We start from the raw sequence: 110153 nt of genomic DNA on the forward strand, positions 1-110153 counted from the left end.
TCCGTCTATCACAACTATCCATGTCTTACCATGGTAAAAATTTTAAATAAACTTAGTTTGTCAGGGTTCAAACAAATACTAGAATAATCTTCAGAAAACATGGGAATAAAATCACCTTCAGAATATGTGGATTTTTTCATAAATCTCAACATGGGAGAAAATGTCAGTTTGCTAAGTTTCATAAACAATGAAAAAAATGTTCTGAAAAAAAATTTAGAGTTGAAAAACATCAATAAAGAACCAATCAAAAAAGGAATAGAGATTTTGGAGCTATTAGTAAGAGAAATTAATGAGAATGGAGAAAAAGCAGTACTAGGAAAATATCAAAAATAGTCCTGGGGAAAATTATGGAAAAAAGTTCACAGATTATCAGAACGGAGATCATCAGAATTCTCAACGAAAATGGGAAAATTCGCGGTACAGAACTTGCGAGAAGGGTCATAGAAAAAATGGGTAATGAAAAAACAGTATACAGAGAAATTAGTGCATTAGTTGAAGCAGGAGAAATAGAGAAAAAAGTTCACAGCAGATCCCACATAGAATATGAATTGATAAATCTATACGAATCAGTAAACAATCAATTAAAAAGTCTACATAAGGAGATTGAAACAGTTTTTGAAGAAATAAAAAATTTCACTATGATTAGTAAGGAAGAAAATTTTTCATTTCATGAAAGATTAAGATCAGTTATTCATTTAATACACATTGTGCAGTCAACGGATGGAATCATGAAGTTGCTATCATATTATCCAGCATTCAAGAAAGATAAAATGTTCTCACAGATAAATAGAAAGATAGAGGATTGCTGGAAAATAATCATGGACATTATTGCACATCAGCCAGAAGAGGATTTTCTGAATGAGGTTCTGGCCAATTTAAGAATGCCACAAATAGACACTAGCAATGTTAACTAAAATTTTTTAATTTTTCCACTATCACTTTAAGAATTTCTTCATCATCAAGAAGAATAAGAGGAAAATTATTTTCATCGCTTGCTTTACGAAATTCTGTATCTTTTGTTACAATGATCATGTCGTTTTCACGAGCGTAATTAATAATAGAATAGTCTGATCCTAGCTTCTTTCCTTCCCTCTGTAATTTTCTTACACTTTGAGCATCATATCCTAAATTGATTAACCGTTCATCCATTCCATCTAGGTTTTCATCTACAAGAATTTTCATAAAAATTACTAAGTTAAATTCAATATTAGTGTAAATAAATCATGAATGTCAAATACTTATTTTCAATGAAATTGTTTATTGTTCATGGATGAGAAAAAAGAAGATAAATCAGCAGAGTCATTGAAGAACCATATTGTGTATTACAGGTCTTTAACTAAAGTAATTTCAAATATTAAAAAAGAAAAAGAACAGGAAAAAGAATTGGCAATCAAAGAACATCTAGAAAATAGAATTGAAGCCATGGAAAAAGACAGAAAACGAATAAGAGACATGTTTCCAGAAATTAAGGAAGAGGAATGGAATGGCAACACCAACTGAAAAAAATCACAATAAACATCTAGACTTACTCCAGGATTATAAAATTCACTTAATAAAATACATTGAAGAATTAGAAAAATTGGACAAGCAGTCAGAATTTGCAAAAAAATGGAACGAGGCGACAGTTAAGGAAAGAAAGTATGAAGTGCAGGTAGTAGACAAGATAATCAAAAATTTAATCAGATTTTAGACGATGTTTTTGGGTTAAATCATAAAGAGAGTTACAAAAATCATCAAGATGTTCTATCGACACCCCATCAAACCAAGCCAGTTCATTATCAATACTGAAATTTGTAAAATCTGTAGACATGTTTAGGAATTTTATTTCTTTATCAAATAATTTTTTGATTTCTACCAATCCTTTATCTGTTATTTCATAATTACACGTAATCAAATCAATCTGAACATAATAATTTCCATGGCGAGGATTAATTTTTGCCTTAATGAAAGGTTTGTTTAGCTGTTGGCATTCCTTGTAATGTTTATCATACTCAAACATCTTTGAATCGCCAATATACTTGTGAAATGTCATAATTTTTTTAAAAATTTGGTATCGAGTCTAAATTTCAAATGTAATTTTCTTAATACGTGTAATTAATCGGATTTTTGTATCAATTGGCATTTCTGGCTCCATTGTAAAATACACAATATTTCTTTTTGTGTAAATAACCATTTGAGATACTTTTTCTCTTTCAACGTGCACATATCGTACTTTACCAAGAGAACGATCAAATTCCTTTCGCATTGATCTTCTTTGTGCAACTTGTTTGCAGAAATGTTCTTCTTCTTTTTGGGTTTTAAGGCTAGTTTTGCCTGTTTTCATGATTGCTTCTCGAATGTTACCTTTTGGATCAATAATAGCTGCAAATCTCATTTTTGGATCTAAATTTAGAATTTTCTGAACAATTTCTAAATAATCAAATTTTGTTGCGGTTGCCATATCTAGTGTGAAAAATATTTTTGCTAAATATAAGCTATCAAAATATTTCAAAAACATGCAATATGGAAAAGTATAGTTAAATCCATTTGAAACCTTACAAAAGCATGAAAGAGTCAATTTTCAATACTCTTAATGAGTTAGAAGTACAATCCACCCTTGAAAAATCAAGAATAGTAGATACATTGCCTGAGAATAGAATGCTTGCAATTACTAAAGAAACGGGAGAATTACTAAACATGCTTTTACGCCTAAAAAATGCCAAAAATATGTTAGAAATAGGTACATCAATAGGATATTCATCAATATGGTGTGCAGAGGCAATTTTAGAACAAGCAGGCAAGGTAATCACAATAGAGCAAAACCCAAGTAAGATAAAGAGGGCAGAAGAAAATTTTCGAAAAGCAGAGATCCAAGATGCAGTTGAAATCAAGGAAGGCAATGCACTAGACATTCTAAGCAAAATGAATTGCACGGATAAATACAAAGAATATTTTGATTTTGTTTTAATTGATGCAGATAAAGAAAACATAATCAAGTATTTTGATTTAATACTTCCAATGGTTTCTGTAGGAGGAATTATAGTCACAGACAATATGATATACCCAGAAAAATATCGTGAACATATGAAAAAATTTTCAAATTATTTGAAAGAGAATCCAGGTCTCAACACCATAACATCAAATATTGGAAATGGCGAAGAAATCACAATCAAAGTAAGATAATCATTTTTTTGCTGTTTTCTTGTCAGGAGATTTTTTACTAGGTTTTAATTTTTTCTCGATAGATTTTAGCTTCTTGTTTTTATCATCAATTTGTTTTTTAATTTTTTCCTGTTCAGACTTTAGTTTTTGATTTTTGATTTTTATTTGCTGTTCAATTTTATCACGCTTCTTTTTAAGGGATTCAAATAACTTTTCTTCTTTTTTAAGTTGTGTGTTTAATTTAATTTGTGATTTTAATTTGTCTTTCTCTTCTTGAGTCTTTTTTGATATTAGTTCTTTTTCTTTGGATATTGTATTGATTAAGTTTAGTCGTTCTTCTTTAGCAGAAATCAATTCTGCCTCTTGTTTTTTGAGAATTTTTTTAAGTTTTTCAGATTCTGTAAATTTTGCCTTTTCTTGATTAACTTGAGAAACAATATCTTTGTAATCTTTCTTAGTTTTTTCGAATTCTGCTTGTCTTAGTTTGATGTCGTGTGCGATTCTAGCCTGCTCTGCTAGGCGTGATTTTTGCTCCTCAGCCATTTGTGTTAGCAACATCTGTTCTTTTTGAACCTGCTTTTCAATTTCTTCTTGGTCAAGTTGTGCTTGAACTAGTTGTTTTTTTTGTTCATTGAGATCTCTTGTGATTTTAGTTTTTTCGACATCAATTTTTTTAATTATTTGTTCTCTTTCCTTTTTTACTTTAGATAATTCTTCCTTTTGAGAGATAATTTCTTGTGACAGTTTTGTTTGAGTTTCGATTCTTAGTCTTTCGTCTTTAATTTGTGATTCAAGAGAGGATTTTTCATTAGTAATTTTTTGCTCATATTCTTTTCTATGAGATATCAACTGTGTTAATTTTGAGCGCTGGTGATTTATTTCGTCGGAAATCTTTTCTTGTTGTTCAATTTTTGCCTCTTCATTTTTTATATCTGCATTTATTTCTGTTAGTTCATTAGAATTATTTTTCGGATTCCATCCCTTTGGCATACTTCCTCTAATCTCATTGTTTGGTTCAATATTAGAAACAATTTCTTTTGGAGGGGGTGAAAATACAATTTCTTTCTTTTCTTCTACAGGTTTAATTTGAGTATCTGAGTTTAATTTTGATTCAAGATAAGATACATCGGAATGATAAAGAGATTTGTTACTTTCAAGCGTGTCATAGATGTGTTGCAATCTCCCAGGATCTCCGTTTCCCGAATCAATTAGTTCTTGAATTTTTGGGAGAAGAGCATTTTCTTTTTTAACTGAATCGTCATCAATTGAAAATGAAGAATTCAACTTACTTTCTAAATAGACCTGATCTGAGCGGTACAGAGGACGGCTACTTTTCAAATATTCAAGTATATGATACAATCTGCCGGCATCACCATTGCCAGTATCAATTAATGACTCTACTTTTTGAATTGTTTCTGTCAGGGTCAGTTGTTTCAAATTGTTGTCACTCTTTTGATTATTTTTTATATAATTTGGTAAAGATAACTGTTTAAAAAAAATTCACACGTACATGAATTTTAGGTGATTAAGATCCAAAATGCAGCGCAGATTGGTATCCACGATATCATTATTCCTTGAAGTATTTCATGTTAAGATATTGTTGTTTATTAATCAGAAATAATTATCGCTAATATGAAATCAGGATTTGTAGTAATTATTATTGGAGTAGTCATGTTTGTTGCTGGACTTGTGATGTTTTATTCAATAGAACTTGGTCAAACAGATCCTGTTTTGAGATTAGTAAAAAATATTGGAACGTTCACAGGCCTTTTAGGAATGGGTGTAACGCTAGCTGGAATTTTATTAAATATAATTAGTAAAAATCAACCGCCCATCCAAGAAAATTCTGAAATCGAATAATACAGATATTTTGTTATCGAAATCATTGTTTGAGACAATAACTAAATTATAATATGTAAAAAGAAAACATTTTGGAATGTCTGAAAAAATTTGGCTGGGTGCAATTTATTTAAAAGATGAGGGAGGGTACGAGATAATCATAAAATCGTTGAAACATTATAGAAACAGATTAAAAACTATGGGCAACAGTCCAGAACTAAAAAATGCCGCTGCAATGTTCGCATCGGTATTAAATCAGCAAGCAATGAAGACAATCCCAGTAATTGATGAAACAATTAAAAAAATTCAAGACAATTTACACGATATTCAATCTATTTCTAAATTAAGTGAAGACATTCCATTTTTAGAAAAGGCCCTATCTTGTTATGAGGCAGACATTAACAAAGCAGAAGATACAGGACACGAATATTTTGTCAATCTAGTTGGAAATATGATAGAAGCAAGGAATGATCGAAATTCAATCAAAGTTGCATTACGTAAAATAAAAAAGTTTTCAGAATAATCTCACAAACCTTGCAAATACCAGTCCAAGTAAGGAGCTAACGCTTTGCATTGTTTTATTTTTTCAGATTCATCGTCAATTTGCATTATCTTTTGAATTTTACCTTGAAGATACTCAGATGTCAGTTCACTTTTAAATTCAGGCATTATTTTGTTTAAAATTTCAAGAATTTCCTCAGAAGGCGTACTCTCAAAATTCCTCATTATGCGATTGACTTGTTCTTCCAAAGTCACAAAAACTAGTTTCAAAATCCCTTTATTATTTTATACATCTAAAGAATATCGTCATCATTCCAAGTAAGACGAAATTTTCCAGTAACTCTAAACATATTGAGTTTTCCACCTTCCTTAAAGCGAAGTTTGTATGATTTGTGGGAGTCATCCTCGATATCTATACTCACACCATCTTTGACAGTCTGAAAAACAATAGGATTGTTTGAAATTTGTTTCCATTCATTCTCAGCAAAATCAAGATAGAATTTAGTGTACAGCAATCCCATAATGATTGATGTATCTACCTGAATAAATAACTAGATGAGTAGTCTATTTCAATAAATTTTTGGGTAGGATAGATCCCAAATAACTTGTAATTGCTGGAAAAAGGATTTCAGAATCACGATCATTTCTTGTTATTTCAAACACATTGTGAATTAACTGTTGAATTGTCAGATGTTCATCACGGTACAGGGTTTTCTTAGGATTTTTAGCAGCATCCAAAATTGTAAACCCATTGTCAGTCTCCAATAAATTTCTCAATAGTGAATTCACTATGTTTATTTTCTCATCAATGTCCTTGTGTGGAAAATCAGTATTCAATCTCTTGATTTGTAACTTTAAATCATGAAAAGAATTTGTCGTATTTCTTTCAACTAGATGTTGAGATTTGGACGCGTAATTATTTGAAGGCAAGTAAAATTTCATATTTGCTTTTGTTTGAACTGTGATGATCTCTTTTTCAATTAACATATCTCGTGTCTTTTCAAATGTGGTTTTGGCCATAAATTCAGGAACAATCAATTTAATCAAGGCATTGTGATGTAAATCAGGATTGTCTCGGATTATCTGAAAAACTATCCTTTCACGCTCATATGATTCTAGGTTAGGCTCATTATGACTCATTTTATCTAGGTCGACCTATATTAGGAAGGTTGTCTATAAATCAATGTCGGTAAAAATTCAGAGAAATCGCCATAGACATCAAATAGAAATTTTGAAATTCAGATTTGCATGCACATTACAAACAAAATGACGGATAAATGGAAAAATGTCCATTTATTTTTCAAAAGCCAGGCACAAATTAAATGGAGATAAATGGAGATAAAAAAAATTTGAAAAAATACCTACAAACTGCAATAAATACAGCTATTCCTGAAATGTAAGGATCTTTTCCATCAAAAATACCATCACTGCTACCGACATCTAAAATTTCTGTATCTTTGTCCGCCATTTTTTAGAATTATTTTGGAATCTTTGAGTGAAATTGATACTCCGTAACCTCGAAGAAGTTTAACGTTGTAATGATTTTTCTTGCCTTTGAGAGTCAAGCCAATGATTCTTGAATCTTTTGTGTGTCTGTAAATTGCCTGAACTTGAAAATTTTGTTGTCCCTGATCTCATAGATGTGGGAAAATGGAACATCAAATTCTTTTTCTTCCTTTGAGATTCCCGTATATCTTCCAATTACTATTACGTGGTTTTTTGAATCCAAATATTCTTCAGGAACTGCATGAAATTCCTTGAAATTTGATAACATGTTAGCAAAATAATCATTAAAGATTGCATCCAAGCCAACATATCTTCCACCGTGAGGCATTCCTTTCAGAGTGATCCATTCTAGTTTCTCATCACACAATTGCTGAATGGTTTTCATGTCTTTGTTTTTGAAAGCAAGATAGAATTTTTCTATTAGTTCTACATTGGACATGAAATTTTGTAGGATCTTTGTTTCTTAAGATTTACGACAACGCAGCATCTTTTTGTTCCCAGAACGGGGAGATACCATTTTTACTCTTTATCGATAAACTCGTTAACACCTGGTGGATCTGGTGCCAATCCCTTTCTCTTCCTAATGTCAGCAACAGCTGGTCCTAACATTGATTTTGGGACTTCGGTCCATTCCTTAAATGAGGTATTCCAAGTTGCACGTCCAGCTGTTTGGCCCCTCATCTCTTCAGATAAAGTAAATGTTTCAGAAGCTGGAATCTCACCTGTAATAATGCTTGAAGCACCTTTTTGAGACATGTCCAATACTTTGCCTCTCTTTCCAGAAAGAACAGTTGCCACATTTCCAACCAAATCAGTAGGAACACGAACTTCAATAGCTAGAGTAGGTTCTAGAACTGCAGTTCCAGCAGTAAGTAAAGCGCCCATACATGCTCTTCGGGAAGCAGGACCCAATTGAGAAAGTCCTCTATGTGCGGTATCCTCATGAGGTACAAAGTGAGTGAAGATAAACTTGCAATTCCTCATCTGTTCTTTACAGAGAGGTCCTTCTTTCATCACTTCTTCGAATCCGGAATTAATAGAATCAGTTGATTCTTGTACAAATTGCACACCTTTAGTTCCGTTAATCAAAACATTTCCACGTGAATCAAATTTCATCACTCTCTTGATTGTGTCAGTATCCCATCCGGCCTTCTTTAGAAGTTCTGCCACCATCTTTTTATCTTTCATATCGCTGATTTCTCCTGTTCTTAACATGTGAGCAATTTCAGGTTCTAGCGGCTCTACTTTCATGAAAATCTTATTGTGTCTGTTTGGAGATTTTGCCATGATTGGTTCGCAACTTCCCTTTACTGTTTCTCTATAGTTAATCAAAGGTTCAGATGTGACAATTTCACATTTTGCGTCTTGAATTCTGTGTGTTGCGACATCAAGATGTAAAACTCCCATTCCCGCAACAATTGTCTCACCACTTTCTTCATCGATTTTCACAATTAGGTTTGGATCCTCAATTGTTAGTTGTTTGAGAATTTCAACTAATTTAGGCAAATCTTTAGGATGTTTTGGTTCTATTGCAATTTGAACAACAGGCTCTGAAACATAGTGAACGCCTTCAAACATTGGAATGTCTTTAATGGAAGATAGCGTGTTTCCGGCTCTAGCTTCAGTTAGGCCAAGTAATGCAGGGATGTTTCCAGCACCAAGCTCGCCTACTTGTTCTCTTTGGTTTCCCATAAAGAAGTTAACAGATTGTACACGTCCCTCTCTTTTTGAATCTATAATGTTGATTGTTTGTCCATCTTTAATTTTACCAGAAAATAACCTCCCTATTGCTACAGGTCCCGCAGCAGGATCTAAAACCATATTCACAATCATCATAATTGTAGGACCATCATCACTACATGCAAGTAATGCTTTTCCAACGTCGGATTCCAAATCACCTTTCCAAATTTGCGGAATCCTGTATTTTACTGCCTCATGTGGGGCAGGATGATGTTTTACAACCATTCCAAGAACTGCATCAGCTAGAGGGGCTTTTTCTACGAGTTCATCTACTTTTTCGTTCTGATATGCATCAATTACATCTTTAAATGAAATTCCTTTTTCTTTCATCAAATCAAGATTGATTGCCCACCTATCCTTTGCAGAGCCAAAAGTCACACTGGCGTCCTGGATTGATACTTTCCATTTTTCCTTGTATTCAGGTTCAGCATATGTGTCAATTAATTGATTAAAGTTTGATACAACATCTGCCAATTGCTGTTGCATCTTTTCTGGCGTTAATCTTAGTTCTTTGATGAGTCTATCAACTTTATTGATAAACAAAACGGGTTTTACACGCTCTTCTAGTGCCATTCTAGTTACAGTTTCAGTTTGAGTCATAATACCTTCTACAGCATCACAGACCACAACTGCACCGTCAATTGCTCTAAGACTTCGAATCACCCTTCCACTAAAGTCGACGTGGCCAGGTGTATCAATCATGTTTATGACATATTCTTTATTGTTTTTTGTAAAGTGTAAAGTAACATTTGCCTGATAAATTGTAATTCCTCTTGCTTGTTCTTCTTTGTCAAAGTCCATTGCCAAAGCTTTTCCAGCAGCAGATGGAGCGATAATTCCAGAGTTTGCCAAAAGACTGTCACTCATGGTAGTCTTTCCATGGTCAACATGAGCGATAACACCAAAGTTTCGGATTTGATCCTTGTTCTTAATGATTTTAAGAACTTCTCCTGTTGACTTGAATTTTACCATATTCGCAGACCCTAATATTCAGCTATTAAACCTTAGCCTTAGAAAAGATCAATAGATCATTCGATTTGAAACATTACGAATATTTTCTGCCGTGACAAAATGACATTCATTCTTCTTTTTCCTTTTGGCCTCATTAAGAGAAATGAATTGTGAAAAAAATATACAGTAAACCATTTGAGAAATCTTTTCAGAGGGCATGTTTGGGTGAATGACATTGATTCCAATCTTTTGGAGATTTTGTGCCAGTTGTGTATTGTAAGAGTTTTTTGCCTCAAAAATTATTACCGTATCACCTTTTTTTGAAGAAAATAACTCCATGTGAGAGAATTGTTCTATTCGGCAATAGTGCGAATCATAGCCTAAAATTTCATAAAATTTTGCAGCGCAATACATAGCTAAAGGAAAGGTATAGAAATTTCCTAAAACAAAAAGTCTTTTTGAGATTTTTGCTTTTTTTGCATCAGATTTTGCTTTAAGAAATAATACATTATTTTTTGGAATAGTTATTTTTCTTACGAGAGAAACACATGTGAGGGCACTTTCTAAAAAAGATATGCTTCCAGCGGTAAAGACACCATGGTTTCCAGCAGTAAGCAGAATGGTTTCATTAGATGTTTTTGCCAATTTGCTTTTAGGTTGAGAGGTTATCGCAGTTGTTTTTTTTGCAATTTTTGCAACTCTAATGTTAGTAATAGTATTTCCAGATATAGATACAAAATAGACATGTTTTGATTTTACTAATTCTCTATTTGAATACAAATCTAACGGGTCCATTGCTTTTACAAGACCGTTTGAAAATGACTCGGCTAACATTGCAGATGCAAAAGAATCACCACTGCCAGAAAACAGTATGTTTTTTTGGAGGTTTTGAGATATTGGATTTTGTTTTTGGAATGATTTTAAAAAATCTAATTCAAGTTCTATGTCTTTCTCATATGCTACAATTGAATTCATAATATCAAGATATTTCAGATGTATATTAGAAAAACGATTCAAGATAGATTTTAGTATTTATTACGAGAATTTAGGAAATAAATATGGAAATTTCTGTAGGACATACTCCTGATTCGGATGACGCATTCATGTTTTATGGAATGTTTACAGGCAAAGTTCCATCTCCAGATTTTAAAGTGAATCATGTAATTGAAGATATTGAGAAACTAAATCGTAAAGCTACAGATCCAGAACTTGATGTCACAGCAGTTTCAGTGCATGCATGTGCATACATACCAGGATATACAATTTTGAGAAGTGGCGGAAGTTTTGGAATAGGGTATGGGCCAATTGTTACAGCTAGAGAACAAAAATCAATTGACGAACTAAAGAAATGCAAAATTGCAATTCCGGGAAAAATGACATCTGCATTTTTACTACTTCAGCTAATGATTGGGAAATTCGATTTTGTGGAAATGAATTTCAGTGATATTCCTGAAGCAGTGAAAACAGGAAAAGTCGATGCAGGGCTAGTAATTCACGAAACCCAATTATCATACGCACAAGAAGGAAATGTCAAGATTTTAGATGTTGGAGAATGGTGGGATAAGACGACAGATGGTCTGCCTGTGCCTCTCGGAATCAATGTTATGAGAACAGATTTGGGCATGGATACAATTGTAAAGTTTGACAAATATCTGCAATCATCGATTGAATTTGGTTTGAAGAATTTTGATGACGCATTAGAATACGCGATGCAGTATTCCAGAGGAAAGAAACGAGACTTGATTGAAAAGTTTGTAAAAATGTATGTCAATCAGGTCACAGTCAATATGGGGGATCCAGGTGAAAAATCAATTAGAAAACTCTTTGAAATGGCAAAAGAGAAAAAATTAGTTCCAAATTTTCAGATAAGCATAGCCACCAAGTAATTATAGAACAAAAAAAATTTCAAAATATGGGAGACGGAATTGGTGGTGCCGTGATTGGAATTCTAACAAACAATGCATTTGAACTACTTGTAAGTCACACAAGAAAAGATAATCAGGAAGAATATGGTAAAACAGAAAAAATTATGATTGCAAAAGTGGATGATCCTGAACAACCACAATATGGCGAAACAACCAAAGAAGATTTAGAACGTGCATTGAAAGGAAAATTTGTCTCATGTAATGTACAATACAGAGATTCAAAGACAGATGTTCTTGTGTGCAATGTTTTTGTTCAAAAACCACCTGAGGGATTTTAATTACTAAATTTTGATAAAACTCTTTTTAATATTTCAGATGCTTTATTAGATTAAAAAAACAAAGTTACAATATGAAGATATGTAAAAAATGCGATGTGGAGATGGAAATTGTAAATCCACAAGAAAAAAGAAGAGGCAATGAGCAAAAAAACATGCAGTCAGAATACTATTGCCCAAAATGCAACCATTTTTAGCATTAATAAATTTGATACTAGAACAACACGCTTAAGTTAACAATTTTAGTATAAAAATAGTAATTTGAGTTTGATTTGTAAAAGATGTGATATCGAATTTCATGGGAGAACAGATAGAGAATTAATTTGTGAGTCATGTAATGCTCAGTTGGAATTACTAGACAAAGAGAGAAAAGCAAATGATGAAAGGATTAGGAAGCTTGAAGAACACAAGAAATCAGAATTGGAAAATCCGACATCAGAAGAGACTATGAAAAGGATAGAGCGCAATTTGCAAATAGAGTATAAAAAACGTGAGGGAATAATTAAAACGATCAAATCCAAAGATAGGTTCTAAAATTATTTTTAAAATAATATAAGAAATTCAAATGAATTGGTCAAAAATTTTGAAACAAGAAAATGCCTAATATATGATGAAATATCATCTATTATCGATGATTCTGGTAGACAAGAAAATACTTGCAGGAGGTCTTGCGATGATTATTGTCGGAGTCATCCTTGTAGTAAATATTAGTGCAACAATGCCCGCAGGCCAAGCAGGAATGACAGAAGAAGAAGTAGTTGATTTGCTTATTGCCCAACAAGAAAATCAAGACTATAACACATTAGCAGGAATCTTAATCGGGGTAGGATTTTTGTTGGTATTGATTAGTTTTGGAGCTAGAAGAAAGAAAGACAGTGCAAAAAGAAAGGAGAAAAAGCCTGCCGAATAATCGAAAAACTATTTTCGATATAATTCAAATTTCTTTTTACAATTACCACAAAATCGTTGTTTAGTTTTTCTACTTTCAGTTCCCAACGGTGAACCACACCTATCACATTTCTCTTTAATCATTTTAGGTTCTTAAATCCCTGTAGGATGTTCTCATCTTTTCATTGAAAGGAAACAGTAGTATAAGTAATTAATCATTTATCAAAATGTACCATTAAAAAATACACATGTCAGGATCGAATGTTTTTGAAATAAGATAAAAAAATAGAGTTATTCCTTATAATGGACTAACAATGCACTATCCATTACAGGTAAAACTGCAATAATGTTTTCGCCTTTTTGGGATAGAAATTCATTTACTACATCTTGAAGGTAAATTCCTTCAGATAGCTGTTTCGATTCAAAATAGCGGATTTTGTGAATCATCATAAATTAGTGTGAACTTGGAGGTATTAACAATTTAAAAAAAGAACCTCCCAGATACGGTTCTGGGAATTGATCAAACATGCATGTAAAAAAATAATTTCAGAGATTTTGTGAAAATTATCACCATAAATTCAGAATTAGTTTCCTAATATACTAGATAGGGATACATAAAACATGAAATATTGCCATGATTGCTTAACTCCAATCAATCGAAATTCATCAGAAGAGTATTGTAGTTTTTGTAAACGTGATAGAGCAGATAAAATAATCAACCCTACACCGTAAACTCTTCAATTTATCATAGAAGATATAATTATGTAAAAAATCATTATAAAATAATCTTGATTCAGGCTGAAATTTCCATATATCCGATGGCCACAAAGACTACAAGTGCAAGTTTTTACATTGCAAAGGCAATCGAATCAATTCAGAATATTGAGAATTTAAGATATCAAGTGAATCCTATGGGAACAATTTTGGAATCAGACAACATCGATGTAATTAATAGTGCTACAAAAACAATGATGGAAGTAGTTCATAATCTTGGAATTGCAAGAGTCGAAGTTGTGATAAAAATTGATTCAAGAAGAGACAAACAGATTAGAATGGAAGAAAAATTAGAATCTATAAAAAAGCAAATGACTTAGAATTCTTGCAATATTCCAAAATGAGTATTTCTCTGTGCAGGGGATCGTCCAATTTCTTTTACCATAGTTGCCAGTTCTTCAATGGATGACGCAGTAGGTTTTCCTGCAGCACGATAGATTTCCTCAGAAAATGCAGTTCCAACTAAATCGCTTCCTCCATTTGACAATGCAACTTGAGCAAGCTTCTTTCCATATGCAACCCAATAAACAGAGATATTATTTAGAACATTTGCAAGCATTAATCTGGACAATGCTATTATCTTCAAATCATATAATGATGAACATTCATTATTGACTAGATGCTGTTGCTCTAATTCAGTATTATCCAAACTAAACTTTAACGGAATTAATGTAATGAATCCTTTGGTCTTTTTTTGTAATTCGCGAATTTTAATTAAATGATCAATGATGTGTTCTGGTTTTTCTATATGTCCGTATAGCATTGTGACATTACTTTGAATTCCCATATTATGTGCCTCTTCAATTACATCAAGCCATTGTTGCCCAGTGCATTTTCCCCTTACAATCTTATCCCGGATGTCAGGATGGAATAGTTCTGCTCCTCCACCAGGCATTGAATCAAGCCCGGCATCCTTGAGACGGGATAGAATTTCTTTCGTAGAATTTTTAGTTAATTTGGATAAAAAGAAAATCTCAGCTGCTGTAAGTGCTTTGATGTTTAATTGAGGATGATTTTTTTTGATAACTTTCATCATATCTTCATAATATTCCAGCGGGAGTGTCGGATGAAATCCCCCTACAATATGAACTTCAGTTGCGCCCATCTGTTTTGCAATGCCGACGCGTTGTTCGATTTCTTGAGAAGTTAGAGTATATGCATCATCAGCACCATCTTTTCGATAAAAGGCACACATCTGACAGCTTGCAGCACACACATTGGTATAGTTCATGTAGTAAGATGCCGCAAAAGTAACGGTATCTCCAACTAGTTTTTTTCGCGAATTATCTGCAACGGCGGCAAGAATGTGTTGGTTGTCATAATTCATCAGTTCAAGACCGTCTTTATAGGACAATTCTTCCCCGGCTATTGCACGATCTAATGCTTGAGAATCCCCAACTAGTTGCTCTAACATATTATTTCATGTTCTCATCATGATATATTCCTTATAGTCTCAAAAGATAAGTAATCCAAACTAATATGATCTGCATGGTACTTCCGTTAGTTGATGAGCACAAACCAAAATGTTACTTGTGTCATGAAGGATTCGAAAACATTGAAAAGTTAAGAGAGCATCAAAAATTAAAGCACAAAGAATTCTCAGAATCACACGAAAATAACATCAAGAGACAGCCAGCACCCGGCGATGTTACTGTGTTTTAGATTTCTTCTTTATTGATTTTAGCAAATCTTGAGCAAATTCTTTTGAGATATTTGCCAAATCATAATCTTTGTCAATAGATAGTGCTTTTTTGAAATGCTTTATCGCATCTTGTAATTCTCCAATTTCCCCTAATGAGAGACCTTTGTAGGCAAGGGCCATTGCACATTTTTTATCAATTTTTAGAGCCACATCATAACATCCTATTGCCTCAAGATACTTTTGATCTGAATGCAATGCAGTTCCTTTATTCAGTATTGCATCAAGAAAATTAGGGGAAATTGCAAGGGCTTTATCATATGTTCGGATTGCTTGTTTTATTCGACCCATGTTTTGGAGGGTCACTCCCTTGTCTACTAGGGCATTAATATTATCAGGTTCTTCCCTGAGTACTAAATCATATAATCTAAGTGCATCATCAAAATTCTCCTCATCTGCAAACTCAAAGGCTTGGTCTAGCATCTTATCTACTTTATCACTCATAATCTTTGATAACATTTTGTTAATAATATAGATTAACTAAAAGTAAACTATGTTTTCACTTTATCAATCATGAAACTATGATTTTTGTATCTTTAGCCAATAAAACAACATGGCTTCAATGTTAAGAATTGACTTCAAATAAGATGAAATCAACTAGTGATTTGTTTATCCGCTTAGCAGATTTCACAATTCTCATGAGTTACAACAATGGAATTCAAGACGATTATGACGGATTCGATGATGATGACAGCGATTCAGAGTCAGATTATGACTTTGAGGATTAATCCATAATCCTCCCGATTTCTTTTTATAATATTGGGAAAGAACATCACGAGAGGGTAGCGTAAAATCATGAGGCATGTTTATCTCGCGGGTCAATTTCCAAGGATTTGTTAAAGCATTCCATAGATTCCTCGTATCTACCTAAACTTCGAAGTGCAACGCCTTTGTAGTTCCAAAGATCAGGATCATTTTGATTCAAAAGAAGAGCCTGCTCAAAAAAACCCAAGGCTTCATCAAACTTTCCATCATCCATTAATGATTGCCCTTTTTCAACAAGATCCTGGATTTGACTCATGAATTACAATGAATTTCGATTGTATTAAATCTGAAACCAACCATAGCAAGGAAAAATAAAAAAACTGAACAAATTTACATGTATTGAGTGAAAATTTAAATAAATTTTTCACTATAAATAATCATGAATTTAGACAGTACAGATGAAAAAATTCTCAAAAATTTAATGATGGATGCAAGGCAATCAGCAAGACAGCTTGCATTGAAATTAGGTATGTCAACTGTCACAGTGCTATCTAGAATCAAAAAATTAGAAAAAGAGAAGATTATCAAAGGATATACTGCAATTATTGATCATGAAAAAATAGGATATTCCCTAACTGCAATTATTGAGATTTTGGCAAAAAACGATAAAATTGTAGACATGGAAGAAGAGATATCAAAATTTGAAAACGTGTGTGGGGTATATGACATTACAGGTTCAACAGATACAATAATCATTGCAAAATTCAAAGAAAGGAATGAATTGAGCAAGTTTGTAAAGGGCCTTGCAACCATTCCAAATGTGGAAAATACAATCACTCATGTTGTTCTGAATACAGCAAAAGAAGATTTTCGACTAACGTAGGAAAAATGAACCGAATCAATGTTTTTGTAATTTTATTGATTGTTTTTGGAACATTGCAAACAGCATATCCACAATCAAACAATCTAGATATGGAATTAGAAGTCACAGATGAGGAGAAAATTATTCTTTTTTCTGGTTTTGCAATTGCAGTGATTGCAATCTTTATGTTTTTAGCAAGAGACATCATACTTCGGAAAAAAACATCTTATGATAAAGAAGAACATGAATCAAAAAATGAGAAAACTTATGAAAAATATCATTCTGACTGGGGAGATGATTATGAAGAGTTAGGAACAAGAAAAAATAGTAAAGAGGATAGAGAATTTAGGGATGCCGTATTGAATAATGAACTTCCAAACTATTATAAAATTTTAGGATTATCAAAAGACGCCACACAAGAAGAGATAAAAAAGAATTTCAGGGAACTTGCAAAAAAAAACCATCCAGATAAAACAAAAGAAGATTCTGAGAAACAAATGATGGAATTAAACAAGGCATACGAAGTACTTTCAGATAAAGAAAATAAAGAGAAATATGATAGGTATCTTACAGACTAGACAGAATTTAGTTTGATTATAATCATACTAAGTTCAATTGAATTTGGAGTCTGAACACTGTTTGTAAGATTTGTAAATATTTCTAGATTTTGAGATTTTCCTTCAGATTCAATTTCAGTCGTAATTTGAAGTTCACCAAATTCTGTATTAGGTCCTAACATCTTTTTTGTCAATAAAGGAACTATTGAAAGATCTTCAACAACGCCTTTCATCTTATAGGCAAATGTATCAGAAAAATAAACCCCCCCACGAGTAGTAGGCTCATTTACAGGTATTGGGGAATTGGTAATCGAGACATTAATCATAGGATATGAAACACCGTTTAGATTTAGACTGTATTTGGGGGTATTGTTCTCAATGAATAACATCAGAGATTCAAGTAAATTATGATTGACAGACATTAGAAAACATCTAATTCATAATTCTATTGAGTGTTTCGAGAAATTCTCAATTATAGATTTTTACTGGAATTATTTAGAAAATGGTCATTTTGATACTGACCAGTAGATCATCTTTAAAAACAGGAATTACATTCTTGTGTTATTGCAGCAATTTGCAAACACCCATTCAATGAGAAACGAAATTCTTAATCTGATGGTGGAAAAAGGCATAGAAGATGATTGCTATGTAGAGATGTTAGACTATACAATTGACTTGTTTGAAAGTCAAGGATTAGGAATTGATTATTACGGATACCACAATATCATTCATGAATTAGAAGTCACATATTTTGCACTTTTGGCCTCAATTCAAGATAAAGTGGAAATTACAGATACGGACATAAAATATCTTTACGTAGCAGCGTTATTTCATGATTTTGATCCTCAAAAAAATGTAGACAAACCTCATGAAGAAAGTGTTTTAAAATTTATTTCAATGGATAAAAAATTGCAGCAATTAATTGATGAAGCAAAAATCGATTTAGAAATTATCAAAGTTTTGATTTTGAGAACAACATACCCATGGAGTGGAAAACTTAAACAGAATGCCGAAGAACAAATCAAACAATGTTTTGAAAATTCAGATTTGACAAGAAACAATCTACCATACCAAGAACACATTATGGAAATGGGATGGTATCTCTCAGTAGTTGATAGAATTTGTGGTTATGCATTAGGTGATTTTTCAAAAGCAATGGAGATGGCAAAAATGAATGCACATGCATTAGCATGGAGACCTTCATTAATTGTTAGAAGTTCAGTGGCATATTTTGAAGAATTACTAAATAAAGAAACAGATATGGCAAAAACAATTCTAAAAATACTCCCAAAAGAAATGAGAAAGAATTTTTTCGGATCAGTTCTTGCATTCATGAAACTAAGACAACAAGAAATCACAATTCAAGCAGATTGTTCTTATGAAAATGTCAAGTTAATTCCAACCATAGAATGTATGAGTACAAGGAACGATCCAAAATTCATCAAATCACTTTACGACATATTTGTGCAACTTCCAAAACCACTACAATTTCTAAAAGATGATTTTGAGAAATCGGTAAGAGATCCTGAAACAATTCTTAACACGCTTAGATTAAATAATAAAAATGGAGAGATCATAGGATATTCAAAAGGAGGACCGCTTGAAAGATACCAACTACGAGAAGAAATCAGAGACGAGAATTACGGTTTAAGAAATACAGTATTTTTAGAACCTTTGGCATTAAAGATGGGGTATTGGGGACTCAAGGGAGGAAGTGAGATGAGACACATGTTTATCATGCAGTCTCATTCCATGAAATACAAGTTTTTGACAAGTTTTGCATTACGAGATGTCATCAGAGCAAGAGTAGATAAAGAGCAGGCAGAATTTGTCACATTGTTTGATCCAGAACGATGGGATTACTATAGAATCGCAATTTAGATTCCATACTTGAAAAAATCCATCTACGAATCATTACAAACATCCATAGCAGGAAAGGTGTGTACACAAAAGGAAATTAGGAATTTTTACTCAGTGGACTCTAGCTTATATCAAATAATTCCAAGCGTGGTAATAGTTCCAAAAAATGAAAAAGACATCATGAGTGCAATCAAGATTGCAAAAAAATTCAAATCATCAGTCACAGTGCGTGGAGCAGGGACTGGGCTTGTTGGGAGTGCCCTAAACAACGGAATTATTTTAGATATGAAAAATTTCAATTCAATAAAAATTACCAAAAACTATGCAATAGTAGGTCCAGGAGTTATCAAAGGAGAATTAGATAAAAAATTAGAAATTCATGATAAATTTTTTCCTCCAAATCCTTCAATTGGTTCTTTTTGTACAGTTGGCGGAATGATTGGAAATAATTCTAGTGGAAGTAAGAGTCTAAAATATGGAAGTGTAATTGACAATGTCGCAGAGATTATTTTCATTGATGGAAATGGAAAGAAAGTATCACTTCCAAAAGATAAAAAAGTTTCAAAAAAGATACTAGAATTTTCAAAAAAAATAAAAATTGAAAAGTTTCCAAATGTCACTAAAAATTCTTCTGGATATAGAATTGACAAAATAAGATCAATTACAGATGCCCATAAACTAGTCATAGGTTCTGAAGGAACATTAGGAATTGTGTTATCAATAAAACTCAAAATAAGAGACAATCCAGAAAAGAAGATCCTTTTCATTATTGAATTTAAATCAATCATAGATGCATCAAGAAATTGTTTAGAAATTAACAAAACAATGCCATCAGCAATAGAATTTGTAGACAGAACAACTCTCAATCAAATTAATTTTAAATTTTCTCAAGATACTCAATGTCTACTTTTTGTTGAATATGATGAAGATGTAGATAGGAGTGAAAAAAAACTAAAATCAATAATCACAGGAAAAATTGTTAAAAAACTAAAAAAAGATTTAGAAATTAACGAGTGGTGGAGATACAGGGATTTATCATTGCACTATAGTTTAAAATCCATTAAAAAAGAAAAAAGAATACCACATGTTATTGAAGACGCAGCAGTTCCTTTAGAGAATTTACCGGAAATTTTTAAAATTCTAAAAAAAATAAATAAAAAGTTTAAAACAAAAACTATTGTATACGGTCATGCAGGCAATGGGAACATACATGTCAGATTAATTTCGGACAGAAGTAAATTTACGACAATTAAGAAGATAGCAACACTGTATTTTGATGAGATATTCAAACTAGGCGGAACCATCACAGCAGAGCATGGAGATGGTCTTGCACGCTCAGAATTTATAAAAAAACAGTACGGAAAAGACAACTATCAAATTTTCAAAGAAATTAAACAATTTTTTGATCCAAAAAACATTCTTAATCCAGGAAAAATAATCACATCAAAAAGCACCATAATTGACAATTTAGAAAAATTCTAAACCCTTCACAAATCATCCGATCAAAATAGTGTAGAAACGCTTTATTAACTAAAAAGGAAGCAAAAACGCGTGATAGTGAGAATATTTAGTGCACTAGTAATGATTGTGTTTTTAGTCACATTCTCTTCTGCGTTTGCATTGAGTGAATTAGAAAGAGCCACAATGAATGATCCAAGATTGGAAAATGCATTTGGACAACCGGTAGATGACAATGTTAATGTGAATCAACAAATACAGATTTCTGCAGACATCATAAATAATCAAGAAAAATCTCAAAATTTTGTTTATCTTGTACAGATAAAAAATGAAAATGATTTCATTGTATCATTAGGTTGGATTAGTGGACAGTTAACACCAAATCAAAAACTCAATCCATCATTATCATGGACTCCAAACGATTCTGGCGAATTTGTAGCAGAGATTTTTGTTTGGGAAGGTTTGGTAAATCATAGTGCATTGACAAATTATTCAAAAATAGACATATTCGTAAGTTAAAAAAAAATAAAAGAGATTTTAAAAAATAATGACTTTATAAGAAATTTGAATGATTTGTTCCTAAATTTATCTAAGTTTGCGTTACGAAAAAAATTGTTTTGGAACAGTAAAATTAAGATCTGAGGTTTGCCTCTTAGTAAAAAAAGTTCAACAAGTTCTTCCTAATAGAACCTCGAGCCTAATTCAATCATGACAATAGGATATTGTGTAAAGTGCCGAGATAAACGAGATATCAATGGCGCAAAACCATACACCATGAAAAATGGAAAACCTGCAATAAAGGGCACCTGCCCAACTTGTAGTACAACCATTTTCAGAATAGGCAGAGGATAAATTTCTCACTAAAGAAATTCAGTACTGCCATTCATCGGTAAGGCCATTCCAAAGCGATCGCATTGGGGATGGATCTTTTTCTATTTCTTCAACAATTCGGTTTTTCAATACAAAAAAGAAATTCTCCAAAGCGTCAACTCCCCCGTCTGCATATAGTTCATGTCCGATCTCAGTGATTCTTTTATGTTTTTCAGGAATCTCAGAAGACTCTGGATTTTGAAGGCAGAAGGTCATCAAATCAATTAATTCTTCTTCCAACATAAAGTCCATGCATAAATGTGGCTTTGTCAGCTCAATTTACAGTTTATGAATTATCACAAGTGATAATTTTAAGAAAGAAACAATTTAGAATAGCATCCCAATAGATAATTCATGGATTCATCAGATATTGTCGATGATGTTAATGCTCTATTGAAATTAGGTGTGGGTGACGCATATAGATTAGAACACATCAAACAGGGGTATATCGAAAACAAGACTATCTGGGTAACTGATCAAAATTACCTTCAACGTATGAAGGAGAAATATCTCATAAAACAACAATCAGACAAGAATGCAGATACGGATGAAACCATTGATGTGGATCTCAAAAATAGGGAAACGATTCATTGTTGGAAATGCGGTAAAAAAACTCCATTGGAGGCAAATTTTTGCATGATTTGCGGCTCATCATTATTTGAGGTAGGATCAAATCATAATCAGAAAGAAAAAACATCCAATTCTATGAATCAAATGAAAGGCAAAAGTTTGAAATTACCCATCATAATAGGAATTCCAGTTTTAATTTTAATTGTTCTTGGTGGGGCGTACAGCCAAGGAGTTTTTGATAACACATTTGAAAGATATGACACGGCAGATTCCAAAAAGGATGATTTAACTTCCAAAAATACCATCCCCAAAGGGTCATCAGTAAATACAGTAACTGATTCAAAATGTGGGAAAGGGACAGTTTTTGATGTTGAAACAAATTCATGTGTTTTGGATAATGGGGTTTCCCAGGATATAGTAAATTCAAAATGTGGGAAAGGGACAGTTTTTGATGTTGAAACAAATTCATGTGTTTTGGATAAATAAATTAACTAACATAATCCACAGATAAATTTTTTAATTCTAAATTATTTTTCTGATGGGAATTGATCATTTATAATTTTTTTAAGAGTATCCATGCTGTAAGGTTTTGAGAGGACAGGAACATGCATACTAGTCAATCGACCAAAAGTGTCAGTCGTTGTATCAGCAGTCACTGCAATAATTTTAGCAGTTTCAGAAATTTTTTGAATACCATCTATTGCATAAAATCCATCATATTTTGGCATCCTCATATCTAAAAATACAATATCTGGTTTTGAAGAATCAAAAAGTTCAATTGCTTCTTTTCCATTTTCACCAATACCAATTACTTCTAAACCACAAATTTCAACCATTTGAGACAGCAATAATTGATGACTTTTCATATCGTCGATTATAATACAAGTGTATTTCATCTCAGCATCAGACATAGAATTACTATTACTCACACGTGATTTTAATCTTGATTAGATTAAAAATGATTTCTGCTCAACATGAACAGAGTTTTTTGAATATTTTCTATATCTTGTTTGTTTGTGTGGAATTACAAACATTATCTTTTAGGGAGTTAATTGGAATAAAACACATGAGAAAAATCTATTTCTATGAATCAAATCCAGAGTCCAAAATATGGGAAAAGACAATTGAAAATGTAGAAGGCAAAATCATAGTTGAAACACCTTGGAAAATTTGTGAGACACAAAACTGAGATACTCAAAAAAGCACGTATAAACAACTAGACCAAGGCAACCCCAATTTTGGATGCATATGAAATTGAGATAAACCTGATTTATTCTGAAAAAAACACATCAGTCAACATTCGTTTAATGATAGTAATGTCAAATGGCTTATAGATCACTGCTGTAACTTTTAATGTATTCATAAGATAGGATTCACCAGCCATTAGATCACCGGTTACAACGACAATTTTAGCATCAGGATTATTTTTTAATATATTTTTAATTGCATAAAATCCATCAAATTTAGGCATAATCAAATTAACAAAAATCAAATCAGGTTTATGTTTTTCATACATAACAACTGCATCTTTGCCATTATTACCAGTAACAACAACATCAAGACCAATCATGTCCAGCACCTCACAGAAAACACTTATTGTTTCAGGATCATCATCAATCACAATACAGCTAACCATTTTTTATTTTCATAACATCATACTATATAAGATAATGTCTAAATCAAATGAGAGATCATTCGCCTACAAATTCTCCCCACTGTCTTCCAAGTTTGGAAATTACACGAAAAGCCAACCTATCTATATTGACATTAGATTCTGCAACCAACATTATCACCTTATCAAAAATTGGAAAACTCATTATTACCACATGCTCTCTACGGGAAGCAGAATATTTCACATGGCCTAATTCATTATCAAATTTTTTTCTCTTTGATACCCTAGATGCCAATTCTGTACAAACGGATTGCAGTTGTTCTTCAGACAACCTAACAGTCATGCCAGGTTTTTTACCTCCTGCCAATATCATTCCAGATTCATCTAACAGTGCAGCATAACGTATTTCGTCATCATCAAGAATATCTTGACATTTTAACTCATATTCAGAAAGATCTAATTTTTTTTCAGGCACAATACTTGTAATGCAAGAATTACTATATTTTTCCAAACTGTTTTTACCCTTTGACATTAATTGTCAAATTATCTGAATCAAATTTTGGCTTTTCATCTCTTAGTTTGTTGGCAATCAATACTGTCAATACCATAAAAATACTAAATCGTCGAGATATATCTTTACTAGTTTGTTCAAATTGTACCTACAAAATTAGGTGGATTTCAAGATTAATTATAAAAAAACTATTTTAAAAATTTTAAAAACATTATCTTCATAAAATACAATTTAAAAAAAGAGAATTATTTTAGACGTTTGTATATTTCTTTGAATTCTAGAGACAAATTATACGAGATGTTTAGGAGATGAGCCAATTGATTCATAGATGTTTTTTCATGTCCCAATTGTCTAAGAATAGTGAGTGCTTTTTGTGGAGAATTAATACTTAATGGGCTTCGACCAGACCATGTTTTAAAGGCAGATTCTACATCCAAAGAAAAATTCAAAACAAATTCTTTCCAATTGGGCATAGATTTCAATGCTTTTTCATTCAGCAATACGTGTGACAATTCACGAAATTCATTTTTCCTATCAGCATATAACATGCTAAGAGCCTGCTGGATTTTTTCTTCTTTGTATTCCTCTGCATTCAACATATACATTCCTGAAATACTCATACTGGATTATACTCATGATCAAAGATAAACCCAGTAGATGATTCTCTTAAAAACTGTTAAAAAAATCAAAAAAAAATTAACATGTGTAAAGAATTCTAAAAAACAAGAGGAAGGGATTTTTCTTTAGAAGAATTTGCTCAAATTAGAAAATTCACACAGGAAGTTCAGAGAATCGATTTCCAACATAATCCCAGTTTACGACATTCCACCAAGCTTGTACATAATCAGGTCTCTTGTTTTGATATTTTAGATAATATGCATGTTCCCAGACATCTAATCCTAAAAGAGGTGTTTTTTGGACCGTCCACGGACTATCTTGATTTTGAGTGGTTATGATCTCAATTTTATTATAAGTTTGATTAAAAACTAACCAACACCACCCACTTCCTTGAATCGCAATAGCTTTTTCTGAAAAAATTTTCTTGAAATTTTCAAAACTATCAAAATACACATCAATTGCATCCTCTAATTTTCCATTAGGTTTATCTTCACCATCAGGAGTCATAGTTTCCCAGAACAATCTATGATTTTCAAATCCCCCACCAAAGAAATTGATTGCGCTTCGTCCAGACTCAGGAATTGATGTGAGTTCAGAAAGAATTGACGAAATGTATTTGGGATGAGATGCACCTCCAATTTCTTCAAGAGATTTGTTTAATCCATCAACATAAGATTGGTGATGTTTTTGATGATGAATTTTCATGGTTTCTGTATCAATAAATGGTTCTAGTTCATCATAACCATAAGGCAATCTAGGAAGTTCATATCGGACCACGTTTCAAGGTTCAATAATCCACATATATTCTTCAAGAACAAAAATCAATTGGAAAGAATGATTAATCTTGGAAAGGAGAGCAAGATATGCGAAAATTAGGTACCATAGATTTAGAAATTTTGGATTTGGCAATGAAGGCAAATGGAACATTTAATGAAAATAATCTTGAGAAATCAGAATTAAAGAGATTAGGCGTAGGAAAAATTCTTGATTCGTTAGCATCTCTAAAAGATAGAAAATTCTTATCACTAAATAGCGACGGTTCATTTTCCATAACCAATCTTGCAAAAGAAATTCTTTGGAGCAACAACATACCAACATGGGCAAAAATTTTAAGACTACTTCAAATAAAATCATGCAGCATAAAACAGATTAGAGATATTCTTTCTATAAGAGAAGATGAAATTTTAGAAAATTTGGAAAAACTAAGAAAGAACCAATTTGTGCTAATGTCTCCACAAAGACAAGAAGATAAAATTATTAAAATTTACGAAATAATGTCTGAAGGAATTGAAGAGATCGATAAAACAGAAGAATGTGGTTTTGAGAACACAGTATTTTCCGGTCCAACTCATGAAATTGAAATCATAAGTATAATTGATGAGATTTCTAAAAATATCCAAGATTCCAAATTAGAGCAATCCGAGAAACAAAGTATTTTAGAAAAACTATCTAAATTAAAGAACAAACTAGAGATTTAATTATTTAGAACGAATCTTGTCTTGAATTTGTGCCAAAATGAGTTCTGCTTTGTCTTTATTTTCATAGTTATCGGTGGATTCATCCATAATTTCATCAATCTCATAGCTTTTATCCACTAAGATATTTGCAACGTGATCATCCAGAGTTCCTGCACCAATCAAATAATATGCAAACACCGTATTTTTCTGACCAATTCTGTGAAGCCTATCTTCTGCTTGTCTATGAATTGCAGGACTCCAATCAAGTTCTGCAAAAATTACATATTTTGCTCGAGTTAAATTAATACCCACATTTCCTGCGCGAATTCCAGCAATCATGAGTTTTGACTCACCCTTTTGGAATTTGTCTATTTGATCCTGTCTTAGTGTATCAGACTGTCCACCAATTATTGAAACAGGGGAAAATTCTTCTAGGCTTTCATTTAGTAATTTATGAATTACTTTGTGATGACAAAATACTACAACACTTTCTTCTATTTCCATAATATTTTTTACAAAATTAATCACATGAGGTAGTTTAGCAAGTCCCGCAATCTGTCTTTCACTTTGAATAGCTCTATGATATGATGCAGATTTTGAAAATTCAGTTTCTGCAACTTTTTGTTCATCTTCAAGTTTTTTCCAGATTTTATCAAGTTCTTCAAGATAGTAATCCGTATCAGCTGCTATTACTTCCTTGTAACGAACTTTATCTTTTAGCTCTTTTAACACGTCAGATTTCTTTCTTCTTAACATGACATGTTTTTGTAATTCATTTCTAAGAGATGCACGTTTGTTTTCTAATACGATGGCCTTACCTTTTTCATTAACATAGCAAAAGTATTCACAAAATTCTTTAAAGCTTCCAAGTAGCCCAGGTTTTATTATATCAATGATAGGCCAAATTTCTGAACCTCTATTGTAAATAGGAGTGCCAGATAATCCAATTCTATACAATATGGTAGGAAGCGCAGCAAGTTTTTTCACGGCTTTATATTTTTGAGTGGTTTTCGATCTTAAATTATGAACTTCATCACAAACTATGGTTCTGAGTCCAACTTTCATCAGATCCTCAGACCTCTTTAAGAGCAGTTCATAATTGATAATGTAAATATCAGTTTTTGGCAGCTCTTCAGATTTTCCAGTTCGAATAATTGTAACACTGGGAGATTCAGTCTCAATAATTCTTCCGTTTCGACTTTTTTTCTTTAAGAATTTTTCAATCTCTCTTTCCCAATTGTTTAATGTGACCAATGGAGCCACAACGAGAACAGGAAAGGTTTGTTTTTCAGTAGACACATAAGATAATGTCTGAACAGTTTTTCCCAACCCCATTTCATCAGCTAACAATGCATTACCAGAAGATTTGAGTAAAAAGTCCAACCCCTCCTTTTGAAAATTTAAAAGCTTTCCACGGAACTGTTCTCCAGATTTTGCTCGTTTTAATTTGTGTTTGATTGGAGGAAGTGTAGGCTTAGGGGCATAAGTTTTTACAATTTTTCTTTGCCAAATCGATTTTGACAAAATTTCTAGCGGGTATCTATCCATTATGAGTTTTAATTGTTTTACACTCTCAGTGCTGTCAGGAATAATTACTTCGTTGATGTTTTCCCCATACCATGCTTCAGGAACCAGTCTTGAGATCATATTGACCGCACGATCACCAGTAATTTTCCAGCACCAGATTTTAGAATATTTGTCAAGAACATATTCTAATGTTCCAATGTTTTCCATGGATGTTTCCATAATTTGTCGATAGAAAGTTTTTTTGCCTTATGAATCTTCATATTTTGGACGATCACTGAAGAAATCACCTCTGATCTAAAAGAGTTAAAATATGATATAGATCTTAGTATATGGCAAAAAATGGATTTTGAGACATATAGGCTCAAAATTGCACGATTTTGCCAAAAAATCAAGGCACATAAATTCAATTCATAGAGAATAAGATTAAGATTTACCGAGTTTTAAGATAATCACGATTTTAGTAAAACATGAATTCGTCAAAAACTCGAAGATTGTTTCAAAAAGAAGGATATTGAATACGGGCATGAATTGTTTATAGAAATTTTATAGAAGATGGAAAAATTCAAAATACAAAAAATTACAAATCTACTCAAGAAAGGGCATGAACAGAAAATTTTGAAACATGAAATAACATAACAGTAGATCATTTGGCAACGATAAGATCTTTAAACACGTAAAAATATGAAATAGGAAAAATAGAATTTGTAATTAGAACATAGATTTAAAATTCATTACATTTCACATATGCTGTGGATTTTATTCAAAATGAAGAACCCAGAATAGAAAAACCGATCATTATTGCAGCAATGCAAGATATGGGAAATGTAGGAAGCATTGTAGTAAATTTCATTAACGATTCATTGAGAACAAAGACATTCAGAACTGCAAAGACGGCTTATCCAACATATGTAATTGATAACGGAGGATACATTGATCTTCCAGATGAGAGTTGGGAATACAAATACACAGAAGATCTGATTGTTTTTGGAGGAGGAAAAGGACAGCCACAAAGCAACAGTGAATTAAATGCTTTATGTCAAGATGTGATAGATGTTGCAAAAAAGTATTCTGCAAAATTCATTTACACACTTGGAGGATTTCATACTAATGTAGTGCTAGATAACAATCCAAAAACATTCATCACTACTACATCCATGGAGTTAACAAAACAGATGGAAACACTTGAAGTAAATACAACTCCCCAAAAATCAATCATCACAGGATTTAATGGATTAATTCTTGGATTTGCCAAAAAGAATCAAATTCAAGGAATTGGCATGTATGGAGAAATAAATGAGCCTGAAATTCCACAATATAGAGCCGCAATCAGCATCATCAAAACCATTGAAAAATTAACATATAGAAAATTTGGAGATACTAGTCAGTTAGAAGCAATAGCTCAAGAAATAGATAGAAAATTTAAAAATTGAGATCAGTGTGAACTGCCTACAGGATGAGGTTCCGTATTTTCGTCATGACAATCACAACTACACAAATGAGTTTTATGATTATTCATGCAATCAATGCATTCAAAATGCTTCCGGGTTTCACATGCAGCACAAATCATACTACAAATCATTAATAATAGATGAATTTGAATTTTTTCTATTGTTTAAAAGCTAATATTCTATTTCACTTCGTCTAAGAAGATTTTCAGTCAATTCAACATATCCTTGTGGATCAACTTCCTTTGCAAAACCTTTGTCAATATTTATTAGATAAATTGAATGGAGACGAGCATTTAAGACATCATCATATTTGATAGGAGGATTTTTGTAATATCGATCACAGAGATCTTGAATTTTTCTTACATCTCTTTCATTTCTTGCATTTGGCGGCAATAGGAAAATTTTTGAAATAGGCAAGTTACCTACTGCAGGAGTAGCCAATGAAAATTTTGAGCAATATTGACTGTATCGTGCAATCTTGCTCATTATTCGAGCTGCAAAATAATCTATAGTATCCATTGCATGTTCTGGAGGGGTGAATCCCGTTTCAATTTCAATTATTGTGTCACCATCCCCTTTTTTTGCATAAATGTCACATACCAAAATATCTGAAATGTCTTTTTCAACTTTAACGGTGTATCCTCGAGAAATCAAATTACTAGCACAAATTAATTCCAAAATTGAATGATTAATTTTTACCAAGTTTTTTTGATACATTTCTACTAATTGTTGGCAGACGTTGTTTAGTTTGAATACATCTTTTTCCTTAAGGCCGCAAGATAATTTCTCAGTCATTTGATTAACATCATTTCGAAATTTTACTAAATCCATGTTCAAGATATGATAAATTTTGGGGTTTAAGAAGTAGCGGGGAATAATATTTTAACAAAATTTATGCTTGTTTTGAAATAAAATTGCTCAAATAAAATTAAAAAATGGCTAATTTTTATTCATACTTTGGCTTAACAAGGAAAATCCTAATGAAGCCATGTGTACAAAAATAGACTTCTAGGAATAGGATTAATCTCATTTTTGATGCTATTTTCAATTATTTCAACATCATATGCAGAATTATGGGAATTAGTCATAGAGGTTAATGTTGAAAAAGGAGCAATTTATGCAGGAGATTCAGTAATTGTTACAGGTAAAGTAGTCGATCAGGCATACAAACCAATTAGGGGCGCAGAGGTTTTCATTAAAGCTGGATCATACACCACAAAAGCATTCACTGATCCTTGGGGGGTTTTTAGAGGAGAAATTAAAGATTTTGAAAGAATTCCAGGAACTTACATTGTTAATGTTATTGGTTCATGGTATGGAATGACAGGATTGTCAAGTACGGAATTTCAAGTGAAAGGAGACATATCACCAGTTTCTGAATTACAGGAAAAACTATCTACTGATGAAGCAATAAAATATCTGAGTTCAAATGAAAGTGATTTTGAAAAAAACCCCATAGGTCAGACTTTATTCAAATATTATCACAAAATACTAGATGAATTAATCTTGGAGCAAAAAATAGCCCAAAAACCTTCTGAAGATAAAATATTCATGGAACATCAGAGATTAATTGCAGAAAATCTGAGAAACCAAGCAATCAATGAATTTAATCCGGGAGTCGGCATATATGACGGGATTCAATATAATGATTATATCAACAATCTTAATCCTAAGATCAAAGAACTTGTAATTAGCCAACTCAACTTTACAAAGAATAATTTTGCAGAAGCCCAAAAAATCAGAGATGATATTCTTGCAAATGGAGGAACGTATGAAGAGGCAAGACAAGCATATCTAGACAGGATATCAATTCCAAAAGAAACACTTGAAGAATTCAATAAAGAAAAAATAGATCAAGAATTAGAAGAAAGCTCAGAAAATAATACCACAGATGAAAATTCAGAAAATCAATGAATGATTGATAAATTCTACGCGTGCCTTATATTCAAAATTTCATAGTAATATTTAATGAAAATAGATATTCCATTACCTTGCCCATCATGTGGCGGAAAAATGTATTCTGTAAGTTATGAATCATCATTTACCCTGCTCAAAAAAAGAAGTTGGCAAGTATGCAAAGAATGTAATTTTGAGAGGAATTCGGAAGATTTTAAAAAATCCATTTGCTGTGCATAACAGCATTTTTCTTTTTTATAAACAGTTTTTAATCAAAAATAAATAGAAAAAAGGAATTGAAAATTTTACACAAGTCTTCTTGCATTACGTGCAAAAGAGCAATTTCAGAGATCGAAAGAATGAAAATAGATATTGAAAAAAGAGATTTTTTTAAAGAACCACTATCAGAAGGAGAACTAAAAAAAATCATCAAAATTACTGGTAAAAAACCATCAGAACTTCTTAGAAAAAGAGACAAAATGTTCAAAGAATTAGATTTAGAGAAGGGTAAAAAAACAGATACTCAAATAATTAAATTAATGATAAAGTATCCGGGATTGATATTACGGCCAATAATCATTTCAGGAAACAAGTCGTTTGTCGGGAAGATTGATTCAAAAAAATTTAAGATAACCTAAGAGCCCTGCTTGAAAATTCGGATAGCCTCCAAATGTGAACAATTTGCCTTCAAGCCCTTCCCATGATGGAATTTATAGAAATTTTTGAATCCAGGACATTCACAAGTATCAGATGTAACGAAATATGATTTTTCAGGATCAGATGAAGATTTTATCTGAAACAAATCATCTTCTATTTGGACTACACCGCCGCTCTCGACTAATTTTTTTGCTTTTTTGATAGTGTTTACACTCATGATATTTCAAAATATCTCATCATTTTTTATTCTTTAATTTTTTCATCACATTTCCCCATTCCACATTATCCTGAGACATCGCATTTTCATACAAAAGTTCAAAGATCCATGCAAATATCTCACTCCAAATTGCCTTAAGGGATTCATCATCAGTCCAAATAACACTTGTTTTTACTGCACTCATTGCAAGAATATTATTTCTATTTTTTACTGGATTCTTTTCCCATTTTTTCAATACTCTGTCGCAAAATTCTAGAATCTCGTTTTTTGTTAAAACTAATTTATCAGGATCAAATGATTTCTTTTTTACCATAAATTGAATAGTAATAACTAATTATAATATTTTAAAAATCAAATTATTCATACTTTCATAAAATGTTTATATCTGATGTTAACTTAACGGGGTTAGACGAGAGATTTTGCCTTTCTGCCCGGAGTAACACCTAGAATTCGTTTCACTCTCGTCAGTTTTATTACAATATGATTTTTTGAACTCGGCCAATTTTTCCACCATTTAATTCAACTTTAATTCCATGCGGATGAGAATTACTTGAAGTAAGAATTCTCTTTACAGAACCATCAGTTAAATTTCCTGTTTTTTGATCTTGTTTTAGAATAATCTGGACCATCATTCCAATCGATATTTCATCTCTGGATGGAATTGAAACCAATAATAAATTTACATGTATGAAGATTCTAAATCTTTGGGTATAAAATAAAGGAGTTTTGAAAGTTACTCAAAACGATTTTTTAATTTTGTTTGTGATTTTGGAAACAATCTCTGCAATAAACAGGTCTGTCGTCTTTTGGTCTAAATGGTACCTGACAATCATTTCCACAGTCACCGCATTTTGCGTCAAACATTTCTCGTGGTCTATCATCTCTTCTACCAAATCTAGAACCTCTGTCTCCACCGTAGCCACCAGATCTTCCACCAAATCTTCCGCCAGGTCTTGGTGCGGGTTTGTGATTTTGGAAGCACTCTCTGCAATAAACAGGTCTGTCGTCTTTTGGCTTGAAGGGTACTTGACAATCATTTCCACAGTCACCGCATTTTGCGGTGAACATTTCTCTTTCTCTATCAAAGGACATGTCTTTCTGAATTTTCATAAAAATGTGCCGTAATTAAACTGTGGGAAAAAACATCTATTGTTATAAAGTAATTCTATTCCTTGAGAATATTGAGCATGAAAAGGTATGTGGCCACAAGAATTGCAACGATATTTGGAGTTTTAATAATCACATTATTGATTACTATTTCACTTGTAGGTTCCAATATGGACACTATTCTAAAGCAAGGAATAGTCTTTCAAGTAAGATCTGAAATTACAGAAAATCCAGACATAGCAAAAAGCTTTTCGTCAGTAGATGAATTTGAGTTATTTGTTCAAGCACAGATAGAACAGAGGACAAAGATTTTAGGACTAGATGAACCATGGTATTCGCCTCAAAGAATTGGAATTACAATGTACAAGATATTATTATTGGATTTTGGTCATGCAACATTCCTAACTAGTGATGAGGGTTCTTCAAATGTCAAGGACATACTTTTTGAGAAACTACCAAGAACGGTTTTACTTTTTACAACTGCAACAATAATCATTTCCATAATTGGAATTTTTCTAGGTGCCTTTTCCAGTAGTAAGGTAGGATCTGTAATTGACAGAATCACGTCTAGTTTTGCAATTATTAGTTCTAGTTTTCCTGTATGGTGGATAGGAATGTTGATGATATTTTTATTTGCATTTACGTATCAAATATTTCCTGCAAGAGCAACTCCAGATATCCCGTCATCAGATCCGGGGTATATTGGTTCGCTATTATACCACATGGCATTACCATTGATTACTATTGTCATGATTGGTTTTGGTTCATGGGCATATTTGGTAAGAAATTTCATGGTAGGAATTATGCAGGAAGATTTCATCATGGCAAAAAAAACAATGGGGATTTCACAGAAAAAAATAATCTACAGACACGCACTAAAAAATGCAGCTCCTCCAATTGTAACAATTTTAGCTCTTAGTTTATCAGGATCACTTGGCGGTGCAATTATCACAGAAGCAGTATTTGATTGGCCAGGAATGGGAAGATTGTATTTTGAGGCAATAACAGTGATGGATCTTCCAGTAATTATCGGTGCAACATATTTACTTACAGTGTTCTTTTTGATCAGCATATTCATTGCAGACTTACTTTATGGTTATTTTGATCCCAGAGTGAGAACAGGTCAATGAACGGAATAACACTCCAAGAAATTAAACAAGAATTTCTTAAAAGCAAGATGGGCATTGCAGGAATTTCAATCCTCATAATATTAATTGGAATTTCGATTATTGCAATGATTGCAATTCCAATTGAAACTTTTCAAGAATGGAATAATCCAAGTAGTTGGATCCTATACCCAAAAGTTGCAATTCCAGTTTGGATGAATTTGTTTATGACTGAAAAAATTCCAGAACATAAAATTCTAGAAAATCCAAGTATTCAGAATATTTTGCAAGATGAGATAATCCTTACTTCACACCAATTCGGTTTAAATTTTGATTATGATTATTTTCCAAATGATTTCATCTATGTGTTTTCATCAGAATATGTAGGATCACCATTGTTAAAAATGTCCGTTATTAGACCGGATGGAGTTCAACTTGAATTATTATCAACAGCACTACCATATTCTAATTCAAAAACAGTTCATAGTGAAAGAATTTTTTCAACAGATGATGCAATTAAGAAAAATCTAGCATTACAGTCAGAAAAATTTCAATTTTCTCTTGATGGATTATCCTCAGAAGATATTGTTTTTTCAAAAATTGAAGCAAACGAACCTCTAAAAGGAAAATATATTTTTTCTATGAATTTGTACGGAGTCAACTCTGAAAATCAAATTCACGAATCAAAATTAATCATAGGAGGAAAAGCCTTTGGTGTAATGGGTACAGATGAGTTAAGACGAGATTTAGCAGTAGGACTTCTGTGGGGTACCCCACTTGCATTATTCATAGGCATTGTAGTTTCAATTGCATCAGTGGTAATGGGTTTGCTGTATGGAGTCTATGCAGGATTCAAGGGCAAAAAGACAGATGAAACCATGATGAGATTTAATGATGTGATATATGCACTTCCAGCTCTTCCATTTCTCATCATACTTTCAGTAACAATTAGCAATAGCATATTTCTGATGATAGGATTTTTAATGATATTTGGTTGGGTGGGAATTGCTAAAGTAGCAAGAAGCATGTCACTTCAAATCAAAACTAGAGGGTATGTAGATGCTGCAAATATGATGGGGCAAAAAGACTCTAAAATAATTTTCAAACATATTTTGCCACAATTGTTACCTTATGCTTTTGCAAGTATTGCGATTTCAGTACCAGCAGCAATAACTACAGAGGCAGGATTAAGTTTTCTAGGATTAGGCGATCCATCATTTCCCACATGGGGCCAAATTTTACATGATGCAAATACTTTTGGTGCAGCAGCAAGAGGATTATGGTGGTGGATTATGCCACCAGGAGTCATGATTGCCATAACAGGTTTAGCATTTGTATTCATTGGAAATGCTCTTGATGCAATTGTTAATCCAAAACTCAAAAGATAGCTACATGTTGTAACTTCTAATTATATCTAAAGCTGAATCATTAAGCTTAATTGTATATGTCAATGAATTTGGATCTTCTTTTGTTTCAGCTAAAGTTTCAGTAAATTTAGTCTTTTCATCCTCAGTTGCACCGGCTTCATGAGCACATAGATTAAACGCTTTAAGGTTGAGATTGTTTTTTAGTAAATGTGCAATGAATTTTTTATAATTATCAGTGTTTGTCCAAGGAACGTTTTTCTCTTTGCATGCTGCAATCCAAACATCAACTGAATTGTGAAATATTACTTTTTTGCGAATTTCTTCTAGGGACATTGTATCTCTTTAGAAGTCTGCTCGTTGCATTTTTGAACCACATCGTGGACATGTGCCACCCTTGTGTTTGTTGTTGCAAACAAGACAAACATACCTAACACCACCAGAACCACCTTGTGAACCCATTCCAAAAAATCCACCACCAGTTCCAGAATCACCGCCGTAACCACGCATACGACTCATGTATCGTTTTCTTAAGAACAGTGGAAATACAATAAAGATTGCCAGCGCTGCGCCTAAACCATACGGAAATGGAAGCACCATTTGCAATCCAATGCTTATAGCTAATGATGCCCCTAGAAATAACAAATAAGTTTTGTAGTTAAACAATCCAATAAAAGTACCTTGAAAAAGGTTATAAAGTTTTGTCAGTTATTTTCTGTTTACACCACAGAAAATTTTCATGTTTTATATTATTGAATGAGGGATTTGATTGCCATTACTGTCCCAAGCAAAAATAGAATTCTCATCATATGGTGATTTTACAATCATTGATACAAGTCCAAAAAAATTATGTAAATCAGTTACAGACGGTTCTGCAGAACCACTTGGATGAGAATGAACTATGCCAACATAACTCATATCAAATGGCAAAAAAGAATGTGGAAATCCAGCAAATGTTGGGCCAGTTTCACTAAATGGAGGAATTACAAGTCCATTAATTGTGATTTCACCATTCTTGGATTTTCCTTTGAGGATCAAAATTCCTTCATTTGGATGTTTCATTTGACAAAAAGACAGAATACTATCAAGAACTTCTTTCTGTATCAAAACAGTCCGTTTAAATTCTTTCTTTTTGAAAATCATGACATTACTTCAACATAGTTCCAATTTAATTCACGATGAATCAATAATGTATTTTGTATTTGAGAATTTCCTTAATTTACCTTCAATTTCAGTGACAAATTGAGGAATCTTTAAGTGAATTTCATCTATTTCGGTTTTAATTGTTTCAGATTTAATTTCATAATCTTCTTTAAAAGAGATGTTTTTTTCCAGGTCGTTTTCCAATGATGTGAGACTTTTAGGTTTTAGTGAATTCAAGTCATTTTTCAGCTGTTCATATTTTTTAAAATATTCTAAAACCTGTTTCAGGAATCCATCAAGTGCCTCTTCAGTTTCAGTAATTTGTGCCAGTGTCTTATCTACGTCTTTTACTGATATTGATGAGGAGGATACAGCTTTACGGACGTTTTCTAAAATCACTATAATAGAATCTTTATTTTTTGGAGTAAGAACATCAAAAGGATCTGCATTCAGTTTCGCTAAAAGATTTTTTTGATCTTTATCCAATGATGATGCATATTCATATCTATTCAAAGGACGAGAGATTTTTGTGAATTGTGCATCAATATCATTTTTTATTTTTATTTTTTGAGTCTCAAATTCATCCAAATTCTTTTTCAAATCAACATATTTTTGATAATTATCAGACGATTTTATTTCTTCTATAGATGACTGTATAGACGAAATTTTTTCTTCTATAGATGACAAATTATTATTTATTTCCACAATCTTTTTTTCATTTTGCATACGAATTTCTTGTAGATTTTTAATTTCAGAAAGAATGTTCATTATTTCATTAGAGATGATTTTCGTCGTATCAAAATTTTTTAAAATATCATGAATCTCATAATGATTTTTGTTCATCACTTCAAGGTTATTTTTTAATTGTTCTGCATATTTTTTTGCAAAAATATGAATGACTCTAGTTTGTCTACCTAAAACATCACCAACTTTTTTTAATATTTGATTTAAAGTAGAGTCTAGTTCTTGGGCATCATCAATAGATGAAATTTTTGGAATGCCAGTAACTCCTTTTTTTATTATATCAATTACTTGCTTTTTGCCTCTAACAACAATAATTGCAAGATGTTTATCAATATCATCAACATTCAGATTGTCTTTTTCAAGTACTTTTCCAATATTTGTTAAATCATCAATTAATGGGACGGTGGCATCTCTTAGACGTTTAATGTCCGATAGGGCTTGGGACTGCCTTAATTGCTGAAGTTCAGTTACAATTTTTGGAACATCAGAAAGATTTATCGTCTTATCATTTGGTGCCTCTTTTGGTACTTCTTGCTTTTTTTTACCCCATCCAAAGACCATTTGATAGTATTGTATTCAGGGGATTAAAAATGGTTGTACAACTAAAATTTAAAATTCAACTAGATCGGATTATGGAAATATGGCAAAAACTGTAAAAAAATCATTTCATACGGGCACTGTTAAAAAAATTATTACCATTAAAGCTTCAAAAGACAAAGTTTGGAGAAAAATTAGCAACATAGTTGGATTGCCAACTTGGGTAGTAGATGTAAAAAAAACAATTTATCTTTCTAAAAACAAAAAGGGCATAGGCGCAATTAGACTAATCACTTTTGCAGATGGAAATAAGATAGAAGAGCACGTAGTAGCATGGAAAGACAAAGAATACTTTACATATATTGCAACAGAAGGATTGCCACTTAGAGCATATGTTGCAACAATTTCAATTAAAGCCAAATCCGCCAAACTCGTTGAATTAACTTGGCAATCTTATCTTAACAGTAAAAAAATGTCTGAAAACCAATTTCTAGAATTTCTAGCTTTTATGGGATCGTTTTATGAGGCATCGCTTGAAAATTTAAAAGCATTACTTGAAAAATAGCACCACATTGTTTTCAGGCCAAAATGTAAATACGATAAATCAGAAAAAACAAGCATGAGTGACATGAGATTTATCATGATTGGAATAATACTAGTTTTTGCAGGGTTTCTTGTCCTAGGAATATTTGGGCACGATTTTCAAGCTGCGACTTTAGAATCAGGCGAATTTGGAACATGTTATGAATATTTTGATGACAAACCACCTGTTGAAATTAATTGCTCATTTAAGATATTTGAACAAACAATATTCTTTGGTGGCATTATTGGTCTAATTGGCATAGGAATTATTTCACTGATAAAAGGCGTCAAAGGAGATTGGGATAACAATGTAAAACCAGAAGACATGGTAGGCCCAGGAGGAAGACAGACGGATGATTCTGATAAGGATTAATGCAACAAAATTACTCGGATTTTTTAGTTTTTAGTTTTAGATATTCTTCAGGATTGTCCTCTTCCATTCTTTGAAAATAAACTTCTTCGTACGGCATATCTTCTCAGTATCATATTACCAAATTTGCATTTAACCTTAAAGAATGATTTGTAACTAATCATGAATGAATTTTTAAAATTCTTTAAACTAAAATTAATATGATTCAATGATATTTTTCATAGAAACTACCATATCGCCAATTTCAGATATTCTTTGATCAAACTGGGTATCAGTTAATTCATCAGGTTTGTTCAAAGTAATCACCACATCAGAAAAATCACCATTTGAGACTACCCTCATGGGTACATTCCAAGTAGATTCTTCATCAATAAACTGATGATCCAAAATTCCAAGGGATTTGTTTTCATTAAATTTTAGTCGGGATTTACCATGAGGGCCTGTGAATAACCACCAACCATCATCATTGATTGTTGCATCGGGCATCATTTTTGGAGGAGCTTGTAAAATGGCATCAAATGCATCGCCTGTTTTCTTTTTTACAGTAATAGTAATTGTTCTAGATCTAGTCATAGTAAAAATATCACATTATGATTAAAAAGGATATAGTAGAAATTATAGGAATAAATCCTTCCCAATTATTTGTTTAGAAAAGCACGAATTTTTTTTAAATTTGATACATTTGACTCATGAAACATCGCCACAGATTCGGCTAATGAATCCGGAAGAATATCCTTTAAATTGCCAACTAGGTCATCTCCGCTAGAAATCATATTATCAATTAGTTTTTCAATCTCATTTTTGTCATCAGTCATATTCATTCCATTGACAACAATCATAATTAAATTTTCAAACAATATTAGTCATATTCAATTGTCTTTTTTTATCAGAGTTGCAGTAGAACGAACATTTTTCATCTTTTGTATGTTCCAGGAAACAATTTCACGTATCTTTTCAAAATTTTCAGCTTGGAGTTTTACTAGCATATCATGAGTTCCAATTGTTTCAAAGACATCAACAACTTGTTCAATTTGCTTCAGTTCCTCTAGAATTTGTGCTTCTGCACCCAATTCACAATTCAACATAACATATGCGTCAGTCATGACTCTGACAGATAACTATGATTATTTAAAGATGAATAATTTCAGTAGGTTCTACCATACAACATGAACCAAATCTTTGAGATTTCTTCGTGGCTTGGGGAATTTTGTTTGTTCGGGATATCCAATACACAGAACAGATGAAGGAATAAGATCAGTGCCAATAACATCCATTACTTTTTTCTCATCGAACATTCCAATCCAGATCGAACTTAATCCTAATGCCTGAGATGCAAGCTGGGAGTATCCAGCAGCTAAAGTGGCATCTTGAATTGCAAATTTTGCAAGGACGTATTCTGGAAAATCAAATTTTACTCTAGAAGGATTTTTGCAAAAAATTAAGACTACAGGAGCATCCACATAAGGTTGCTTGTTGCATGCTTCAACTAGAAGTTTTTTCTTTTCTGGACTTTTAATATAAAATATTTCAAACCCTTGATAGTTTCCAGCAGTGGGGGCAGTGTCAGCTGCGGCAATAATTTTATCAATCTTTGTAGTTTCTACAGGTTTATCAGAAAATTTTCTTGTAGAACGTCTTTTTGCCATTACAGCAAATAAATCAGTGTCTACAACTTCAGTGGGTCCAGATTGTAGAATAAAATCAAGTAATTGATTTCTTATGTTGGGGTTATCAGAAACGGGAATGTCTTGAGGTTCATATCCTAAGGGGAAAATTCGCTCTTCCTTTTTTTCTGAATCCATAGTTAGATTATAAAAAATATCTTATTAAAGAATTAGAAAACATGTAAAAACTTACATTATTTGTTCATTCAGGATCAAACCCATCACAGCCAGACGTACATGGCTTATTCATTACGCCTTCACATGCTCCAAATTCATCATGCATTATTCTATGATGACCACATAATTTGCATTTTTCTCTGAAATGAGATATTAATTCAGCAGTTGAAATTCCAGTCTCTTTAATTTTTGATTCAGTTTCACTAGTCATAATTGCTTGATTAATCAATTAACTTTAAACATTTTGAAAATTCAAAAATTATTTTAAAAAACTAGATATCAGATTCTGATGTTTTGTATCAGACTTAGTTCCACGCACCATGTGTCTCAAAAATTTCTTAACATAAATTACAGCATTGGTTTAACTCCACACAGACTTGTTTGTTTATTTCCAAACCCAACATTTTGTCAAAATTCAGGTTCAAAATATGTTATTTTGAGTTTGAAAAATCCTGGCGCCGGGAAAGGGCTTGGTCAAATTTTTCGACGCCCTCACACATGTCAAAAATTAAGATTGGACCTGATCAATGTTGGGATGGCTTAAATAAGAAAACAGTCATTCTAAGTTAGATGAAATATACAATAACAGTACAGAAAGACGAAGATGGTATGTACGTTGTAAAATGTCCATCATTGCCAGGCTGTATCTCACAGGGAAAAACCAAAGATGAAGCATTAAGCAACATCAAAGACGCAATTGAAGGTTATCTTCAAAGCCTAAAAAAACATAACGAGCCAATTCCACCAGTCGATGAGGAATTGGTAGAAGTCAATGTCTAAGATTCCAATTTTATCAGCAACGAAACTAATCAAGGCATTATCAAAATTAGGGTATTACACAGATCATCAAACTGGAAGTCATATCATACTAAGAGACAATAAACCGCCTTTTAGAAGACTGACAATACCAAACCACAAAGAAATTGCACGAGGCACCTTGAATTCAATAATTGAAGATGCTGGACTAACAAGAGAAGAGTTTTTGTCTTTGTTATAGAAATCAAAAATTTATGGATTGGACGGTATCACGTCCTACAGTGGGTGCAGATACCTTTTTGAGAACTTTCTATGAAATGAAGTAATGGCAGAAAGTTATCGGAGTGCTTTCAAACTCCTAATTTTTTATTTTAGTTGAACGGATTTGAATTCAAAAATAAACTGGTTTAACGCCAGAACTGGGCTTGTTCATTAATTTCAAAGCCCTCAAAATTTAGCAAAATTTGTTCCTAAATGTTGTAACTTTTTGCATGGAAAATTCCTGGCGCCGGGAAAGGGATTCGAACCCCTGCACGCTTTCGCGTAGCCGTTTTCGAGACGGCCGCCGTACCACTTGGCTATCCCGGCATCTATTCTGAAATTTTCTCCATAATAAAGCAAATCAGTGTTAATTTAGAATTTTTTGTCAATATCAAATAATTCATCTTTGAATTTCTTTTTGATTTGTTCTTTGGTATTATTCCACTCATCTTCAGTAATGGTATCTGTAAAAATTGAATGAAATTCATCAAATGATTCATTTTGTAAATTAGACCTGATTTTTTGAACCTCTAATTCAGATAATGGGAAATATGAAATAATCTTAGAAACAGTGTCATCAGCCCCAAATTTAATTTCAAAAATTTTATCTTCCAAATTGGCAGGCAGTGTCAGTATTGCCATAGGATTTGAACTAGTCACAGGTATATTAAAATCGATTTCATAACAAAAATTGCGTCAAGAGAGTAATTTTATAAAAAACGATCATATCTAAAAGATAAACACAAAATAGAACAAATTTACAAGAAATATCAATGGGGTTAAACCTAAAAGATTTGGTAGTAAGAGAAAAAACAACGCTTGAAGCATTTTCAGCAAAGGTTATTGCTATTGACGCATACAATGCAATCTATCAATTTTTAGCAAGCATTAGAGGTCCAGATGGATTACAGTTATCAGATTCTGAAGGCCGAATTACTAGTCATCTAAGTGGGTTGCTTTATAGGAATGTGAATTTTCTATCTTTGGGAATAAAACCAGTTTATGTATTTGATGGAAAACCTCCATCTTTGAAAACAGCAGAGATTGAGCGTCGGAAACAAATCAAAAAAGATGCAACTGTAAAATATGAAAAAGCGATAGCCGTAGGAAATATGGAAGATGCAAGAAAATATGCACAGCAAACTACCAGTATGAAAGATGGGATGGTAAAAGAATCAAAAGAAATTCTAACATATTTTGGCATTCCATATATTGATGCGCCATCAGAAGGAGAGGCAACGGCCGCACACCTTACAAACACAGGACAAGCATATGCTTCAGCAAGCCAAGACTTTGATTCTATTTTATGTGGAGCAAAAAGATTGATAAGAAATTTTACCAATAGTGGAAGAAGAAAAATTCCAAATAGAAATACGTACATCGACATAGTTCCTGAAATTATTGAAACAGAAAAAACACTTCAATCACTAGGATTGACAAGAGAAGAGTTGATTGATGTAGGCATATTAATTGGGACGGATTTTAATCCAAATGGATTTGAGAGAATAGGACCAAAGACTGCGTTAAAAATGATAAAACAGCATTCAAGATTAGAAGATATTCCACAAATCCAAGAGCAATTACAAGAAATTGATTTTGAGCAAATCAGAAAGATATTTCTCAATCCGGAAGTGGCAGATGTTGAAGAGATTATTTTCAATGAAGTGGACTATGAGGGATTGACAAACTATTTGGTAAATGAAAGAAGTTTTTCAGAAGAAAGAATACAATCCACGCTAAACAGATTAAAAAAGGCGCTAGAAAAAAAGAGCCAGAATTTAGATCAGTGGTTTTAGCTAACAAATTCATCTTTTATACTTCATAGTTTGACTAATTTTTGTGGTAAAGCAATTTTACAAAGTTCTAAAAAAATTCAAAACTGAAAAAGACTATGGAGAAAAAATCAGACCACAGTATGCAAAATGTCTATCAATGCTAAAGGTAGGTCAAAGAATCAACCAAAAAGACTTTGCAAGAGAATTTGGGCACGAATTTACGAATAAAGACACATCAAAAGCAAGAGAAGAGGCAGTCTATCACGCCTTTATGCTAGGCAGAAAAATTGGAATTTTAAAAGTATTATCAACTTCAGAGCTAGGATATGGAATATCATATGAGGATTTTATCAAAATAAAATCAGTTGCATATTTTATGAAACAACATCAAGGGAGCAGGTTCAAAAACATAGAATCAAAAAGCCATGAAGGGACTAGAGGAACATACGCTCGTAAATTATGGAAGTTCAATAATTGGATTACAGGAAGAGAGGCAACATTTACAAAAATTTATTCTTCAGGTAAAGACACATTCAAACAAAAAACTGAAAAAATAAAACTCAAAGGAGTAGATGATTTACTACACCACTATGTACAGCCACTTAGCCAAGAAAGGGAATTTGTCAAAGTAATCAAAGACTATCTGTTAGATTCCGAAAATGAAACTCTAAGTGACAAATCAATGAAAATAATTGTAAACTCTATAAAATCATATTTTGAGAAAAATGATGCTCCAATTAATTTCAAGTACAACATCAAAGTAGGTCACACCACAGCAGAAGACAGGGAAGGAGAATCAAGTCTAAACCTTGATGAATTAATGCAGTTACTGACAATTGGAAATCCAACCCTAGTGCAAAAAACTGCATTGCTTTGCAAGTTTCATCGAGGATTAGACACATCCACACTAATAGACAGATTCAATTTTGAAGCATGGGCACAACTAGTAAGTTGTTTTGGAACAGAAAATTACAAAAAATGGGATACTAATCTATGTCCCGTTCCAATTAAACTGACAAGAATGAAGACAACATATCAACACACAGGATTCTTGGACAAAGATGCAATAGATTCACTTGTAAAATACCTAGACCATAGAAAAAAGCAGACAGGAAACGAAATGAGCGAAGATCAAGCAATATTTCTTACAGAAAAAAAGCGACCAATCACAAAGGAATGGATGATGATTACAATGAAAAAACTGCGAAAAAATGCAGGTTTAGATGACAAACTATCAGGGTATAGATCCACAAGATACAGAATAAATTCTCACGAGTTTAGAGATTTACTCAAATCAGTCCTTATGGATTGTGAAGTCCGTCCAGATGTATGTGAGCACCTAATCGGACACAAGCCAAAGGATTCATACGAAAAACAGGCAGAGTTATTTTCAAAAACACTACAAAAAGAGTATTCCAAAGCCAGTCGCAGAATTAACATATTTTCCAACTTTTCTAGTATGGCAAAGGGAGAAAGCAATGCAGATTTGATGGAGGAGAAAATAACAAAGTTGCAAGAAAATATGAAAAAAATGGAAAAAAAGATTTCCAGAACGAACAAACTTCGAAAAAAATCTAGGTAATCTCAGAGTGTATCTCCTCTAGATACTCTGGCATGCTCAATGAATCGTTAATGTCTGCAATAAAACTTGTCATCACTTTTTGTATCTTCTTGTCTTTGTTAATCATCTCAAATAGTTTCTTTGTAGAACTATCTATTTTGTCTGAAAACTTTTTGTTGTTCTCATCATATTTTGCCATTTCCAAAATGTCATAGTCATTTCTTTGTGGCTCATCTGTGAAAACCGAATAAATTCTGTTTCTAAATGTATAGTCATAGTGAAGTCTCAATAAATTAAGGTAGAACAGTGCTGCAAACTCATCAATAAAAAAAGAAATGTCTTCAGAGAACTGAAACTGAATGCTGTTTCTGTTGTATTTCTTTGTGATCTCTTTGTTGTACTTTGTCTTGTGTGCTATGGTTAGGAAATATTTTTTCAGATGCAGTTCTGATACATCCTCTATTATTGGAACATTCATTGTGAATCTGAAATGGTTTTGTGTGTTCTCGTCCCTTGATCTCCATGTACTCTCACTCTGTTCTATCTCTACTGAATTTAATGAATATTTTAAAACAATTAAAAGCAGTTTCCTGTCATATGCTGATAACAAACAGTGATCATTCCAGTGGATGCCGATTTTTGGGAAAAATTTCTTAAAATGCTCCATGTGTTTTGTGTCGATATTTGTTATCTTTTCTGATTCTATAAAATGAAAAAACCCAATTGGTGTTACTTGATAGAAACCAACTGTCTGCTTTTTCTGCTGTTCTTCTGATACAATCTTGATACAGTAGGATTCTGTGAGTTTTTTCTCATTATCCCTAAAGGTTCGCCTAGATACATATTCTGTCTCCTTGGGTTTTGCGTTTCGCTTAACATTGTGTTCTAAATCATATTTTGTGACGCCTATTTGCTTGCTTTCAAGACGCTTTTCTATGTCAAGCATTCTTGATACTATTCGTATCTGAGTTTTAGATAGGGCAAACATGGGGGATTTCTCTTTTGCATGTACCATATTTTCTATATAAATTCCGGTCATAATTTCGGTGTTGAGCCAAAAACAAGAACCAATAGTGCAATACGAGTGTGAATGTGAGTCTGAGAAAAGATTCAGAATAACCTTTGATGGAGGAGATACTGGAGATTATTCTGTAGAGTATTGCCAGTCTTGTTTTGATAAGGATGACAAGCAGTTTATGATTTCAATGGAGGAATGTCATGGCTAGAAAAAATTCGGAAATTAATCCATTATTAGAGTTAGCATCAAAATATACTCATAGTAAAAAAATTTCATCTAGGGTTTTTACAGTTGTATATACATTGGCTAAAGAGATGAGATTTGGTAATGCTCACAAAGCTGATCATCTAAAAGATTTATTTGGTATGCCCAAACAAAATATGAATTATTACCTCAACAAATTAACTGAAGAAGGATTAGTGACTCAACAGGGTGCTGGATTTTACTCCATGACAGAGAACGGTAAAAGAATTTACGACCAGATCGAGAGAATTCGTGGAAAACAACTAATTCGTATTGAAGATATGCGTGTGACATACGAAATTACACAAGGTGTAGGACATCTTATATCAAAACACAAATGGAAAGTAAATCCATTAAGAAATGGAAATACTGTAGGAATATGTAAAATTAATACTAGAACAGTTCGGTTAATCACAAACCGTGAACAAAGTATTGCCAGACTGGAAGTGATAATTACAAAAGTTTTAGATGTTCATATCAACGAAGCATACAGAAAAGCTGTAGATGAAGCAAACATTGTGGTGTGGGAATTAAGTCCTGAAGTAGAGGTCTCTGATGGAATAGTTACTAAACAACCTGAAATTGCAATACCCTGCCCAATTGCATCTGCACTTCTAGGCAATATAGGGGCAAGTCAGATAAGAACAAACAAAGGAATTATGAACAGATCTAAAGGAAGAGGGGCAGATTTTGAAGTAACTGACATACAAAAAGCTCAAATGATTGTAGATATGCCTGAAATTCTTCATGATACACGAGAAGCTATTTTGCGAGTTGAAGACACATTACGAATATTACGTGCAAGTTCATTTTGGAATATGGCTGCGGTACCGTTTTCTTTCTAATCAAATAGAAAAAATCACTATTTCACGACTAGTCATAAGACACAAAAAGTAATTTTGGATTTATTTCTCATTATTTTTGGTATATCTTACACAATACTCAAATCCGTGACTCTTATTGGCAAATTTCCCAGTCTTTACTTGTGATTCTATCCACTTTAGAACCTCCAAATCGACTGAAATTGCAGTTTTGACTTTCGTATTACAAAGTATAACTGAGTAAAATTTAACTAGGGTATAACTGAGTTATACTGAGTTATATGCATAAACTTTTGATAATTCCTTTGCTTGCATTGGTTTTCACGCCTGCATTTGCCCAATACATGGGTAATGTTGGTTCACAAGATGAAACAGACCAATATGCATTAGAAGCACTAGATATTCAAAAAAGAATTGCAGACACTGCATCCAAATATGAAATTCCATCATGGATAAAGGGAGTTGCAGGGTTTTGGGCAGAAGGAAAAATAGCGGATGCTGATTTTGTAGAAGGACTATCATTTTTGATTAATAGTGAAATAATCAAAGTACCAATAATCCAAGAATTAGAAAACAGAATCATACAACTTGAAAATGAGAATAGGCAATTAAGAAATAGCGTAGAAAATGTTTCAACATCAACCTCCACAGAATCCCAAAATAATCAGGAAAAACTAGATGAAATTGAAAAAACAAATTTAGAAAATGAATATTTGCCAAAAGAAAGAGAATGGATTGCATCAGGAGCATTTCGAATTGATCAAAGCCAGTATGCCATAGGTGAAAAGATCTTTCTAGTAATTGAGGGATTAAATGAAAATGAAAAAGGTCAGATTGCAGTTATGAGACCACTAAATGCCACACATAACTCTGCATATTTGACCATCCCATTTGACGGATCAGTAAAACCTGCATTCAATTACTACATAGAGCCTCAAATTTCCAAAATTAAAGGAATATGTTCAGTTGATGACATGATAGGAAATTGGGTAATAGTTTTCAGAGGAACAGATTACCCAAATCTGAATTTTGAGATAACAAAAGATATTGTTTCAGGAACAAACATCGAACCTGTTTGTTAAATTATTTTCTCAATATTGTAAGAGCAAAGTTTAATGCCTTTTAGGAATACATCCGTAATCAAATTACTTTGATTGTTGCATATGTAGATACTATTACATCTGGAATTTGAGTTCCAAGTAAAATTTTGTATGTTCCTTGATGTGTATTTTTATCAACAGAAACAGTTACAGGTATTTGCAATGCTTGATCTGAAACATTTGTTGATTCTGTTTTTGTACTAATTGTGATTAATTCAGAATTTGAATTTCCAGATAAAATCAAATTTATGCTCTGATTTGTCCGAGGTATCACTGTAACAAAGATTTCTTTTTGTTCTCCTTGCTTTATTGAAATAATATCGTTTTCTATCTCAAGTGAAATTGGAATTGTAATGCTTGTATCTAATACTCCAATATTGTTTTCAACCCATTCTGTAAACCAAACTTGTTCACCCTTGAAAGTAAATCCAAAACTTTGAGATAACCCACAGTCAATCAAATCCCCACAATCAGACCAACTGGGATTTTTTGATGGAATATCATATTCTGTTAGGGATTCAGAGTTTGGATTAAACACTGCCAATCTGTTTCCTGTCTGTTGATTAAACCACATGTTTCCCTCTGAATCAAATGCATTCCAGTAAGGACGTGTAATCGGCGTTTTAATTAATCCTGAAGCATTTCCATAGGTCAAGACTGATGGTTTGGATGTGACAAATTCTACCACTTTTTTATCCTCTGGACTAAACTTGTAAAATGAATTTCCTGCTGTATCTGCAATCCAAATGTTTCCCATATGTCCAATAGAAACCCCATTTGGTGCTTGAATTGACTTTGGAAGTGAATACTGTTCAACTTCTTGCGTATCGGAGTTTGTTTTAACAAGAATTATCTCTTTTTGATATTTCCATATGACAAACCACATGTTACCATCATCATCAACTACTGCCTGACTGGTAAAGAAACCATCGGGAATAGAAATTGTAGAGTTTGAAAATTGACCTTCATCTAATTTTTGATGATCTAAAATAACAATCTGCCTTCCTGTAAAATCATTAATTATAAAATTATTATTATAATATCCAATTTTTTGAGGAAAAGATTTTTTTGTTTTTCCTTGAATTTCAAACTTTGTGTACTTTTCTTCAGGAATACTAAACTTCCACAATGCTCCGTACTGTTCATCGGTAAACCAAATCTCATCATCTTCAGTATACGCAATTCCCCACATCATAGATGCGCCATCTAATGACCACATGTTGTTTGGATATTCTGTGAATTCTTCAGACTCGGGATCAAACATTGCAATATTTCCAGTGTTTGTTTCTGTAAACCAAACGTTTCCTTTAGAATCTGTAATTATAGAAAGCGGTTGAGTGCAAGGTGTGGGAATCTTAAATTCCTTGATGTAGTGATTTGTTTTAGCATCTGAGCTTCCACAATGTTGTTCTCTCTCGCTAATGGAATATTTGTCAGCAGGTGTTCCAGTTGTTGTTATTTTAGGCTCTTGAATCTCATTTTGTGTTTCTGCTGATTCATCAAGTAAGCTAATTGTAACTGCTAAACCTACTAAAAATGCCATGCCTATGAAAAAGTATATGGGCTTTGATCTTTTCACATATCAAACCAGATTCAATCAGTTATAATTGCTCAGAATGTTTTAGAGTTGTACCAATAAGTTACATTGATAGAATTAGATCAAAATGATATATTTTTATGAATTTTTACATATTTATTAAAAACTATTTTTTTAGAACACATATGGCGTCTGAAATTAACCATTGTGGTTATCTTGGTGACAAATATGCCAAACTAATACTAAAAGTTACATCTGCCCCAAAATCAGTATCTGAAATCAGCAATGAAACGGGCATTCCTATAGGTACAGTATACAGAAGATTGGAGATTCTTTCAAACGCCGGATTTTTGAAGGTCACAGGTTACGTTGAAAATGGAGTAAAGTGGAAAACTTACCATAACAGACCTAGGCGATACAATGTAACAAATCCAAGAATTTCATTCCTTTTAGATATAATTAAAAAAAACCCCGCCATCTCATACAGGAATATTCAAAAGATTTCAGGCTATCCCTTTGGTACTTTATCAAATTCTCTTTCTAATTTGGAAAAAGACTCTAGAATAATTGTAAAACGCTCTACTAGACGTACGCATTACTTTCCTGCTCACATTTCCTCTGTTGAGTATCCTGTATTAATTAACCTGAGAAAAGAAACCGCAAAAAAAATTATAAAATTTCTTGCGGAAAACCAAAAGGGAACATATTTGGACTTTAGAGAATGTACAAACAAAGCTCCCTCCACAATATCGATTACGCTGACTAATCTAGTTGAGGAGAAAATCATTAAAAGAATTTCAGGATTCAAACCTCATTTTGAGTTAGTAGATCCTATGTTTGTTCAAAATATTTTGAGGAAAATCTCACCAAGTAATATTGATAAAATGAAAGATAGATTTGCTGATACTTTTTCTTATTTCTAATCTGATCTAAAGATACCTACAATGAAAAAGGACAACATTGTAAGAATCAAACCATGTGTAACATATCCGTGTATGCCATAAGTGTTTTCAAAAAAGGGATAAATCAAATTAATCCACGATGTGCTCTCAGATATGGTAATTGCAACAAATGCGCCAAATACCATTAACAGCCTAGTATTTTTAAATTCATTATATGTGAGAAATCCTAAAACAGATAGGAACAAACCAAAAATCACACTAACTACATGAATTGCATAGTATCCTCTCTCTGAGGCTTCTATGGTGTCAAATCCTAATGAAATTGAAATTAAAATAACTCCCACTGTGATTGTTAGAAGAATGTTGGTTTTGTTTTTAATTGTAAGAGTTGGTTTTTGCAATAAATTCTTCTAAAATTATTTCATTTTAAATTCTTTGGAACAATGGTAAAACAACATCATCATTAATTAAAGTAAAAGGATGTTTTTTCATTGATGATGTTTCTTGAGAGAATTCCTAGAGTTTTTTCAAGACAACTCATCATTGGGTTGTTTACAACAGTCATGTTTTTTGTCACTTTAGAACAATCTTATGCTGAAGAATTTACTGTCAGTATTCCATTTGGGGCATTTAACCCTGAACTAAATACGCCTGCAGAAGTCTGGTATGATCCTCCAGAAATTACAGTAAAAGTTGGCGATACAGTTACTTGGTATAATGATGATAGAGAAGGGCATACTGTAACAAGTGGGGAAGGTTCAGGAAGATTTGCGTGGATGAATTCCAAACAGTTAGGAGTCGCAGATGGGCTTTTTGATAGCCAGAGATTCATGAAAGATGAATCATGGTCATATACTTTTAAAAAAGAAGGGTCGTTCAATTATTTTTGCGTGATTCATCCTTGGATGGAAGGAGTTGTTTTTGTTGAACCTCTGATACCTGATTATCCTCATGATGCCACAGGGAAAAAACTTGAAGAATTTCCCCTTTACAAAATAACTCCTGATCAGTCAGTTGAAATTAATTTCTCATGGGAACCAACTGTAATCAAAACAAATGAAAAAGTAAATTTCATTTATCGATTTTATGATGCTGTAAATGATCTTCCTTTAAGAAAAATGCAATATGATATTTCTATAATTCATAACGGTAAATTAGTTTATGAAGACAAAAATATTGTAGCAGGAGCTGGTGGAGATTATCGTCAATGGGTTTACGATGAAGCTGGTGTCACCATTGTGAAAATTCAAAACATCAAACCTTTTGGAACTGTAGCTGAAATGGGAATTTCTTTTTCAGAGGATGACTCAGGACGATTAGCAGATTTTAGCACAATAGTTTATGAAAATTCTGAAAAAAAATTTTCTTCAAAGGACATAGTTCAACCTAAACAAACCTTCCAATTTTACTATGAAATTGCAGTTGCGATAATTTCCGTGCCTGCAATTATGTTAGTAGTTATAATACTACATATGAAAAACAAAGGAACAAAATTCGCAGACAGTAAGGGAGAAAGGAAATCTAGTCCTATCTAAAATCATGGAATTAAAAAAAGAACGACACATAGTTAGATTGGCACTAATTATTTCCATAATCTCTGGAGTATCATATCTTGGTGTATTGTTTTTAGATTCTTCAAATTATTCAAATAATGCCGTTTTAGGCACCGAAATTGCGGTTTCGGGATTTGGTGAGATACGCCTATTCAATCCCCAACAAACATCCTTATTCTCAACTGATATCTATCAGGATTCTCATCTTGGATTTCAAATATCAAAACCAAACAATGATTGGGATATTCATCCTGTAACTGATGAACTAAACTCGAATGAATCGATTTCATTACAAACAAAGGGATTCATAGATGGAGTTTATGTTGAAACAAATCACAATAAAGAATTCATGTTAACTGTTTTTGATATCAAAAATGATGAGTTTTCATTACATGAATTCGTTGATCAACAAATATCTGAAATGGAATCTCAAGAAAATAACATAGTTTTGTTTGAGCAAGTTTCTCCCAATAATGATTGGGCATTGTTTGCAGTTGAATCCTCAGGAAACATTTCTTATGGGGAGCAACTATTGTTTCTAAAAGAGAATAGGCTATACATGCTACAGTATTCTGGGGATTCTCCACAATCAATGGACTCTGATTTAAAAAATGATTTAAAATTCATCATGGATTCATTTGAGGTAATCTAAATGAGAGTTGTTGAATTTTCAATAATTTTCTTACTTGTAAGTTTAGGCTTTTCAACATTGGTATATGGGCATGGCTTAGGTGGGGAAACTCATCCACCAGTAAGTTTGGATGGACGTGACGTTACCTTATCAATAGATATCTCTCCATCAATATTTGACAAAGATGATCCTGAAAGATACATCACCATTAATCTAAGTGAGTCAAAAAATCAGGCAGTAGTAGAACATGTTACCTTTGCACTTGAGATGTCAAAGGATGGTGAGGAAATTTTTAGAAGAATATTTCATGATGATTTTGGAAATTTAATTATCAAAGTAATTAATGATGATTCTGATGAAATTAAGATTAAAGGTGATAAATCCCCCGCAATAGAAGCATGGATGAAGACGGCTACAGAACCTGTAACCATGACTGGAAATATTTTCAATTCTGGTGGTCTTTACGAGTATAAGATAGAGATTCTAACTGCAGATTCTGATTTTAATTTTCTTGATAAACGCCTTGAGTTAGTAGGTGCAGTTAGTCTTGCAGAGTATAATACCTACGAGGTATTTGATTCTGAGCAAGAAACCAATCAAGTGACTGTTATTTCTTATTTTGATACAATCGAGAATTTTGAATACGGTTCAGAGGAAATTACATTTTCTATGCCTTTTGACTGGAATCAAGACTTTGAGCAACTCAGTGTAGTGCATCAGGAAGTTAGGATTTCAGAAGGGCTTTCAGAATTTCTTCATACAAAGTATGAGGCAAGAGTAAATGGTGTGCCCCTTTTGGATACTTCAGTTACTATTGATGACTATTCAGATGATGGAAGAACCATTCACATTGTATTGAATAGAGAAGAATTAAAACAGATCAGAGAACAGGCAATGGAACTTTCTAGCTCAGAGATGTTTTTTGAGATAGGTCAAAGTAAGGAATACGGCTTGCCTTTGGAAGCCGTTACTCCTGATCTAAGATACCGAGTAAACTTGTATTGGGAACCTGAGATTATTTACGCAGACGAAAACACTACTTTCTTTTTAAAATCTAATGAGTTATTCACTGACAAATCTGAAAAAAACATCCAATACAATTTAGAAATGCTACATAATGGTAATGTAATTTTCAAAGACCAAATATCAGGAACTGTAAATGCTCAAAAACCTGATGAATTTCAATTCAAATTTTCTCCTGAACACGTTGGAACCGTTACACTAAACATGTTTGATATTGAAGGAAACTCATTATCTGATGTCAGTTTTTTGGTAGTTGTTAAACCTCAGGATGTTGCAAAGTTTCCAATTAAATTAGAAAGTATTTCTGAATCAAACCCCTATAACAGCAAATATGCAGTAGATCTTACTTGGTTTCCAAACGTATTGGAATTAGGGGAATCTGAATTCATTATGACGTTTACAGAAAAAGATACTGGTAAACCCCTAAGAGATGTCACTTTTGATTTTGTACTGGTAAAAAATGGCACCGAGATACATCGCAAATCAGGCGTGGCAGTTGCGGGTGGAACCTTTGAGAATTTTGTATTTGTTGAAAAAGAAGCAGGAAATCTTACTCTGAGGATTGAAAAAATTGCAGGTACGGATGAGTACGTTGAGATCCAAATTCATGTTACTCCTGAATTTCCATTAGAATTTTTGTTAGTGATTGGAATATCTATAATTTTTATAATTATGCTAACCAAAACAAAATTTCTCAAAACTCTTCAAATTCAAACGCAAGTTAGTCAAGGAATATGAGATTAAATGAGTTGGAGGTAATCAAAAATGAATACGTGTAAAGGAGTATGCATAAAATATAAAATTAAGAACTTCAATGGAAATACTAGATATAAAAACAACCAGAAACGTTGCCCTCAATGTAGTGTTTACCTAAATTGTTCTGATGTGAGGTGTCCTTGCTGTCGTTGTATTTTACGTATTACTCCAAGAGCTGGAAAATCACGTAAACTATTCCAAGAAAGGAAAAATCGCTCTAGATATTAGTGAAATTATGTTTTGAGAGATAGATAGAATGCCTGACGATGATGATTTACCAAAAGATCTAGCTCATATCACTCCTGCATACAAACGCGCTTTATGGATTGTAGTTTTGATCAATGTAGGTTATGGAATTGCCGAGATGATTGGTGGATTCCTTGCAGATTCACAAGCACTCAAAGCAGATGCACTTGATTCTCTTGGTGATGGCTCTATCACATTCTTAGGCTTGCTTGCAATAGGATGGGGTCTTAAACTACGAGCTCGCTCAGCTCTATTACAAGGAATATTTCTTGGTGCAATGGGGATTGGCGTTCTTGGTTATACCATTTATCGTACACAAGTCTTGCATACCCCTGAAGCTGGGCTGATGGGAGTTTTTGGTATTGGTGCACTATTGATCAATGTTATTGCAGTTATCATATTGCTTCCACATCGCAAAGGTGATGCTAACGTTCGTGCAGTATGGCTCTTTAGTCGCAATGATGCACTTGGTAATATTTTGGTGATAGTTGGTGCAGGTTTTGTGTTTTTGACAGGGACATCATACCCTGACCTTATAGTAGCTGGAATAATTGCAAGTCTCTTTTTGCAATCATCGTTCTCAATTATTAAAGACGCGAGAAATGATCTAAAACAATCCAAATCTACGTGATCATAACTTGTTTGCAATCATCATCCATATGTGAGAATCATATGTGAAAAATGGTGTCTACTTTAAATTTAATAAAAACACTCAAAAAATATGAAAAATGCATTATTTTCTGCAATCTTAATTTTCACTATTGCTACAATTTCACTATCGTTACTTTCTGAGCAAGTTATGGCACAAACCATTATGACTCCTAGACAACAAATGATGATGGGAACAAATCCAAACCAAATCGTATGTACTGACGGTAAGGTTCTCATGATGAAAAACATGGGAATGCCTGCATGTGTTAGTCCTGACAGCTATCTGAGATTGGCTGATAGGGGCTGGGGTAGTTGGGATATGAACATGATGACAAAAGACCCACAACAAATGCAACGTGTAATGAATAGCATGCTAAGTAATCAACAAACTGGAAAACTATGGTATGATGTAATGAAAAATGATCCTCAACATTTGCAGATGATGACTGATCAAATAAAAACAACCATGATGAATCATCCTCAGATGATGAGTCCTATGATGAACACAATGATGGATAATCCAGAACTACGACAACAAATGATGGATATGATGGTACAACATCAACCAATGATGCAAGTAATGCGAGGAAACAACACTATGATGGATATGATGATGGGCAGTACAATGAATCACGGGATGATGGGAATGATGAATGATCCTGCTATGAGACAACAGATGATGGATATGATGATGAATCATCCTCAGATGATGTATGATATGATGAACAATGGAATGATGATGAACATAATGAATGGCAAAATGATGACTGGTAACATGATGGGCGGTTCTATGATGGGAAACAACATGATGGGCGGTTCTATGATGGGAAACAACATGATGGGCGGTTCTATGATGGGAAACAACATGATGGGCGGTTCTATGATGGGAAACAACATGATGGGCGGTTCTATGATGGGAATGAATCATGGAATGATGTCAAATATGAATAATGTGAGTGCTATGGGAACTGCAATGAATGATCCTGAACTAAGACAACAGATGATGTATGATATGATGAATCATCCACAGATGATGTATGATATGATGAACAGTAATCAAATGATGAACAGGATGAATATGGGAACTATGATGAACAGTAATTGGACTGTGAACAATCCACAAATGATGAACAACATGATGGGTCAAATGATGAATGATCCTCAAATAATGCAGAACATGCATGATATGATGTTAAACAACCCTTGGCACATGCAAGGCATGATGGGAAACATGATGAATCCAATGATGGATGTTATGATGGATGAACCAGAATTACGTCAACAAATGATGGATAACATGATGATGCACCCTCAGATGATGAATGAAATAATGAACAATCAACAGTTTATGCAGACTTTGAATCCATAATTTTGAAATCTAATTCAATCTAGTTTTACTTATACACCTAAATTCTTTGGTTTATGTTTACAAGAACATTCCTTGATGGTAGCCCCTTTTCTTAATGCAGACCACCTAATAAGTGGAATTATAATGTCATACAATCCTTTACCATCTTTGGTTAGACTGTACTCTACTCGTGGGGGAGTTTCTCTGAAGGATTCTTTTGAAATTAATTTACTGTCTTGCAGACCTTCAAGTGTGTTGACTAATGATTTTGATGTAATTCCCAAAAGTTCATTTTTTAATTCATTGAATCTTATTGTTCTGTGATTCCCAATTTCATAAATTACAAGTAATGCCCATTTTTTTCCAATAATATCAATAGTTCCTTGTAGAGGACAAAATAATGCAACATTTGAGCGACGTTTCATTAGTATCATGGTATATACTTTATACCTTAAATAGTTTCTAAATTATACTAATTCCATCGTGAATAAACTAAACATGATTGCAATGATTCTAAAGCAACGCAAATATGCGATGATTGCACTTTTAGCTTCCACTGGATTTGGTCTAGTACATTACTTTTTGTCCATGTCAATGCTTCAAACCCATTTTGACGTGATAGCCGAATCAATACCATTGTATCTTGCTACTTCCCTTTCACTATCAGCAGTAGTTGCGATATTAGCTGGTGTGAATATTTCATTACTTGTGTATAAGATCAAAGGAGTAAGAGGAATTAACCTAAAAAAATCGGGAGGTTCCACTGTTGCAGGAAGTGCTTTTGCAGTATTTACGCCGGGATGTCCTGCATGTACTACACCACTTATAGTAATTCTAGGAGCAGTGGGTGGTCTTGCAGTTTTTCCATTACAGGGATTAGAGTTGAAGATTATCTCAGTTGTAGCATTACTATTTTCAATATATTGGGTATCAAGGGGATTGCAACAACCAAGTTGTTGTAATATGAAGGAAAAAATACAATGAAATCACTTTTTTTTACAGTAGGTATTGGTGTAAGTTTACTTTTTGTAGGGTTTTTGGGAGGGTATGTCATATCCGAACAAAACTCCTTAATGAATATGATGAGCATGTCAAGTTTTGGAAATAATCTTAATTCAAAGTCAATTCATATGGGAATGAACATGTTTATGCCAAACCAATTACACATAGAATCCAATACAACAATCTCTTGGCAAACCCATGACATGGGAACACATAATGTTTCAGGTATTTTTAAAACAGATTTGGGAAATGAAATTACCATACTAAGTGGAGACATAGGTCACATGCAAACATGGAGTTATACATTTGAAGAATCAGGTGTTTTTGAATACACATGTGGTTATCACGAAAATGAAGGAATGAAAGGAGAAATCATAATTGTATAATTGCAATTTTTTAGATTTGATAATTAAACAAGTGATGAAAAGATGAAAAAGCAAAAAACAAGTAAATCAAACAAAATACCTTTCATAATTGGTATTCTAGTCTCAATATCTGCCGTTATTGGAATATTTTTTATTGGTTCATCACTTATTGCAGAACAATCAACAAACATGGAACATTCGATGATTCCTTCTGCCAAACTTGATTCCAAGATAGTTGATTGGCTCCACGTTCATGGTTTGGGATTAGATCCTGCGGATAATTCCATTTTGTATATTGCCACTCATGGCGATTTCTATCAAAGTATTAGCGGTGCTCCTCCTATCAAAGTAGACAAGGTAAGAGCTGATTACATGGCATTTAATGCGCCTTTGGTTTCTGGATATCCTCTTTATGCAAGTGGTCATCCCTCAACTGGGGGAAACACAGGACTAATCAAAAGTAATGACAGGGGAGTAACTTGGCAACATGTATCTAATGTGATAGAACCTCCCGTCGATTTTCATGCAATGGCAGTAAGCAAACAAAATCCAGAAACAATCGTTGGTTTTGACAGTGGGGCAAGAGGATTATTCAAAACTATTAACGCTGGAAAAACTTGGGAAACACTAGAGTACCCAGAATATATTTCCGCACTGACAATTTCACCTTTAGATTCAGAACTAATATTTGCAGGTACTGGAAATGGTATTTTTAAATCCAATAATGGTGGAAAGACTTGGATTCATCTTGATATGTATCGCGGATTAAGCGTATTTGCATTAGCCTTTGATGATACGGGAAAATTGTTTGCATCAATTAAAACCGTTGGCATAGTTCAATCAGATGATTTAGGAGATACATGGGAAAATCTGATGTCTGTAGATCTTACAGTTACAAGCATTACTGCTGATTCACAAAATAATGGACTCTATGTTTCGGGATTTTCTTCGGATGGATATCAAGAAGTCTACAAAATTTCTTACGATGGAAGTTCTTATGATTTGATTGGAACTAACAAGGGGTTAAAATAATTGAATTCAAAAAAACAATTTTGTGGTTATTGTCCCAAAGACAAGTGCCTGCTAGATTGTAAAATTTGTAATTCTAAATTAGGTGAGGAGTGTAATTGTTAACAATGATTCTGCATAAACAAACTCTCAAGCTAGTTTATTCTAATATCTTATCATGGGTTATTTCTATCTCTTTATTTTCCACACTTTTTGTATTCATGTTGTATGCTAGAGAATTCTTGTTCTTTGAGCCATTTTTTGTATTTCATCTTCCTGTAGATTGGATTCCCAGTTTTATTCTGATAGTCATAGTTTCAGGGCTTGTTGGACTAGTGACTAATTTAGCTGTTTTTCAAATGAGAGTTCTAAAAGCAAATTCTAAGAAAACTGGAACTGGAGTGGTTGGCTCTGTTATAGGTGTAAGTGCAGGCGTGTGTTCTAGTTGTGGACAAATAGGATTTGCAATAATCTCCACATTGGGGGTTGTAGGGTCTACGTCACTATCATTTCTAACTACATATGAGATTCCAATTAGATTGCTTGCCATAGCAATACTTTCTGGCTCTTATTTTGTTATGATCAAGGGAATTTCTAGAGGATGTAAAGTTAATCTGAATGATTCAAGCCATATTGCCAAAATACGTAAAGATTAGAATCATTCCTAAAATAGCCACCAATTAAAAGTCAATATTTCCTAATCTAAATTATAGTTCAAAGATAAAACTAAGAAATCATAAATTTAACATACAAAAAATGATTTTTGAAATTAAGTTCAAGTGTGTTTAACAAACTTAGCTAAACTCTATCAAGATCACTTGTGTAGAAGCCTTTTTCAATGTAAAAAATTTCATTCATAATATATGAAATATTTCATAATTTTCTTGGTTTTGGCAAGCTTTGCAATACTCGTGCCACAATCTTTTGCCGAGTGCACCTCATTACCGTGTGATGATGCCAATATCAAACTAGGTGAGCCAAACTATCGATTTGTTGATTTTTCATATGCAAATACAGTTGAAGACTCGATTAGATTCGTTTTGGAAAGAACTGGATACGGGAATTGTACTCCATATAATGCTGAGATAACTGACGAAGACGGCAATCTTGTATGGGGAGAAGCTACTTTTGCTCTATGTGATCCAATCACAAACCCTTCTTTGATTACGTCACAAATCAAAATCGGCTACAATGAAGATAATCCCATAATCATCAAAGAGTCTGGAACATATTTTATCAAAGTGCAAATTGATGACGGAAGCATAGAGCAAGAATTTATTGTAAGGCAAAATCATACTGGCATATCTCTTGATAAAACAGTTTACCCTGTTCCGTGGATGATAGAATCTCCACTAAAACAAGTCAAAGATGGAGTGCCAATCAATTTAATCAAATGTAATGAATCATTACAGCTTGAATGGAAACTAGATTTACAACCCATTTGTATTACAAGTGAAACAGCAGGAGAATTAATCAAAAGAGGAGTAATCAAACTTCGACTTGGAATGCCTGCTGAAAATATAACCCAAGAAAGACTATGCGTATGGTATCCTGAAAATCCACTAATTCAGAGACACTGTGATTGGAAAACTAACATCCTGTTTACATTCAAAGATGAAGGATTAGTTCCGGCATATGATGAAATACTACGTTTGTATGCAATGGAGAAAAGACAACTATTTCGAGATTTTCAATCTAATATTCAAGAAAAATATGGTTCTGAACATATGTGGGAATTATTGCCATCCCATTATAGAGGATATGATTATCATCGAGACGCTTTAGAGTTTGGAATACATCATGAAGTATTTGATGAAGAATCGGCTCCAAAATACGTTGAATTTATCCGAAGTATTATTGGAGAAAATGTGAACCTTACTGTTAGACCTGCTTACCCTATAGTACCTCAATCTTTTCCTACTGGAGAATTTTCTGAGGACTAGAAGATGAAAACTAGACTTTGGATAGTAATTTTAGCAATAATTACAATGATATTTTCTGTCACTTTTACATACATTTCATATCAAATGAACGTATGTCAAATGGATCCTGCTTTTTTTCATAATCCAAGAATGAATGGTGTTTGGGATTGTCTAGAATACTTGGCAAATCCAGATCCTAGTTTACCTGATCTGAAGCCATCTATTGATTATGATGCTAGATTTGTAGATATTGCAATTTTAGAAATAATTTTGATTGCAGGTGGCACTTGTTGCATATTATTTTTTACAACTAAGAGAATGAAAAAACCTCCTTTTTCTATATGTCTGATTATTGCAGGATTTAGTTTGTTGATGATCTTTACTTTCTTACTACCTGTATTCATTGACAGTCGTTTGATACCTGTTCATAGCAACATTCCGATGGTTATCTTGTATGGCGGTTGGATTTTGTTGGGAGTTGGAATGTGGCAAATACTTTCACATAGATTTGCAATGGTGAAAAATAAATGAACATCTTTCTATTGACTGCCATCATTTCTGCGGTATTGCTAATTTCAGTTCCAAATTCGTTTGCAAGTTGTATTGTCAATGAAGACTGGCTTGATGCTCCATGTCTTGACTCGCTGGTAAATGGGAGATACAATCAAGAGGAAGTAAACAAATGGAGTCAGTACTATTCCTACAAAGGCACTGAATTCATGGAACAAAAACGCTCTGAACTTGAAAAGGCAATCAATGAAAACACCCTGCAAGAATGGGCAGATGAATCAATTCAGAACAGAAATGTTTACGAGTATTACTTTTTTTCTGGAAGGGCTCCAAACACTGGTGAATACCGCGGGCAGTTTGATGAGTTTATGATTCGTGAAAGTTCAACGATTCATGATCCATACATTGATGATGAAAGATACCAATTAGCATCAAACAAAGTTGAACTTGGAGGTCTTGGTATTGATCCAGACTTTGATGTGTATGTTATAGTTGCTGTAGTTTTGTCTGGAATTGGCATTGGAGTTGGTTTGCTGTTTTTTTGGAGAAGAAAATGAAAAGTAGAGTATTGATAATTATTGGAATTGTTTTAGCATCTGTTGTACTGATAAGCTCAGTTTATGCTATTTCTGTTCAAAACAGGTGTGAATCTTTGCTTGGCTTTACACATTATCCACGCCCACCTACTCTGTGGAATTGCTTGGATTATTTGAGAATGGTTGACAATCCTCCGCCAAAATCAATACCTGAACCCGAGTTAGATTCCACTGTTCATGAAATCTGCGGATCTGGAACAACACTGCAAGATGGTATCTGTGTAGTTGAAGAATCCAAAAAAACATTGGATGGAACAGGTGCCTATGAATTAGATGAAGCGTTATGCATAGGCGGTAGAGGCTATATTAAAAATGACGAGTGTGAAAGAATTGGAAAATATGACATTCAAACAGGAATACCAATAGTTGAAAACAAAGTACAGTGTGACTTGCTAAATGGCACTTGGTATGCTGAACAAGACAAATGTGATTCTAAATATGCCCCTACAGAATATCGACTCCAATTTGGCAATTCATTTCTAGGGTATGACATACCACAAATTTGTACATATGACATAATGAAGCATTTGGCAAAATATTCAAATTTGTTAGATAAAAAATTTGTTGGAGAATATGGTATTGAGGACATAGGATTACCAGATGGTGTAACTCAAGAGAAGTTAGATGAATGCGCTGATTTTATCTTTAAACAAAGAATAAAATTATTAGAAAATACAGATGTCAAGACTACGCTTGAAGAAGTTTTAGAAAGTTGTGCTAATGATTCTCCAAAAGAAAGAATGGAAAATATATTACGATACACAAATGAGACCCATGTTTTTTTGAACTTGGAGTGTGAATGGAAAAAAATTGGAAAATATTTGGGTGAGTAAAAAATGAAGACTAGAGTTTTGATAATATTTACATTGTGTATTTTTTCATTATTCTCATTTATTCCTCATGATGCATATGCTTGTTCATGTGTTTCATATCCTGATTATTTGAGAATCTTGATGGAATCAAAGTCTGCATTTCAGGGAACTGTTACAAAAATAATAGAAAATGGTAATTATGAAAAAATTTATTTTGATATAACCTTCCCACAAAAAGGAATTTCAAATGCTGATGAGCATGCCATTGAGCAATTAACATTGAGCAGTTGCTCAGTAAATTACAAAATTGGTGAAACCTATCAAGTTTTTACGCATAATAATAATGGAATATCTGGAACAACAGGCATTTGTGATACAAAACAAATCACTGGATTTAGTGAATATTCACATGAAGATGAGAATGGTCAAATAGAGTATTACAGGGAAGATTACAACATTTTAACTCAATACAACCTTGGAACCATAATTATTCCTGTAGCCATAGCGATAATAATTCCAAGTTTTGTTGTTTGGAGAAAAAGAAAATGAAGACTAGATACAAAATTCCTATTATTGTGATTGTAGGATTTCTTGTGTTTTGGATATTTACCCCAACCATTGCCCTACACTCTTGTAATGCACTTGAAATAGATTGGAAAACTAATTGGTTTTGTAATGTTAATGGAGAACTGATTAATCAAACTTTTGTGTGGGATCCTAACCTTTCTAGTAATCCCACAATTCGACTAATTGATCAAATGACTCAACCAAAAACCTGTACTGATGATAAAAATGATAAATCATTGCCATCATGTGATGAAGTTGGTCAAGGATTTCAATGAATACTAGACTTGTGATAATCGTTGGAATGGTGACTGTATTTGCAGGAGTTGGCATTGCATATGGCATTAATCAGTATGATTACTATCAGGATCAAAAACAATATGAAGAATGGAGAGATATTAGAGAGTCCATACTGTCTGAAATAAGAGAAAGTAAAAACCGTAATCAAACAATACAAACTACAGATATTGGTTCGATGTCTGATGAAGAACGATGTGCATGGACTTTCGATAATTCCATGAATGAGTTTGTAAGGGAACAAGAAAAGTACAACGATTCACGTGACACAGTATCAAAACCATTATCAGAAGACCAAATAGTATCAACTTCAATACAGTTCGCTAAATGGCGTGGCGATGGATGTGCATTTTCAATTCCAGAATGGGCGCATTTATCAATCTATGAGAACTGGGTTTGGGAAAATATTGCACCGACATTCAAAATTAAGGGATTACATTCCCGTATGGTAGTTAATGAACCGATATTCATAACGATTGAGAAAATTGGCTATCATATGTGTGATTCATGGGATGCACGGATAGTTGATTTTAAAGACAATGCCACAATATGGAAGAAGACATATCATTCAGGATGTGTTATTGCAGACCATACAACACCGAAACTATTCCAATTTACAATATCCAATGAAATCCACCCTGTAGTAATTTCTACTCTTGGTAACTATACATTTCAGATAGAAATTGGTCACATATTTTTGAAAAAGGATTTTACCGTAATCGAATATTTTGAAGACATAGTAATGTATGAAGAATGGGACAAATGACGAAAATACAAAACATCAGAAGAGTTATTCAAATCTTTAATTATCAATAGTTCTTAGAAAGTATGATGAGTGACGAATTTACTAGTCACTTTGCGGATACAAAATTAAACTTATGTTAATTAGAACTAAAAAGTCAAACTATGAAAAAAATAGTGTGTTTTTTCAACCCTAACCAGTGGTTCTGATGAACACATTGACAAAATGTTAGATTTCATTTAAAAAAACTCAACGGACAATAACAAGGTAGCCTACAATTAAATCAAAAATCCAAAAGATTTCACAAATTACAATATTAATTGATTATTTGATTTGAAATTTTTAATAATTTCTAAAATTATTGTTCATTTCTTTTTCAACCAATCCCATTCAGGTCTTTCATCAGTATCATCATCCATAAGAAGACTAAAGGTTTTTGAGAATATGGAGTGAGAACAATTCAAAAAAGAATACATGAAATCACCTATTTTCAAAATTTTTATTTTTATGTCTACTTCTAGGCTTTGATCGCAATCGAGTTTTGCAACAAGGGCATCGACTTTCTTCAATGTAAAAGTAATGAGCACATAATGAACATCGCTTTTGACCTGCTGAATAACGCATGCCATTTTTAACAGGAACTGTTTTCAGTCGTTCACATAGTCCAATACAGGTTTGGGCCATAATTTAGAAGCAAATGACAAACCAGAAAAAATAAAGTGATGAGGAATCCGGTTTGTCAGTTATACTTGTTTTATCGCCTCTTTTTGATTCATAGTGACATTGTATATTTGGAATAGATATAGTGGTAGCAACACAATGTAGTACAATGTATACTGTAAATTCAAATAGAATTTTTTCAGATAAGCATTAAGAAAAATTGTTCAATAACATCACAGTTGCCATAATCACGCCCACACATACAAAGAAACCTTTTGATACAGGACTTGTTTTAGCAAAAAAATTCAATAGTAATTTAACAATAATAGAATGTCTTTATAAAATTCCTCCCAAGTTTTATTTTTTTGAAACAAAATCAGATAAAAAAATTACAGAAGGACAAATTCGTAATCTTAAACAGGAATTAAACAATTGGAAAGGAATTGCAGAAAAAGAAGGGCTTAAAATAAATACAAAATTTGCTCTTACTGATTCAATAGCACATTGGATTATTGATCATGTCAAAGAAAATAAAGTTAATTTGTTAGTAGTTGGATATCCAAAACTTTCTATGATAGAAGAGAATCATTATGATGATATTATAAACATGATTCACCACAAAGCACATTGTAATATCCTTACCACAAAAAATTAAATATCTACATAACAGGAAAAACAAGAGTTATTGTTGTTTTAGTTAATTTTACTTCTAATTTCTTCCCCAAAATATCATAAAATAATTCAGTAGCTAAAGTTTTTACGTACAATGACCAATTTTCCCCCAAATCGTGTTGGATTTTAAAGATGACAGTATTATTTTTCTTTTCTATGTCATGTTGCATCCAAGCAACGTGAAGCCATGTACGAAGAATCTCTATAAAATCTTCAACAGTATATTCACCCTTCATAAAATTGAGTATATCTGAAAAAGTATCTTTTTCTATTACCTCTGCCAAATGAATAATTTCTTTTTCAGTTAGTTTTTCAACGGCATATTTTACAAAAGGTTTTGTCATGGGCAACAATCCAACTTTTCTTTCATATTTTTCCCAGAGAATGTGATTACTCAAAATCTTTGAAACTAAAGCATTAAAGTTGATTTTTTCAAATTCTGCTTCTTGTTTTAATTCTTTAATTAAAGAAGAAAGTAATCTGAGAGACACAGTTTTTGTTTTATCTTCCAACCCCATTTTCTTTCTAATAATAATAAGAATTTAGCTGGAATAAAAAAGATAGCAACCTTTACATCTGTTTTTCTTTGTTTCAGGTTCAATTTCATAAAGATTTGAATTGTTTTTGACAATGTAATAGCAAATGCTGTTGGACTATTTTTTACACTTATTGTTCCTACATGCATTTCAATAATTTGTCATGTGTCTAAATTAAAAAATTTGCTTCTAGATTTTTTAGTTTAATTACTAGTTTTATTTATCTAAAAAAATGCCTCAGACAGAAGCAAGAAAAACTCTAAAAGACGCGCCAGTAATGTGGAGAAGAATAAATTCAATAGGAATTATTTTGGATTGCAATTCAACATATGCTGCAAATTTAGGATATGCAAAATCAGAGATTTTAGGTAGGTCAATCTTTGAACACGTAGTGAAAGACTCATGGGAAGCAATGAATGAATCACTGAAGTCATGGTTTGAGACAGGAAAAGTCACAGATAGGAAAATTACCTTCAAAAGACAAGATGGAAGTACATTTCCAGGATTACTTCAGGCAACAAGCATATATGATGAAAACAATAATCTGCTCGGCAGTAATACGGTAATTTTTGATCTCACTCAAATGAATAGTGAAAAGATAAAAGAATATGAAGAATTTTTTAAAGATGCAAAAAACAGACTAGATGAAATTAAAGAGAAAGAGTATGATCAATTAGATGAGAATTCAAAATCAGAGTATGATGGACTCAAAAAAATGTTTGAAATGTTATTAGAAGTGAATCTTGCAGAATTAAAATAAATCATTTAGGCTTGTTATTTATTGAATTTTGAATTTCGTCAAATGCATTTTGTACCTCGGTAACTGCTGCACCATCCTCCAAAGTACTCACATCGCCAATTTTTTCATTCTTTGCAATTGCTTTTAGTAATCTGCGCATTATTTTGCCACTACGTGTTTTTGGAAGTTTTGAAACAAAATAGATTTGTTTTGGTGTAGCGATTGCTCCAATATCATTTCTTATTTTATCAGAGATTTCTTTTTCCAATATTTTTGAATCAACAATGCCTTGTTTTAAAACAACAAATGCGACTATTACCTCGCCCTTCACATCATCAGGAATTCCACATACGGCAGACTCGGCAACATCATGATGAGATACAATGCAGCTCTCAAGCTCTGCAGTTCCAATTCTATGTCCTGCAATTTTTAAAACGTCATCTGCACGACCTAGTAACCACATATATCCATCCTCATCTTTTAACGCATAATCGCCAGGATAGTAACAGTTTTCATATTTTGACCAATACACGGTTTTGTATTTTTCATCATCGCCCCATAGTGTTAATAGCATTCCAGGCCATGGATTTTTGATAACAAGATAACCTTTAGTGTTAGTGGATACACTATTTCCATTTTCATCAACTACATCAATATCCACGCCAGGAATTGGAAGTGTACCAGAGCCCGGTTTCAGTGGAATTGTCTCCAAACCAGGTAAAGGAGAGATGAGCATGCCACCAGTTTCAGTTTGCCACCAAGTATCAATAATTGGACATTTTTCTTTTCCTATAGTTTTGAAATACCACCTCCACACTTCAGGATTTATTGGTTCACCTACTGTTCCTAGTAATCTTAATGATGAAAGATCAAAAGAGTTTGGAATTTCATCCCCAAATTTCATAAACATTCTCAGAGCTGTGGGAGTGGTGTAGAAAATGGTGGCATGGTATTTTTGTAAGATGTCCCACATTCTAGTCGCATCAGGAAAATCAGGTGCGCCTTCATACATTATTTGAGTTGCACCATGTAAAAATGGAGCATATACAACATAACTGTGACCTGTGACCCAACCAATATCAGCAGTACAAAAGAAGACATCAGAATCTTTAATGTCAAATGCCCACTTGAAAGTAGAATACAAGTGTGTGAGGTATCCTCCTGTTCCATGTAGTACACCTTTGGGTTTTCCAGTTGTGCCAGAAGTATACAAAATGTAAAGCGGGTGTGCACTATCTAATTTTTCTGCATTACATGACTCCAGAGCATTATTCATCAAATCACTCCAAAATTTGTCTTTTGATGTAATAGAGATTTTATTTTTTGTCCTTTCTAGAACCACAACGTGTTTGACAAAATCAAAATCTTTGATTGCCTCATCAACTACTTTCTTTAGCGGGATAATTTTTCCTCGTCTATATCCGCCATCTGCGGTAATAACTACTTTTGAGTGTGAATCAACAATTCTATCCTTGATTGATTCTGCACTAAATCCTGAGAAAATTACTGTGTGTACAGCACCAATCCTAGCACATGCAAACATCGCAATAGGTAATTCAGGAACCATTGGAAGATAGATAGTTACACGATCTCCTTTTTTTACACCAAGGGATTTTAGAACATTTGAAAACTTTTGAACTTGTGTGAACATTTCACCATAAGTGACGACTCTAGATTCATCATTTTCGCCCTCCCACAAAATAGCAGGTTTGTCGGATTTAGTTTTTTGATGAATGTCCAGAGCATTATATGAAGCGTTAATTGTGCCTCCAACAAACCATTTTGCAAAAGGAGGATTCCATTCCAGAGTCTTGCTCCAAGGAGCAAACCATGTGAGATTTTTTGCCTGGTCATCCCAGAATGACACAAAATCAGAACTAGCCTTTTTTCTTAAATCAGTGTCATGATTTCCAAGACCAATATCATATGTTTTATTCAATAAAAAGTGTATGAACTTAGATCTTTCTAAATGTTAAAAAAATAATTAAAAAAATTATTGTGCTTCCATTCTAGCAAGCCAATCGTTATCATTGTCGTCTTTTGGAGTTTCTGGTGTCACCTGTTGGGGTGGTTCTGGAAATGCAAATGTTGTTTCAGAGTCAGTTGGTGGTTCTGGTATTGGTAGAACGCCTGCCTCTATTGGTTCTGAATGATTTGCAAATTTTTCTGAATGTGTTACTATTGGTTCAGTTGGTGCTTCTGGAAGTATTGACTGAACTACTTGTTGTGGTTCAGATGTCTCCAGATATGAAACGGCAGATTCTTGGATGTCTGGTGTTGAAGGGGAAGTTATCTCTTGCACTTCCAATTCAAGGTCAGTAATTCTACTCTTTACATTTGCGATTTCAGCTGTTTCATGAGATACATGTTCAATTATTTCAGTTGTACATGCTTTCACTGTCTCAAATGTTGCATCAGAGATTTCATTACTCTTGAATTGTACTTTTGCATCAAAGGATAACATTTTTGCAGACTTCATTTGTTCGTCTAACTCTGTCAATCTTGCCTCAAGTTTAGCTTTGATTTCATGTTCTGTTTCATCTAATGATGCCAGTTTTGACTTGTATTTTTCGTGAATAATTTCTGCATCCACTTTCATGTCATCATTTTCAGAAACAATATCAATCAACGCCTTTAGACGACGTATTGTTAGTTGTTTTTCACGAATGAGTCTTTGAGAATCTAGTCTCCATTTTGGAATAAAAATAACAACATCGCCTTGCACTACAAGTTGCTCATATTGGATTTGCTGTAATCCCTGAGAACCGCAGTCAATGCCAACGGATTGAATACTTCCGTCAATGTCAGTTATTGTTCCAACGACTTTACCCATGAATGTACCGTACATGTCTTTGACTTTTTTACCGATAATTTCGATATCGTCGTGGGTCATGTGTGGTTGTCAAGAGATTTGTATAACCGACAAAGTGTAAGGAATGTTTTTGGTTTTGGTAAGATTAAATTCACTAACTTTCGGAACCAAAATCTTAGCAATTTTAAAATTTAGAGAGAAAATAACAACCTCATGATTCAAAGAGAAGAACTTGAACAAATTTTGAATTTTGTCGCAAACAGATGGATTGAAACCACAAAAGATCCAAACAATAAAGCTTTGGAAAATCTACCAAACGATTTTTGGATGAATTCAATTGGTGGAAAAACAGCAAAAAAAGGATTCTGGGTAACAACATTGATGTATACCGAAAATGAAGATGATGCCGCATCTTTCAAAGAAGTGTTGTTAAGATGGCAAGCAAAAGGCCAAGACAAGAATAGAGACAAAGGTCCCGATCTGATTCAAATTGGAAAAAAGAAATAGACTATTAATAATTGATTTTTCAGATATGTGTGTTGTCAGAATTTTCAACCAGTGAAAAAAAGATTTTAGTAGATCACTTTTCAAATACAGAAGGAAATGTCTTTGCAATAATAACACCGCGACAAGTAGATCGTGGAGCTTTGATGTCAAGATACAGCAGAACTGACAAAAGTATGAGAAGAATATTTCTTGATGAGTTTTTAAAAAATAAAAACAGAGGGGAGGAATTTTACAATCGAGTTCTTTTAGAATACGGCGATGATTCTGTTGCAGAATTGGGAGAAGCACAGATTGCAATTGAAGGATTGACAAATATCGCAGTAAAAAAAATAGAAGACAGAAGAATAGGATTATCATATTTAGAAAAATCATCAAGATATGTAGCATGGAATAAAAAAGAAAAAGGAAAATACAGATTTTATAGAGATCCTGAAATTACAAAATCAAAATTTGCAGATATGTATGAAGAAGCATGTAATTTTTCTTTTGATGTTTATTCAAAAAATATAGAACCAATGATAAAATATATCAGAGAGAAATACCCCATTGAAAAATACAGTTTCAAAGACTCAGCAGATGGAAAAGAAAAATTATTTCCCAAGTTGAAAAATGAATCAGATATAAGATCAGCACATATGATTTACAGAGGTTCAACCAAAGCTAAAGCATTAGATATTCTCAGAGGATTGTTACCGGCATCAACTTTGACCAATGTTGGAATCACAGGAAATGGACGCGCTTTTGAATATCTTCTTACAGTTTTAGGCTCATCTGAATTAAAAGAAGAGCAAGATCTAGCATCAAAAATCAAAAAAGAACTAGATACGACCATAAAATCATTTGTTAGACGAGCAGATGACAAATACGGAAAAGCAGTCCAAAAATATCTCAAAGACGTCAAAAACAAATCCAAAGCAATTGCTAAAACAAAAATTAAATCAAATCCAACATTAGGAACAAGAACGAAACTTGTAGATTATGAATCAGAGAAAAATGCAATAGATAAAATCATTACAGGCATAATTTATGAGCAATCTCCAAGTACATCATATCAAAATATATCTCAGCAGGTAAAGAAAATTTCTAAACAAAATAAAATCAAAATTATTGAGGAATTCACAAAACTTAGAAAAAATAGGCGACATAGGCCATCACGAGCATTTGAAACAGTTTACTATACTTTTGATTTGTGTAACAATTTTGGAATGTTTAGGGATTTTCACAGACACAGAACACTGACTTTAGAGAGACAGTTACTTACAACAGATCATGGTTACAGTATTCCAAATGAGATCAAAATTCTTGGAATTGAAAAAGATTTTAGAGACTGTATGAAGAAAACAAAAGAAACCTTTGATAAAATCAGAACAAAATATCCAGAACAAGGACAATATGTGGTAAACTTTGCATATAATTATCCGTATTTTATGAAATTCAACCTTAGAGAAGCATGTCACTTAATCGAACTAAGAACAGTTCCACAAGGTCATATAGATTACAGACGCGTAGCACAACAAATGTTTCATGAGATTAATAAAGTACATCCAAGCTTAAGTAAAATCATGAAATTTGTAGATTTGAAAGAATATGATTTAGAAAGATTTGAATCAGAAAAAAGAACGGAAGAAAAACGAAAACAAATGAAATAATAGAACAATATTCTAATATAGAAAAAAATAAGATAATTCATGACAAAAAAAGTTACTGAAAATCCTGAAGAATGGAAAGAAAAATTAACGCCGGAACAGTATGAAATTTGTATCAATCACGGCACAGAGCCCCCATTTTCTGGAAAATATAATAATTCCAAGATTGAGGGATATTTCAGATGTGTTTGTTGTGGGGAAGATCTTTTTTCCTCAGATGCAAAGTTTGATTCAGGTTCAGGATGGCCTAGTTTTTGGAAACCAGTGTCAGAAGAGAAGATAGAGTATGTTTCAGATACAGATTATGGAATGATTAGAACGGAGGTAAATTGTAAAAATTGTGGTTCTCATCTAGGTCATGTTTTTGATGATGGTCCAAAGCCTACAAACCAAAGATATTGTATTAATTCAGTTTCATTAAAACACGAAAAAGATTAAATCAATAAGGGATTCGCTACGAAGATGTATTTTTTGAACAAACAACGTATTATGAGTATAACATATTATGAAATATTATGAAAGATCTAAAATGTGAACATCATTGGACATCAAATGGATCATATTTCTGCATCCATTGCGGTGCAGACATTAGCAAAAGAACATAGAAATCAATCAAACAAAATTCTAAAAACAATGATTATCAATACGCATCATTTTGGCCATAAATTTGATTAAAAAGAACAAGAAATAGACTAAGAATATTTATGAAAGCAATCAGTCAATCCACACTATGATACTAATTCATTATAACATGAAACATTTGGAATCGTATACAACTATTGATAATGATTCCAGTAATAAGGAGAACTTCAAATATACAACAAAAAGGAAGGAAATGATTTGAGAATAATCTTATGTGGATTCGGTGTTGTGGGACAAAGTTTACTGAAATTATTTGAATCAAGATCTGAAGACCTTTATGCGAAATATGGATTAAAACCAAGAGTCGTAGGAGTTTTCGACAGTAAAGGAAGCGCAGTTGATTCATCAGGATTAGAATTCAACAAACTAATGGACGTAAAGAAAAAATTTGGGACAGTGAAAAATTATTCTGATAAAAAAAATTCAATGTCAGGTATAGAAATGTTAAAAAATATTGAGGCGGATGTTCTAATTGAGACTACCGCTAGTAATTATAAAGACGCAGAGCCTGGAATGACTCACATTATTACTGCTATGAAAAAAAGAATGCATGTAATTTCAGTCAACAAAGGACCGCTTGCACTAGCTTTTCCATCTTTGTTGGAACTTGCAGCATACAATCAAGTAATGTTCAAATTTAGTGGAACAGTTGGAGGCGGAACACCAATTTTAGATTACGCTAAAAAAAGCCTCAGAGGAGAAAGAATTACTTCTTTTGCAGGAATCTTAAACGGAACAACAAATTATATTTTAACAAATATGGCCACGGGTATGTCATTTGAGGAAGCACTAAAAGATGCAAAAAATAAGGGGTATGTAGAAGCTGATGAATCTTTGGATTTGGATGGTTTGGATGCTGCTGCCAAATTAGTAATTCTTGCAAACTGGATAATGGGAATGAAAGTAACATTACCAGACATCAATTGCACAGGTATACGAAATGTTACAACTGAGGATATTAAAAAAGCAGAAAAAAATAACTGCTCTGTCAAACTCATCGCATCTTGCAACAAAGAACTTGTTGTAGGTCCTAAAGAGATATCAAATGATGATCCGCTTTGTGTCAATGGAACACTAAATGCAATTGCTTTTACATCAGAGCACTCAGGCACACAAACAATTATTGGCAGAGGTGCAGGAGGCATGGAAACTGCCAGCTCCATTTTAAGAGATTTGTTAGACATCAGACAAGAGATTGCAAGAACTTGAAATCAAATCTAATTTCAAAAAGTGAGACGTCGACATTACTTAAAACAGTCTCAGAAAAATGGGGGATTGAGTTTCCCAAAATAAAAAATCTCAAAGTCCATCAAATTTTAGATGACGCACAAATAATCACAGGCGAAGGGATTAAAATATTGAAGATCAATGAAGACTACATTCCATTTTTATCAGAAACTAAAATGTTAGAAAAATTTCCAAATGTTACGGTAGATATGGGAGCTATAAAATTTATGTGTAAAGGTGCAAACGTAATGAGACCAGGAATTAAAAAATATACAGAGTTTGAAAAAGATCAACTGATTTGCATTGTAGAAGAATCTCAACATAAATTTTTAGCGGTTGGAAAAGCACTGGTGTCTAGTTCTGAGTTGGAGAATATGAAAAAAGGTGAAGTAATTAAAAACATCCATTATATTTCAGATAAGTTTTGGGAAACTGGAAAAATAATTTACGATTAAATGAAACATTTAATTTTCTGAACAAATTCTTGTAATTTTTCAATGTGTGTTCCTTCCCAATAGATTTGATCACACCCACCACATTTCCAAAATTTATCATGATAGTCTAAAACTCGTTTTGGGATTTTGTTTTGAATTTCAGATTTTTTAATTTGAAAAGTTTGAAAATTACATTTAGTACATCTTGCTAAATCACCTGAAATTTTATTAATTTCCAAATTTGTTTTTTTTAAAATTTCTTTAAATTGTTCAATTTCGTCCTCTGTAGTGATGCCGATAAATTGGATACCTTTCTTTTTTGCACGTCTGATTAGACATCCATCTTTGGATATTATTGTTCTATTCTCATTTTTAGCTTTTTCTAATAGTTCATGATCCTCAATGTCAGAAAAGTATTCAGTATCATATCCAAATAGTCTTAATTTTCTAGCAATATTACCAAGCATTGCATCAACAAAAAACAACATGTATCAATTTTATCAAAAATTCAGAATTATTTGATTTGCTCTGTAAATTCTTCTGTACCGTCTTTAGTGATTACAAGTACATCTATTCCATCACCGCTTGCAGAATCTCTCAAAGCTGCTGAACGTATTGCCCTTTTTGCCAAATCTATTGCCTCATCCTTACTCATGTTTGGCTTGAATTGTGGGTCTAACACACCTAACGCCATTTCTGCCCCAGTTCCAACTGCAGCATATTCGTCAGGAAGAACTGAACCTAATGGATCAAGAGTGTACATAATTGGTTTATCAACAACGCCACCAACAATTACTTGAGTCAGTAATGGAAAGTATCTTCGCTCATACATCATATTTGACATCATTTTTGCAACAGTGTTAGGAGGAACGTCTCTTTTGAGCTCCATTTTTCTAATTTTAGCAAGAGCTGAGATTTGTAATGCTAAAATTTGCATATCAGCTACAAGACCAGCACATGCTGCACCTACTTTGTTAGTAATAGGAAATGTCTTTTTTGTAGATTTACTTACAAGAAAGTTACCAAAGGCTATTCTTTTCTCACTGGCAAAAACCACACCGCCATCAAAAGTAATTCCAACAGCAGTTGCCCCGGGCATATACATTGACATAATCCAAATAATTTTGCCGCATAATAAAGGGCTTTCTACATTTTGCGCGCAGATTATGGGTAAAACAATTATACGGAAAATTTGAGAGTGAAATATTGACTACAGCAGAAATTAGAGAGAAGATCCTAAATGATGTTGTCTTTATGGGTTTAAGATCTGCCATAGGTGTGATCTTTATTCTTCATGGAATGTCAAAATTTAATCCAGGATTTGCCAATAATTTACCTAATATGGGGTTTCCAATAGAAATGCAAATCCCATTAGCATTAGCTGAATTGGTTCCAGGTATTTTGATAATTGTTGGAGTGTTAAGTAGATTATCCGCATCACTGATTTCCATCATTATGTTAGGAGCAATTTTCATGGTTAAAGGTGCAAAAAGTGTTACTGGTCAAGGAGGGGTTGAATTAGATTTAATTTTACTAGCATCAGTATTAGTCATTATGATAATAGGTCCAGGAAGAATTTCGATTGCACAAGCAATCAAAAAATTACCCAGGTGTCTTCATTAAGTCTTTCCAAAGTTTTGCATAATCAAACAAACGCATTTTGTAGTTTTCTTTAACAAATCAATTCTAGCAAATTCATTTGGAGAATGAATTCTTGAAAACATGTATGTACTTCCAATGGAGATGCAAGGCACGTTTAAAATTTCTACAAAAGGATGCATCGGACCAGTTCCAGCGTTCGAAACATTCAAGATAGATTTTCCAAATATTTTGTCAGCTGCATCTTTTACATGAGATACAAACGGATTTGAAGAATCAGTCCTAGCAGCTGCTTCACCATGAAAAATTTTGATTTTAACATCAGAGAATCCTTTAGATTTTAGATGATTTTTTAATCTCATTACTTGTTTTTTCGGGTCCATTTTAGGTACCAATCTAAAATCAATTTTGACTAATGCACTACCAGGAAGAACAGTTTTGGCACCATCGCCAGTATATCCAGAGACAAATCCAGCAATATTGCAAGTGGCACCTGCGACTAAGGCTTTTTTTGCATCAAGTCCTTTTTTACCACCCAAAAAAGATCGTATTCCAAATTCTTTTTTGAAAAAGTCTTCATCAAACGGCTCGTCATTTATAATCTTCAAATCCTTTTTTGAAAGTGCTGAAACATCTTTGTACCAATCTTTAATGAGGATGTTTCCATTAGAATCACGCAATGTTTGTACTGCTTCAATCAATCTCCATGCAGGGTTTTTTATCAAAACCGCCAAGCTGGAATGAGCATCTCGTATAGATTCAGAAACAGACAGTTCAACGAACAACAATCCCTTCATACCCAGACCAATTATGGGTGTATTTTTTGCATCAATGTATCCAAATTCCCAAATAACACCATCACTAGAAAATTTCTTTCGATATTTTTTTAAATACTCTTCAATATGAGCGCTACCAGTTTCCTCTTCTCCCTCTATCACAAATTTTATGTTGCATGGAACATCCCCTGTTGTTCTCAGATAAGCCTCAACTGCTTTTATTCTGGTAATTAATTCGCCCTTATCATCAGTAGCACCTCTTCCAAATATTTTGTTTCCTTTTCTTGTTCCACTGAATGGAGGATCATCCCATAAATCAAATGGTTCAGCTGGTTGCACATCATAATGATTGTAAAACATCAAAGTTTTCTTTGGGTTTTGTATGGATTTTACCTCGCCATAAACAATTGGAGCAACATTTTTTTTCAATCGTAATATTTCAGAAGATATTCCAGATTTTTTTAATATCCTTTGAACAAGTTTTGCACATTCTTCAATCCCTTCATTTTTTGCAGATACACTAGGCTGTCGGATCAAAGTTTGAAGATCTGAAATCATGTTTTCCATGTGAGAATCTACATGTTGAAGTGTTTTCATGTTAGTCACACAATTTTATCAAACGGTTTCATTGCAGAAGGAATTGCATCCAGCAGATCCATTGAAGTCATGTGTAATCCTATTTTTTTTTGAACTGCTTTTCCGGCCAATCCATTGATGAATGTAGCTGCTGCAGCAGATTCCAAAGAATTTCTATTCTTAGATAACAATCCTGCAACTAATCCTGAAAGCACATCACCCGTTCCCCCAACAGTCATTGCAGGAATTTTTTTCTCATATAGGTAAGTAGTGAAACCATTTGAGATGACATCAGTGGCGCCCTTTAGTAAAACTGTAATTCCATGTTCTTTAGCTTTTTTCTCTACAAGTTTGATTCGTTCGTTTTTTGAATTAGATGGTGATTCTCCAAACAGTCTTTTAAATTCACCAGCATGAGGTGTAACTACAACATTTTTGTTTGCAAGTAAAGGCAAAATATCAGGGATCAGAGCACTTGCATCCAAGGATAAACGTACATCTCTATCTAAAAGAGATTTGACAAGATGTAACAGGGCATTTTTTTCTTGTATCGCAAGACCCATTCCAATTGTTGCAGAATCTAAATTTCTAGGTAAAGATCCTAAAAGCTTGTTTACAGCGCCTCTAGTTAATTTTTGATCAACTAATGGAATGACAATAAGATTTGGCGAGATAGCACGTGTTGAAGTTACATTGATGTTTGGAACAGATGTGTAAACCAAATCAGTTCCACACCTAAGAGCAGCAATTGAAGATAAGATAGGAGCGCCATGATAGATGTAACTGCCGCCGATTACAAGAACTACGCCATTATCACCTTTTCGTGATTTAGAGTTTCTCGCAGGAATAAATTTTTTAATAATTGTGATGTTTAGATTTTTTGTAACCATAACAACATACCCTAAAAAATAGACGAATAAATCTTATTTCAAAGTTTTATGAATTGGTCAGAGTGATTTTTTAGTGGATTTCTTTGTGCGTTTTGTTGTTTTCTTTGGAGTTTTTGACGGAATTTTATCAGCAGGAGGTTTCTCAACGGATTTTCTCAATTGGCGGTCAAAAAATGCTTTTCTAGCAAAACACAGGTATGTGGTATGACCAATTCCTTGAAATGAATGTCTGGTTTTTCCTTCTCTTGCTTCAATGGTTCGGATAATATGTTCAGTAGATTCTATATCAGTAAATTCATTTTCAACTAAAGCAGTGGTTAATTTTTCTAATTGATTCATCGTAGGACAAATTGCAAAGATGCTACCACTGCCTTTTAACATCTGTCTTACCTTAGGTATAACAATCCAAGGATCACCTAAATCAATTAACGCCACATCCATATCAGATAATGGTAAGGTTTTAGCAGTTTTCAGATCCAAATTTTGTTGCGTAACATATTTTGATACTCCAGCTTTTTTGATATTTTTTTCTGCAATTTTCATGAAATTTTCATCAACATCAAAAGTGTAAACATGTCCACGAGGCTTTACAATGTTTGCCACAAAAGAAGTGAGCGAGCCACTTCCAGTTCCAATCTCCAAAATCTTTTGGCCATCTCCGATTCCAGCTCTTGCAACAATATAGCCAAGATCTTTTGGATAAACAATCTGTGTACCGTGCTGAATTTTCATTACATAATCATACATGGTTGGCTCTAAAAGATAGACATACTTGTCTTTGTTTGTAGTTAATCTAGAGCCATATTCTTTACCAATTGCGTCAGAATGTTTGATTACACCAATATGAGTGTGAAACGATTCTTTTTTTGAAATTTTTGCTAACCATTTTTTAGAATTATTATAAAAAAACAAAACAGGTGAATTTTGTTTTATTTTGGCCATGTTTTTTTCCTAAAAATTTTAGATAAGAATCTACTGATCCCACAAACTAGAAGCAAGTAAACGTTTAGAAAATTAACCTAAAAGTAATTTTTTTTGGTCCCGGGTTTTTAACAAAAACGTGGTTCTAATAGAGTCATTGAGTCAGAGACATCTTGCGGTGTTAGCTGGGGGCCCAATGCTCACATAAACTAGTTAATACAATTACAAAGTCTCCAAAGTAAAGGAGACTGTTTTTTTCTCTGGAACATAGTGGAATTGAAAAATAATCCAAGTTGCTACAAATAGTATTTTAATACCAATATAGACATCAAAGTGAATTGACAGAATTAAAGGTTCAAGGTTCAGGAGGATACATCATTGCAGATTTAACAGAAGAGCAAGCAAAAAAAGCAGATTTAGGGGTAGGAAAGTTGTTTTTGGCACCAATTGGAAAACTTGAGACCGAAAAAATGTTCAAACATTATTGTAATAATTGTGAAACAGAGTTTGAAAATCCACCTACAATTCACCTTGAAGAGAACACCAATGAGGAAGTAGCAGACAATCTAATACTTGTTGAAAGAGGGCAATATACTTGTGAAAAATGCAGTTCATCGATTGGAGAATACAGAGTATTCAAAAAGAAGGATGAATCGGCAGATATTGGTAAAGCTAACCCATCACAGTGATTCAAAAAACATAATTTACATCACACATAGTATTCAATAAATAAAGCGATTTTTTACAAAGAGCATGTCAAACATGAAATGTGTATCATGTGGAATTAGTTTCTTTTCCCCAATGGATTCGGACAAATGTTCCAGATGTGCAGGTAAAGAATCTCAAGGACATGGAGGTCATGATTCCTGTGGTTGTGGACACAGCCATTAATTCTTTTTTTTATAACATAATATATCATACAAATGAGAGTTCAAACACATGGCAAAGACATCTGAGGAAATGAAAAGACAGGTGGAGGAATTTATCAAAATAACTAATATCAAATATGAAGATCAGACAGAAAAAGTCAGAGAAAAAAGCAAGGTAGTAGAATGGCAATTCCACATCGGAGCAAACGTCATTGTTAGCAAAAATGTAAACAGAGATGACAGAATTCAAGTCAATGTTAACATGAGATTCCCTCCAGAAGATGCAAAATTACTAGTATTGAAAAATCCATCATTTTCAAAAGCAATTATGGAGATTAGTGAAATTTGCACAACTTGTGGAGTAGGACATCAATGGATGAAAGATAAAGAGGACATCATAGGATTGGCAATTTTTTCACATGTTGATGAACAGGCATTAGACAGAGTTTCTTTTCATAATACATGGGATAATGTTGCAAGGGTGTCAGGGCATGCCCAAAAGATATTGCGCGCAAATTTTAGTGGATTTCCAACACCCAATAGTGCATCGGATGAAACAATAGACAAGTCAATGTATGGATAAATTTGAAAAAAGATCAGATATTTTCACATTTTGGGCATTTGAATCCATTAGTGTTATCACCGCAAGATTCACAGTTAAGGTTTATTTTGAAATAGTCATATTTTGAAGTCTTGAAATATTTTCCAATTAATACTGTAAATAGAATTATTCCAAATCCCATTCCAATCCATGATAAATCCATCAGAATAGAGTTGATTTGAATTAAAATAAGTGTCAAGGTTATCAAAATAGACAAACAGGGAATCAAAAAAATAAAGTTTGGACAAATTTTGATTTTACAAAAATGACAATGCAACTAAAAATCAAATTAATTAAAAAAGTCATCAAATTGGAATTCCACATATTCGCCAACAATAAAATAGTTCAGAGGAAAAGAGAATTTATGAAAGAAATATCCATATCATCGCTATTAAAAAATATGAAGCAAGAGAATAATTACGAGGATGATTTATGGAAAACATGTTTAGATGAAAAAGGAAGAAGATACAGAAGAAAAGATATCAGTAATTCATTAAAAAAATTAGCAGGGTTGGGATTTATTAAAAAAATTAGAATATCAGGAACAGATACATACTATAACAAAATGCCCTATCCAAATTCTGATGATTATGTTGGATTTGTCAATAATATTATGTTTAGCAATGAATCTAAAATTAAAGAATCATTAAAAAAATTAGAAAGCAAAAAAATATTTGTAGACATATCCAAAGACCTTAATTCTTACAAATTAGCAAATCAGAGTAAAGCAAATTATGAAAAGTTATTAGAAGCATTTTCAAACTTAACTGAACTTGCATCAGCAATACAACTAGTAAAAGATACAAGTACGGATGAGGGTCTAAAAAAGAAATTGAAGATATGTCATTTGGAAATTATGGAGACATTGAATGAAACTAGTGAAAAAATCATAAGAGATCGGAAATCAAATGAAATGATAGTATTACAAAGACGTTTTTCAGGCAGGATCCCGAATCCAGGATTTCTCAAACTTTGAAATTTTGCGAGAGGGAGGTTTTTGGTTCATCAAGTCAAAAAACATCACTTCAGATAGATCAAAAACAAGAAAATACAAATTTTTATACTAGTTTTATTTTGCAGCATTATGAAATGTCAATGTACCAGTGACTCATTGTGTATGTTCCACTATTCTGTAAAAAACCCAGATTCTATAAAACCAAAAAATTGAATGCTTAGATTTGACATGCTGAGAATTCTCTTTTTATTACTTTAAACTAGAAACTATATTCTGGCTGGTGGACATATCCATATCGTAGCCCAATACGCTCATATTAATTGTAAATTAAATTATCTCTAAGATTATTTACCCATCACAATAAAATAGGTGATCTTTAGGTACCAATCCCGTCTTTTGAATATATCAATACTGTTTGTATGACAAAGGCAACCGCTGAAAGAAAAGGCATTTGAAATATGATAAATGCTAAAAATATAATCTGCCTTGCAGATGCAAATTACTCAAAATTGTCATTTATTGTTATTGTTTGTCATAAACTACAAACAATTCATTATATCATAATTTTTTCTAAAATAATTCAATTAGCAATGGAACCATTACGTTATTGTAAAATTCTCATAGTTGATGATTCAGCTGCATTTAGAGAGAAAATAAGATATGTTCTCACTGATGCTGAAATAGGCTATTATTACTATGAAGCAGTAGACGGGAGAGAAGCAGTTTCACAGTATATCACCAACAAACCGGATGTTGTAATCATGGATCTTATGATGCCAAATGTTGATGGGTTATCAGCCATCAAAGCAATCAAAAAATATGATCCAGATGCAAAAATCATAGTTACATCAACAAAAGAGAACAAAGAATTGGTTCAAGACTCAATCAAAGGAGGAGTAAAAGACTACATCATAAAACCATTTCAGCCAGGAGCTGTAGTCATGGCAGTTTCAAAAGCATTAGTTGTAACTAAAGAATACAAAGAGAAAAAAGCAAAACCAGTGACATTTATCGACAAGCCTTTATTGTATAAAGGAGTTTATCATGGACATGTTGTCAATGTTAACAAATATGGCGAATATGAGTTAAGTGCCAATCAAGATCCATTAACAAAAAAGCTTTTGCAAAAAGCACAGGATATCAAAGATATGGGAAAGCATTACGAATTAGTATTATAACATGAAAATCCAGCCTTAGATTCATTCATTGATTGTTCTGTGTCAGTTAATTCAGACATTAAAGTAAGGTTTATTGAGATAAAACAATTCTCATAATAGTGATTGGTTTGCACGCCAAGAAGTGATTTCCGAGCTGGTGGCTTAGGTTACCAGTCGTAAATTCTTCCGCTAGCAACTTCGGTTGCTAGTGACATTAATTCATTATTCAACAAATTAGAATAATCATTACATCTATTGAGAGTGTCAAACTAAAACTTCAACACCATAATGGAGTTAGAGAATTAAACCAATCTACAAATTCCACTTTAAGAAAAATCAATCAAAATTATTTTGAATTAAATAGTTAGGGTTTGCGAGCTTATTTATTTCAGCGATCCGATCAAAACCATCAATTCAAAAGACTATTGAAATTGTGCAGGATGGCTTAACTTAAAACAACCCACTAGTAATTCAGGAGAATCTGAAAAGTAACCAAACATGTCTTTTATCTTACAATCAAGTGGAATGTAAGAATATCCTGCAACATTATTTGTTACAAAAAATAAAGTAGTAACAGAGATTATTACTGTAATAATACAAAAAAGAAAAAGCCTAGTCTTCATTTCTTTACTTTCCATATCAACATAACAGGTACTACAACATACATCCCAACAATCAGTACAATAGTAGACAACCCATACAAAATAACATCAAGTTCTGAACCTTCTGCAAAAGTCATGATAGATAATGTCGTAACCATAGGAGTGATGAACAGTTTAACAGATTCTTTGAATATAGGACTATCATCTTCCCATTGTGCAATAGTCGGAGAAAACAAGTAATAGATTGAGTTAAAGCCACTCATGAATATTTTCCCAGATTCTGTGTTTAGCAAAATGTTATCTCTAATTTCACGTAACATTTGTACCTGAGGTGCCAACTCTGAACCATATGATGCAGTAGCTATCAAGCAATCACCATGAGTTGTTTGCAATTTTAAAACATGGCAAGAACCATCTACAAATGCTGTTCCTTTACCACATACAGGTATTTCTAACCATGTGCAAGTTTCAGATGAAAGAAAATGAGTTGAATTGTTATGGAATAAATCATCTTTTAGAATTGGTTTATCCTGTAATGTACAATATCTTTCCAATTGTTCTCTAGATTCATCTGATTCGGGATGCAAAGTTGTATCAACTAGAAACTGAGTAGCTAAAACAGTCGTGAGTGAAGAGAAAGACAGAATCACAGCAAATGCAACAATTATCAAAAGTCTAGTTTTCATTTTCTAATCAACCACAAAATATCCAATTCTTTTCCATTCGCATTCCAAGTTCAAAAGAGCATGAGTCTCATTTGTATATCGCAAGATGTTTTCCGTTCTTTCTTTGTGGGAGTCATTATTGCAACTATCTAGTACTTTTTGGAGAGAAGAATTTGGACTACAATCCAATAGTTTGTCTATTAGAATATCTGATTCCTTGACATTTACAAATTCAGGATTCCAAATTTTTTGATATTCCTCACAAGGCATTTTATGCAACTCATTGATAGGATAGTGCTTAACATTACCACTAGAATCATCTATTGCAAACCCGTCTATTGAGTCTGGATTGTAATTTACGTCATGATCAGACTTGTCAATTTTAGAATCTTCATTTGTGTCTGTAATTGTATCTACAGAACGACAATTTTGTGGAGGTTGCCATAACCACTCATCACAAACAACCGTCTGTCCTTCCATTGGAGGGATGTACGACATTTCGTTAGTGCCCCATGTTCTGTAATTAATTGTAGGATATACAACTGCTGTAAGTAAAAATACGGTGATAGATATTCCAACTATTATCAATATTCTAGTTTTCATTTCACATTAATTCCCAAATCCCGTCCACAGCCATATTGCGGTGCCTCCAATCAGAACTGCAATAAAATAGATGTATGGGATTCGTCGCCATAATGGAATTCCTTTTGAAAATATTGTTGTGATTGGTATTGATACCATTGATAGAATCCAGAAACTCAAGATCAGGATAGATTCATCTCCAGATGTTGGAAATTGACCAGATATTACTGAAACCCAAGGAAGCCATATGCCCACTCCAGCTATGATAAATGGAATTATAAATGAAAAATTGCTAAAACCAGTAACAAATGAAGTATCTAAATGGATTCTGTCTCGAGTAACCATATCATTCTTGGTGGTTCCGTTTTCAAACACAGTTACTATATCAACAGGCATTGTTTCTGATGTCTGGGTTGCAATAACGATACCCAATACAACTATTGAAAATACTGTAAAAAAATATCCAATTAAAATTGAGAGCAATATCTTTTCATTTTTTTGAATCATTTTCTAACTCCACCCAAGCACAATCAATACTGTCAATATGATGGGTTTCATTTTGCCATTGGATAATAGGGTTAATGCATGGGCCTCCTGATTCCTGACAACCACAAAGATCTAAGACTTTTTGCAACATGGGGTTATCGTTTTTTGTCCATCCCCTATCAACCAGATTCTGTTTTGTTGGTTCCGTTACACATGCAGGAGAGCCATCATACTTTTGGATTAGAACTAAGTCATCATTACATTGTATGTTTTCAGAATCCATTCCAACATGACTTTGTTTTAACGGAGGATAAATTTTAGGAGAACTATTTGGAATTTTATCAAACTGGTATATGCCAGTATCAAATCTTGGAGTAGAAGAAATTAATTCAACTTCATCAGACGATATTGTCGCATAAAATCTCCATGATACAATCTCATTGTCTTTGAATATTCGGTATGGTTGCTCCACACCATTTATCAGCACCAACACAGAGTCAGGGGTTTTTACATAATCTGTTGCAAGTAGATCTGAAAATGTTTGCTCATTCATGGTTATGGTATAAGTGTCAATAAAATCCTCAGAGGCAGACGTTGAAAAAATCAAAGATCTATCTTCATGGTCATATGCCATGTCAGTAAAGTAATTGGTGTTTGATTGAGCTAGAACAGAGTATTGTTTTGAATCTACAGTCAATGGAATATGGTAAAAATCAGCGCCCCCCTGATATTGAGCAAATGCAACTGAAGGAATCAAAAACCCAATCAGAACAAGAAAAATCACAAAATACTTCATACCGTATGAAATTTTATATCATCATTGAAAAGTTCTTCGAATCTTTTGTTAACTAAAATGGTTCTTATTGGGTCACAAACCAACACTGATTTTACAAAACTTACTCCCAATACCATAAACCACTAGCTCGTTGATCGTATGCTAAATTGCACGCCAACAAACCTAGAGTGGCAACATTGTTGTTGCTCTAGGACATTACATTCTGTCAGGTGCAGTTATTCCCAAAAGATCAAGAGCCTTTTCCAGAGTAAGTTTAAACGAATTCACAAGACATAAACGAGAATTTTCTAATTTTTCATCACCTAATTCCAAAACCTTACAATGCTCATAAAAAGAATTGAATGTGACAGCCAAATCATGACAATATCTTGCAATAACTTTGGGAGACAAATTATTTGCAGCATCACGAACTTGTAAATTAAATAGACCAATATTTTTAATCAAATCAATTTCGGACTTGTCTTTGAGTAAAGAAAAATCAACATCAATTGTAGGAGTTCTATTGGATTTCTCCAAAATTCTTGATGCCCTGGCGTGAGTATATTGTATGTATGGAGCAGTATCACCTTCCAAGCTAAGAGATTTTGTCAAATCAAATGTTATGATTTTATCCAAATCTTGTTTAATCATTTCATAACGTAAAGTGGCAACTGAAACATGATGAGCAATTTTTTCAATTTCAGATTTAGCCATTTCAGGATGTCGCTTTTGAGTTTCCTCAGTTGTTTTGTCTTTTAATAATTCATAAACAGAATCTGCGTTTACATACAATCCTTTTCTGCCGGACATCTGAGCTTGCTTTCCTTCAGTGTCCAAGCCAAGAGTCTTTGCAGTATCAGAACTTAGAGTCACGGATTCATAGCCAAGATGAACATATGCATCTGGTACTGACTTGAATTTTCCCATCAAAGATGTAATAATTTTTTGCAGTCTTGCCTGACGAGAATCAATTACAGTTACTACTTTTTCACCTGAAAAGTTTTGAGAGATGAGATTGCTTTTATTCAAAGTGGTTTGCCAAAGATCTCTAGAATTAGGCTGTGGTTTTTCATATTTTTCATAGTTAAATGGATCCTCTAACAACCCCAATTTCCAAGCAGCATAGGGAATATCTTTGGCAATGTAGGTTGCAGTGCCATTACTTCTCACAATCACCTTATCATCTTCTTTGTCCTCTCCTCGAATTACCCAACAACCAGCATTCTTTCCATTATTTTCAAATTCGATCAAAGACATATCCTTGAGTTTTTCAAAAATTTCACTCCACAATCCAGAACGGATTATCTGAGATTCAAAATTAAGGCAGTCATAATAAACACCCAAATTCCAGCAAGTTTCCAGTTGACCTGCCAAAACTTTCCGAGTGATTTTATCTGCAAATTTTGCAGTTTCAGAATTTCCATCTTCTAGTTCTTTGAGAACATTTTTTCTTATTTCTTCAAGACTAGGATCTTCTTCATATTTCTCAGTTGTTTTGACATAAACGTCATCACCACAATAATGATCAAACTTTTTTTCAGATGGGGGTTGTTCAGCAAAACCAAAGTGTTTGAAACCAACTATGATATCTGCAACTTGAAGACCAGAGTCATCGATATAATTTAGAACATTGACTCTGTAATTTGCTTTTTTTAAAATTCTAGATACACAATCACCAATTATGATATTTCTTATATGTCCAATATGAAGAGCTTTGTTGGGATTAACACTAGTATGTTCTACTACAATAGCAGAATTCTTTCCAATATCTACATCACCAAATTCATCAAGATACGACTCAGATAAGATTAATTGATTTAATTTATCCCAATCTGCAAAGAAATTCAAATAACCAGAGGGATGTGCCTGAGATTTTAAAACTAATGTATTGACACAATTTTTAAATTTCCCAGATAATAAATCAGCAATTTCCACAGGGGTTTTTTTGAGATGCTTGGCAAGCAAAAATGAAACGTTTGAACTTACATCGCCATATCCTGGTTTTGCAGGTTCTACTGCAAATTTTACATCAGATATTGAAAGTTCTGCAAGTATCTTCTTGAGATTGTTTTCAATTTCATCGATGATTGATTTGAATGTCATATCATATATCAGATAGTCTAGGTGCTAATTTATCTAATGCCTCAATCACCCCATCACCAGCATTAGCAGACACAGTCATTGTAGCCTCAGATTTAACAATTTCAGAAGCATTTCCAAGCGCAACACTTGTTTTTGCCAATCTAAACAAAGGAACATCTGTTGCACTATCACCAATTGCTATCACATCATCTCTTAGAATTGAAAATTTCTCCATGATTTTGGAAAATCCTGTCCCCTTGTCAATCCCAGGCGAATTGATATGAAATGCGTACTGACTATCAGAAAGTTCTACAGCAATATTGTTTTCAAAGAGTAACTTTCTAGCAAGATCTAAATCAAATGTTCGTTCCAAAACAACTTCAGTCATTCTAGGAAAGACCAGTTTTTCTTTAACATTATCAATATTGTTTTTCATCACATTTAACGCAGTTTTACATTCTTCAATATTGCCTAACAAAATATGATCGTTTGAATCAAGTGTAATGCAACCACCATTTTCCCCAACAGCAATTTTTGTTGTTCCACCAAACACTGATAGCAGATATCCTTCAACAGATGATCTTCCAGTTACAAAAATCACATTATGTCCCATATTGGTTAATCGTCTTAATGCATCAAGTGCGTCCAAATGAATCCTACCCCCACCATTCTCAGTTATGGTGCCATCTATATCTACGGCAAATGTTCTTGTTTTCACAAAAATGGTTTTTCGAACCGAATAATATTTGCTACGTAAGAAGAAGATATTAAAACTTAGATCAAAATCAAAGACAGCTTATTAGTACTGAAATGAAAATGAAAATATGGTTAAGAAAGGAGCAATAGAAGAAATTTTCAGCAAAGCATTATTTGCAGACGAACCTAAAGAATATAGAATTTCTTATAGAGATTTTCAAAGGATAAAAGAAACATCATTACCAGAATTTTTAGTGCAGTCAAATAATTTTCAGACCATTCCAATTAGTAGAATTAAGAGCATAAAGAAGAGTAATACGATTTTATTTGAAAAGAATTAATGAAAGATGAATAGTATTGGGAATTCCTGAGAAAATTAAAGCCATTCAAGATGAAATGGCAAAAACGCAGATTAACAAAGCTACTGAACATCATATTGGTCTTCTAAAAGCCAAGATTGCAAAGCTGAAAAGAGAGCAAGAAGCAGACATTACCAAAAAATCAGGAATGAAACAGGATGGGTTTGATGTTAGAAGAAGCGGAGATGCAACAGTAGTGTTCATTGGATTACCAAGTGTTGGGAAATCAACACTTCTAAACAAAATGACTGGAGCAAAATCTGCAGTTGGTGCTTTTCAGTTTACAACATTAACAGTTGTTCCAGGCATGATGGAATACAGAGGTGCAAAAATCCAAGTACTAGACCTTCCAGGTATTATCAAAGGTGCATCTACAGGAAAAGGACTAGGAAAAAGAATTTTATCTGTTGCAAGAACAGCTGATTTAGTATTACTTGTATTAGATGTGTTTCAGCCATTTCATGAAGATGTGTTAATTAACGAATTGGGAAACATAGGAATTAGATTAAATCAATTACCTCCAAACATCACAATAGAAAAAGCATCAATGGGAGGAATTGCAATTGCCCAACAAGTAAAATTAACAAAAATTACAGAAAAACATCTCAAAGATATTTTACATCTTTATGGGATTGTTAGTGCACGAGTTGTTGTAAGAGAAGATCTAACATCTGAACAATTGGCTGATCATATTGCCGGAAATATTAGTTATTCAAAAGCGCTTACAATTTTGAATAAAATTGATTTAGTAGACAAAGAGTTCCTAAAAGATTTGAAAACAAAAATAAAATCAGACGTTATTGAGGTATCAGCAAACTCAGATATCAATGTAGATTTACTAAAAGAAAAGATCTATGAAAAACTAAAATTCATTAGAATTTACATGAGGCCAAAGGGAGGAGAGACAGATTTCAAAGAACCACTTATTGCTAGAGAAGGAGATACTGTTGAAGATATTTGCAACAAGTTACATCGTAGATTAAAAAGAGAATTTAGATATGGTCTAGTATGGGGCAAAAGTGTCAAGTTTGGAGGACAGAGAGTAGGTTTGAATCATATTTTGTTGGATGAAGATGTACTGACAATAATTAAAAGACGTTAGTGGGATTTAAAAAAACAAAAATGGATCAGGATAAAAATTAAAAATAATTTGAATTGCACATCAAAACAATTAAAAAATAATTTCTTTATCCAAATTTGTTATATTCAAGCGTAATATGAAGAATATTTTGAGTAAAACAAGAAAGAGAAGAACATAATACATGATTCAAAATATTGTTGTAAATTTAACGATCAATCAAATATTGAAGAAAAAATTACTTGACAAATTGTAATCAAATTGTGTAAATTTCTTTAGTTTAACCACTGAAAAACAATGAAAAACTCGATTCAGCAATGGCTACAAAAAGAAAAGCTGCAACTAAACGTAGATCAACTAAAACATCTACAAAAGCAGCTCCTAAAAGAAAAGCAGCAGCAAAACGTAAAGCAGCTCCTAAGAGAAAAACTGCAGCAAAGAAAGCAGCTCCTAAAAGAAAAGCAGCAGCAAAACGTAAAGCAGCTCCTAAGAGAAAAACTGCAGCAAAGAAAGCAGCTCCTAAAAGAAAAGCAGCAGCAAAACGTAAAGCAGCTCCTAAGAGAAAAACTGCAGCAAAGAAAGCAGCTCCTAAAAGAAAAGCAGCAGCAAAGAGACGATAAAATCGTCAATAAACTAACAATCGTCATCTAGACGACGAATTGTTTTCCCTTTTTCTAAATTTATTAGTGAAAACTATGGTGTTAGATTTTTTAAAACAATTTACAAAAAATGAATTTTTGTCAATCAAAAAATTTGAAAATTATTTAAAATTCAAAAAGGAGAAAGATTTCAAAATAATTTAAAATGTGAAAAAAGGATCAATAAAGATAACTCATTAATTTTATTTGCTCTTCAGTTGTGATGACATTTTTGTTTGTCAAAATTTCTAACAAATCTTTGAACAGTGCTTTTTGTTCAGACGACATTCCACCTGATGGACCTTTTTCTCCTGGCGGACCTGGTGGACCACGTGGACCTGCAGGACCTACGGGACCCTGACCTCCTACTGGGCCCTGTTCACCAATAGGACCAATTGGACCTGTTGGACCACGTTCACCTTGTGGACCCTGAATTCCTTGTGGACCTTGGGGACCTTTTTCTCCAGAGGGGCCTGTTGTTCCTCTTTCTCCTTGTGAACCTTGTGGACCTTGGGGACCTTTTTCTCCAGTAGGACCCATAGGGCCTGTTGAACCTTTTTCTCCAATTGGTCCTACAGCACCTTTTTCTCCTTTTTCACCTTGTGGACCTGGAACTCCTGTAAGCCCCTTAGCACCAGCAGGACCTTGTGGACCTTGGGGACCTTTTTCTCCAATTGGTCCTTCAATACCTCTGGTACCTTTTTCTCCAATTGGTCCAGGTGGACCCATAGGGCCTTTGTCGCCAAGAGGACCAGTTGGACCTGTTAATCCTTTATCACCATGAGGTCCAGGTGGACCCATAGGGCCTTTGTCGCCAAGAGGACCAGATGGACCTTTTTCTCCAATTGGTCCAGAGGGACCCTGAAGGCCTTTTTCTCCTTGAACACCAGATAAGCCAGTAGGACCTTTGTCACCGGGTGGACCTGTTGGACCTGTTAATCCTTTATCACCAGTTGGACCTTGTTGACCCTTGTCTCCTTTTTCTCCAGGAGGTCCTCTTAATCCAGAAAGGCCTTTGTCACCGGGTGGACCTGTTGGACCTGTTTCACCTTTGTCGCCAAGAGGACCTTTTAATCCAGTAGGACCTTTGTCGCCAAGAGGACCAGTAGAACCTTTTTCTCCTTTGTCACCAGGAGGACCAACAATTCCTTTATCACCCTTGTCTCCTTTGTCGCCAGTAGAACCTTTGTCACCAGTCATTCCTTTATCGCCAGAAAGCCCCTTATCGCCTTGTGATCCTTTGTCACCAGTAGAACCTTTGTCACCCGGAGGACCTTGTGGACCATCTGGTCCTTTATTACCAACAGGTCCTGGCGGGCCAGGTGGGCCCATAGGGCCTTTGTCACCCGGAGGACCTTGTGGACCATCTGGTCCTTTGTCACCAGACGAACTTGAAGATCTAGAAGATCTTACAGTTGTTTTTGGAGTTTCTATTTTTTGATTTTGAATATATTCAGGTTTAATTTCAGAATGTGTTTGAGTTGCAGGTTTTTTCAATGGAACGTCAAACACAGAATGTAATGAAGAAAATAGATCAGTCACAACTATCCAAATAGTATCAAGGGTTTCAATTGAAGATGGTAATGGATTATCAGATGATCCAATTTTCTCAGAAAACATGCCATCTTTTACTCTAAGATGAAAATTTCCTCTCCACAAAGAAGAGAATTGTTTAGTTCGTATTGCGTCATCAGAAGGTTTACTATCAGTGATCGAAATTTGGACTTCATAGACACCTGATTGCTTAAAGGGAGCCTTCCCTTGAATTTCTATTCGGGGTCGAGATGACACATTCGTTTGTGTATATTTCAAGTATTTCTGTATTTAGATGCTTGAATCCACACATACACAAAAACAGGATTAGGCTCAATTAAGGATGGTATTTATCTAGATAAAATGCCAATTTGAGCTAGTGAAGAAACCTTTCGGGAGAAAATCAAAGGAAATAGACGGATCCAAAGTAAAAAAGGAGAAAGTGGAAGAGACAAGCCTAGTTGATTCAGACTACAATCGTAAGAAATTATTCAAAAAAGGAATCAATTTGATGGCAGATGAAAAATTAGAAGATGCCATAGTAGTATTTGAGCAAGCATTACGAATTGAACCAAACAATATCGAGACGTTGATGAAATTGGGGTATGCAAGATTCCATCTAGAAGACTATGGAGAAGCACTGAAAATATATGATAAAATCCTCGATGTGGATGTTACAAATCCAGAAGCTTGGAATCTAAAAGGATTAGTTCATTATGAACAGAAAAATTTTTCAAAAGCACTAGATTCAGTTGATAAAGCAATTGAGACGGATCCAACATATGCAATGGCTTGGTATAACAAAGCCTGTTTCTTATCATTGCTAAATCAAGTACCAGAATCCTTAGAAGCTTTGAAACGTTCAATTGAAATTGATGTAAAGAATGCAAGGAGATCAATTAGAGACAAAGATTTCTCCAATGTTAGAATTGAAGAAGGATTCAAAAGAATTCAAGAAGTTGTAGTTTTAGAATCGGTCAGACAAGGATATCATACATTAGGTTCAATTGTGTGGACAACATTTCTAGACAAAGTAGATGCAGAAACGGCATTAAGAAAATTATTAGAAAAAGGATTAATTGTAAAGAATGAAAAACGTGACGGTCTTAGTAAAATTCCAATTTATGATCTTGCACCAAACGTTGCAGAAAAATTGGGAAAAGAAAAGAAAGGATTGTTTGGGATTACAAGAAAAACATTACCAAAACCAGTGAAGAATTTGAAAGAATTAAGTCAAGCAATTCAATCAGTTAGAGAATCAATAGAAGAAGAAGATTTAGAGAAGACAATTGAAATTTTTGATACATTCATAGATCCTGCAAAATCAGGGGAGCAGATGATAGAGAATTTCTTTGATGAGCATAGAGAAATCAGATTATGGAAGATTAGACTAAAAGATAGAGGTGAAGAATATCTAATTGAAAATAAAGAAAAGATGTTAGTTTTATTTGGAAACATTGAAGCGACAATTACTAAAAAACTCAGAAATGAAATTAGCTATTCAGCAGACAAATCCCAATAACTTGCATCTTCTTGTTTTTCAGTAGGTTTCTGAAGACTTTTCCATTCCTTAAATGAGCGAACGTATAGTTTTGCATTAGCAAGTCCTGCAGATTTTAAGGCATAATACGCTAGCCCAGAAAGAGTACCAACACTCCCACAATAAGTGATGATTTCAGAATCGCCGGTTATTCCACGATTATCCAGTAGTCTTTTCATGTCATCTTTTGAGCGTAAAATTTTATCATTACTAGCAAGAGTTCTGTACGGAAGGCTAATGGCACCAGGAATATGCTGTTCGAGAAAATTCAGTCTCTCTCTATTATCAATTAGGATCACATCATCTCGTGTTTTTACACTTTCCAGATAATCAGAAGTTGCCAAAATTTCAGGTCGCAAATGCATAGAATGCTCCTTATTTTGAATTTCAGGAGTTTGTGAATCATTTTCCAAACCAAGTGATTTCCAATGACTATAGGTGGTTTCAAGCAAGGTAACATCAGAATGTCCAAGATATTCCAATGTCCATGCAACACGAGATGCTAATGCACCGAATGTGTCATCATAGACCACAACTGGAGTTTCATCATCAATACCCATAGAGCTTACAAGTTTTAAAACACGTTCAGGACTATCATCGGATAAAAGATTTGACAGTGGTAAGTTTACAGATGTTGGAATATGATCTTGTTTGTAATCACCTTCTCGTCTAACATCGATGACTCGAACACTTTTGTCTCTTATTTCAGAACGTAAAGAATCAACATCAGTAATGATTTTACTTGATTCTGTCAAGCAGCACATTCACCTTTTCCAGTTTTTGTATGATAGCTAGTATCACTACCATAATCAAGATAGAAATCAGGATCATCGTCTTTCGTAGGAGGAATGATTAATGGTTCCAAAACTTTTTTGATGTCGTTTATGGATTTTATATCAGAATCCTCATTGCCATTTACAACTCTATGAATCCACGATTTTAAAGTGTCATCAGGTTTTTTCTTTTCTTTGAAGAGTTCAATTATTTTCAAAATGATAGGAATTACTCGTTTTGCAGGAATTCTGAGACATATTTCACCAAGCATAGTGTCACCATCTGAACGACCGCCTAATGACATCTGGTAATTCGGATACATGTCTTTTCCAACACGTGCTCCCCCTCCAAAGAAACCAATGGTTGCAATTCCATGTTGGCCACATGAATTTGGACAACCACTTATCTTAATAGAAGAATCATTTAGATCATCATCTTCATCTAACCTCAATTCTAGGAATTTTCTTTGGATTTCTTTTGCAAGTCTATGAGAGTTTGTTAATGCCAAATTACAGGAAGTGGTTCCAGAACAGCCTATAGGAGCAGTCATGGTCAATGCGCCAGATTTTGCCAATCCCACTTCAAGTAGTTTAGAGTACAATCGGGGCAAATCATCCTCTAGTACATAGCGCAATGCAACATTTTGCACAAATCCACAACGAGCCTTACCCTCAGACGAAAAGTCACGAATAAGATCACCTAATGCACGTAATTGATTTGCAGTAATATCACCAGCTTCAAGGGTGATAAACACGGAACGATAATCAGACTGTTTTTGTTTTACAGTATTTGTTTTAAGCCATCGTGCATAACCATCAGGAATTGTTCCGCCACTTTCATCGGAAATTCTGATCGGTCTTTTTATTTCATCAGGAGTAATGTCAACATCAAGTTGTGTTACAATTGATTGTGTAGCCCTTACAATTGCTCTTTCTTTGAATACAAGATTTTGGAATTTCTCCCAACCCATATCATTTACAAGATATCTCATTCTGTTTCTTGCAAGATTTTTTCTATCACCTAATCTATCAAATATCCTCATTACTGCAATTGAAGTGTAAAGTAAATCTTCGTCGGAAGTAAATTCTTCTAATTGATGTCCAACATAAGATTTATTGCCCAATCCACCACCAAGGAAAATTTTGAAACCTCGTTGAGAAGTTCCATCAATCTCTCTAATTTGTGGAATAAGACCGACATCAACCATTCTTACCATTCCATGTTTCTCACAACAGGTAAAATTGAATTTGAATTTACGGGGAAGATTTTGGGCCATGGGATTTCTTAAAAAGAACCGCGCAGTTGCAAGTGCATACGGTGTTGAATCAAATTCTTCATCAGGACAAACACCAGATAATGGGCTACACATTACATTGCGTACTGAATTTCCACATGCCTCTCTAGAAGTCAGACCTACTTCGGCAAGACCTCTAAAGATTTCAGATACATCTTCAAGTATTACCCAATGTAATTGAATATTTTCTCTAGTAGAGAAATGCGCACTGCCAATGGAATATTGTTCACTGAGTTGAGATATTTTTTCAAATTGGTGTGGATAAATTTCTCCAGCAGGAAGTTTGATTCTAACCATTGCATAGTCACTGGTCATTCTGGTTCCATATGCACCATGTTGAAGCCTAAATCTTCTAAAACTATCTTCATCATATTTTCCTTGACGGAACAGTTTTACAGTTTTAGCAAAATTATCAGCTTCTTCGATTCTAGCCCAATTGATTTTAGGCTTTACAGAATCAGCGGGAGTTTGTTTAAGATCAGGTGTTGTCAATCAAAGAAATTCCTTTTAGTTTGGTTATAAATTTTTGATATAGGGATGTTTTAGGAGAGAAATTTTTAGGAAGATACAGAATTTTCCGGCTTTGAAGACATTCAAATTAATTTGATTAGTTTTACCTAATTTCTAAAAATGTGGGAAAGTATTAATTGTTAAGAAAATGAAACCACGATATGCAAGAAGCAACAGTTGCAGAACAATCAAATAAAATTTTTACAGATGTACGTGAGGTTGAAATCACACGTGCAATAGCAAATGAATTTCATGACGTGTTAATTGACAGAGCAGATTCAGATGTAATAATTATCGGAGCTGGTCCAGCAGGATTAACAGCAAGCAGAGAACTTTCAAACATGGGCTTCAAAGTTCTCGTAATTGAGCAAAATAACTATCTAGGAGGAGGTTATTGGTTAGGAGGTTACATGATGAATCCAGTAACAGTCAGAGAACCAGCACAAAAGTTTTGGGATGAATTAGGAATACCATACAAAAAAGTTGCAGATGGATTATACTTAACCCCCGGGCCACATGCAGTATCAAAATTAATTGCTGCAGCATGTGATGCAGGCGTAAAATTCCTTCAACTCACAAAGTTTGATGATTTAGTATTGAAAAATGGCAGAGTAACAGGAATTGTTGTGAATTGGATGCCAGTTTCAGCATTACCACGAAATATCACTTGTGTAGATCCAGTTGCATTAGAAGCAAAAATAATCATCGATGCATCAGGACATGATTCAGTTGCAGTAAAAAGACTAGTAGATAGAGGACTGGCAAAATGGAAGGGAATGGAGCCAATGCATGTCAACGATGGAGAAGAGCACGTAGTTCACAAAACTGGAGAAGTTTATCCAGGATTAGTTGCAGCTGGCATGTCAGTCACAGAAACACATGGACTAGCAAGAATGGGACCAACGTTTGGTTCGATGCTATACTCTGGAAAGAAAGCAGCTGAAATTACAGCAGCAAAAATCAAAGAACTTGAAAGATAGCAGTTAGTTTTCTAAAGGTTTAGGCTTATAATGTTAAGATTACTAATCAAGCATTATCAAAAGTCTAGTTTTCATTTTCTTCTCAAAATGCATTTGTAAAACTCCTAAACCAGTCAACCCATCGTGGTTCTAGTTTGCATATTGATGTACAAACATAATTCTCAGGTGCGTCTGGTGGAATGATACATGGTTTGCATGTCATGTCTGCCATAGACCATATGGCAAATGAAACTATTGTGCCAATTAATGCAAAAATAATGTGGCGGTATTTCAATTTCCCTCAACTTTGCATCCCGTCTCTCCGGGAAGACAATAAACTTGGAACTTGAATAGAATTGTTTTTGCAGAAATATCATCAGTCACATCAACGTATGCAAGAAGTGTTTTGATATCATCAAAGATTTTTGGAATCTCCCAAGAGAATACAAACCTTCCAGAGTCATCAGTTCTTCCCGTAAAGTCTCGAATTATATTCTCACCATAATCTTCTATTGTAATTCTTACAAGTGCATCTGAGACAGCATACCCATCTCGTGTTACATTAACTACAATATCATGTGTTGTTCCACGCCTTACTTGTTGTTGTCCTGTAACTTCAACTTGTATACCAGAAGGGGCAGTTGGTTCAAGTTCAGATTCTGGTTCAGGGATTGGTTCTGGTTCTCCTGAAACATAATCAGAATCAGGAGTATACGTAACATGAGGCACATCAAGATTCATCGATTCTATAATTGGAAGTAAAGCATCAGTGGTGCCGTTCCACCAAACATCCACTTTCATTCTATCCTCTCGGAATATCTTTACAGACGACAAGGTCTGAGCATCATAGTCGATTCCTTCTGCATATGTTCCATTCAGATCATAGATCTTCTTGTTTTCCAGTCTTGGAATGTCTTCAAGATAATACGTCATGTTGAAGTTTTTGCCCATAGAGTGATGTATTATTACCAAGGCTCCATATTGCGCATAATAGTTATCTGCAACATATGGTGAGATGTCCATTTTGAAATCTTCAGGAAGATAGGTTATGGTTGCACGAGTTTTTTGTTTGTCAATTTTGATAGTATCTAATGCATAACCTTGAGGCAAATATGACGGGATACTCAATTCAAAGTCCACAGTTGACTCTGCATTCTGAATTGATTTGACATATGTATCCGTAATCTTATGACCTGTGTCTTCTGGAATAGGAACCTGTTGGGGTTCAGGTATTACAGTGGAAGATTTTGGTGGAGGATTTTCAATCATGCTCAAATAATGTAAACAAGTCCACAGAGTAAGTGGACGCGGATAATGCCTATCGCCAAGCATAGTTTCACATTTATTTTGAACAGAAATAACATAAAATGAGCTTATTAACACAACAGATGCCAAAACAATTCCAATAATGATTAAAGCTCTAGTGTTCATTTTCTATTCTACACAAATGTATTCTATTTTTTCACCGCAGTATGGACAGTAATTCATTGGGAAAAACGCAATGTTTCCATCTACGCTGATATCCTTGAAATGGAATTTTGCCCATTTGATATTCCAAAGTTGGAAATGCTTGTCATGTTCTCTGAGTTGCTTGCAGCACCACCAAGTTCTGTGAGTATCAACTCGAAATTCTGTAAATTTTTCACATGTAGGATCATCAAAGTGTTTGGTGTAGAATACTTTCAATTAATCAAACTAAAATTATGATATTCATAAGTAATTCGAATCATTTGCAGATACAAAATCTAAATTTTTGCTAGTCGGGCCAAAATCTGACCATGAAGCACTATGGTCAGTTAATATCTCCTTCATAAATCATGACTAATTACCCACTGTTTTTTCATAAAATTAACAATATTTATTAAATTACAGTGGGTACTAAAACTGTGGTCTCTGTTATTTCAAGGGAGAAAAATGGGAAAAAATACTATTCCCTAAAACACACCACTGGGAACAGGCAAAAAGAAAAGTATCTTGGATTGAGAGTTCCAAAAAACATTGAAGAGATAAAAAAAGAATTTCTGCTGGAATTTTATCATGAGCAATGGGATACACAAATAGGGACAATAGCAAAAAACTACCAAAAAGAGGTAAAAAACAAACCCCCATCAATAAAGCAAAAAGACTTTGAGAGTTTTGGAATATCATTTACATACAACACACAGAGAATGGAGGGTTCAAGTCTAACTGAGGCAGATACCAGGGACTTGCTGATACATGGAGTAACACCTACCAAAAAATCCCAGATTGACAGCATAGAGACTAAAAAGCACTACGATCTGTTCATGAAACTTGTAACATCAAAGAACACAAAGATTACAAAGAAGACGGTGATGGATTGGCACAAAGAAATTTTTGGTCAGACAAAAATTGGCGAGGCAGGCAATCTCAGAACGTATCGTGTCGGCGTAATTACAAATGACAAGATAGAGTTTGCTCCAGTACAAAAGATTCCAGAAAGAATGGATTCGTTTTTCAAATGGCTAAACAAAAACAAAACAACAAACTTTGTAGAACTTGCAGCACTTGCTCATTATTACTTTGTAACCATCCATCCATTTGGAGATGGGAACGGAAGGATATCCAGGCTGATTATGAACTACATCCTGTTTGTCCATGGATGTCCGTTTATGCAGATCAAAAACAACGACAGACGCACATATTTTAAGGCATTAGAGAAATCTCAGATTAAAAGAGATGAAATTCATTTTCTAAAGTGGTTTATGAGATATTACATTAAATCAAACAGGAATTTATGATGTTTATCCTATCACAATATCATATTTTAATAATTAAAATAACGGCTCTCAGACTAGGATATTGTTGGAATTTGAATGCAAGATATGCGGAGTCATATTGACCAGCGAGGGGTTTCTAAGAAGGCACTACAAAGTGGTGCACAAGGAAACTCTGTGAAATGGCGTAAGGGTTTTCAGGCATACCTAGCTGGAATATTCATGAGATTGTGTCTATATGATGAGATAGAAAGGCCAAGTGCATGCGGGATATATGCCAAATCTCAACAGATTTGAGATAAATTAATCCTGAATTAAATGCTGTATGTGCGAACCTATCAAGATTCAATCTATGATGAATTCAACTGATCTCTGCTAACTAGAAGTCATATTATTCAAATCGGTATTTGAAATAAAAAAAGGAATTATTGGAATGGGTCAATAAATGGACAGTTTACAATGTGATCACTATCCATTGGACGCGCAATACCAATATTGATTAAGCCAGATTCCTTGTACGCATTCAAATCATCAATGGTCTCCAACACTTGTGCTTCACTTGGATTCGTCCAACCTGTCATGAAGATTCTCCACATTGGAGAATAGTTTGCATCACCAGGGGCTCCGGCTGCAATTCCTGGCTGAAATCCTAGTGGGCCAGTGCCAGCTATGCCATCTTTGAATTGAAACAAGTCTACTGCTGCTGAATTTGCAATCAAGCTTGCTGAGGTTGGTGCACTAACAACACCCATCATATCTGCAGGTCCACTAGGTGTTGCATCTGTTACAATGTAATAGATCGTTCGACCATCTGGGCCCCAACCACGATGAGCAATGAAAGTCACATTCATCTCTTCTGTATCGATATCAAGAACTTGTCCGCCACCGTAAGGTGTTTCATCAGTCAAAGTTTTGTCTTCTTTGACTAGCATTTGACCCTCAGGCCAAACAATTTGTGGCATGTTCAAAATAACATCAACTTCCGTCAATATCACTTCATCATTATCTGCAGCTTCCATAATCATTTCTTCAGAATCAAGTACTCTTGGTGTCACACCTTCATTCCACATTACATGAACATGTGAGGTCAATGCACTATACACATCTGCTTGTGCAGGTGTACTTGTGAAAACTTCACCTTGAAATCCATGTACACCATCGCCATTAATGCCGTTAGTGAACATGTATGTTTTTGAAAGTGCTGCATCAGGAGCGTTCTTTAACAAAGGTGCAAGTTCTACTTGCCAACCTTGATTCTTTGTAATGATGTCTGCATGTGTAGGATCACTAGAATCAGTGATGATGAAATAAACTTCTCCGCTGTTATAGTATCCCTGATGCATTGGAATTGTTGCTGGAACATTTGCTCTTGATAATCTAAGTACAGAACCCAAGTCCATCTCAGTTATTTTTTCTTCAGAGTCCATCATGGTTTCTTTCTCCATCATGGTTTCTTTCTCCATCATGGTTTCTTTCTCTTCTTTAACTGGAGCTACTGTATCTTTGCCTTTTTCTGCCTCCCACGCGGTTTTACCACCAGGATATTCAGAACATAGTTGTAATCCACAAATATTTGTGCTAGAACCATACTTTGAAGTTCCAACACCTGAACCTTTGAGAGCTTCAGCATCTGTGAAAAATTCAGTTGCCATACCTGCTGTAAACAGGGGGATGATTGCAAGAATTGCAATGTATCTTAGATTCTTGTTCATACGAAGCAGATTGAATTTTTATTTAAAAGAATTTGTCCAAATCAGAAACTTCATTTTACTTGGGAAGAGTAAAAAATTTGAGCCTTAATTCTTCAAAAAAATTAGACGTTAGAAAGATAAGTCATAAAAACATAATTTTTTTATTGAAAATTTCCAAAATTATTCTATACGACGAACCAACAGTTTTAGAAATTCAATTAGAAAAACTAGAAAAATTTCTTGAAGATGCATTTCCAATACAAATAGAAATCAGAGACAACTTTTTCAGAAATTTAAATGATGAGACATACAAAAAAATTGCCAGTACAAGAATTTTTGACATAAAAAAACCATTTCAAAAACACAATGTGTCTATGGAGGACATTTTAATTGAAAAAGAAAACATAGACACGTCTGAAAAAGAAGAAATGGCATTATATGACGGAATCGAGCTTTACAAAGTCATTTCAGAACAAATTCCAAAAGAAGAAAACAACATGGATGTTCTGAACATTATTTTTACAAACAAACTAACAGGCACATTTGATGAAAATGACTTTAGGTATCATGCCAGAGCATTGATTGGTTCTAACCCAACAATTATTTCAACTACAGGAATAATAGAAGCACCTGCAAAGCCAAAACAATATTATCTTGATTTAATGACAAATTTTTCAAACGAAGAGATTGACACAATCAAGAAAAAATACGAGGGAGAGTTTTTAGAGTATCACGATTCACGAATATCAGAAGCTATTGAAGGATATCTTCTACAAGCCATCATATATTATGAAACGGGTGAAGCATTTTGTACAGATAAAGAGTGCAGGTTGTATAATGCACATTGGCAAAAAGAATTAATTTCGACTCAATTAAAAAATAAAAAATTTTGTGATAAACATAAAGAAATGCTAAAGAAATTAACTTAAAACAGAATTTATTTGATTTTGAATCTTTTTAGAAGAGTTAACCAGTTGTTCGGTTTCAGATTCATCTAGTTCGATTTTTTCTATTTCAAAAAGTCCATACCCATTTATTCGTACAGGCACTCCTATTGCAACATTGCTTTGCCCATATTCGCCATCAAGAACAACAGAGGCAGGAAAAGAGAATTCTTTTTTATTGATGATAGCCTCAATAACATCAAAAGTGTTTTTTGCAATTCCAAATTGGGATCTGCTTTTGAACTTTCTTAGTTCTAGCCAATAATTTTTGACTTTACTGGAAATCACAGATTTTTCCTCATCATCTAGCATTGAAGACAACGATTTACCATCAACTCTAACTTTGGAGAATATTGGAACCATGAAATTTCCGTGTTCGCCTAGAACTAAAGCACCCATAATCGAAGAGTGAGGAACAGACAATTTTTCTGAAATCAAGTATCGAAATCTACTAGAATCAAGACTTGAAGCAATGCCTAGTACTTTGAATCTTGAGAATCCAGATTCTTTTTGAAAAAAATATGTCAACACATCAAGAGGATTTGAAATCACCAGAACAACTGCAGATGTACAATATCTTTTAGTTTTTTCCGCGATGTCTTTAATCATGTTTATTTGTGAAATCATATTCTCTGATCTGTCTTTTGAATAAATCCCTGTGCTTGCAGCAATTACAACAATATCAGAATCAGTTAATTTAGAAAAATCATCGGTTCCATGAATAGAGAATTTAGAAGTTTGCGGGACGGCATTTACAATATCCAAAGATTCTCCAATGGCTTTGTCTTTGTTACGATTGATTAGTAAAACATCATCAAGCGCATTAGATGCACAAAGAAACGCAATCGATGAACCGACACGACCGCTTCCAATAATTGAAATCAAGACAAGTACAACCGGATTATTTTACAATCAAAACAGGACAACGGGTTTTCTGAGACACACCATTTGCCACACTTCCTAAGAGAACTTTATCAAAACCAGTCCTACCATGAGATCCAATAACAATTAGATCGTGTTTTCGTGTTTTTGCAAAAGTCACAATGTCATTAACCACAGATTTTGAAGTAATAATTACAGATTTAACAACAACGTTATTTTTTGCAGCAAATGATTCTAGTTTTTCAATATATTTTTTGGTAACCTTACTTTGTTTTTTAATTAATTCTTTATCTGCTCTTGAATCATAATATTTGTGATGCCAGGCATCTCCTTCAAGGCAGGTCAACAAAGTTACTTTGGATTGATATTTTTTTGCTACATCCAATGCCATTTTAAAGGCTCTAGTGGATTGATCTGATAGATCAAAGGGTACAAGAATATTTTGAAACATGTTAGAAGTCTTCCTTTTTACGAATGCTTTCTCTTTGTCGATTATCATTATGTTTTGATAATTCGCCTTCCAATTTTCTGCTTAAATCGTCAGCAATTTTCAGAATATCCCATCCAGAAGCAGTGTAAATGAGAGTCTTGTTAGAAGTCTTTACAGATGCAGTAGCATCATAATGAGTTCTTGAGCCTTCAGGATTTTGATATTCTACAGTAATTTTTGCTTCAATAATATGAGACAGCACCTGCTGGACTTTTTCCAGAGCAGCGCCAAATTTAGATGAAAGAACTTCATTCGCAGGTTCATCTTTAGATAAACCAACAACATACAAGGGAACGCGGTCAACCATATACGTATCTTGAAAGATGGAAGTAAATATCTTTCTCAGTAATTACCAAATATGATATTCAATGATGATTGTATTAAGATTAATTAAGAAATAAAAAAACAGAGCCATATTGGATGTAAAAAATATAAAATTATCAGAGTTAATCACCAGACCAATCACAGTTAATCCTAACTCCACATTATTAAAAACCAGAGAGAGTCTATTAAAAAACAAAGTGAAAAGAGTAGTTATCGTAGATAAGAAAAGACCGGTTGGAGTTATAACTGAAAAAGACATTGCAAAAAAAATTTATGAGTTGGGTTCAAAACCAATCAAATCTGTTAAAGCAAAAGATTTCATTCCTAAGAAATTATTTACATTAACAAGAGATAATTCGGTTCAGGAATGTGCAAAGTTGATGAAAAAACACAGAATCAGTCTTGTAATAATTACTAACAAAGACAACACATTAGGAGGAATTGCGACAGAGACAGATCTTGTAAAAGCATTCCTTACAAAAGAATCAACTTCATTCAAAGTTTCAAAAATAATGAAAAAAGAACTAATTACTGCAGCACCAAGTGATCCTATATTACATGTAGAAAGTCTGCTGTTAAAATATGGAATATCCAGAGTTATTATTAAAAGAAACCAAATTCCAGTAGGGATTATTACATTTAGAGATTTTGTACCTGCAAAAATACCACAATGGATAGCAGAATCAGCTGATCCTAAAGAAGTTCAAGAATACAAATTCAAAAAAGGGTTGGAAGAAATTCATTCAAATCAAATGAGTTATCTTTTTCCATTTCATGCTACAGACATTATGACGGTCAAACCAATTACAATCGACATGGATGAGGATATTAAAACTGCAATCACCCTAATGGTCAAACACAATATTAGCGGATTGCCAGTAGTTAAAAAATCAAAACTGGTTGGAATAGTTACAAAATCAGACGTAGTTGCAGCATTAGCCGAATAATTTCACTTTACAATTAACACAGGCTTTTTAGATTTGTGTAAAACGTAATTTGATACACTTCCTAGAAAAAGTTCCTTGGTAGAACTTCTCCCACGAGCCCCAATCACAACTAAATCAATTCCATTTTTCTTGTTATTTGCAAATTTTGCAATATCATAACCCGGATCACCTGCGATGGCCTTTCCAGTTAATTGTATTCCTTTTTTTGCAGCCCTTACTTTTGCTTCATCAAGTGTTTTTTTTATTTCGGACATTGAATTAAAATCCAAGAAACCAAGTGGATGAATAGCATAGATTCCAGGTACGGATTTTATTGACAATGCAGTGATGATTCCATGAGATTGTCTTGCAATATGAATAGCCATATCTAATCCACGAATGGAGTTTTTTGAACCATCAAGAGGAACTAGAATCTTTTTAGTTTTGACTGCCATATTCGATCACATGTTACTTTGAATTTATAACTCTATAATGATTTTCTTGACTGATTTTCAATCATGATAATTTAGAATTTATATCATATAATTGAAAAATCACGTAAACATATGGGCAGTACATTTGTGAATCAATTTATGAATAAAAATGTGCTAACTGCAGACAAGTCAACATCATTACAAGAGGCAGCACAAAACATGACCAAGTTGAATGTAGGATGTGTCATTGTCACTGAAAATTCCAAACCAATCGGGATAATCACTGAACGGGATTTTGTCACCAAAGTCGCTGCAGAAGGAAGACCACTATTTACAGAGATCTCGGAGGTGATGTCATCACCACTAATCACAATAGATCCAGGAGAAACAGTTTGGGAAGCTTCTGAAATGATGAAAGAAAAATTAATTCATAAACTTCCAGTTAAAGAAAGTGACAAAATAGTAGGAATAATCACAACAACAGACATTGTAAAAATTTCTAGTGTCGGATCAGACTCAGAGATGCGCAGAATTTGTGATCAGATTCTCTTAAGAATGAGAGATTGAGAATCAAAAAAGATATTCACTTAAATTATTGAAATAGTGTCATCAAACATCATGATGGCAGCAGATGCGGGTGCAACAGTTCTAGAAACAAATGATAGCGATCCAATGAAGCCAGATAAAACAAAAACAAAGTTTGATGTGATTATTATAGGTGCAGGACCTTCTGGATACACAGCAGGAATTTATTGCTCCAGAGCAGGTTATGACACATTAATTTTATCAGGAATACTTCCAGGAGGTCAATTAGTAAACACGACAGAAGTTGAAAATTATCCCGGATTTGAAAATGGAATAATGGGACCAGATTTGATGATAGATATGAGAAAGCAAACTCAAAGGATGGGCACTACAATTATTGATGATGAGGCAGTAGATGTTGATTTCAGAAGAAAACCATTCAAAGTTTTAACTGCATCCGAAGAGTATGAAGGGCGTGCAGTAATTATTGCAACTGGTGCAAATCCAAGAAAAATGGGATTGGAAGGCGAACAAAAATTTGCAGGTAAAGGGGTATCGTATTGTGCCACATGTGACGGACCATTCTTTAGAAATCAAGAGATAGTCGTAGTAGGAGGAGGTGATTCTGCAATTGAAGAAGCTACGTTTCTTACAAAATTCGGATCAACTATCCACATCGTACATAGACGAGGCGAATTACGTGCAAGCAAAGTAATGCAAGAACGTGCAATGAATAATGAAAAAATAAAATTTCATTGGGATTCAGTTGTGACAGATATCAAAGGAGATCAAAAAATGCAGCAGGTGATTTTAAAAAATCTAAAAACAAATGAAGAAACAGCAATTGATGCTGGAGGTCTTTTTGTTGCAATTGGTCATGAACCCAATACAAAATTATTCAAAGACCAAATTGATTTAGACAAGGAAGGGTATGTTGTTTTAAAAAATAAAACCCATACAAATGTTGAAGGTGTTTTTGCAGCAGGGGATGTACATGATAGAAATTATAGGCAGGCAATAACGGCTGCAGGATTTGGATGTATGGCAGCAATTGATGTAGATAAATATCTCACAGAAAGCGCAGATAAGAAAGAATGAAAAATGCAGAATGTAAAAAGTGTTTAAATAAATTTCAACAAAAAGATATCTATACAATTCAACAATTTCAATATAGAAAGATTCCAACTTACAAGTGGTCACTAAATTTTTTCAAAAAATTAGAAATTAATGAATGGGATTCTTTTTGTGAAAAATGCATAACAGAATATTCTGAAAAATCTAAAGAGGAATGGGATAAATTAAAAGCATAAACTGTTTTGAGAAGGAGATAGTGTAATGAGTGAAAATTTAGAGAACGTTAAAAAATCAATCAAAGAACATAGCGAAAAACTAGCAAAATTAGGAACAGAATTAGCTGAAATCAAGTTTAGTTACAAGGTTGAAGAAAAACCATCCAAAGAATATTGGGAGAAAAGAATGAAGGAATACAAAAAATATAATGAAAAATGTTTAGAATATTACAATCAAGTTCACTCGATGATGAATTTAATCAATAAAGAAGAATCACAGATGTTTCTATTACATATAAGCAAATTCAGGCAGCTAGGATTAGAATTATTAGAAATTATGCAGAAAATCAAAGATAATCCATCAATTACCGATCCTAAAGATAAGCAGAAGAGTCAATGGAGCAAAGATATCAAAAATAAAATATCTGAACAGAGCAACAAGTGTCTCAATCATGAAAAAGAGATGAATGGATCATTTAGAAATTTTTATCAAAATGAATTAAAGAAAATTTTGGAATAAAATCTAATAGGCCAAGACAGACATATGTTGTGCTTTATTCAGAGCATTTTCAAATTCTTCTTCAGACATGACATTTTGGGATGCATAAACACTTTTGAATTTTCTTCCATCATCTGCAAAAATTCCCACCACACATGCATCGTCTTTAATAGGATATTTTTTCATACACGCATAGACTGCAGCAGAGGAAGGGCTAATCAAGAGTCGATCTTTTTCGAACACCTCTTTTACTACAGAAAATGCTTCTTTATTGTCAACAGATACCCAATCATCCACCACATTTTCTCTTTTTAAAAATAAATCAGGTTTAGCAGACTCTTCAAAATTCCTCCAACCTTGTATCAAATGATTTTGTTGTGGTTGGCAACCGATAATTTTGACATTAGGATTTTTTTCTTTAAGAAAAGTCCCAATGCCGGTAATGGTTCCTCCGGTACCTACACCTGTAAAAAAATGAGTCACTTTCCCATCAGTTTGTTTCCAAATTTCAGGACCTGTGCCAACATAATGTCCTTTGAAATTTGCTTCATTAGCATATTGATTTGGTGAATAGTAAGTGTCAGGTCTTGAGGAAGCAATGGATGTAGCTAGAGCAATGCTTTGATCGGTTCCGGCCCCAACTTTAGGACATAAATCATCGCTTGTCTCAAACACTTTAGCACCAAGATTTCTAATGATATCTTTGGTTTCATTACTGGCTTTTTCTGGAATCACAATCTCAACTTTGTACCCCAACACATTTGCAATACCAGTTAACGCAATTCCTGTGTTTCCAGAAGTGGGTTCTATGATGATGCTTTTTCCTTTTGTTAAAATCCCTCGCTCTTCACCATCTTTGATCATCCAATAGGCTGCCCTATCCTTTACTGAACCGAATGGGTTATGGCCTTCTAATTTTGCAAAATATTCAGTATTGTTGTGTGAAAGAGAATTTAGTTTTACAAGAGGAGTGTTGCCCACACGACTTAAGACATCTGTATCAGTGACAGTGGTCATAATTCCGGTTATTTCACCTTTTTAATTTGAAAAGTAATTACATTACCATCTTTGGATAAATCTAATAATTCATGACCGTTTCGTGTAACCCACCGGGATATGTCATCTTCTGCAGCAGGATCATCGGCAGATACGGTCAAGGTTTCACCAACTTGCATTCTTTCAATTTCAATTTTTGTTCTGAATACAGGTTCAGGACAAAACAAACCTGTTGCGTCTAATTTTTTATCAGGAGATTCAGACATGATATCTAATTCATCAAAGACGTTTTGTTATATTAAAATCTATTTTAACTAGTGAAAGCGTAGCTATAACAAATTAGCTTTACCTATCATTTTGAGGACAGAATAAACACAGTATATTCCAGATCTTTTATCAGGCTTTGATCTATTTTTGTAAATTTGAATTGAAGATCTTTTGCTTTTTCATACACAGAATTATCCACCACAGTTGTATTAGGTAATGCATACTGATTTATCTTAAAGCAGATGTTTACAGGCTCTCCAAAAATATCATCTAATGAGGAATCAGATGTTTTTGCTTCATTTACAATTCCAAATGCAGAACTTATTCGGTATGCCATCCCTGGAAGATTTTCAGACTTCGTCTTCTCATTGAGTTCTTTATCCATCTTTGAGATTTCCAAACAACAATCTAGCATGTTTGATAGAGCATCATCATCTTTGGATGCAGGAAAGTAAAACAGTACTGCATCATCAATAATCTTGACAGGTATTCCTTCATGTT

153 protein-coding genes and 1 tRNA gene (2 of these 154 running past the window's edge) are annotated in these 110153 nt (G+C 33.5%); 81 read left to right on the top strand and 73 right to left on the bottom strand.

Annotated features, from left to right (window positions below):
* Positions 1-22 carry the 5' end (the start) of a hypothetical protein gene (locus K5783_RS04185; protein ID WP_297472269.1) on the bottom strand. The gene continues 233 nt to the left of window position 1, outside the view, so only the first 22 of its 255 coding nucleotides appear in the window; it begins with the start codon at positions 20-22; its stop codon lies off the left edge, out of view.
* Between the two features lie 77 nt (positions 23-99).
* Between K5783_RS04185 and K5783_RS04190 the strand changes: the two genes are divergently transcribed.
* Complete coding sequence (locus K5783_RS04190) at positions 100-333, top strand: hypothetical protein (RefSeq protein ID WP_297472271.1); 234 nt, start codon at positions 100-102, stop codon at positions 331-333.
* Positions 334-347: 14 nt separating this feature from the next.
* Positions 348-914: a hypothetical protein gene (locus tag K5783_RS04195; protein ID WP_297472273.1), complete on the top strand. Its 567-nt coding sequence runs from the start codon at positions 348-350 to the stop codon at positions 912-914.
* Here K5783_RS04195 and K5783_RS04200 read toward each other — a convergent pair.
* Complete coding sequence (locus K5783_RS04200) at positions 907-1182, bottom strand: DUF5615 family PIN-like protein (RefSeq protein ID WP_109875949.1); 276 nt, start codon at positions 1180-1182, stop codon at positions 907-909. The genes K5783_RS04195 and K5783_RS04200 overlap by 8 nt on opposite strands.
* Positions 1183-1266: 84 nt before the next feature.
* On the opposite strand from K5783_RS04200, the gene K5783_RS04205 reads away from it, so the two are divergent.
* Complete coding sequence (locus tag K5783_RS04205; RefSeq protein WP_297472276.1) at positions 1267-1500, top strand: hypothetical protein; 234 nt, start codon at positions 1267-1269, stop codon at positions 1498-1500.
* Positions 1501-1675: 175 nt separating this feature from the next.
* Here K5783_RS04205 and K5783_RS04210 read toward each other — a convergent pair whose 3' ends face one another.
* Entirely contained in the window at positions 1676-2032 is a 357-nt protein-coding gene (locus K5783_RS04210; protein WP_297472278.1) for a hypothetical protein, read from the bottom strand.
* 27 nt (positions 2033-2059) lie between these two features.
* Complete coding sequence (locus K5783_RS04215) at positions 2060-2440, bottom strand: DUF6659 family protein (RefSeq protein WP_297472280.1); 381 nt, start codon at positions 2438-2440, stop codon at positions 2060-2062.
* 104 nt (positions 2441-2544) lie between these two features.
* On the opposite strand from K5783_RS04215, the gene K5783_RS04220 reads away from it, so the two are divergent.
* Positions 2545-3162, top strand: a complete 618-nt coding sequence (locus K5783_RS04220; RefSeq protein ID WP_297472282.1) for an O-methyltransferase — start codon at positions 2545-2547, stop codon at positions 3160-3162.
* Here the strand turns inward: K5783_RS04220 and K5783_RS04225 are convergent, their stop codons facing one another.
* Positions 3163-4578: a hypothetical protein gene (locus K5783_RS04225; protein WP_297472283.1), complete on the bottom strand. Its 1416-nt coding sequence runs from the start codon at positions 4576-4578 to the stop codon at positions 3163-3165.
* Positions 4579-4773: 195 nt separating this feature from the next.
* Between K5783_RS04225 and K5783_RS04230 the strand changes: the two genes are divergently transcribed.
* Together K5783_RS04230 and K5783_RS04235 are read left to right on the top strand one after the other, a co-directional pair.
* Positions 4774-5001: a hypothetical protein gene (locus tag K5783_RS04230; protein WP_297472285.1), complete on the top strand. Its 228-nt coding sequence runs from the start codon at positions 4774-4776 to the stop codon at positions 4999-5001.
* A gap of 76 nt (positions 5002-5077) precedes the next feature.
* Positions 5078-5503, top strand: a complete 426-nt coding sequence (locus K5783_RS04235) for a hypothetical protein (RefSeq protein ID WP_297472287.1) — start codon at positions 5078-5080, stop codon at positions 5501-5503.
* Between the two features lie 2 nt (positions 5504-5505).
* Here the strand turns inward: K5783_RS04235 and K5783_RS04240 are convergent, their stop codons facing one another.
* The 6 genes from K5783_RS04240 to K5783_RS04265 form a co-directional block, all read right to left on the bottom strand.
* Positions 5506-5751: a hypothetical protein gene (locus tag K5783_RS04240; protein WP_297472289.1), complete on the bottom strand. Its 246-nt coding sequence runs from the start codon at positions 5749-5751 to the stop codon at positions 5506-5508.
* Positions 5752-5774: 23 nt separating this feature from the next.
* The gene (locus K5783_RS04245) at positions 5775-6002 is read right to left on the bottom strand and encodes a hypothetical protein (RefSeq protein WP_297472291.1); all 228 of its coding nucleotides are present in this window, start codon (positions 6000-6002) and stop codon (positions 5775-5777) included.
* A 43-nt stretch (positions 6003-6045) separates the two neighbouring features.
* Entirely contained in the window at positions 6046-6621 is a 576-nt protein-coding gene (locus tag K5783_RS04250; RefSeq protein WP_297472292.1) for a hypothetical protein, read from the bottom strand.
* A 421-nt stretch (positions 6622-7042) separates the two neighbouring features.
* A complete protein-coding gene (locus K5783_RS04255) occupies positions 7043-7426 on the bottom strand; it encodes a nuclear transport factor 2 family protein (RefSeq protein ID WP_297472294.1) in 384 nt (127 codons plus the stop codon).
* 80 nt (positions 7427-7506) lie between these two features.
* A complete protein-coding gene (locus K5783_RS04260; RefSeq protein WP_297472296.1) occupies positions 7507-9699 on the bottom strand; it encodes an elongation factor EF-2 in 2193 nt (730 codons plus the stop codon).
* A 48-nt stretch (positions 9700-9747) separates the two neighbouring features.
* Positions 9748-10653: a sugar isomerase gene (locus K5783_RS04265; protein WP_297472298.1), complete on the bottom strand. Its 906-nt coding sequence runs from the start codon at positions 10651-10653 to the stop codon at positions 9748-9750.
* Positions 10654-10736: 83 nt separating this feature from the next.
* On the opposite strand from K5783_RS04265, the gene K5783_RS04270 reads away from it, so the two are divergent.
* The 5 genes from K5783_RS04270 to K5783_RS04290 all read left to right on the top strand — a co-directional run bounded on the left by K5783_RS04270 (position 10737) and on the right by K5783_RS04290 (position 12788).
* The gene (locus tag K5783_RS04270; RefSeq protein WP_297472300.1) at positions 10737-11564 is read left to right on the top strand and encodes an MqnA/MqnD/SBP family protein; all 828 of its coding nucleotides are present in this window, start codon (positions 10737-10739) and stop codon (positions 11562-11564) included.
* Between the two features lie 26 nt (positions 11565-11590).
* Positions 11591-11881 (top strand): hypothetical protein, encoded by a 291-nt coding sequence (locus tag K5783_RS04275; RefSeq protein ID WP_109875967.1) that lies wholly within the window; start codon positions 11591-11593, stop codon positions 11879-11881.
* Positions 11882-11952: 71 nt separating this feature from the next.
* A complete protein-coding gene (locus K5783_RS04280) occupies positions 11953-12075 on the top strand; it encodes a hypothetical protein (RefSeq protein ID WP_297472302.1) in 123 nt (40 codons plus the stop codon).
* Between the two features lie 64 nt (positions 12076-12139).
* Complete coding sequence (locus K5783_RS04285) at positions 12140-12412, top strand: hypothetical protein (protein WP_297472304.1); 273 nt, start codon at positions 12140-12142, stop codon at positions 12410-12412.
* 97 nt (positions 12413-12509) lie between these two features.
* Entirely contained in the window at positions 12510-12788 is a 279-nt protein-coding gene (locus K5783_RS04290; protein ID WP_297472306.1) for a hypothetical protein, read from the top strand.
* A gap of 269 nt (positions 12789-13057) precedes the next feature.
* Here the strand turns inward: K5783_RS04290 and K5783_RS04295 are convergent, their stop codons facing one another.
* Complete coding sequence (locus K5783_RS04295) at positions 13058-13216, bottom strand: hypothetical protein (protein ID WP_297472308.1); 159 nt, start codon at positions 13214-13216, stop codon at positions 13058-13060.
* A gap of 338 nt (positions 13217-13554) precedes the next feature.
* Between K5783_RS04295 and K5783_RS04300 the strand changes: the two genes are divergently transcribed.
* Positions 13555-13860: an MTH1187 family thiamine-binding protein gene (locus K5783_RS04300; RefSeq protein WP_297472310.1), complete on the top strand. Its 306-nt coding sequence runs from the start codon at positions 13555-13557 to the stop codon at positions 13858-13860.
* Here the strand turns inward: K5783_RS04300 and K5783_RS04305 are convergent.
* Entirely contained in the window at positions 13857-14954 is a 1098-nt protein-coding gene (locus K5783_RS04305; protein ID WP_297472311.1) for a radical SAM protein, read from the bottom strand. The genes K5783_RS04300 and K5783_RS04305 overlap by 4 nt on opposite strands.
* A gap of 74 nt (positions 14955-15028) precedes the next feature.
* On the opposite strand from K5783_RS04305, the gene K5783_RS04310 reads away from it, so the two are divergent.
* A complete protein-coding gene (locus tag K5783_RS04310) occupies positions 15029-15202 on the top strand; it encodes a hypothetical protein (RefSeq protein ID WP_200829018.1) in 174 nt (57 codons plus the stop codon).
* Here the strand turns inward: K5783_RS04310 and K5783_RS04315 are convergent.
* Positions 15189-15683: a tetratricopeptide repeat protein gene (locus K5783_RS04315; RefSeq protein ID WP_297472314.1), complete on the bottom strand. Its 495-nt coding sequence runs from the start codon at positions 15681-15683 to the stop codon at positions 15189-15191. The two genes, K5783_RS04310 and K5783_RS04315, sit on opposite strands and share 14 nt — an antisense overlap.
* Positions 15684-15826: 143 nt before the next feature.
* On the opposite strand from K5783_RS04315, the gene K5783_RS04320 reads away from it, so the two are divergent.
* Positions 15827-15967 (top strand): hypothetical protein, encoded by a 141-nt coding sequence (locus K5783_RS04320; RefSeq protein WP_297472316.1) that lies wholly within the window; start codon positions 15827-15829, stop codon positions 15965-15967.
* 65 nt (positions 15968-16032) lie between these two features.
* Here the strand turns inward: K5783_RS04320 and K5783_RS04325 are convergent, their stop codons facing one another.
* Positions 16033-16260, bottom strand: coding sequence for a tetratricopeptide repeat protein (locus tag K5783_RS04325; RefSeq protein ID WP_297472318.1), 228 nt, complete (start codon positions 16258-16260; stop codon positions 16033-16035).
* A 123-nt stretch (positions 16261-16383) separates the two neighbouring features.
* Between K5783_RS04325 and K5783_RS04330 the strand changes: the two genes are divergently transcribed.
* Positions 16384-16827 (top strand): Lrp/AsnC family transcriptional regulator, encoded by a 444-nt coding sequence (locus tag K5783_RS04330; protein ID WP_297472320.1) that lies wholly within the window; start codon positions 16384-16386, stop codon positions 16825-16827.
* Between the two features lie 5 nt (positions 16828-16832).
* Positions 16833-17384 (top strand): DnaJ domain-containing protein, encoded by a 552-nt coding sequence (locus K5783_RS04335; RefSeq protein WP_297472322.1) that lies wholly within the window; start codon positions 16833-16835, stop codon positions 17382-17384.
* On the opposite strand, the gene K5783_RS04340 is transcribed toward K5783_RS04335, so the two are convergent.
* Positions 17381-17785, bottom strand: coding sequence for a hypothetical protein (locus K5783_RS04340; protein ID WP_297472324.1), 405 nt, complete (start codon positions 17783-17785; stop codon positions 17381-17383). The two genes, K5783_RS04335 and K5783_RS04340, sit on opposite strands and share 4 nt — an antisense overlap.
* A gap of 142 nt (positions 17786-17927) precedes the next feature.
* Between K5783_RS04340 and K5783_RS04345 the strand changes: the two genes are divergently transcribed.
* From K5783_RS04345 to K5783_RS04360, 4 genes are all read left to right on the top strand, one after another.
* Positions 17928-19244 carry an HD domain-containing protein gene (locus K5783_RS04345; RefSeq protein ID WP_297472326.1) on the top strand — a complete coding sequence of 439 codons (1317 nt, stop codon included), beginning with the start codon at positions 17928-17930 and terminating at the stop codon, positions 19242-19244.
* Between the two features lie 93 nt (positions 19245-19337).
* A complete protein-coding gene (locus K5783_RS04350; RefSeq protein ID WP_366939154.1) occupies positions 19338-20705 on the top strand; it encodes an FAD-binding oxidoreductase in 1368 nt (455 codons plus the stop codon).
* Positions 20706-20774: 69 nt separating this feature from the next.
* A complete protein-coding gene (locus K5783_RS04355) occupies positions 20775-21200 on the top strand; it encodes a hypothetical protein (protein WP_297472331.1) in 426 nt (141 codons plus the stop codon).
* A gap of 189 nt (positions 21201-21389) precedes the next feature.
* A complete protein-coding gene (locus tag K5783_RS04360) occupies positions 21390-21533 on the top strand; it encodes a DUF5679 domain-containing protein (RefSeq protein WP_200829019.1) in 144 nt (47 codons plus the stop codon).
* An 18-nt stretch (positions 21534-21551) separates the two neighbouring features.
* Here K5783_RS04360 and K5783_RS04365 read toward each other — a convergent pair whose 3' ends face one another.
* The gene (locus tag K5783_RS04365) at positions 21552-21803 is read right to left on the bottom strand and encodes a hypothetical protein (protein WP_297472332.1); all 252 of its coding nucleotides are present in this window, start codon (positions 21801-21803) and stop codon (positions 21552-21554) included.
* Between the two features lie 102 nt (positions 21804-21905).
* Here K5783_RS04365 and K5783_RS04370 point away from each other — a divergent pair, with 102 nt between their 5' ends.
* Positions 21906-22607, top strand: coding sequence for a zinc ribbon domain-containing protein (locus tag K5783_RS04370; RefSeq protein WP_297472334.1), 702 nt, complete (start codon positions 21906-21908; stop codon positions 22605-22607).
* A 41-nt stretch (positions 22608-22648) separates the two neighbouring features.
* Here the strand turns inward: K5783_RS04370 and K5783_RS04375 are convergent, their stop codons facing one another.
* Complete coding sequence (locus K5783_RS04375) at positions 22649-23032, bottom strand: response regulator (RefSeq protein WP_297472336.1); 384 nt, start codon at positions 23030-23032, stop codon at positions 22649-22651.
* Positions 23033-23064: 32 nt separating this feature from the next.
* On the opposite strand from K5783_RS04375, the gene K5783_RS04380 reads away from it, so the two are divergent.
* Positions 23065-23310, top strand: a complete 246-nt coding sequence (locus tag K5783_RS04380) for a hypothetical protein (protein WP_297472338.1) — start codon at positions 23065-23067, stop codon at positions 23308-23310.
* 81 nt (positions 23311-23391) lie between these two features.
* Here the strand turns inward: K5783_RS04380 and K5783_RS04385 are convergent, their stop codons facing one another.
* From K5783_RS04385 to K5783_RS04400, 4 genes are all read right to left on the bottom strand, one after another.
* The gene (locus K5783_RS04385; RefSeq protein ID WP_297472340.1) at positions 23392-23757 is read right to left on the bottom strand and encodes a response regulator; all 366 of its coding nucleotides are present in this window, start codon (positions 23755-23757) and stop codon (positions 23392-23394) included.
* Positions 23758-23812: 55 nt separating this feature from the next.
* Positions 23813-24265 (bottom strand): DUF6659 family protein, encoded by a 453-nt coding sequence (locus K5783_RS04390; protein WP_297472342.1) that lies wholly within the window; start codon positions 24263-24265, stop codon positions 23813-23815.
* 224 nt (positions 24266-24489) lie between these two features.
* A complete protein-coding gene (locus K5783_RS04395) occupies positions 24490-24864 on the bottom strand; it encodes a hypothetical protein (RefSeq protein WP_297472343.1) in 375 nt (124 codons plus the stop codon).
* Between the two features lie 151 nt (positions 24865-25015).
* Positions 25016-25639, bottom strand: a complete 624-nt coding sequence (locus K5783_RS04400; RefSeq protein WP_297472345.1) for a superoxide dismutase — start codon at positions 25637-25639, stop codon at positions 25016-25018.
* An 86-nt stretch (positions 25640-25725) separates the two neighbouring features.
* Here K5783_RS04400 and K5783_RS04405 point away from each other — a divergent pair, with 86 nt between their 5' ends.
* A complete protein-coding gene (locus K5783_RS04405) occupies positions 25726-26340 on the top strand; it encodes a hypothetical protein (RefSeq protein ID WP_297472347.1) in 615 nt (204 codons plus the stop codon).
* Here the strand turns inward: K5783_RS04405 and K5783_RS04410 are convergent, their stop codons facing one another.
* On the bottom strand, positions 26341-28065 hold the full coding sequence (locus K5783_RS04410; protein ID WP_297472349.1) for a DEAD/DEAH box helicase: 1725 nt from the start codon (positions 28063-28065) through the stop codon (positions 26341-26343).
* A gap of 530 nt (positions 28066-28595) precedes the next feature.
* Here K5783_RS04410 and K5783_RS04415 point away from each other — a divergent pair.
* Complete coding sequence (locus tag K5783_RS04415) at positions 28596-29276, top strand: PAC2 family protein (RefSeq protein WP_297472352.1); 681 nt, start codon at positions 28596-28598, stop codon at positions 29274-29276.
* A 189-nt stretch (positions 29277-29465) separates the two neighbouring features.
* On the opposite strand, the gene K5783_RS04420 is transcribed toward K5783_RS04415, so the two are convergent.
* Positions 29466-30125, bottom strand: coding sequence for a hypothetical protein (locus K5783_RS04420; RefSeq protein ID WP_297472353.1), 660 nt, complete (start codon positions 30123-30125; stop codon positions 29466-29468).
* Positions 30126-30284: 159 nt separating this feature from the next.
* Between K5783_RS04420 and K5783_RS04425 the strand changes: the two genes are divergently transcribed.
* From K5783_RS04425 to K5783_RS04435, 3 genes are read left to right on the top strand one after another with little or no spacing between them, the layout of a single operon-like run.
* Positions 30285-31208 carry a carboxypeptidase regulatory-like domain-containing protein gene (locus K5783_RS04425; protein WP_297472355.1) on the top strand — a complete coding sequence of 308 codons (924 nt, stop codon included), beginning with the start codon at positions 30285-30287 and terminating at the stop codon, positions 31206-31208.
* A gap of 54 nt (positions 31209-31262) precedes the next feature.
* Positions 31263-31430, top strand: a complete 168-nt coding sequence (locus K5783_RS04430; protein ID WP_297472357.1) for a hypothetical protein — start codon at positions 31263-31265, stop codon at positions 31428-31430.
* A gap of 56 nt (positions 31431-31486) precedes the next feature.
* A complete protein-coding gene (locus K5783_RS04435; protein ID WP_297472358.1) occupies positions 31487-31828 on the top strand; it encodes an ArsC/Spx/MgsR family protein in 342 nt (113 codons plus the stop codon).
* On the opposite strand, the gene K5783_RS04440 is transcribed toward K5783_RS04435, so the two are convergent.
* The 4 genes from K5783_RS04440 to K5783_RS04455 all read right to left on the bottom strand — a co-directional run bounded on the left by K5783_RS04440 (position 31825) and on the right by K5783_RS04455 (position 33174).
* The gene (locus K5783_RS04440) at positions 31825-32064 is read right to left on the bottom strand and encodes a hypothetical protein (protein ID WP_297472360.1); all 240 of its coding nucleotides are present in this window, start codon (positions 32062-32064) and stop codon (positions 31825-31827) included. The two genes, K5783_RS04435 and K5783_RS04440, sit on opposite strands and share 4 nt — an antisense overlap.
* A 19-nt stretch (positions 32065-32083) precedes the next feature.
* On the bottom strand, positions 32084-32377 hold the full coding sequence (locus tag K5783_RS04445) for a hypothetical protein (protein WP_297472361.1): 294 nt from the start codon (positions 32375-32377) through the stop codon (positions 32084-32086).
* 160 nt (positions 32378-32537) lie between these two features.
* Positions 32538-32735, bottom strand: coding sequence for a YwbE family protein (locus tag K5783_RS04450; protein ID WP_297472363.1), 198 nt, complete (start codon positions 32733-32735; stop codon positions 32538-32540).
* Positions 32736-32814: 79 nt separating this feature from the next.
* Positions 32815-33174, bottom strand: a complete 360-nt coding sequence (locus tag K5783_RS04455) for a CxxC-x17-CxxC domain-containing protein (RefSeq protein ID WP_297472366.1) — start codon at positions 33172-33174, stop codon at positions 32815-32817.
* A 77-nt stretch (positions 33175-33251) separates the two neighbouring features.
* Here K5783_RS04455 and K5783_RS04460 point away from each other — a divergent pair, with 77 nt between their 5' ends.
* Together K5783_RS04460 and K5783_RS04465 are read left to right on the top strand one after the other, a co-directional pair.
* Positions 33252-34301, top strand: a complete 1050-nt coding sequence (locus K5783_RS04460) for an ABC transporter permease (protein ID WP_297472368.1) — start codon at positions 33252-33254, stop codon at positions 34299-34301.
* Positions 34298-35665, top strand: a complete 1368-nt coding sequence (locus tag K5783_RS04465; RefSeq protein WP_297472369.1) for an ABC transporter permease — start codon at positions 34298-34300, stop codon at positions 35663-35665. Before K5783_RS04460 ends, K5783_RS04465 begins: the two co-directional genes overlap by 4 nt.
* Here the strand turns inward: K5783_RS04465 and K5783_RS04470 are convergent, their stop codons facing one another.
* The 4 genes from K5783_RS04470 to K5783_RS04485 form a co-directional block, all read right to left on the bottom strand.
* The gene (locus K5783_RS04470) at positions 35666-35977 is read right to left on the bottom strand and encodes a hypothetical protein (RefSeq protein WP_297472371.1); all 312 of its coding nucleotides are present in this window, start codon (positions 35975-35977) and stop codon (positions 35666-35668) included.
* A 9-nt stretch (positions 35978-35986) separates the two neighbouring features.
* Positions 35987-36286: a hypothetical protein gene (locus tag K5783_RS04475; RefSeq protein WP_109876250.1), complete on the bottom strand. Its 300-nt coding sequence runs from the start codon at positions 36284-36286 to the stop codon at positions 35987-35989.
* A 99-nt stretch (positions 36287-36385) separates the two neighbouring features.
* Positions 36386-36784, bottom strand: a complete 399-nt coding sequence (locus tag K5783_RS04480; protein WP_297472374.1) for a Mov34/MPN/PAD-1 family protein — start codon at positions 36782-36784, stop codon at positions 36386-36388.
* A gap of 30 nt (positions 36785-36814) precedes the next feature.
* Entirely contained in the window at positions 36815-38089 is a 1275-nt protein-coding gene (locus tag K5783_RS04485; protein WP_297472376.1) for an exonuclease SbcC, read from the bottom strand.
* Positions 38090-38168: 79 nt separating this feature from the next.
* On the opposite strand from K5783_RS04485, the gene K5783_RS04490 reads away from it, so the two are divergent.
* Both K5783_RS04490 and K5783_RS04495 read left to right on the top strand, forming a co-directional pair.
* A complete protein-coding gene (locus tag K5783_RS04490) occupies positions 38169-38630 on the top strand; it encodes an SRPBCC family protein (protein ID WP_297472377.1) in 462 nt (153 codons plus the stop codon).
* A 63-nt stretch (positions 38631-38693) separates the two neighbouring features.
* Positions 38694-39020 carry a hypothetical protein gene (locus tag K5783_RS04495; RefSeq protein ID WP_297472713.1) on the top strand — a complete coding sequence of 109 codons (327 nt, stop codon included), beginning with the start codon at positions 38694-38696 and terminating at the stop codon, positions 39018-39020.
* 192 nt (positions 39021-39212) lie between these two features.
* Here K5783_RS04495 and K5783_RS04500 read toward each other — a convergent pair whose 3' ends face one another.
* From K5783_RS04500 to K5783_RS04520, 5 genes are all read right to left on the bottom strand, one after another.
* Entirely contained in the window at positions 39213-39590 is a 378-nt protein-coding gene (locus K5783_RS04500) for a hypothetical protein (protein WP_297472379.1), read from the bottom strand.
* Positions 39591-39655: 65 nt separating this feature from the next.
* Positions 39656-39832: a hypothetical protein gene (locus tag K5783_RS04505; protein ID WP_297472380.1), complete on the bottom strand. Its 177-nt coding sequence runs from the start codon at positions 39830-39832 to the stop codon at positions 39656-39658.
* Between the two features lie 54 nt (positions 39833-39886).
* Complete coding sequence (locus tag K5783_RS04510; protein WP_297472381.1) at positions 39887-40120, bottom strand: Lrp/AsnC ligand binding domain-containing protein; 234 nt, start codon at positions 40118-40120, stop codon at positions 39887-39889.
* 51 nt (positions 40121-40171) lie between these two features.
* The gene (locus tag K5783_RS04515) at positions 40172-40819 is read right to left on the bottom strand and encodes a nitroreductase family protein (RefSeq protein WP_297472383.1); all 648 of its coding nucleotides are present in this window, start codon (positions 40817-40819) and stop codon (positions 40172-40174) included.
* Positions 40820-40883: 64 nt separating this feature from the next.
* Positions 40884-41069 (bottom strand): hypothetical protein, encoded by a 186-nt coding sequence (locus tag K5783_RS04520; RefSeq protein WP_297472385.1) that lies wholly within the window; start codon positions 41067-41069, stop codon positions 40884-40886.
* A 359-nt stretch (positions 41070-41428) separates the two neighbouring features.
* Between K5783_RS04520 and K5783_RS04525 the strand changes: the two genes are divergently transcribed.
* Positions 41429-41638, top strand: a complete 210-nt coding sequence (locus tag K5783_RS04525; RefSeq protein ID WP_297472386.1) for a type II toxin-antitoxin system HicB family antitoxin — start codon at positions 41429-41431, stop codon at positions 41636-41638.
* Positions 41631-41855 (top strand): type II toxin-antitoxin system HicA family toxin, encoded by a 225-nt coding sequence (locus K5783_RS04530; protein ID WP_297472387.1) that lies wholly within the window; start codon positions 41631-41633, stop codon positions 41853-41855. Before K5783_RS04525 ends, K5783_RS04530 begins: the two co-directional genes overlap by 8 nt.
* A gap of 262 nt (positions 41856-42117) precedes the next feature.
* On the opposite strand, the gene K5783_RS04535 is transcribed toward K5783_RS04530, so the two are convergent.
* Both K5783_RS04535 and K5783_RS04540 read right to left on the bottom strand, forming a co-directional pair.
* A tRNA-Ser gene (locus K5783_RS04535) sits at positions 42118-42202 on the bottom strand.
* A 45-nt stretch (positions 42203-42247) separates the two neighbouring features.
* Positions 42248-42517, bottom strand: coding sequence for a hypothetical protein (locus K5783_RS04540; protein WP_297472389.1), 270 nt, complete (start codon positions 42515-42517; stop codon positions 42248-42250).
* A gap of 131 nt (positions 42518-42648) precedes the next feature.
* On the opposite strand from K5783_RS04540, the gene fen reads away from it, so the two are divergent.
* Both fen and K5783_RS04550 read left to right on the top strand, forming a co-directional pair.
* Entirely contained in the window at positions 42649-43671 is a 1023-nt protein-coding gene (gene fen, locus K5783_RS04545; protein WP_297472391.1) for a flap endonuclease-1, read from the top strand.
* 43 nt (positions 43672-43714) lie between these two features.
* Positions 43715-45232 (top strand): tyrosine-type recombinase/integrase, encoded by a 1518-nt coding sequence (locus K5783_RS04550; protein WP_297472392.1) that lies wholly within the window; start codon positions 43715-43717, stop codon positions 45230-45232.
* Here the strand turns inward: K5783_RS04550 and K5783_RS04555 are convergent.
* Positions 45225-46226 carry a hypothetical protein gene (locus K5783_RS04555; protein ID WP_297472393.1) on the bottom strand — a complete coding sequence of 334 codons (1002 nt, stop codon included), beginning with the start codon at positions 46224-46226 and terminating at the stop codon, positions 45225-45227. The genes K5783_RS04550 and K5783_RS04555 overlap by 8 nt on opposite strands.
* Positions 46227-46260: 34 nt before the next feature.
* Here K5783_RS04555 and K5783_RS04560 point away from each other — a divergent pair, with 34 nt between their 5' ends.
* From K5783_RS04560 to K5783_RS04570, 3 genes are all read left to right on the top strand, one after another.
* The gene (locus tag K5783_RS04560; RefSeq protein ID WP_297472394.1) at positions 46261-46437 is read left to right on the top strand and encodes a hypothetical protein; all 177 of its coding nucleotides are present in this window, start codon (positions 46261-46263) and stop codon (positions 46435-46437) included.
* A complete protein-coding gene (locus K5783_RS04565; RefSeq protein WP_297472396.1) occupies positions 46430-47317 on the top strand; it encodes a hypothetical protein in 888 nt (295 codons plus the stop codon). The genes K5783_RS04560 and K5783_RS04565 overlap by 8 nt, the downstream gene beginning before the upstream one ends.
* Positions 47318-47574: 257 nt before the next feature.
* On the top strand, positions 47575-48375 hold the full coding sequence (locus K5783_RS04570; protein WP_366939156.1) for a hypothetical protein: 801 nt from the start codon (positions 47575-47577) through the stop codon (positions 48373-48375).
* 58 nt (positions 48376-48433) lie between these two features.
* On the opposite strand, the gene K5783_RS04575 is transcribed toward K5783_RS04570, so the two are convergent.
* Positions 48434-49936, bottom strand: coding sequence for a lyase (locus K5783_RS04575; protein ID WP_297472397.1), 1503 nt, complete (start codon positions 49934-49936; stop codon positions 48434-48436).
* Between the two features lie 179 nt (positions 49937-50115).
* On the opposite strand from K5783_RS04575, the gene K5783_RS04580 reads away from it, so the two are divergent.
* On the top strand, positions 50116-50853 hold the full coding sequence (locus tag K5783_RS04580) for a helix-turn-helix domain-containing protein (RefSeq protein WP_297472399.1): 738 nt from the start codon (positions 50116-50118) through the stop codon (positions 50851-50853).
* Here K5783_RS04580 and K5783_RS04585 read toward each other — a convergent pair.
* Positions 50850-51233 carry a hypothetical protein gene (locus tag K5783_RS04585; protein ID WP_297472401.1) on the bottom strand — a complete coding sequence of 128 codons (384 nt, stop codon included), beginning with the start codon at positions 51231-51233 and terminating at the stop codon, positions 50850-50852. The two genes, K5783_RS04580 and K5783_RS04585, sit on opposite strands and share 4 nt — an antisense overlap.
* A 93-nt stretch (positions 51234-51326) precedes the next feature.
* On the opposite strand from K5783_RS04585, the gene K5783_RS04590 reads away from it, so the two are divergent.
* From K5783_RS04590 to K5783_RS04610, 5 genes are all read left to right on the top strand, one after another.
* Positions 51327-52367: a plastocyanin/azurin family copper-binding protein gene (locus K5783_RS04590; protein WP_297472402.1), complete on the top strand. Its 1041-nt coding sequence runs from the start codon at positions 51327-51329 to the stop codon at positions 52365-52367.
* Between the two features lie 4 nt (positions 52368-52371).
* Entirely contained in the window at positions 52372-53037 is a 666-nt protein-coding gene (locus K5783_RS04595; protein ID WP_297472404.1) for a hypothetical protein, read from the top strand.
* On the top strand, positions 53038-54777 hold the full coding sequence (locus K5783_RS04600) for a peptidase (protein ID WP_297472406.1): 1740 nt from the start codon (positions 53038-53040) through the stop codon (positions 54775-54777).
* A 274-nt stretch (positions 54778-55051) separates the two neighbouring features.
* Positions 55052-55672 carry a cation transporter gene (locus K5783_RS04605; RefSeq protein ID WP_297472408.1) on the top strand — a complete coding sequence of 207 codons (621 nt, stop codon included), beginning with the start codon at positions 55052-55054 and terminating at the stop codon, positions 55670-55672.
* Positions 55673-55762: 90 nt separating this feature from the next.
* Positions 55763-57061 carry a hypothetical protein gene (locus tag K5783_RS04610; RefSeq protein WP_297472409.1) on the top strand — a complete coding sequence of 433 codons (1299 nt, stop codon included), beginning with the start codon at positions 55763-55765 and terminating at the stop codon, positions 57059-57061.
* A gap of 29 nt (positions 57062-57090) precedes the next feature.
* Here the strand turns inward: K5783_RS04610 and K5783_RS04615 are convergent, their stop codons facing one another.
* Positions 57091-57465, bottom strand: a complete 375-nt coding sequence (locus tag K5783_RS04615) for a helix-turn-helix domain-containing protein (RefSeq protein WP_297472410.1) — start codon at positions 57463-57465, stop codon at positions 57091-57093.
* Between the two features lie 58 nt (positions 57466-57523).
* On the opposite strand from K5783_RS04615, the gene K5783_RS04620 reads away from it, so the two are divergent.
* The 12 genes from K5783_RS04620 to K5783_RS04675 all read left to right on the top strand — a co-directional run bounded on the left by K5783_RS04620 (position 57524) and on the right by K5783_RS04675 (position 66173).
* The gene (locus K5783_RS04620) at positions 57524-58024 is read left to right on the top strand and encodes a hypothetical protein (RefSeq protein ID WP_297472412.1); all 501 of its coding nucleotides are present in this window, start codon (positions 57524-57526) and stop codon (positions 58022-58024) included.
* Entirely contained in the window at positions 58021-58428 is a 408-nt protein-coding gene (locus K5783_RS04625; protein WP_297472413.1) for a plastocyanin/azurin family copper-binding protein, read from the top strand. Before K5783_RS04620 ends, K5783_RS04625 begins: the two co-directional genes overlap by 4 nt.
* Before the next feature lie 42 nt (positions 58429-58470).
* Positions 58471-59439, top strand: coding sequence for a hypothetical protein (locus tag K5783_RS04630; protein WP_297472415.1), 969 nt, complete (start codon positions 58471-58473; stop codon positions 59437-59439).
* A 104-nt stretch (positions 59440-59543) separates the two neighbouring features.
* Positions 59544-60071 (top strand): hypothetical protein, encoded by a 528-nt coding sequence (locus tag K5783_RS04635; RefSeq protein WP_297472416.1) that lies wholly within the window; start codon positions 59544-59546, stop codon positions 60069-60071.
* A 207-nt stretch (positions 60072-60278) separates the two neighbouring features.
* The gene (locus K5783_RS04640) at positions 60279-61358 is read left to right on the top strand and encodes a hypothetical protein (RefSeq protein WP_297472417.1); all 1080 of its coding nucleotides are present in this window, start codon (positions 60279-60281) and stop codon (positions 61356-61358) included.
* A gap of 3 nt (positions 61359-61361) precedes the next feature.
* On the top strand, positions 61362-61868 hold the full coding sequence (locus tag K5783_RS04645) for a hypothetical protein (protein WP_297472419.1): 507 nt from the start codon (positions 61362-61364) through the stop codon (positions 61866-61868).
* A complete protein-coding gene (locus K5783_RS04650; protein ID WP_297472421.1) occupies positions 61865-62404 on the top strand; it encodes a hypothetical protein in 540 nt (179 codons plus the stop codon). The genes K5783_RS04645 and K5783_RS04650 overlap by 4 nt, the downstream gene beginning before the upstream one ends.
* Positions 62401-63276, top strand: coding sequence for a hypothetical protein (locus tag K5783_RS04655; protein ID WP_297472423.1), 876 nt, complete (start codon positions 62401-62403; stop codon positions 63274-63276). Before K5783_RS04650 ends, K5783_RS04655 begins: the two co-directional genes overlap by 4 nt.
* Positions 63277-63279: 3 nt before the next feature.
* Complete coding sequence (locus K5783_RS04660; RefSeq protein ID WP_297472425.1) at positions 63280-63804, top strand: hypothetical protein; 525 nt, start codon at positions 63280-63282, stop codon at positions 63802-63804.
* A complete protein-coding gene (locus tag K5783_RS04665; RefSeq protein ID WP_297472427.1) occupies positions 63801-64097 on the top strand; it encodes a hypothetical protein in 297 nt (98 codons plus the stop codon). The genes K5783_RS04660 and K5783_RS04665 overlap by 4 nt, the downstream gene beginning before the upstream one ends.
* Entirely contained in the window at positions 64094-64882 is a 789-nt protein-coding gene (locus K5783_RS04670; RefSeq protein ID WP_297472429.1) for a hypothetical protein, read from the top strand. Before K5783_RS04665 ends, K5783_RS04670 begins: the two co-directional genes overlap by 4 nt.
* A gap of 856 nt (positions 64883-65738) precedes the next feature.
* Entirely contained in the window at positions 65739-66173 is a 435-nt protein-coding gene (locus K5783_RS04675; RefSeq protein ID WP_297472430.1) for a universal stress protein, read from the top strand.
* 4 nt (positions 66174-66177) lie between these two features.
* Here the strand turns inward: K5783_RS04675 and K5783_RS04680 are convergent, their stop codons facing one another.
* The gene (locus K5783_RS04680; protein WP_297472431.1) at positions 66178-66708 is read right to left on the bottom strand and encodes a hypothetical protein; all 531 of its coding nucleotides are present in this window, start codon (positions 66706-66708) and stop codon (positions 66178-66180) included.
* Between the two features lie 250 nt (positions 66709-66958).
* Here K5783_RS04680 and K5783_RS04685 point away from each other — a divergent pair, with 250 nt between their 5' ends.
* A complete protein-coding gene (locus tag K5783_RS04685) occupies positions 66959-67486 on the top strand; it encodes a PAS domain-containing protein (RefSeq protein WP_109876012.1) in 528 nt (175 codons plus the stop codon).
* Between the two features lies 1 nt (position 67487).
* Here K5783_RS04685 and acs read toward each other — a convergent pair whose 3' ends face one another.
* Positions 67488-69404 (bottom strand): acetate--CoA ligase, encoded by a 1917-nt coding sequence (gene acs / locus K5783_RS04690; protein WP_297472434.1) that lies wholly within the window; start codon positions 69402-69404, stop codon positions 67488-67490.
* Between the two features lie 54 nt (positions 69405-69458).
* Positions 69459-70358 (bottom strand): CdvA-like protein, encoded by a 900-nt coding sequence (locus K5783_RS04695; protein ID WP_297472436.1) that lies wholly within the window; start codon positions 70356-70358, stop codon positions 69459-69461.
* 132 nt (positions 70359-70490) lie between these two features.
* On the opposite strand from K5783_RS04695, the gene K5783_RS04700 reads away from it, so the two are divergent.
* From K5783_RS04700 to K5783_RS04720, 5 genes are all read left to right on the top strand, one after another.
* Entirely contained in the window at positions 70491-70784 is a 294-nt protein-coding gene (locus tag K5783_RS04700) for a hypothetical protein (RefSeq protein ID WP_297472438.1), read from the top strand.
* Between the two features lie 32 nt (positions 70785-70816).
* Positions 70817-72433 carry an FAD-dependent thymidylate synthase gene (locus K5783_RS04705; RefSeq protein ID WP_297472440.1) on the top strand — a complete coding sequence of 539 codons (1617 nt, stop codon included), beginning with the start codon at positions 70817-70819 and terminating at the stop codon, positions 72431-72433.
* 39 nt (positions 72434-72472) lie between these two features.
* Complete coding sequence (gene msrB / locus K5783_RS04710) at positions 72473-72868, top strand: peptide-methionine (R)-S-oxide reductase MsrB (RefSeq protein ID WP_297472442.1); 396 nt, start codon at positions 72473-72475, stop codon at positions 72866-72868.
* Between the two features lie 402 nt (positions 72869-73270).
* Positions 73271-74281 carry a homoserine dehydrogenase gene (locus K5783_RS04715; RefSeq protein WP_297472444.1) on the top strand — a complete coding sequence of 337 codons (1011 nt, stop codon included), beginning with the start codon at positions 73271-73273 and terminating at the stop codon, positions 74279-74281.
* Positions 74278-74754 carry a PUA domain-containing protein gene (locus tag K5783_RS04720; RefSeq protein WP_297472446.1) on the top strand — a complete coding sequence of 159 codons (477 nt, stop codon included), beginning with the start codon at positions 74278-74280 and terminating at the stop codon, positions 74752-74754. The genes K5783_RS04715 and K5783_RS04720 overlap by 4 nt, the downstream gene beginning before the upstream one ends.
* On the opposite strand, the gene K5783_RS04725 is transcribed toward K5783_RS04720, so the two are convergent.
* Positions 74751-75221, bottom strand: coding sequence for a Mut7-C RNAse domain-containing protein (locus K5783_RS04725; RefSeq protein WP_297472448.1), 471 nt, complete (start codon positions 75219-75221; stop codon positions 74751-74753). The two genes, K5783_RS04720 and K5783_RS04725, sit on opposite strands and share 4 nt — an antisense overlap.
* Before the next feature lie 26 nt (positions 75222-75247).
* Positions 75248-75844 (bottom strand): proteasome subunit beta, encoded by a 597-nt coding sequence (locus K5783_RS04730; RefSeq protein ID WP_297472449.1) that lies wholly within the window; start codon positions 75842-75844, stop codon positions 75248-75250.
* A 95-nt stretch (positions 75845-75939) separates the two neighbouring features.
* Here K5783_RS04730 and K5783_RS04735 point away from each other — a divergent pair, with 95 nt between their 5' ends.
* Positions 75940-76356 carry a DoxX family protein gene (locus K5783_RS04735; RefSeq protein ID WP_297472451.1) on the top strand — a complete coding sequence of 139 codons (417 nt, stop codon included), beginning with the start codon at positions 75940-75942 and terminating at the stop codon, positions 76354-76356.
* Here the strand turns inward: K5783_RS04735 and K5783_RS04740 are convergent.
* The 3 genes from K5783_RS04740 to K5783_RS04750 are packed head-to-tail and all read right to left on the bottom strand — an operon-like array spanning position 76353 to position 79516.
* Positions 76353-77705: a M20/M25/M40 family metallo-hydrolase gene (locus tag K5783_RS04740; protein ID WP_297472453.1), complete on the bottom strand. Its 1353-nt coding sequence runs from the start codon at positions 77703-77705 to the stop codon at positions 76353-76355. The two genes, K5783_RS04735 and K5783_RS04740, sit on opposite strands and share 4 nt — an antisense overlap.
* Before the next feature lie 5 nt (positions 77706-77710).
* Positions 77711-78574, bottom strand: a complete 864-nt coding sequence (locus K5783_RS04745; RefSeq protein WP_297472455.1) for an NAD(P)H-hydrate dehydratase — start codon at positions 78572-78574, stop codon at positions 77711-77713.
* A gap of 57 nt (positions 78575-78631) precedes the next feature.
* Complete coding sequence (locus K5783_RS04750) at positions 78632-79516, bottom strand: tRNA (adenine-N1)-methyltransferase (RefSeq protein WP_297472457.1); 885 nt, start codon at positions 79514-79516, stop codon at positions 78632-78634.
* A 317-nt stretch (positions 79517-79833) separates the two neighbouring features.
* Between K5783_RS04750 and K5783_RS04755 the strand changes: the two genes are divergently transcribed.
* From K5783_RS04755 to K5783_RS04765, 3 genes are all read left to right on the top strand, one after another.
* On the top strand, positions 79834-80184 hold the full coding sequence (locus K5783_RS04755) for a hypothetical protein (RefSeq protein WP_297472459.1): 351 nt from the start codon (positions 79834-79836) through the stop codon (positions 80182-80184).
* 73 nt (positions 80185-80257) lie between these two features.
* Positions 80258-80386, top strand: a complete 129-nt coding sequence (locus tag K5783_RS04760) for a hypothetical protein (protein WP_297472460.1) — start codon at positions 80258-80260, stop codon at positions 80384-80386.
* A 48-nt stretch (positions 80387-80434) separates the two neighbouring features.
* Positions 80435-80947: a hypothetical protein gene (locus tag K5783_RS04765; protein WP_297472461.1), complete on the top strand. Its 513-nt coding sequence runs from the start codon at positions 80435-80437 to the stop codon at positions 80945-80947.
* Between the two features lie 13 nt (positions 80948-80960).
* Here the strand turns inward: K5783_RS04765 and K5783_RS04770 are convergent, their stop codons facing one another.
* A complete protein-coding gene (locus K5783_RS04770) occupies positions 80961-81128 on the bottom strand; it encodes a hypothetical protein (RefSeq protein WP_297472463.1) in 168 nt (55 codons plus the stop codon).
* Between the two features lie 237 nt (positions 81129-81365).
* Between K5783_RS04770 and K5783_RS04775 the strand changes: the two genes are divergently transcribed.
* Complete coding sequence (locus tag K5783_RS04775) at positions 81366-81941, top strand: hypothetical protein (RefSeq protein WP_297472465.1); 576 nt, start codon at positions 81366-81368, stop codon at positions 81939-81941.
* Between the two features lie 437 nt (positions 81942-82378).
* On the top strand, positions 82379-83098 hold the full coding sequence (locus tag K5783_RS04780) for a response regulator (RefSeq protein ID WP_297472467.1): 720 nt from the start codon (positions 82379-82381) through the stop codon (positions 83096-83098).
* A 401-nt stretch (positions 83099-83499) separates the two neighbouring features.
* Here K5783_RS04780 and K5783_RS04785 read toward each other — a convergent pair whose 3' ends face one another.
* The 7 genes from K5783_RS04785 to K5783_RS04815 form a co-directional block, all read right to left on the bottom strand.
* On the bottom strand, positions 83500-83700 hold the full coding sequence (locus K5783_RS04785; protein WP_297472468.1) for a hypothetical protein: 201 nt from the start codon (positions 83698-83700) through the stop codon (positions 83500-83502).
* Positions 83697-84365: a CFI-box-CTERM domain-containing protein gene (locus tag K5783_RS04790; RefSeq protein WP_297472470.1), complete on the bottom strand. Its 669-nt coding sequence runs from the start codon at positions 84363-84365 to the stop codon at positions 83697-83699. Before K5783_RS04790 ends, K5783_RS04785 begins: the two co-directional genes overlap by 4 nt.
* A 3-nt stretch (positions 84366-84368) precedes the next feature.
* Entirely contained in the window at positions 84369-84947 is a 579-nt protein-coding gene (locus K5783_RS04795; RefSeq protein ID WP_297472472.1) for a hypothetical protein, read from the bottom strand.
* Between the two features lie 6 nt (positions 84948-84953).
* Positions 84954-85433, bottom strand: coding sequence for a hypothetical protein (locus K5783_RS04800; RefSeq protein ID WP_297472474.1), 480 nt, complete (start codon positions 85431-85433; stop codon positions 84954-84956).
* Positions 85417-86208, bottom strand: a complete 792-nt coding sequence (locus K5783_RS04805) for a hypothetical protein (RefSeq protein WP_297472475.1) — start codon at positions 86206-86208, stop codon at positions 85417-85419. The genes K5783_RS04800 and K5783_RS04805 overlap by 17 nt, the downstream gene beginning before the upstream one ends.
* 195 nt (positions 86209-86403) lie before the next feature.
* Entirely contained in the window at positions 86404-88290 is a 1887-nt protein-coding gene (gene argS, locus K5783_RS04810; RefSeq protein WP_297472476.1) for an arginine--tRNA ligase, read from the bottom strand.
* A gap of 1 nt (position 88291) precedes the next feature.
* Entirely contained in the window at positions 88292-88987 is a 696-nt protein-coding gene (locus tag K5783_RS04815; RefSeq protein WP_297472478.1) for a phosphoglycolate phosphatase, read from the bottom strand.
* A gap of 106 nt (positions 88988-89093) precedes the next feature.
* Between K5783_RS04815 and K5783_RS04820 the strand changes: the two genes are divergently transcribed.
* From K5783_RS04820 to K5783_RS04830, 3 genes are all read left to right on the top strand, one after another.
* A complete protein-coding gene (locus tag K5783_RS04820) occupies positions 89094-89306 on the top strand; it encodes a DUF504 domain-containing protein (protein ID WP_297472480.1) in 213 nt (70 codons plus the stop codon).
* Positions 89307-89322: 16 nt separating this feature from the next.
* Positions 89323-90426 carry a GTP-binding protein gene (locus K5783_RS04825; RefSeq protein WP_297472481.1) on the top strand — a complete coding sequence of 368 codons (1104 nt, stop codon included), beginning with the start codon at positions 89323-89325 and terminating at the stop codon, positions 90424-90426.
* Between the two features lie 293 nt (positions 90427-90719).
* Positions 90720-91022 (top strand): hypothetical protein, encoded by a 303-nt coding sequence (locus K5783_RS04830; RefSeq protein ID WP_297472483.1) that lies wholly within the window; start codon positions 90720-90722, stop codon positions 91020-91022.
* Positions 91023-91220: 198 nt separating this feature from the next.
* On the opposite strand, the gene K5783_RS04835 is transcribed toward K5783_RS04830, so the two are convergent.
* Complete coding sequence (locus K5783_RS04835; protein ID WP_297472484.1) at positions 91221-92831, bottom strand: collagen-like protein; 1611 nt, start codon at positions 92829-92831, stop codon at positions 91221-91223.
* A gap of 121 nt (positions 92832-92952) precedes the next feature.
* Here K5783_RS04835 and K5783_RS04840 point away from each other — a divergent pair, with 121 nt between their 5' ends.
* On the top strand, positions 92953-94095 hold the full coding sequence (locus tag K5783_RS04840; RefSeq protein WP_297472486.1) for a tetratricopeptide repeat protein: 1143 nt from the start codon (positions 92953-92955) through the stop codon (positions 94093-94095).
* Here the strand turns inward: K5783_RS04840 and K5783_RS04845 are convergent.
* Positions 94071-94868: a sulfurtransferase gene (locus K5783_RS04845; protein WP_297472487.1), complete on the bottom strand. Its 798-nt coding sequence runs from the start codon at positions 94866-94868 to the stop codon at positions 94071-94073. The genes K5783_RS04840 and K5783_RS04845 overlap by 25 nt on opposite strands.
* Positions 94865-96673 (bottom strand): nitrite/sulfite reductase, encoded by a 1809-nt coding sequence (locus tag K5783_RS04850; protein ID WP_297472488.1) that lies wholly within the window; start codon positions 96671-96673, stop codon positions 94865-94867. Before K5783_RS04850 ends, K5783_RS04845 begins: the two co-directional genes overlap by 4 nt.
* Positions 96674-96852: 179 nt before the next feature.
* Between K5783_RS04850 and K5783_RS04855 the strand changes: the two genes are divergently transcribed.
* Entirely contained in the window at positions 96853-97671 is an 819-nt protein-coding gene (locus K5783_RS04855; RefSeq protein ID WP_109876053.1) for a sulfide-dependent adenosine diphosphate thiazole synthase, read from the top strand.
* 82 nt (positions 97672-97753) lie between these two features.
* Here K5783_RS04855 and K5783_RS04860 read toward each other — a convergent pair whose 3' ends face one another.
* Genes K5783_RS04860 through K5783_RS04870 form a run of 3 tightly spaced genes read right to left on the bottom strand, consistent with a single transcriptional unit; the run spans position 97754 to position 99336 of the window.
* Positions 97754-97945: a hypothetical protein gene (locus tag K5783_RS04860; protein ID WP_297472490.1), complete on the bottom strand. Its 192-nt coding sequence runs from the start codon at positions 97943-97945 to the stop codon at positions 97754-97756.
* Positions 97942-99081 carry a hypothetical protein gene (locus K5783_RS04865; RefSeq protein WP_297472492.1) on the bottom strand — a complete coding sequence of 380 codons (1140 nt, stop codon included), beginning with the start codon at positions 99079-99081 and terminating at the stop codon, positions 97942-97944. The genes K5783_RS04860 and K5783_RS04865 overlap by 4 nt, the downstream gene beginning before the upstream one ends.
* A 3-nt stretch (positions 99082-99084) precedes the next feature.
* Positions 99085-99336: a hypothetical protein gene (locus tag K5783_RS04870; protein ID WP_297472494.1), complete on the bottom strand. Its 252-nt coding sequence runs from the start codon at positions 99334-99336 to the stop codon at positions 99085-99087.
* A 200-nt stretch (positions 99337-99536) separates the two neighbouring features.
* Between K5783_RS04870 and K5783_RS04875 the strand changes: the two genes are divergently transcribed.
* Together K5783_RS04875 and K5783_RS04880 are read left to right on the top strand one after the other, a co-directional pair.
* Complete coding sequence (locus tag K5783_RS04875) at positions 99537-100409, top strand: Fic family protein (RefSeq protein ID WP_297472496.1); 873 nt, start codon at positions 99537-99539, stop codon at positions 100407-100409.
* A 75-nt stretch (positions 100410-100484) separates the two neighbouring features.
* A complete protein-coding gene (locus tag K5783_RS04880; protein WP_297472497.1) occupies positions 100485-100682 on the top strand; it encodes a hypothetical protein in 198 nt (65 codons plus the stop codon).
* A 128-nt stretch (positions 100683-100810) separates the two neighbouring features.
* Here the strand turns inward: K5783_RS04880 and K5783_RS04885 are convergent, their stop codons facing one another.
* Complete coding sequence (locus tag K5783_RS04885) at positions 100811-102097, bottom strand: hypothetical protein (protein ID WP_297472499.1); 1287 nt, start codon at positions 102095-102097, stop codon at positions 100811-100813.
* A 143-nt stretch (positions 102098-102240) separates the two neighbouring features.
* Here K5783_RS04885 and K5783_RS04890 point away from each other — a divergent pair, with 143 nt between their 5' ends.
* On the top strand, positions 102241-103005 hold the full coding sequence (locus tag K5783_RS04890) for a DUF6775 family putative metallopeptidase (protein WP_297472501.1): 765 nt from the start codon (positions 102241-102243) through the stop codon (positions 103003-103005).
* On the opposite strand, the gene K5783_RS04895 is transcribed toward K5783_RS04890, so the two are convergent.
* The 3 genes from K5783_RS04895 to K5783_RS04905 are packed head-to-tail and all read right to left on the bottom strand — an operon-like array spanning position 102997 to position 104699.
* Positions 102997-103905 (bottom strand): lactate dehydrogenase, encoded by a 909-nt coding sequence (locus K5783_RS04895; protein ID WP_297472503.1) that lies wholly within the window; start codon positions 103903-103905, stop codon positions 102997-102999. The two genes, K5783_RS04890 and K5783_RS04895, sit on opposite strands and share 9 nt — an antisense overlap.
* Before the next feature lie 16 nt (positions 103906-103921).
* Entirely contained in the window at positions 103922-104353 is a 432-nt protein-coding gene (locus K5783_RS04900) for a universal stress protein (RefSeq protein ID WP_297472504.1), read from the bottom strand.
* 1 nt (position 104354) lies between these two features.
* Complete coding sequence (locus K5783_RS04905; RefSeq protein WP_297472505.1) at positions 104355-104699, bottom strand: hypothetical protein; 345 nt, start codon at positions 104697-104699, stop codon at positions 104355-104357.
* Between the two features lie 109 nt (positions 104700-104808).
* On the opposite strand from K5783_RS04905, the gene K5783_RS04910 reads away from it, so the two are divergent.
* Positions 104809-105663 carry a CBS domain-containing protein gene (locus K5783_RS04910; RefSeq protein WP_297472507.1) on the top strand — a complete coding sequence of 285 codons (855 nt, stop codon included), beginning with the start codon at positions 104809-104811 and terminating at the stop codon, positions 105661-105663.
* A 2-nt stretch (positions 105664-105665) separates the two neighbouring features.
* On the opposite strand, the gene K5783_RS04915 is transcribed toward K5783_RS04910, so the two are convergent.
* Entirely contained in the window at positions 105666-106097 is a 432-nt protein-coding gene (locus K5783_RS04915) for a universal stress protein (protein WP_297472509.1), read from the bottom strand.
* A 111-nt stretch (positions 106098-106208) separates the two neighbouring features.
* Between K5783_RS04915 and K5783_RS04920 the strand changes: the two genes are divergently transcribed.
* From K5783_RS04920 to K5783_RS04935, 4 genes are read left to right on the top strand one after another with little or no spacing between them, the layout of a single operon-like run.
* Positions 106209-106643: a CBS domain-containing protein gene (locus K5783_RS04920; protein ID WP_297472511.1), complete on the top strand. Its 435-nt coding sequence runs from the start codon at positions 106209-106211 to the stop codon at positions 106641-106643.
* 51 nt (positions 106644-106694) lie between these two features.
* On the top strand, positions 106695-107699 hold the full coding sequence (gene trxB, locus K5783_RS04925; RefSeq protein WP_297472513.1) for a thioredoxin-disulfide reductase: 1005 nt from the start codon (positions 106695-106697) through the stop codon (positions 107697-107699).
* Positions 107696-107911 (top strand): hypothetical protein, encoded by a 216-nt coding sequence (locus tag K5783_RS04930; protein ID WP_297472514.1) that lies wholly within the window; start codon positions 107696-107698, stop codon positions 107909-107911. Before trxB ends, K5783_RS04930 begins: the two co-directional genes overlap by 4 nt.
* 25 nt (positions 107912-107936) lie before the next feature.
* The gene (locus K5783_RS04935) at positions 107937-108410 is read left to right on the top strand and encodes a hypothetical protein (RefSeq protein WP_297472516.1); all 474 of its coding nucleotides are present in this window, start codon (positions 107937-107939) and stop codon (positions 108408-108410) included.
* A 3-nt stretch (positions 108411-108413) separates the two neighbouring features.
* Here the strand turns inward: K5783_RS04935 and K5783_RS04940 are convergent, their stop codons facing one another.
* From K5783_RS04940 to K5783_RS04950, 3 genes are all read right to left on the bottom strand, one after another.
* Complete coding sequence (locus K5783_RS04940) at positions 108414-109406, bottom strand: cysteine synthase family protein (protein WP_297472518.1); 993 nt, start codon at positions 109404-109406, stop codon at positions 108414-108416.
* An 8-nt stretch (positions 109407-109414) separates the two neighbouring features.
* Positions 109415-109651 (bottom strand): sulfurtransferase TusA family protein, encoded by a 237-nt coding sequence (locus K5783_RS04945; RefSeq protein WP_297472520.1) that lies wholly within the window; start codon positions 109649-109651, stop codon positions 109415-109417.
* Between the two features lie 86 nt (positions 109652-109737).
* Positions 109738-110153: the end of a cache domain-containing protein gene (locus K5783_RS04950; protein ID WP_297472522.1), read on the bottom strand. It continues 1303 nt past the right edge of the window; 416 of the gene's 1719 nt are visible here — the last part of the coding sequence; its start codon lies beyond the right edge, outside the window; the stop codon is at positions 109738-109740.

It is taken from the genome of Nitrosopumilus sp. (genome assembly GCF_025699125.1).
Lineage (GTDB): Archaea > Thermoproteota > Nitrososphaeria > Nitrososphaerales > Nitrosopumilaceae > Nitrosopumilus.

Excerpts from the sequence above, each read along its gene's own strand:
- K5783_RS04190 (WP_297472271.1), top strand. The coding sequence starts at position 100 with ATGGGAATAAAATCACCTTCAGAATATGTGGATTTTTTCATAAATCTC.
- K5783_RS04195 (WP_297472273.1), top strand. The coding sequence starts at position 348 with ATGGAAAAAAGTTCACAGATTATCAGAACGGAGATCATCAGAATTCTC.
- K5783_RS04200 (WP_109875949.1), bottom strand. The coding sequence starts at position 1,182 with ATGAAAATTCTTGTAGATGAAAACCTAGATGGAATGGATGAACGGTTA.
- K5783_RS04205 (WP_297472276.1), top strand. The coding sequence starts at position 1,267 with ATGGATGAGAAAAAAGAAGATAAATCAGCAGAGTCATTGAAGAACCAT.
- K5783_RS04210 (WP_297472278.1), bottom strand. The coding sequence starts at position 2,032 with ATGACATTTCACAAGTATATTGGCGATTCAAAGATGTTTGAGTATGAT.
- K5783_RS04215 (WP_297472280.1), bottom strand. The coding sequence starts at position 2,440 with ATGGCAACCGCAACAAAATTTGATTATTTAGAAATTGTTCAGAAAATT.
- K5783_RS04220 (WP_297472282.1), top strand. The coding sequence starts at position 2,545 with ATGAAAGAGTCAATTTTCAATACTCTTAATGAGTTAGAAGTACAATCC.
- K5783_RS04230 (WP_297472285.1), top strand. The coding sequence starts at position 4,774 with ATGAAATCAGGATTTGTAGTAATTATTATTGGAGTAGTCATGTTTGTT.
- K5783_RS04235 (WP_297472287.1), top strand. The coding sequence starts at position 5,078 with ATGTCTGAAAAAATTTGGCTGGGTGCAATTTATTTAAAAGATGAGGGA.
- K5783_RS04245 (WP_297472291.1), bottom strand. The coding sequence starts at position 6,002 with ATGGGATTGCTGTACACTAAATTCTATCTTGATTTTGCTGAGAATGAA.
- K5783_RS04250 (WP_297472292.1), bottom strand. The coding sequence starts at position 6,621 with ATGAGTCATAATGAGCCTAACCTAGAATCATATGAGCGTGAAAGGATA.
- K5783_RS04255 (WP_297472294.1), bottom strand. The coding sequence starts at position 7,426 with ATGTCCAATGTAGAACTAATAGAAAAATTCTATCTTGCTTTCAAAAAC.
- K5783_RS04260 (WP_297472296.1), bottom strand. The coding sequence starts at position 9,699 with ATGGTAAAATTCAAGTCAACAGGAGAAGTTCTTAAAATCATTAAGAAC.
- K5783_RS04265 (WP_297472298.1), bottom strand. The coding sequence starts at position 10,653 with ATGAATTCAATTGTAGCATATGAGAAAGACATAGAACTTGAATTAGAT.
- K5783_RS04270 (WP_297472300.1), top strand. The coding sequence starts at position 10,737 with ATGGAAATTTCTGTAGGACATACTCCTGATTCGGATGACGCATTCATG.
- K5783_RS04275 (WP_109875967.1), top strand. The coding sequence starts at position 11,591 with ATGGGAGACGGAATTGGTGGTGCCGTGATTGGAATTCTAACAAACAAT.
- K5783_RS04280 (WP_297472302.1), top strand. The coding sequence starts at position 11,953 with ATGAAGATATGTAAAAAATGCGATGTGGAGATGGAAATTGTAAATCCA.
- K5783_RS04290 (WP_297472306.1), top strand. The coding sequence starts at position 12,510 with ATGATTCTGGTAGACAAGAAAATACTTGCAGGAGGTCTTGCGATGATT.
- K5783_RS04295 (WP_297472308.1), bottom strand. The coding sequence starts at position 13,216 with ATGATGATTCACAAAATCCGCTATTTTGAATCGAAACAGCTATCTGAA.
- K5783_RS04305 (WP_297472311.1), bottom strand. The coding sequence starts at position 14,954 with ATGTTAGAGCAACTAGTTGGGGATTCTCAAGCATTAGATCGTGCAATA.
- K5783_RS04310 (WP_200829018.1), top strand. The coding sequence starts at position 15,029 with ATGGTACTTCCGTTAGTTGATGAGCACAAACCAAAATGTTACTTGTGT.
- K5783_RS04315 (WP_297472314.1), bottom strand. The coding sequence starts at position 15,683 with ATGAGTGATAAAGTAGATAAGATGCTAGACCAAGCCTTTGAGTTTGCA.
- K5783_RS04320 (WP_297472316.1), top strand. The coding sequence starts at position 15,827 with ATGAAATCAACTAGTGATTTGTTTATCCGCTTAGCAGATTTCACAATT.
- K5783_RS04325 (WP_297472318.1), bottom strand. The coding sequence starts at position 16,260 with ATGAGTCAAATCCAGGATCTTGTTGAAAAAGGGCAATCATTAATGGAT.
- K5783_RS04330 (WP_297472320.1), top strand. The coding sequence starts at position 16,384 with ATGAATTTAGACAGTACAGATGAAAAAATTCTCAAAAATTTAATGATG.
- K5783_RS04335 (WP_297472322.1), top strand. The coding sequence starts at position 16,833 with ATGAACCGAATCAATGTTTTTGTAATTTTATTGATTGTTTTTGGAACA.
- K5783_RS04340 (WP_297472324.1), bottom strand. The coding sequence starts at position 17,785 with ATGTCTGTCAATCATAATTTACTTGAATCTCTGATGTTATTCATTGAG.
- K5783_RS04360 (WP_200829019.1), top strand. The coding sequence starts at position 21,390 with ATGACAATAGGATATTGTGTAAAGTGCCGAGATAAACGAGATATCAAT.
- K5783_RS04365 (WP_297472332.1), bottom strand. The coding sequence starts at position 21,803 with ATGGACTTTATGTTGGAAGAAGAATTAATTGATTTGATGACCTTCTGC.
- K5783_RS04370 (WP_297472334.1), top strand. The coding sequence starts at position 21,906 with ATGGATTCATCAGATATTGTCGATGATGTTAATGCTCTATTGAAATTA.
- K5783_RS04375 (WP_297472336.1), bottom strand. The coding sequence starts at position 23,032 with ATGTCTGATGCTGAGATGAAATACACTTGTATTATAATCGACGATATG.
- K5783_RS04385 (WP_297472340.1), bottom strand. The coding sequence starts at position 23,757 with ATGGTTAGCTGTATTGTGATTGATGATGATCCTGAAACAATAAGTGTT.
- K5783_RS04390 (WP_297472342.1), bottom strand. The coding sequence starts at position 24,265 with ATGTCAAAGGGTAAAAACAGTTTGGAAAAATATAGTAATTCTTGCATT.
- K5783_RS04395 (WP_297472343.1), bottom strand. The coding sequence starts at position 24,864 with ATGAGTATTTCAGGAATGTATATGTTGAATGCAGAGGAATACAAAGAA.
- K5783_RS04405 (WP_297472347.1), top strand. The coding sequence starts at position 25,726 with ATGCGAAAATTAGGTACCATAGATTTAGAAATTTTGGATTTGGCAATG.
- K5783_RS04410 (WP_297472349.1), bottom strand. The coding sequence starts at position 28,065 with ATGGAAACATCCATGGAAAACATTGGAACATTAGAATATGTTCTTGAC.
- K5783_RS04420 (WP_297472353.1), bottom strand. The coding sequence starts at position 30,125 with ATGGATTTAGTAAAATTTCGAAATGATGTTAATCAAATGACTGAGAAA.
- K5783_RS04430 (WP_297472357.1), top strand. The coding sequence starts at position 31,263 with ATGAAAATAGATATTCCATTACCTTGCCCATCATGTGGCGGAAAAATG.
- K5783_RS04440 (WP_297472360.1), bottom strand. The coding sequence starts at position 32,064 with ATGAGTGTAAACACTATCAAAAAAGCAAAAAAATTAGTCGAGAGCGGC.
- K5783_RS04445 (WP_297472361.1), bottom strand. The coding sequence starts at position 32,377 with ATGGTAAAAAAGAAATCATTTGATCCTGATAAATTAGTTTTAACAAAA.
- K5783_RS04455 (WP_297472366.1), bottom strand. The coding sequence starts at position 33,174 with ATGAAAATTCAGAAAGACATGTCCTTTGATAGAGAAAGAGAAATGTTC.
- K5783_RS04460 (WP_297472368.1), top strand. The coding sequence starts at position 33,252 with ATGAAAAGGTATGTGGCCACAAGAATTGCAACGATATTTGGAGTTTTA.
- K5783_RS04465 (WP_297472369.1), top strand. The coding sequence starts at position 34,298 with ATGAACGGAATAACACTCCAAGAAATTAAACAAGAATTTCTTAAAAGC.
- K5783_RS04470 (WP_297472371.1), bottom strand. The coding sequence starts at position 35,977 with ATGTCCCTAGAAGAAATTCGCAAAAAAGTAATATTTCACAATTCAGTT.
- K5783_RS04480 (WP_297472374.1), bottom strand. The coding sequence starts at position 36,784 with ATGATTTTCAAAAAGAAAGAATTTAAACGGACTGTTTTGATACAGAAA.
- K5783_RS04485 (WP_297472376.1), bottom strand. The coding sequence starts at position 38,089 with ATGGTCTTTGGATGGGGTAAAAAAAAGCAAGAAGTACCAAAAGAGGCA.
- K5783_RS04490 (WP_297472377.1), top strand. The coding sequence starts at position 38,169 with ATGGCAAAAACTGTAAAAAAATCATTTCATACGGGCACTGTTAAAAAA.
- K5783_RS04495 (WP_297472713.1), top strand. The coding sequence starts at position 38,694 with ATGAGATTTATCATGATTGGAATAATACTAGTTTTTGCAGGGTTTCTT.
- K5783_RS04500 (WP_297472379.1), bottom strand. The coding sequence starts at position 39,590 with ATGACTAGATCTAGAACAATTACTATTACTGTAAAAAAGAAAACAGGC.
- K5783_RS04505 (WP_297472380.1), bottom strand. The coding sequence starts at position 39,832 with ATGACTGATGACAAAAATGAGATTGAAAAACTAATTGATAATATGATT.
- K5783_RS04510 (WP_297472381.1), bottom strand. The coding sequence starts at position 40,120 with ATGACTGACGCATATGTTATGTTGAATTGTGAATTGGGTGCAGAAGCA.
- K5783_RS04515 (WP_297472383.1), bottom strand. The coding sequence starts at position 40,819 with ATGGATTCAGAAAAAAAGGAAGAGCGAATTTTCCCCTTAGGATATGAA.
- K5783_RS04520 (WP_297472385.1), bottom strand. The coding sequence starts at position 41,069 with ATGACTAGTGAAACTGAATCAAAAATTAAAGAGACTGGAATTTCAACT.
- K5783_RS04525 (WP_297472386.1), top strand. The coding sequence starts at position 41,429 with ATGAAATATACAATAACAGTACAGAAAGACGAAGATGGTATGTACGTT.
- K5783_RS04530 (WP_297472387.1), top strand. The coding sequence starts at position 41,631 with ATGTCTAAGATTCCAATTTTATCAGCAACGAAACTAATCAAGGCATTA.
- K5783_RS04540 (WP_297472389.1), bottom strand. The coding sequence starts at position 42,517 with ATGGCAATACTGACACTGCCTGCCAATTTGGAAGATAAAATTTTTGAA.
- fen (WP_297472391.1), top strand. The coding sequence starts at position 42,649 with ATGGGGTTAAACCTAAAAGATTTGGTAGTAAGAGAAAAAACAACGCTT.
- K5783_RS04555 (WP_297472393.1), bottom strand. The coding sequence starts at position 46,226 with ATGGTACATGCAAAAGAGAAATCCCCCATGTTTGCCCTATCTAAAACT.
- K5783_RS04565 (WP_297472396.1), top strand. The coding sequence starts at position 46,430 with ATGGCTAGAAAAAATTCGGAAATTAATCCATTATTAGAGTTAGCATCA.
- K5783_RS04570 (WP_366939156.1), top strand. The coding sequence starts at position 47,575 with ATGCATAAACTTTTGATAATTCCTTTGCTTGCATTGGTTTTCACGCCT.
- K5783_RS04575 (WP_297472397.1), bottom strand. The coding sequence starts at position 49,936 with ATGGCATTTTTAGTAGGTTTAGCAGTTACAATTAGCTTACTTGATGAA.
- K5783_RS04580 (WP_297472399.1), top strand. The coding sequence starts at position 50,116 with ATGGCGTCTGAAATTAACCATTGTGGTTATCTTGGTGACAAATATGCC.
- K5783_RS04590 (WP_297472402.1), top strand. The coding sequence starts at position 51,327 with ATGATGTTTCTTGAGAGAATTCCTAGAGTTTTTTCAAGACAACTCATC.
- K5783_RS04595 (WP_297472404.1), top strand. The coding sequence starts at position 52,372 with ATGGAATTAAAAAAAGAACGACACATAGTTAGATTGGCACTAATTATT.
- K5783_RS04600 (WP_297472406.1), top strand. The coding sequence starts at position 53,038 with ATGAGAGTTGTTGAATTTTCAATAATTTTCTTACTTGTAAGTTTAGGC.
- K5783_RS04605 (WP_297472408.1), top strand. The coding sequence starts at position 55,052 with ATGCCTGACGATGATGATTTACCAAAAGATCTAGCTCATATCACTCCT.
- K5783_RS04610 (WP_297472409.1), top strand. The coding sequence starts at position 55,763 with ATGAAAAATGCATTATTTTCTGCAATCTTAATTTTCACTATTGCTACA.
- K5783_RS04615 (WP_297472410.1), bottom strand. The coding sequence starts at position 57,465 with ATGAAACGTCGCTCAAATGTTGCATTATTTTGTCCTCTACAAGGAACT.
- K5783_RS04625 (WP_297472413.1), top strand. The coding sequence starts at position 58,021 with ATGAAATCACTTTTTTTTACAGTAGGTATTGGTGTAAGTTTACTTTTT.
- K5783_RS04630 (WP_297472415.1), top strand. The coding sequence starts at position 58,471 with ATGAAAAAGCAAAAAACAAGTAAATCAAACAAAATACCTTTCATAATT.
- K5783_RS04635 (WP_297472416.1), top strand. The coding sequence starts at position 59,544 with ATGATTCTGCATAAACAAACTCTCAAGCTAGTTTATTCTAATATCTTA.
- K5783_RS04640 (WP_297472417.1), top strand. The coding sequence starts at position 60,279 with ATGAAATATTTCATAATTTTCTTGGTTTTGGCAAGCTTTGCAATACTC.
- K5783_RS04645 (WP_297472419.1), top strand. The coding sequence starts at position 61,362 with ATGAAAACTAGACTTTGGATAGTAATTTTAGCAATAATTACAATGATA.
- K5783_RS04650 (WP_297472421.1), top strand. The coding sequence starts at position 61,865 with ATGAACATCTTTCTATTGACTGCCATCATTTCTGCGGTATTGCTAATT.
- K5783_RS04655 (WP_297472423.1), top strand. The coding sequence starts at position 62,401 with ATGAAAAGTAGAGTATTGATAATTATTGGAATTGTTTTAGCATCTGTT.
- K5783_RS04660 (WP_297472425.1), top strand. The coding sequence starts at position 63,280 with ATGAAGACTAGAGTTTTGATAATATTTACATTGTGTATTTTTTCATTA.
- K5783_RS04665 (WP_297472427.1), top strand. The coding sequence starts at position 63,801 with ATGAAGACTAGATACAAAATTCCTATTATTGTGATTGTAGGATTTCTT.
- K5783_RS04670 (WP_297472429.1), top strand. The coding sequence starts at position 64,094 with ATGAATACTAGACTTGTGATAATCGTTGGAATGGTGACTGTATTTGCA.
- K5783_RS04680 (WP_297472431.1), bottom strand. The coding sequence starts at position 66,708 with ATGGGGTTGGAAGATAAAACAAAAACTGTGTCTCTCAGATTACTTTCT.
- K5783_RS04685 (WP_109876012.1), top strand. The coding sequence starts at position 66,959 with ATGCCTCAGACAGAAGCAAGAAAAACTCTAAAAGACGCGCCAGTAATG.
- K5783_RS04695 (WP_297472436.1), bottom strand. The coding sequence starts at position 70,358 with ATGACCCACGACGATATCGAAATTATCGGTAAAAAAGTCAAAGACATG.
- K5783_RS04700 (WP_297472438.1), top strand. The coding sequence starts at position 70,491 with ATGATTCAAAGAGAAGAACTTGAACAAATTTTGAATTTTGTCGCAAAC.
- msrB (WP_297472442.1), top strand. The coding sequence starts at position 72,473 with ATGACAAAAAAAGTTACTGAAAATCCTGAAGAATGGAAAGAAAAATTA.
- K5783_RS04725 (WP_297472448.1), bottom strand. The coding sequence starts at position 75,221 with ATGTTGTTTTTTGTTGATGCAATGCTTGGTAATATTGCTAGAAAATTA.
- K5783_RS04730 (WP_297472449.1), bottom strand. The coding sequence starts at position 75,844 with ATGTCAATGTATATGCCCGGGGCAACTGCTGTTGGAATTACTTTTGAT.
- K5783_RS04740 (WP_297472453.1), bottom strand. The coding sequence starts at position 77,705 with ATGAAAACACTTCAACATGTAGATTCTCACATGGAAAACATGATTTCA.
- K5783_RS04745 (WP_297472455.1), bottom strand. The coding sequence starts at position 78,574 with ATGGTTACAAAAAATCTAAACATCACAATTATTAAAAAATTTATTCCT.
- K5783_RS04750 (WP_297472457.1), bottom strand. The coding sequence starts at position 79,516 with ATGGCCAAAATAAAACAAAATTCACCTGTTTTGTTTTTTTATAATAAT.
- K5783_RS04760 (WP_297472460.1), top strand. The coding sequence starts at position 80,258 with ATGAAATGTGTATCATGTGGAATTAGTTTCTTTTCCCCAATGGATTCG.
- K5783_RS04765 (WP_297472461.1), top strand. The coding sequence starts at position 80,435 with ATGGCAAAGACATCTGAGGAAATGAAAAGACAGGTGGAGGAATTTATC.
- K5783_RS04770 (WP_297472463.1), bottom strand. The coding sequence starts at position 81,128 with ATGGATTTATCATGGATTGGAATGGGATTTGGAATAATTCTATTTACA.
- K5783_RS04775 (WP_297472465.1), top strand. The coding sequence starts at position 81,366 with ATGAAGCAAGAGAATAATTACGAGGATGATTTATGGAAAACATGTTTA.
- K5783_RS04780 (WP_297472467.1), top strand. The coding sequence starts at position 82,379 with ATGATAAATGCTAAAAATATAATCTGCCTTGCAGATGCAAATTACTCA.
- K5783_RS04785 (WP_297472468.1), bottom strand. The coding sequence starts at position 83,700 with ATGAAGACTAGGCTTTTTCTTTTTTGTATTATTACAGTAATAATCTCT.
- K5783_RS04790 (WP_297472470.1), bottom strand. The coding sequence starts at position 84,365 with ATGAAAACTAGACTTTTGATAATTGTTGCATTTGCTGTGATTCTGTCT.
- K5783_RS04795 (WP_297472472.1), bottom strand. The coding sequence starts at position 84,947 with ATGAAAACTAGAATATTGATAATAGTTGGAATATCTATCACCGTATTT.
- K5783_RS04800 (WP_297472474.1), bottom strand. The coding sequence starts at position 85,433 with ATGATTCAAAAAAATGAAAAGATATTGCTCTCAATTTTAATTGGATAT.
- K5783_RS04805 (WP_297472475.1), bottom strand. The coding sequence starts at position 86,208 with ATGAAGTATTTTGTGATTTTTCTTGTTCTGATTGGGTTTTTGATTCCT.
- argS (WP_297472476.1), bottom strand. The coding sequence starts at position 88,290 with ATGACATTCAAATCAATCATCGATGAAATTGAAAACAATCTCAAGAAG.
- K5783_RS04820 (WP_297472480.1), top strand. The coding sequence starts at position 89,094 with ATGGTTAAGAAAGGAGCAATAGAAGAAATTTTCAGCAAAGCATTATTT.
- K5783_RS04830 (WP_297472483.1), top strand. The coding sequence starts at position 90,720 with ATGGCTACAAAAAGAAAAGCTGCAACTAAACGTAGATCAACTAAAACA.
- K5783_RS04855 (WP_109876053.1), top strand. The coding sequence starts at position 96,853 with ATGCAAGAAGCAACAGTTGCAGAACAATCAAATAAAATTTTTACAGAT.
- K5783_RS04865 (WP_297472492.1), bottom strand. The coding sequence starts at position 99,081 with ATGAACACTAGAGCTTTAATCATTATTGGAATTGTTTTGGCATCTGTT.
- K5783_RS04880 (WP_297472497.1), top strand. The coding sequence starts at position 100,485 with ATGCAAGATATGCGGAGTCATATTGACCAGCGAGGGGTTTCTAAGAAG.
- K5783_RS04885 (WP_297472499.1), bottom strand. The coding sequence starts at position 102,097 with ATGAACAAGAATCTAAGATACATTGCAATTCTTGCAATCATCCCCCTG.
- K5783_RS04900 (WP_297472504.1), bottom strand. The coding sequence starts at position 104,353 with ATGTTTCAAAATATTCTTGTACCCTTTGATCTATCAGATCAATCCACT.
- K5783_RS04905 (WP_297472505.1), bottom strand. The coding sequence starts at position 104,699 with ATGGTTGACCGCGTTCCCTTGTATGTTGTTGGTTTATCTAAAGATGAA.
- K5783_RS04915 (WP_297472509.1), bottom strand. The coding sequence starts at position 106,097 with ATGGCAGTCAAAACTAAAAAGATTCTAGTTCCTCTTGATGGTTCAAAA.
- K5783_RS04920 (WP_297472511.1), top strand. The coding sequence starts at position 106,209 with ATGGGCAGTACATTTGTGAATCAATTTATGAATAAAAATGTGCTAACT.
- trxB (WP_297472513.1), top strand. The coding sequence starts at position 106,695 with ATGATGGCAGCAGATGCGGGTGCAACAGTTCTAGAAACAAATGATAGC.
- K5783_RS04930 (WP_297472514.1), top strand. The coding sequence starts at position 107,696 with ATGAAAAATGCAGAATGTAAAAAGTGTTTAAATAAATTTCAACAAAAA.
- K5783_RS04935 (WP_297472516.1), top strand. The coding sequence starts at position 107,937 with ATGAGTGAAAATTTAGAGAACGTTAAAAAATCAATCAAAGAACATAGC.
- K5783_RS04940 (WP_297472518.1), bottom strand. The coding sequence starts at position 109,406 with ATGACCACTGTCACTGATACAGATGTCTTAAGTCGTGTGGGCAACACT.
- K5783_RS04945 (WP_297472520.1), bottom strand. The coding sequence starts at position 109,651 with ATGTCTGAATCTCCTGATAAAAAATTAGACGCAACAGGTTTGTTTTGT.